Genomic DNA, 115,343 nt, shown 5'->3' on the forward strand with positions numbered 1-115,343 from the left:
ACATTGTCAAATTCAATTCCCAACCAAAAAGAACTTGCATTGGCAATTTTAAAATTAATCAATGATAAAAAGTCGTACACTACTACAATGATAAACGAAGGAGTTGCTTCATATTTCTCCTTAACAGATGAACAAAAAAACATAACTTATCCTGACAAGAAAGAATATATCTTTTCTCAAAGAATGAGACTTGCTAGATATTCATTGAAGAAACAAGAATATATCGAAGAAGTAAGTAAATATACATACAAAATCACAGAAGATGGTTTACTGTTGATAACTGATGATTCTGAAGGTGTAGAAGAGGAAATCAACGAACTTGAAAATGTTATAGACCCACTTGATATTATAAGAGAGAAAGTAGAAGAGATTGAAAGTGAACTTATTGATGATTTGATAGAACATTTAAAACAAGCTCATTGGAGGAGGTTAGAAACAATTGTTGTTGAGCTTCTCACTGCTATGGGATACGGTGATGGTCAAGTTACTGAAAAGACAAATGATGGTGGTTTAGATGGTGTTATAAAGGAAGATAGGCTAGGTCTTGATAATATATACGTTCAAGCAAAGAGGTGGGAGAATACAGTTGGAAGACCAGAAGTCATGAGTTTTTCTGGAGCATTGGACGCTAAAGGTGCTAGGAAAGGTATATTTATTACTACATCGAGTTTTACTAAAGGTGCAGAAGAATATGCTGAACGCCTTGAGAGTAAAAAGATAATTCTAATAGATGGTAAAAAATTAGCTAAATTAATGATTGAAAATGATATTGGTGTGAGTATAAAGAAAAAATTTGTTGTTAAAGAAGTGGATTTCTCCTATTTTGAGGGCGAGTAAGAAAGTAAATGAATCATAAGTGGTTAGTGAAACAAGAGTAGGCATTCGAAACAGTGTCTTTTCTTTTTAGTGGGGGTACTGTTTAATAATGGTGATAATGAATTATGCTTTAGCTCTTCCCCTCCTGCAATCAGAGTTATATCAACAGTATCATATGACATTAATTTCTATAGGAAGAAGGATTTATAATTGAAGAACAGTTTTTCTAAATATATTCCGCTGGTTATACTGGCTTTTCTCTGTGGATTTGCAAGTTACTTTTTTTATAGGATGGCAGTTGTTTCTTAAATTAAGTGATAAGATAATATGCTGGATAGCAGTTTACTTTTTTTTATACCTCTTATTAGCTATATTGTTCACAAAAATTAAGAATAAGTTTGTTACATACATAATGAATGTTCTTGGATTTCCAATTTTAATTATTATGCTAGTTCAATACTATCTTGCACCACTTATCCCGATAATAATGTTTATAGGATTTTATATTGTTCCAACTGCTTTAGTTCTAAATTTGTCAAATCTATATTCATTTTTAAATCCTTATTTGGGTGGAATAATCTATTTGGTGAACGTTATTACAGTCTTAATTTTCGCTTATTTTGGTAATAGAATTATGGGATTTATAATGAACACTTTTAAAACTAAGTTTGTAAAGAATATATTAGATAAGTATTCTACTGTTTTATACACGAGAATTTATAGTTATGTGTTAATGATATTAATTTACTTAATATATAATTTCCTATCATTTTCTAAAGAGAATTTATTAACCTTCTTACCAGCAGAGCCTGTTTCTGTAATTAAGGAAGTGTTTGTCACTTTTGTTGCAATAGATACTTTAATTCAAATCTTATTAAATAAAAAACAGGAGAGTAAACACACTTAATTTATTCAACTTTTAGGAAGTAACGAAAATCCGTTTTGCTTATGTATATGCTGTGTATGCACTCAAAAGAGTATCTTTTTGTTTATAGTGGGGCATGGTTATCACATTTACAAATTATAAAATGTTGGATTGTGTAGTAGCTGTACTACTCCCGTAATCAGAGTTAAAAATACAACCGAGTAAGCACTAGAAAACACAGTTATTATTTTTTGTGTTCAAACTGTCACAACTCTGAATGAAACGAAAATGTAAGTATTGTTCCGTAAAATAGCTAAAAAACTGCTTGAAAAAGTAACAAAACTTGGGTAAATTTAAATTGTACCTTTACAGATACAAAGCTTAGAAACCCTTTATTGAAAGCCATAATGGTAAGGTGTTTGTGGAAAGTGAACCAAATAAAGGAACAACCTTTAATAGATTCCTACTTGATTCTTAAACTGTTTGTCATAATAGTCATTAATATAAATGATGACTTATGTATTAAAGAGGATAAAATTTGTAACCTTAATAACGTTTGGTAAGTTATTTTAATAGCTATTCAATAATACTTATATTATCTTTTTAACTGTAAATAGAAGTATGAGTGGTTCAATATCAATAGATTCAGTAATTCTTAACTAATACAGTAAAGTGTGAAACCATTCTATAACCTGTTTTCAAATAAATCCTTTGGTTCTGTGCAGATACGGTGAACCGTATCATATGTAAGCGTAAAATAAATTTTAAAGGAGATTGAATAGGCACTCACTAATCATGGTGAGTGTCTTTTGTATTAAGGGGGTATGGTTTACAGTATTTTCATACACAACAAAACTGTTGGGGGGTGAAAATACACCAAAGCCGACAAACTCTATGGTATAATGTTAAACATTTTTATATAAATAAGTTTTTAATGTAATTTTTCAAATAGAATAATAAGATAAAATAGAAATACACTTGTATTCACACTTTCCTTAAAAAGGGAGTGTTAACAAATTACAAAAAAAGGTGGCAAGGGGGAGGAACATTTTGAGTGCTTTATTTCAACGTAAAAATTTTCATCAAATTGTTATAGAGATTTCACTAGAAAACTTAAATGACTATGTAATGAAAATGGAAGAGTTTTTAGAAAATGAGGTTGAAGAATTTAATGGGAAATTTGAAGAAACCACAAAAGGTTGGAGTGAAGAAGATAAAAATGAGTACGGGGAATATCTTTCTGATGAGTATTGGACTTTAGCTGAAACACATCCTAATTTCTTAAGAAATTCAATGTTTATTAGTATATATTCTTTTTTTGAAAAAGAACTAAAAGATTTAAACGCATCCTATAAAAAGCGTACGAACAATAATTCAATATCATTTCCCCAAAAAATAAGTAAGATTACTAAAGCACTACTCAGTTTGGAACATTGTTTTGAAATTAAATTCTCAGAAGTAATTGAAGAGTGGAATAAAATAGATAGTGTATATAGAGAAATTAGAAACATTATTGCTCATGATGGGGGCGAGATAGAAAAAGATAAAATTGATGAATCAACTACTTTATTTAAAGGAATGCCTATAGAAATTAAAGAGTCAACAGGTGAATTGTTACTACATAAGGAACTTTGTTTGTCCTTTTTAAAAGATATTACATCGTTTTTTAATAAATTTTTTGAGTTAATAAAAGAAATTTAAATTCCTAATCAATTAATGGAAATAAAGTAATAAATATCTTGTCACATAGCATTATTGAATTAAACGATTCTACTATTCTTTCTAATAAAATTACATAATAATATTAAGAAATACTTTAAAAAATTGATTCAGTCTTTATTGATTTATTTTTGTTGAAAAAGTAATATTGTATTGAAAGGTTCTGAACAAGACCGTGTGTATCATGTAGGTAAGACTGTGTGATACGTTCAAAAAACACTTGATATGATTGAATTTATAGGGGCTGAATGGGGTACTGGTGTCCTCCACAGTCTTCAAAACTGCTTGAGACCTGCGTGCCAGGTCTGGTGGGTTCGATTCCCACGCAGTCCCGCCAAATAAATTAAGTGTTATCAACGGTTTGAACTGTTTTTGTACTCTGATTTGACAGTGATTTGAACCATGATTTGTCTTTTATAAGTCATCAGTATTTTTTCTAAAAATTACATAGTACTAGTGAAACTGATTTAGTATGTACTAGTGTGTCAATTCCACCAATTTTTGTAGAAAGGGTGGATTTTTTAATGCAAACTGTTGTTAGAAAAACTCAACGTAAAGGCGTTAGAAGTACTCAAAATGTTAAAAGTTTAAAAAACACTGAACAAAAAATGAACCTATTTAAAATGTTTGAAAGGTTTATAAATTATAAACAAACAGAAGGTTTAGCAAAGCCGACTATTCAGGGTTATTATGAACATTTTCATTATCTAAATACTTTGTTAGATGGAGATATTCCTAATGTGGAGGTCACCTTGGGATTATTTAGGGATTATATTGGCTATATGCTTCATGAACAGGGGCTAAAACCTACTCCTGTCAATGTCCGTATTAGAACCAATCGTGCATTTTTTCGTCACTGTAATCAGGAAGGGTGGATTGAAATTCCTATTCATGAAACGTTTAAGCCAATTAAAACACCCGAAGATAAAATTCAGGCATTTACACCAGCGGAAGTAAAGGTACTATTAAATCAAATTGATGATTCACGTTTTGTTGGTTTTCGGGATAAAGTAATGATTTATGTATTATTAGATACAATGGTTAGATTTCTGAATTACTTAATATGAAACGGTGTAATGTTGATTTAAAAAGCGGCTATATAAAACTAGAACCACATGAAACAAAAACAAAACGGACTAGAAGTGTTCCAATCTCAACGAAAATAATAAAACTGCTTGAAGAATACATGAGGGAATCTGAGGATTTCGGAAGTGAATATTTTTTTGTAACGTATGATGGTAGAGATATTCTAAGTAAAACATGGAGAAGGAGATTAACTGAATTAGGAGAAATGGCTGGAATTTCAAGTAAAAGAGTATCCCCACATACATTCAGGCATATGCGTGCATTATTCTATATTATGAATGGTGGTGATCCCTTTTAATTACAAAAAATATTAGGTCATTCTGATATGAGTATGGTTCGGAATTACATTCAAATGACAGATTCAGACGTCAAAAGACAGCATAGCTCATTTTCACCATTGAAATGTGTTTTTGTAGGAGATAGGCAAGCCTAAATTGAAAATCTATCATAAAAGCTGTTAGGTTAGTAATTCCTAACAGTCTTTTTTTATTTAAAAAAGGCATAAGAAAAACCCCCACTAGTCACTAAAACCAGTAGGGGAAAAGAAAAATAATAGTATCGGTAACCGTCTTAAAGAAACCGACTATATAAAACCAGCTATTACACTGGATTAAACTCATTTAAAGATCATTTATTAAACTTAATAGCGTAAATTGCTTTCGCCACTTCATTAACTCGTACATCGTTCATAACTATTAACAGATTTACTATTATTTATTATCTATAGCTATTACTAGTATTAGTTATTTATTTAGTGCGTAGCACCCGTTAGGAAGGGTTTGTTCTTGTTAATAGTGTTTATTTATTTATATATCTTTAAGGTTATTCTATTACTAGTTTACAAAACCACCCCTAAATACAGCCTGATTTTAAAAATAATTTTGGTAATTTAAAACAAAACGCTGTAACCCTTGATGTGACTGGGTTTAAGGTGTTTACAATTTAGACACATTTATAAAAGAGATCTATTTTGACCCTGTGCCTTGACCTTCTTTGATCTTTGTTGGACATAAGTTAGATTTGTTAATCACTACGTCTTTTGACTTTACCTAATGATTATTAAAATTGACGAGCCTTTGATACATAAGGCTTTTTAGAGTTTGTTAATCACAAATTATAATTTATTATAGTTTAAAGGGAAACTAGGCAGTATGTCGAATAAAGTAGAAAAAGGAGGTTGTCAGAATATGAGTGATGAGTTAATTAAAAAAATTACAATTACTGAGAACAATGAATACCTTAGTTACTTAACTGAATTTAATAAGGAACTTGAAAACAGCAGTGACAGAGGTATTGCTTTAATTTGCGGTTCAATAATAGATCAATTATTAACAAATATTTTAAAATCATTTTTAGTGGAAACAGATAAAAGAGATAGTGAATTATTTAAAGGGAATGGGCCACTATCAGATTTTGATTCCAAAATTAAAATGACCTATTATTTAGGTTTAATTTCAAAAAATGAGGTATCTAATTTAACTTATCTTCAACGAGTTAGGAATAGATTTGCCCATCAAATTGTAAACATTTCATTTGAGAATAATGATATAGCGAATATTTGTAAAAATTTTAGTTTGCCTAAGAACGGATACTTGCCAACTAATATTCCTTTTTCCGATAAACAAACAGGTGAATTACCAACTGTCGAATTAAACCCGGTTAAAAGGGAGACTTCTGCAAAAGATAGATTTATTTATACCTTTCAATATCTATACGTTAATCTTGGAAATAGAATTATTGAAAACTTAGGTAAAAGAACTGAATATGACGTGATCCATACAGCGGATATGACAATAAGTACAACTATTAAAACATATGAGGAAGGTTTAGAAAAATATGAGTTACTTTTGAAGGAGAGAAACAATCTTGTAGACAAATTGAAGGGAAAAGTAGAAACTTTGAAGAAACAAGAAAATTCAAATGCCAATGAAATTGTACAATTGGAAGAAGAAATAGCAAAAATAAAAGAAGGAATCGATACTGGGAATAAAGACTATGAAATATTCAAGACCTTTTTTGATAAAATGATAAAGATTTATAAATATTCATATGATGTAGTAAAAAATTCAATGATTGATTAAAATAAGCATCCGTAAGGGTGCTATTTTGTTGGTCGAACTTTACTAGTTAAAATGTTTTTAAGTCTATTATAACGTTTAAAGTACTGCTATATTTTGAACTAAATAGCGTTTATTATTAACGTTTGAATTTGTAAATTTGTGCATTAAAAACGCCTCCTTGCCCATTATACACACTAGCACTAAAAATGTTTTACTGCACAACCCGATAGTATCAAGGGCTTTTGCTTGACGATCAATAAAAAAGGTAATGGTACTATTCTCCGGTATGCACAATAGTGGTTTTTACGAATGATCTTTTGGTTAAAAAATATTTAAACAATAAAAAAGACCACAAGCACTGTCTGTTAGCCTTCTTCTTCGCCCTTATTAAAGTGCTTTTACTTATTCCTGTCATGTTCTCCACTTCTTTATAGCTATGAGTTTCTAACAGCTTTAAAGCGTGTTCTAGCTGTTTCTTAGTGTACTAGTTTGGTCTACCTTCTCTAAAGTCCTCACGCTGTTTAGCAATAGCCTTTCCTTCCTGAGTACGTTCTACAATCATATCTCTTTCAAACTCAGCAAAAGAACTCATGATATTAAAGATTAGCCGTCCTGTCGGTGTATCCTCTACTATACCTATGTTTTAATACATGAACCTTTCCACCCTTTTCAAACAGCTTCTTAACTGTTTCAATAGCATCTGATGTACTTCTAGCAAATCTATCCAGCTTAGTTACAACAAATTCGTCAATCCAATATGTATCAATGGGTTGACGATTTTTTTACATTTTTCAGAACCCTATAAAAATCGAATGCTTTAGAGTAAATTTTGCATTTATTAGCATTGAAGAGTTCCGCCAATTGTTCCAACTCATCCTTTATGTGAGAATATGTCTGTAAGGTAATAGCCATATCCTTATGGCCAAGTCTTCGTAATATATATTTAACATTAACTGGGAAGTTAGTCTGAGCAAAACACACCTTAAGCAATTTGGAACGTTAGTATAATAAAAATCCCCTGTCTCTATGAGATGGGGACATAATTATGTATAAAACAAAAAAAAATGAAAATAATAAGTATCTAAAAAGGAGAGGAATTATGAAGCAGCCTGATTTTAACTTAGCCACGGGTTGGTGGTATCCAGCACTACTTAGTTGCATCCTTCTTTTAATAATATTATTCATGCCAAAGAAAAGAATAAGCTGGAAAGAAATTTATATCTTATTCGCAATTGTCGGTTATATAGTGTGGATGGTTGATATGGTAGCTGCAGTACCATTTGACTTTTTTGATTTAGGAGATCCACAAAAAGAAGGATTGCCCGAAATAACATTATTCGGAATAATTCCATCAAGTTTATCAGTGATATATTTAAATTTTTATAACAAAGATAAGAAATGGATATTTGTTTTATTTTTTGTGGTCTTAACTCTAATTTTAGAATGGTTAATTTCTAAAGTAGGATTGATGAAATCGGATCATTGGAAAACATGGTGGTCTGCTCCATTTTATTTTATTGGGTATCGATATTATTTACCATGGCAACTTAAATTCATTAGGAAATAAGGTACCTAATACTTTACTTTAAAAGCCCCTGCGATTAAATCAATTGGCTTTTAATGGATGTTATAAAAAAATTATGAATATTCCATTGACAATAGGATCATTTCACTTTATATTTAATTCATTAAGTTTAAAACCAAGTAATCAAGTTGGATAAGTGAGTTATAAGGAATACTTATTCAAATATATTTTTTAAGCTACAATACTACATTAATCATGCTTATCGGACAACCGACTGCTCCCACCTTTAAATATATGGTGTAGGAGAACTTATTGATTATTGTTTGTGGCTGAAATAAATGGTTTTTTTAATTAAAATCAAAAACATAATAATCGAACAATCAAACTATTGGAAATGCCAATTGGTCCACCAAAGGCTCCTGTTATAAACGGGGGTCTTTTTTGTATATTCTTTACCCTATGGGGTCGGTTGAAGAAGTGTTGTCTTAAACCTTAGTTTTCCGATAGGAAAAATTGTTATTTATGGTCGATGAAAAAGGAGCATTTAAAAATGAGTAAAATGACTATTTTTTCAGAAAGCCCAAATAACCAAACAAGAATGGTGTGTTGGATAAAGCTATAACATATTTGGAACTTTGGAGTGATGTCTAGAGGTGTTCAATAAACGCGATTATACGAATAAGAACTGAATGCTTTATAACGTTTGGAAGGAATGTAGAAATCCATTACTGAAAAAAGTGTAAAAACAAATATCTGAACAATAATGGATATCATTTTATTTTGAGGAGGAAATCTTATGGGATTAAGACTTAGTATTTTGGACCAAAGCTTGATAGGAGAACAGGAAACAGCAGTTGATGCCCTGAAGAAAACGATTCAATTAGCACAAAAGGCCGAAAGCTTAGGGTACCATCGTTTTTGGGTATCCGAGCACCACAATTCTGAAAAGCTTGCTGGATCTTCACCGGAAGTTTTAATATCACATCTTCTCGCAAAAACCAAAACAATTAGAATTGGCTCGGGTGGAGTGATGTTGCAGCATTACAGCCCTTATAAAGTAGCAGAAAACTTTAATGTTTTGGCTTCTTTAGCACCGGGAAGAGTCGATTTGGGAGTGGGGAAAGCTCCTGGAGGGCTTCCGCTATCAACGAAGGCTCTACAAGATGGGCGGTTTGATAACCACAAGGATTTATGGGAGAAGCTGGTTGACCTTAAAAAGTTTGTCACAGATTCCCTTGAACCTCACCATCCTTTTTACGGATTGAGAGCAGAGCCGGTTTCACCAGAACCTCCGGAGCTATTCTTATTGGGCGCAAGTGTAACGAGTGCAAAATTGGCAGGTGAATTAGGGTACTCTTTTGTCTTTGCCCAATTCATTAATAACAATGAAACAGTACTGGAAGAAGCATTTGAAGTATTTAGCCGTCTGCAAGAGAGAAAAAAGACAGAGCCCATCTCTTTTATTTTGGCTCTTTCCGTGATTGTTGCTGATACCGATGAGGAGGCAAAGCAACTTGTGACCAATTCAAAAATTTTCAAGGTTCATCTTGAACGTGGAAAGACTGTAACGCTTGGAAGCTTGGAACAAGCAGAGTTATTTGGTAAACAAGCAAACGAAAACTATCGTATTGAAATCCAAGAGGCAAGCATTCTGGCTGGATCGAAAAAAACGATAAGAGAAAAATTGCAAAAAATTCAAAATGTGTTTGATTTGGATGAGATGATTATTATTACACCAATTGAGAATTTCGAAGATCGCCTGAAGTCATATGTTTTATTAAGTGAGGCAATGTCGGAATTACCTATTTCAAGATGACCAATATAAATGATCATCAAAAATTTTCATAGATAGCAAGAAAACAAAAAAACAGACATATTTGGAGGAGAATTAAAAATGAAGAAAACATTTATTGCTAGTTTTGTACTTATTGGTTTATTGATTTTCAGCGGCTGCAGTTTATCTTCAACAGGTAATGCAAGTTCTGAGGCTAGTAAAACCAAAAGTTCCAAAAAGGTTCAGCAAATTGTGATAGGAACAAGTGGTACTTTCCCCCAAGTAACTTATTTGGATTCAAACGGAAAACTAAACGGATTTGATATTCAATTAGTCAAGGAAATTGATGCGCGTCTACCTGGTTATCAGTTCAACTTCCAAACAATGGACTTCGCAAACTTACTTCTTAGTTTAGAGACAAATAAAATAGATTTGGTTGCAAATGAAATGGAGAAAAACAAAGATCGCTCTGAAAAATACCTATTTAATAAAGTTCCATATGCTTTTTGGAAAACTTATATTATTGTTTCTAAAACAAATAAACAGCCCTTTCATTCTCTTGATGATTTAAAGGGTAAAAAAGTATTAACTTCTGCCACATCAGCTGAAGCAACTCTACTAGAAAACTATAACAAAACCCATAACAATGCCATTCAAATTGTTTATACAAACGGGGCTTCGAATGATACTGTCAGCCAAATCACTACGGGTCGTGTGGATGCGACACTTGGTGCAGATTTTTCACTTTCCTTAATTGATCCTCAGGGGAAGTTGAAAATTGTGGGGGAACCACTAGCAAGTAACGGTGTCTATTTCGTTTTTAGGAAGAATGACCCTAAGGAGCAACAACTCGCGGATCAGGTTGATCAGGCCTTAAAACAAATTACAGCTGATGGAACCTTATCTAAACTAAGCGAGAAATGGCTGGGAGAGGACTATACCAAAAATTTGGGCACAACAAAGTAAGTTAGCCGATATCTGAAAGGGAGAATAGAAATTGGGAAATAAATTTGATATAGCGTATGTGTTTATGCACATTCCCAAATTATTGGCGTGTTTAAATACAACCTTGACCATCGTAGTTTTGTCGATGCTTATTGGATTGGTTTTTGGAATGGCTACAGCTCTTCCAAGATTATATAAAGTCCCGATTCTAAAAAGATTTTCTGAGGTATACATTTCATTTTTTCGCGGAACGCCCATTTTAATACAGCTTTTTTTAATCTATTATGGACTTCCCCAAATTTTATTGTTGGTCGATATTGATGTCTCCAAAGCACCTGTTTTAGCGTTTGTCATATTAACTTATGCACTTAACAGTGGAGCATTTCTATCAGAAGCAATTCGTACCGCGGTTCTATCCGTCGATCGAGGGCAGGTTGAAGCAGCATACTCCGTTGGAATGACAGGGTACCAGGTCTTTAGAAGGGTTGTCATTCCTCAGGCATTAGCGATTGCGGTCCCTGTTTTCGCCAATCTTGTGATTGCTAATTTGAAGGACACTTCTTTGGCCTTCACTCTGGGAGTTGTAGAAGTAACTGGTAAAGCCCAAACTTTGGCTCAAGTCACGCAACACTTTATTGAAACCTATATTGCACTTGCTCTGATTTATCTCGTTATCAGCCTCGTTTTAGAGAAAATTTTTGCAGTGGCTGAAAGGCGATTACTGAAGTATGAAACGGGGAGTGAATGGGGTAAGAAACAGTTTGGAAGAAAGAGATTGTTAGTTAATTTAATTCAGCCTGAATTCAAGCTACAGAAGGGAGGATCACGGTTATGAAACTTGACCCTGGTTTTATTGTGACAGCGTTTTTCAGTTTGTTTTCGGCACTGCCTGTTACCTTAGTATTAACTGCCGTTTCTGTTTTCGTTGGTTTTATAATTGGAACGATCGTAGCTTTGGTTCGCTTCTTTGAGATCCCCGTATTAGGCCCGATTGCAAAAATCTATGTCGTGTTTATTCGAGGGACACCGATGCTTACACATCTATTACTAATCTATTTTGGCTTCACCACAATCATTGATGTGTTAGTTCCTTATTTTGGCTGGACATTTACTTCTTCAATCATACCGTTGATAGATTTTGCATTCTTATCCTTTTCGATCACTGCAGGGGCATACCTTTCTGAAGTTATTCGTTCAGGTCTGTTAGCGGTGGATAAAGGGCAACTGGAGGCAGCCTATTCCATTGGTATGACTACTCCAAAAGCCTTAATACGAATTGTTTTTCCACAAGCTTTAGCTGCGAGCGTACCAAATCTTTCGAACCTTTTGATTGGGATGCTTCATGGAACGACCTTGGTATTTGCCTTGTCTGTAGTGGATATTAATGCAAAAGCACAAATCGTTGCTTCAAGTAATTGGAAATTTTTCGAATCCTATATAGCAGCAGCAGTAATCTACTGGGGATTGACGTTTTTAATTGAGCGGATTAGTGGGCTATTTGAAGCTCGGATTAACCGATTTACAAGGGGAGGTGTCGTATGATTGAGCTTAGGAATATCTCGAAATCATTTGGTGAACTGGAGGTATTGGGGGATATCAGTTTAACCGTAAATAAAGGCGAAGTGGTCGTGATCCTTGGCCCTAGCGGATCTGGAAAAACCACATTACTGCGCTGCTTAAATTATTTAGAAAAGCCAAATTCCGGTAAGGTTAAAATCGGTGAGTTTGAAATGAACTATGCCGAAGCCGATAAGAAGAAAATCCATCAGCTGCGAAAGAAAACAGCCATGGTGTTTCAACATTATAATTTGTTCAAACATAAGACCGTTCTGGAAAATGTAATGGAAGGTCTTGTATTTGTTCACAAACAGCCTAAACAACAGGCACGAATCAAAAGTATTGAGGTTTTGAAAAAGGTTGGACTGGAGGAGAAGTTGGATTTCTATCCAAGTCAGTTATCTGGCGGCCAGCAGCAAAGGGTTGGAATTGCCAGGGCACTGGCCTTGAATCCTGAAGTCATCCTATTTGATGAACCGACATCCGCACTAGATCCTGAGCTTGTTGGTGAGGTGCTTGAGGTAATCCGAACCATCGCAAAGGAAGGGGTTACGATGATCGTAGTAACACATGAAATCGGATTTGCCCGGGATGTTTCAAATCATGTGATTTTTATGGAACAAGGTCTAATTGTAGAAGAAGGGGATCCCCGTTTGATTTTTGAAGCACCAAAAGAGGAGAGAACAAAGCAATTTTTAAGGCGTATGAGCAGGGATTTGGTTAATTGATGAGTTCCTTTAATAAGTTGCTAGAATAGTAGAATTTTAATATTAAATATTGGAGAAGGAGATTCATTTATGACTACTTTTACCGAAATAAAAGCAAGTGCAGAAGACGTGCGTCATCCTGATTCACAACAGTTGATTGAACAACTGAGTAAAGAACTCGCAGAACTCTATGAAGTTTCAGATGGAAGTGCGGGCTTTATGTTTGAAGATGTGGAGGTGCCAAGGGCTGCATTTGTGGTTGCCAGGATTGAAGGACAGCCAGTTGGGTGTGGTGCAATCCGTCCTCTTTCAGAACATTCGGTTGAGGTGAAAAGAATGTATACAGACCCGGGATTCCGCAATAAAGGAGTAGCCAAAGCCATTTTGGCAGAGCTAGAACGACTGGCTATTCAATTTGGATACACGGAAATTAAATTGCAAACTGGTCCAAGACAACCTGAAGCAATTGCTTTGTATGAACGGGTCGGTTATTATCGGATCCCAATATTCAGTGGAGATTGGGAGGACATAAGTGCATTTCAAAAGGATCTTCCGAAACATTTTGGATGATAAACTTAAAAAAATCAATTAAACAAGGAGGGGTATTGATGTCGACTCAAAAAAAACTGAAATTAGGAGCTATTATTCATGGGGTTGGTGGAAATATTGCCGGGTGGAGGCATCCTGATATTCAGGCAGATGCAAGTGTAAGTTTGGAATTCTATACCAATCAGGCTAAAAAGGCTGAAGAAGGGAAATTCGACTTAGTCTTTATTGCGGATGGTTTGCATATTAACGAGAAGTCCATTCCCCATTTTTTAAATCGATTTGAACCACTTACCATTTTGTCTGCCCTTGCTGCACTTACTTCAAAAATTGGACTTGTGGGAACTATTTCTACTTCCTATAGTGAGCCATTTAATGTATCACGCCAATTGGCGTCGCTTGATCACATCAGCCATGGCCGAGCTGGTTGGAATGTCGTTACTTCTCCATTGGAGAAAACCGCTCTGAACTTTAGCAAAACGATTGAGGAACATCCTAATCATGCTAAAAGGTATCAAATCGCTACTGAATACCTTGAGGTAGCAAAAGGGCTATGGGATTCTTGGGAGGATGATGCTTTTATACGAGATAAGGGAACGGGTGTTTTCTTTGATCCGGATAAAATGCATCCATTAAATCATAAGGGGGTGTTTTTCTCTGTAGAGGGACCGCTTAATATCGGCAGATCTAAACAAGGTCGTCCGGTTATTTTTCAAGCTGGTTCCTCGGAAGCAGGGAAAAACCTTGCGGCAAAAGAAGCTGAAGCCATTTTTACCGGCCATTCAACATTAGAAGACGCACAAGCCTTTTATAGCGATGTGAAACAAAGGGCAAAGGAATTTGGCCGAAACCCAGGTGAACTTGTCATTTTACCGGGGATTGCACCTATTATCGGCTCTACGGAAAAGGATGCAGAAAGGAAATACCAAGAAATCGCCAATCTGGTATCCATTGATAAAGCTCTTGATTACCTAGGGAGATATTTTGAACATCACGATTTCTCACAATATCCTCTAGATGATCCATTTCCGGAATTGGGAGATTTAGGTCAAAATAGTTTCCAAAGCCATACAGATCGGATCAAACGGGAAGCAAGGGAACAAAATTTAACATTGCGACAAGTGGCATTAACTGAGACAACACCGAGAACCCCATTCATCGGAACACCTGAAAAAGTAGCGGACTTAATACAAGAATGGTTTGAACTGAAAGGGGCAGATGGATTTATTGTTGGTTCTGCCGTCCCTAAAGGATTGAATGAATTTGTCGACTATGTTGTGCCGATTCTACAAAAACGGGGACTTTTTAGAACTGAATACGAAGCAGATACATTGCGTGGGAACCTGGGAATCCCATTTCCAGAAAACCGGTATGTTAAAAAGACAATAACCCATTGAGGAGGGATAGATGATGAGTAATTTGTTATCTGTTGTAGTTTGGTCAAAAGAGGGCTGCCACTATTGTGGTGAGGTTAAAAACTATTTACAAGAACAAGGAATCGAATATGCGACAATAGATGTAACCAAACATGATGAACGTAGGGATATTTTAGAAGTGAAGTATGGTATAAGGCATGTACCTGTGGTTGAAATCGGCCATGGTGAAATTTATGAAGCAGTAACAAAAGTAGGAATTGAGCATATTGAAGAAGTTCTTAAGAAAATCAAATAGTAGTAGACAAGGTAATAAACTTTCAAACTTACAAATCTCAAGCAGAATATCATTTTCGTTTCCTCATATCCCATAATACGCACCTATACAAGTACTGAGCTGAGTTATATTATTCCTATTTTAGGAGATATTACCCTTAATGGATTTTGTCGGGGGTGGATGGATGAAACATCTAAAATTCTTAAAAGTATATTACTAGCTCTGATGGTATTACCTTGGCTAACAATTCCTTTAATGGGAAAGGCTTCTTTTAAACGATTCTTACCAGCTGGTTTATTTATAGCATCATTAGTTTGGATTACTAATTTCATCGCAAAAAAAAGAAGATGGTGGTGGTGGTATGAGAAACTTAATCCTAGACTATCTGGTGTAATACCTTTTATGTTTGGTCCGATCTTTGTGGGTTCATTATGGATATTAAAATGGACTTATGGGAAGTTTTTCAGATATTTGGGTTTGAATTTAATATTTGATTCATTTTTTACTTATGTAGTAGTGTATTACCTAAAGAAATTTGGAATAGCATCTTTAGTAAGAATGACGAAACTACAATTAATGTACGTTTTTACAGTCTTAGTCTTCCTTTTATATAGTTTTCAATATATTAAAGAATGGATAGCCGGAAGGAAAAAGGATAATTTTTCAGGTGAAAAGGGCAGCTGTTGAGGCAGCTGTTTTTTTGTTTTACCAGCAGAAAGGAATTTTCTTAAACAGATCCCAAATAGACAGAGAAGTGTGGATAGTTCCAATATTTCCACCTCATTGATAATCGTTGTTATCTGTAAAGGCTTATAGATGACTAATAGCCGTAATATTCCCATAACTGAAATTTAGCGGTGACAATAATTCTTACCAGTATTCAAAAATAACCAATGTAAGTAAATAGGCTGATTTTTGAACATAAGAATATTAGCCCTACTGTTTAAAACAGTAAGGCTAAATTATATTTCGCTCACTCCAATAATTGATGATTGCTCACACGAGCTCTAAAAGACAATCCCTTGTTTGATGATTTCAACTTTTACATGGGTATGAAACGTTATGTCTTTAAAATAATTCTTCTCATCTAGTTTTTCCCAAGTGTTGGGGTGAAACGCGATTAATCTTCTTCCAATCCCAAATACATCACAATTAGCTTGCTGTAATTTGGTTATGATCCTTTTACCGTCTTGTGTAAGTTCCTTTGTTAATGCCTTATTTAAACGTTCTAAATCGTTTGGTACATCCCCTTTAGGATATTCTTCTACGTTTACTTTTAGATGTAAGAATAATTGAACTGAAACCTTGTCATTCTTTACATGAACTTTTAATTTTCTTTTCATATTTTGGACATTGAAGGATAGGTAATTCATTAAATCCCGTTGCTCTGCTGTATTCACTCGTTTGGAAAATCGTGCGTATTTCCCTTTTTTGTTATCCATTAAAAGAAGGAGGCCTGAATCTTTTGGTGATAAACTACCTGCCAATTTTTTTTCATCCATTAGTGCCAGGCCGACCACTACGGCACTCTTCCTTTTATTTATTTTAATATAAGGAAGGACGATATCCTCTCCCGGATCAAGCATTTCTGAGGCAAGAGTTTGAATCGTTTCAGTTGGAATGACCGAGTTTTCTTCTGCACTGGTAAGAGCGTTTTGTATATATTCGCTAACGTTTGGCTCATGTTTTGGGGTAATGTTAAGCAGATTTATCGCTTCACCCTCCACAACTCCAAGTGTCGCACCCAATGAATTTCGTGGATCTCTCCATACAACATCTAACGGTGGATAAATACCTTTAGTTGCCATCCGCTCGCCAAACATAATTAGTTTATTTTTAGATGAATCTAATATTCCGGATGTTTCTCGATCAATTTTAAGTCGACAATCCCTTGGTGTATGACCTATTGCTGATAATGTTTCACTTTTTATCCTCGCTTGCGGTCCATTAGAGGCTTCTTCAATGATTGGAATGGATATCCCTAATTGCATTTGGCCGTTTTTAGCTACATCATAACTTAACATCTGAACCAACACAGCATTTTTCATTAAGTGCTGATCCCAGCATCCAGTCAGTAACAAACATAGGAGTAAAAGGAAAGGCTTTTGATTTTTCACAGCTTATTCACCACTTCTTTTTTTGATAACATCCACGAGAGAATCAGTAGAAAAGTAGGGATGATACCGATAAAAATATAGTGAGTCGGGCCAAGAATGTGATTGAAATTTTCAAAATCTCTTCCTTGATCAGGTATAACTGCCAAAATTAAATAAGCAACTGCAACAAAAGGCAGAAAGCGTTTATGGTTTTTTATTTTAAAAAAGCTGGCAAAGCCCATTGAAGACAATTGTAGCCAGTTCGCTATTGAAGTGGCAACGATGACCAGCCAGAACGACAAGAAAAATAAATCTGTCCTTTCAAGAACCTGAAATGAATAGGCTTTAATCATATACAATAATGGCTCTGGAGTCAGTCCTATGTCGATATTGGGTTCAAAATAGACAAGGGCTGCAAACACTAAAAAGGTATAATAGAAAGTAACAAAAATGTTTGCTGTAGTGATGGCAATCAGCTTTTCCTTTCCAGTAGCTTGTACATGGGAGTGAATAAAAAGAAACAGCTCAAAGCCTAGCATAGAGAAAGCAGCCTCTTTTGAAGCTTTCAAGATTGTAAAGATGCTATGATTTCCAACTGGAAGGATATACAGGAAGTTCGCATCCTTCATCGCATACCCAATCAACACTACTAATACAAACAGAATGGGAGACACTAGCATATAAAATCTAGCTATACTAGTTAAACCTGCACTAACGATGTAAATGCAGGTAATGAGAATTAACACCATGGTTATCCAATTAGGGGTACGTGGTAAAATCCATTTATCCAAGATATCACTAAATCTGGCTAAAACTAAACTCCCTGTGATCATAAAATAGAGTGCATAACTGAGAATGAGCAGTTTGCCGACTATTTTCCCTAGTATATTTGGGAGAATCTCATACAAAGATAGAGTTGGAAATCTTGTACTTAATCCCCAAAAGGCAAATATGATTGCCTGTGAGATGCCCCCTGCTATTATGGTTGCCATCCAGCCATCTTGTTTGGCTACTAACGCCACATCATGGGGCAACGATAAGATTCCTACACCAATTTGGGCCTGGATAATCAAAAAGATGAGCTGTTTCTTTGTAATTTTATTTTTGCTTATTGTCATTTCGTTCCCAGCCTCTAGCCAAAGATTGCTTTTTTAGGATGTTTGGTTTTGAATCGAGTGGACGTGTATTAAATTTCCAAAGTGGCAAACGGATCAAGGTATCCTTTATGTCTTTTAATCGAAAGGGAGCCCATGGTGCAAAGTAAGCAGCACCAAATGATTCTAACCTGCATAAATGGGCTAAAGTAAACATAAACCCAAAGCTAATACCTACAAATCCAAAAGTTGAAGCCAAAATCATATGGGGAAAACGCAAAAATCGTACAGCATCACTCATTTCAGTCGCAGGAATGCTGTAGGCGGCAATTGCCGTAATCGCCACGACCACAATCATGGTATTGGAAATGAGACCTGCGCGGACAACCGCATCCCCAATAACTAAACCTCCTACAATGCCGATCGTTTGACCAATCCTCGAAGGAAGGCGGACTCCGGCTTCACGGATCATTTCAATTGTCAACTCCATGACAAGTGCTTCAATTAAAGGGGGAAAGGGTATATTTTTAATAGAACTTACGACTGGGAGAACTAATTCATCCGGCAATACTTCAAAGTGAAAACCAATAACAGCAATATAAATAGCGGGTAAATTTACCGCAATTGTAATACTTAAGAGGCGCAATGAGCGGATAAAGGTTCCGATCATCCAGCGTGAATTATAATCGTCTGGTGATTGAAAGAACGCAAAAAAAGTGACAGGAATGATCAAACAGGCAGGGTATCCTTCCATCAAAACGGCCACTCTTCCTTCATTCAAATGATTGACCACACGATCGACTCTTTCAGTATTTAGAATCTGAGGAAAAGGGGACCATGTTGAATCTTCGATCAATTCCTGAAGAATTCCCGTGCTGGGTATATAATCCATTGATATATGATTAACCCTATATTTAAATTCGTTGATTATATCTTTATTGGCTAAGTCTTTCATATATACCATGGCTAGTTTGGTTTGAATATGATCACCAACTATTATCTGTTCCATAGTAAGGTTGGCTGTTCTGCACGATTTCCTAATTAAATGAAGATTGATTGAAAGATTTTCAATAAAACCTTCATGAGATCCCTGAATGACTTGTTCATTACTAGGTTCAATAATACTCCTGTCTTTTGAGAGACCTACTTCCATCATGTAGAATTCTTTTACACCATCCAAGAACATAATACAGAACCCATTTAACAGTTTTTCTTGTCCTTCAATTAGATTAGTGGATTGAACAAAGTTAGAAGGAAGCAGGTTCTCGAACAGGAGACTCTCCTTGTCCCTCAAAGGTTTTACAATTTCACTTTGAATTTTATCCTGATCTGCCATCGTATCTAAATAAACTAAAGTTCCCTGAAAATTTCGTATTTCTACATCCTTAATCATTAAATCGGCTGATTCAGAAAATGTATCTTTAAAAAAGGAAATATTTTCATCGATGGATTGGAAGACAGCTTTAAATGATGTAGCGCCCTGATTTGGAGCAGTAGGTTGTACATCCTTTTTCATTAACTTCTTTAAAATAAGGGAAATGGATTTCATTTTTTTACTCCATTAACAAAATGTTTCCATTATCATCCCCATTTTACGGTATATCTATGTATTTGTTTTCTTTATAGAAACTTGAACGAAAGTATAGGACATACACTATTTGGGAGGATAATGGAAAAATTACAAGGATGTAAGAGTTATTTCCATGAGAATGAATGACATTACTTGATACTGAGGAATTTCCCATTTTTGCCGCTTTGTGTGATATAGGGGTTAATGTTAAGATGATAACCATCTTGAAGAAAACCACGTCAATGGAAAAAACTGAAAGGAATGTTTATTATCAAACATTTACCGTTAAGTTACACGAGCGAAATGGAAAAAGCGATGTGGAGAGTACATGGTGTAGGTTACGAAGAGTACAAAAGAAACCACTTAGTACGAATGAGGGTTGAAGAACGACGAGAAAAGGATTATATTCAGTGCCGCCGAATGGTTGCAGACTTAAACAGTCTTGTCCATAGTACTAATCTTTCTTAAACACATGAATAAAAAAGGAAACCAATTATCATTTGCATTGGTTTCCTTTTTATAATTTCAGAGGATCAGCCTAGTTTTTGTTTTGCCTGTTCCGGAGCATTCTCCCATGCTTCTACGTTTTTTAGACCTGGTATGTTTGAGGTGTAGAAAACTGGGTTTTGATTGTTTGCTTTTTGTTTATTGTAATCGGAAAGGGCATTAAAGGCAATTTTGCCTAATAGAATAATAGCGATCAGGTTAATAATTGCCATTAATCCCATGAATAAATCCGCCAAGCTCCAAACAAAGTTAAGCTCTGCAAGAGAACCAAAGGCAACCATGCCAACAACAGCCAAGCGATAAAGGTTTAGTACAAGTTTGTTGTTTTTAATAAATTCAATATTAGATTCACCATAATAGTAATTTCCTACCACAAAACTAAAAGCAAATAGGAAAACAATGAAGGCTAGGAAAATTCCCGCCCATGATCCTAGAGACCCTTCAAGAGCTTTTTGCGTTAAGACAATACCATTACCCTCTTTAGAGGTATAAAGACCAGATATTAATATAATAAACGCTGTTGAACTGCAGACTACTAAAGTATCAAAAAATACACCGAGAGCCTGAATTAATCCCTGTTTAACGGGATGGGTAACTTCCGCCGTTGCAGCGGCATTTGGAGCACTACCCATACCCGCTTCGTTTGAAAATAGACCGCGCTTGATTCCGTTCATCATGGCGGCACCGAGGGCACCGCCTGCTACATCTTTAAGACCAAAAGCGCTTTTAAAAATAAACGAAAAAACACCAGGTAATGCCGTGAAATTTGTTACCATAATATATAAAGCGATCAGAATATAAGCCCCAGCCATAACTGGAACCATCCACTCTGCGACCTTGGCAATCCGTTTCAGTCCGCCAAAAATGATAATAGCTGTAATAATGGATAAAACAATAGCAATAAGGCCTTTATTCAAACCAAAGGAATTATTAAGTGAGCTTGTAATCGTATTAGCCTGAACGGAGTTAAACGCAAGTCCAAAGGTTATCGAAATCAGAACGGCGAAAGTAACACCCATCCAACGGGCATTTAATGCTTTTTCCATGTAATAAGCAGGGCCGCCACGGAACGTGTCGCCGTTTTTCACCTTATAGATTTGGGCAAGTGTTGCTTCTACAAATGCAGATGCAGATCCAATCATTGCGATTAACCACATCCAAAATACAGCTCCGGGACCGCCTGTTGTGATAGCAATCGCTACGCCTGCAAGGTTGCCTGTACCGACGCGAGATGCCGTACTAATACAGAATGCTTGGAAGGATGAGACTCCCTTGTTGTCTCCAGTTGCCCCTTCACCCATTAGTCGAAACATTTCACCAATCATCCTGAATGGGACAAACTTCGTTCTAAATGTAAAGTATAGGCCGGATCCTATTAATAATACAATTAGAACATAGGACCAAAGTATCGTATTGGTTTGATTCACGAAATTTCCTAATATCCCCATACATATCCCCCTCAAAAAAAAATAAAAATTCCTCCGATATAATGCAGCAAATTATTTTAATTATGGCAATGTATGAAAACTTCCAAATTCAATGTAGTATTTTTCCGAATTCTATTAAATATGGTTATAAATTGAAGGGATAATAACCAACTTTCTTTATTTGATTAACTATTTTTTCGCTCAAGCGGTTTTCAATTTAAGCATAAGATTTGCTATCTTACTATTATAATTCTTTTATGAAAAAAGATATTTGAGGTAGTTCCAAGAACTGGTACAGATGATAGGGAAAAGTTTGCTTTTTGAAAAATATAGCAATTTTCTCTGCAGTTTATTTAATAAACATATAGGACGTGTTACCTTTTGATATAAGGTATGGGAAATGTAGGGGACGAGGAGAGAGCGTGATGAACGAAAACCAAAAGTATCAAATCATCTTGCAGGGAATTGCCAGTAATAACATTTCGGAGACCTGTAAAACATATGGCATTTCAAGGACCATCTATTACCGTTGGTACCGGGCATACAAGCAGAATGGGATGGATGGCCTGGCCAGCAAAGAGAGAAAACCGGTAATGCCGAATAAAGTAGATAGAAAAACAGAAAAGTACATATTGGAGTATATAGTAAAACATCCAGAAGACGGTCCAAAACGGATCCACTATGAGCTTGAGGAAGAGGGCATAGATGTAAGTGATTCAGGTATTTACAATGTGCTTAAGAGAAAAGAATTAAACAGGAGAGAGCAGCGAGAAGCATACGCCAAACAACAGAGAGAAAAGAAACGTCAGGTTAAAGGAAGTCTAGAAATCTCCAAAGATAAACATATCCAAAAACCTGTAGATTTTAAAATGAAGAACCCCGAACATGCACATCCGGGTTATTTATGTTTACAAGGAATCTTTTATATGGGTCATTTCCCTAATATCGGTAAGGTTTACCAATATGTGATTTATGATGTCTATTCAGGATTGGCGATAGTCAAATTATATCAGAGAAAAAAAGCAATTCATGTTATGGAATTTATGCAAGTAAAAATTATCCCTTTGATGAGAACATTCCACTTTTCAATTGAGAATTTAGTAACTAGCAAAAACCTTGAGTTTTGTACAAACTGGACACGTGGTAAACATGTATATACTGATTTTTTACAGAAAAACAATATTCAACATATAAGTCTATTATTAGAAGATCAAGAGATTTTTCATCCATTACATACGTTTTGTTCTTTATTAGCCAGTGACTTTTATGAACATGTATTACGGGACGGTTCGGTTGAATCTTTTGATCAGTTGGAAATACAAATAAATGAATATGTAAAATTTTATAATTATAGCAAAGGAATACCGGATGGTCCTAATCAGGGGAAAACACCGTCGGAAGTGGTATTAGAGTCAATAAATCAGGAGGAACCTTTGCCGCTCTGGTTGTATACGAGGAGAGATAACGTTGAAAAATGATAAGATAGCAATCATCGGTGCAGGAATTTCGGGTGTTGCTGCTGCATTTCAATTGAAAAAAAAGGGATATCGTCACATCACTCTATTTGAAAAGAATGACAGAGTGGGCGGGAAATGCTGTTCGATTGAATTCAAGGGAAAAACATATGAGATGGGGGCGATTATGGGGTTGCCATCCTATCAAAATACAAAAGTGGTCATGGAGGAATTGAATCTACTGGAAGGTGGCCCACTGCTGGAAAGAAAATTTTTTGATAGTAGCGGTAGAAGAGTACCGCAAATACCCATTGATCAAATAGAAAAATTCACAAAGGAGTTTAAACGTCTTCCGGATATTTTGGCCAGGTATTCACATTTGAAAGAGCCAGGATTTCTCCACTTACCACTTGATTTATGTCAACCATTTACCACATGGTGCGTAGAACATGAACTTTTTGTTGTAGAACAAATATTTAGACATTATTTTACAACATTTGGTTTTGGCAATATTAGCGAAGTCCCAGCTGCCTATGTATTGAAATTTTTAACCTACGAAAATTTAATTTCTTTCATTGAAATTACTTATTTGATCACATGGCCTAAGGGAGTAGAAAAACTAGTTCAACGAATGGCAGAACAAATAGATGATGTACGGCTTACATGTGCAGTGACCCAAATCGAAAAAAGAAAAGATGGTAAGTTACGGGTTCACACAGATCATGGTGGTTTTGAATTTGACAAGGTTATTTATACATCCCCATTACACTGCCTATCTCGAATGATGCAATTAGGAAAGGAAGAAGAAGAATTAATTGGAGAAATTCAATATGAACACTTTCGAGTGTATGCTTACCAAATGGATAATTTTCCGAAACTCTCAGGCTACATTCCCTCTAATATGTATCCTGATCGAAAGGGACATATGATGGCTTGGTTTTACCGCTGGGGAGATGAAGGGACTACTGATTTGGTTACTGTATATGTATTGGAAAATGAAGTAATGACAAATGAACAGATGCGGGAAACAATTGAGTGCGAATTACGTAATCTTGGTGGGGAAAATATCCGTCTTTATATGATGAAACGTTGGCAACATTTTCCACATGTTAATTCCACTGCCTTACGACAAGGCTTCTATGAGAAACTTGAACACCGGCAAGGAAGAAATGGATTGTATCTGGCTGGGGAAATCATGAACTTTTCAACGATTGAAAACTGTATTACATACGCGAAATACCTAGTAGATCGTTATTTTTAATGGTATTTCAAAAAGTTTTACTTTCGACTTAGGTTTACAGTCAATCTTTCATTAATCGTTTTTTAGCAACAAATACAGGGAGTATATAAAGATTATTGGGATGTAAACTTAACTTTAAATGAAACATCTAGAATGTTGTTATATCAACATCCTTGTGGATTTGAACGGCCAATTACGATGAATTATATTCAAAGTAAGCAAGGATTTATAACATTGTGAAGGAGGTTTCAATTATGTTTTTATTTGAACATATTCCCTGGTATTCTGTCGTGATGTGGTTCGTAGTATTAGGGGCTTTAATTCTGGTTAATGAAATGGCCCGGAGGAACAAATGGTTCTCATTATTTTTATTTCTATTGGTACCTATTGTGTTAACGATTGGAGTTTGGCCTCATACAGCAGATAAGGATTCAGGTGTAGGGACATGGTTTCATTGGGTAAAAGTTTATTCAGCATTGGCAGGCTGTTTAGGCTTCATGGCGCTCCGGTTTATTAAGGGGTTAAATACCAATAAGTACATGTTGATGTTTCCGGCATTTATTTTATCGCTAAATATTCTTGAAGCGGTCATCCGTGATTTTCAGGTTTCCGGTTTACACGGTATGATAGATGGAGTAATGATGGTTGGCGGTCCGTGGAATATCATGAATGGTATTGCTGGGATATTAAATATCGTGACAATTTCAGGTTGGATGGGCATCATTATCAGTAAAGATAAATATAGGGATATGGTTTGGCCGGATCAATTGTGGTTTTGGATTATTGCCTATGATCTTTGGAACTTTACCTATGTTTACAACTGTGTTTCAGACCATTCCTATTATGCGGGTGCAGCGTTGTTAATTTCTTGTACTATTCCTGCTTTCTTCATGAAAAAAGGAGCCTGGTTGCAACACCGCGCACAAACACTGGCAATTTGGATGATGTTTACAATGTCATTTCCGGCTTTCGTAGGGGATTCAATGTTTGCTGTTCAATCATCCCATAGTGAAGTAGCATTATGGTTCATGAGCAGTGTATCATTGGCTTCCAATATCGCTGTTTTTGTTTATCACATATATAAGATCATCAAGCATAAACGGAATCCATTAAAAGAAGAAGTGTACACAGATTTAAAACAATCTAAGGAGTTAGTGGAAAGTAATGGATATACTCCTAAAATAGCTTCGTAGATAAAGCTGGAATAAATCTGCTAATTGTAGAAATAAGAATAGGAAGAAGGCCCTCATAACTGTTATATGAGGGCTTATTTTATTTGAATTTTAACTTATCAAATAGTAAAGGACTAATGATTAGAATTTTACATAAAAAAACACCGATTAACGGTGCATGATAATGATTTATTGATTATGTTGTAGCTTTTGCTTCTTTCGCTATATTGTTCTTTATATACACAACAACTACTAAAAATATTGCCATAGCGATTGGAATGATGGAGTGTAGTGATTCAGGAATATTGATAGGAAGCAGTTCTAATCCTTTGTCTTCAACCATCATTTTACCAGCAGCATAGGTTAATAATCCTGCACCTACATAAACGATGATTGGAAATCTCTCCATCAGATTCGTTAGTAGTTTGCTTCCAAAAATAATGATAGGGATAGAAATGGCAATTCCAATAATAATCGGCAGAATTCCATCTGCAACACTAGATAACGCAATCACATTATCAATAGACATGGTGAAATCAGCAATCGCAATCGTTTTGATCGCCCCTATAACTTTATCAGATGCATTAATCTTCGTGTTTTCTTCCTCTTTGTGGGCAATTAAGTTATAGCTGATCCGCAATAAGATTAGCCCGCCTACTAATTGAAGAAATGGCAATCCTAAAAACTGAATTAAAACGGTTGCTGCTAGAATTCTTAATAAAATAGCCATTATTGTCCCACCGAAAATGGCTCGGTTCCTTAAATTCTGTGGGACTTTACTAGCGGCTAAAGCAATTACCACTGCATTATCACCCGATAACAAAATATCGATTCCGATTAAACTTAAGATTTCCAGTGCTGTCATTTCTCAGGATTACCCCCTGTGTATATGTATCTTTTTTTGAACTTCTATGAAAAAGGTATACCAAATTATTTTGGATTTAGAAATGAAAGAATTATGCCGGTTAATATGTATGATTTAAAAATAGGCATAAAAAATAAATTGATAGAACCTAATATATTTATAAAAAAGAAGCTGTATATATTATAATACTATAACGATAAGATGGATGCACCTTTGGAATAATTTAATTAATAATTAGAAAATGAGGAATTTGTGGATTATATTTCTTCAAAATGGAAGTTGAATGTGCAGGGAAATTAAGTCTTGGAGGTATTTAGTGGTATAAAGCTAACTAAGTCGGGTAAATAAGTGAATGGGTGTGGCGAAGATATTCTACCAAAGCAATTGAGGTGATTTACAAGAGTGTTTATTAAACAAAACTTGAAAATCAGCCTTAAAGGTAAAAAAAGGTGAGAGGAAGTACCGTTGTATTCTGCTTACGTACCCCAATAAGGGGTAAATAATGAGATGCCGTTAGTCAAACTCACCACCATTATTAATAACGAAATTTAAAAAAGAAGGAAGATCCCATATTCAAAAATTATATTATTCTCCTGTTAATTCTTCTTCAAAGAAAAAAGTATTTGGATATTCATTAACAATGTATGAATACCTTTTCATGTTTTTAACATACTGACATTTAGAGATTGTTACTGATTCGCCGGATTCTTTTATTTTAACCTCTTCACCAATTGAAAAAAGACTTTCCTTCATTCTCTCTCACCTTCTCTTCTATCTAAAATAGTCCAATCATAAATTGTTCGTAACGTTTTAGAGGACTTTACAATATAAGTTTGACAGAACTTCTTAATATTATCCAGTTCTTTCTCTTCAAACTGCTTTTTTATTATTTTTCACATCTTGCGAGTAAATTTACTTTTCTGTGTTATTGCAATTACTTATAAAAAGTGTTATTCTAATACAGAATTGTTTTTGTTCGGTGTTTAAGATAGGAAAAGTTGAACTTTTTGTCTAGATGATCACTGTGAACAAGGATGGTATATCATTGTGTGCTTAATGACACACTGGGAGGCAACAAAAATGGAAAAAGGTAAAGTAAAATGGTTTAACAGTGAAAAAGGCTTCGGATTCATCGAACGCGAAGGCGGAGACGATGTATTCGTACATTTCTCAGCAATCCAAAGCGAAGGTTTCAAAACTCTTGACGAAGGTCAAGAAGTAACTTTTGACGTAGAACAAGGCCAACGCGGACCTCAAGCTTCTAACGTTCATAAAGCTTAATTATTAGAAAAACAATAATAGGCAGACTCTTATTTGGGTCTGTTTTTTATTTATTATAGCCTTTTATTATTTACATTCTTGAGGGGGAAAATCATTTTTATGTCAGTTGAAGTAGGCAGCAAAGTACAAGGTAAAGTTACAGGCATTACAAATTTCGGAGCATTTGTGGAATTGCCGGATGGATCAACAGGTCTTGTGCACATAAGTGAAGTAGCAGATAGTTATGTAAAAGACGTAAATGACTTTATCAAAGTAGGCGACCAGGTTGAAGTAAAAGTAATTGGTATGAAGGATGGAAAAACTTCCCTGTCAATCAAAAAAGCAGTCGATAAACCTGAAGGACAAACCTCTTCATATTCACAGCGTCCACCACGTCCTGCTAGAGGAGATAACCGTTCTAAAGATTTTCGATCTAAGGGAAATTTTAAACCAAAGGAAAGTTTTGAAGATAAAATGGCTAAGTTTTTAAAGACCAGTGAAGAAAATTTGTCTACCCTCAAACGGAACACTGGGGCAAAACAAGGCGGTAGAGGTGGAAGACGGGGTTAATTACTTCGTTTATCACTATTGTTTCATTAGGACCGGATATGCTGTGCATATCGGTCTTTTTTTTAGGCTATGTTAAAGAACAGTGTTGATTTTTTACACTCTGTTGATTGGAGAGGAAGGTGCGAAGACTCCTCGAAAATGCTAACGCATTTCCTTCGTGCGTGGGCAAATTCTAGGAAGAAAATCAATGTCCTGTGGGAGTACGGTTCTGGAGAGACCCCGCAGGCGCAAGCGCCGAGGAGGCTCGCCGAAACGCCCACGGAAAGCGAAGCACCTGGAACGCAAATCAACAGCCAAGTTTAACAGAGTCTTTTTTAAAAAAATAATTCATACTTTACAGATAGGAATTATGGGTTTATAATTGAATTAATCTAATAAAACTATATAATCAGACCGAAAACTTGAAGGAGTGGTTTTGATGAGAAACGATGATGAAAAAAAACGCCAAAAACTGATTAATAAGCTTATTTTTTTAAATGTATATAATAAAGAAGATCAACAGCTTTATGAGATGACACTTGCTAAATTAAAATATGAATATCGAAAATATAAATTACACAATCATCCTCACGGTGAGTTTGGTTCGATTCAATGGGTATAAATTAAAAGGGACTTAGAGAATTTCTCTAAGTCCCTTTTAACATGTGTAGTTTTAGTCTTATCTAGATACTTGTTCTCCGGTTGCATCAAATTTTAATTTTGGAGGACGATTCTTGAACAATTTCGTAAGTAAAGCAAATATGTAAATCCTACTGCGGCCCAAATTCCTCCAAGAATCAATGCATGTCTATCTAAATTGGTCAAAATTAAAGCCAGCCCCAATTAGCATACGATTAAGAAGAAATAGATATCCCGAGATAGGCGCTTGTAACCTTTTTACTTTTCAAATGTTACCTCAATCTTGAAATTAACAAATTTACAAATAATTTAAAAAACGGAGAAAAACGGAGAAAAACCCTCTATTAAGAACAAAATATGTTCTTAATAACTGTTTTTTGCCTTTGTGTAATATGTAGTTTCCTGTTATTGTCGGGATGAATGCCTGTCTGCTCATAGGGGGTGGCACTAGCTTTCTAGTATATTTTAGAGGTGGTGAACAAGATTTTTCGAAAGTGGCAGAAATTTTATGCAGTATTTTTTTCCATGGTGCTACTGATCTCAGGTAATATCCCGATGGTGAGCGCCCATGGCCTTGGCCAATGGATCTGGTGGAATGAAAAAGGAGACATGACTACCCACCATTTCGGTGCCAATCAGGAAATTTGGATTCACACCGGGAAGATGCAGATCATTCCTGAATGCTCCGAAGGGAGCCCTGATGGACTAACGTCTTGGACCAATCTTTACGTGGTTCCAACCGGGAGTGTCAATGAATTGGATTATGGGAAGAAATTGGAAGACGTTTCGGGAGAACCCAATGCGGTCATGAGCTTGTCGAGCGGGATCTTTATCTCAGAATTGATAGGGACCACAGGACCCGACGGAAAAATAGGACCGGGCACGTACGACATCATCTTTGACGAGTGTCAAAATGAAAAGTTTGACCCAATCGATGGGATCATTGAAAAAGCTTTTACCGTAGAGTACACCGCGGGAGTCGTTCCTCCTCTTGATCTTACGAAAATGAAGGAGGATGCTGAAAAGGAAGCTGAACGCTGGGAAAAATACGAGAAGTGGGCAAGTAAGTTGTTTAAGTCTTCCAAAGTGATTGACGCCCATAACCCCAATGAGAAGATGGTGGATTTCCTGATGAGATCGGGTCTTCAAGATCCTCGGGATGCTGCACTTCTCCAGTTGGCTAATCAGGCAAAGCATTATAAGGGGATAGCAGCGGACCCGCCGGATCCCAATTTTCGGGAGATCGTTCCACTTGGAGCGAGACCGGCTCTCGATTTCCAAAGCAGTAATGCTGTGGACGTCGCTATGCAAAACCTAGCCAATGAGGTTACCAACGAGCAAGCAGTCACAAAGCAACTATGGGCACTCCTTGAAAAATATCAAGGGGCCCAAGCTAACGGAAGCGTTAACTGGGCAATGACTCATGTCAAGGCGCTCAACAGTAACATCGATTTGCTGCTGAACCAGATTCAGCGCACGAACCAGAGCATATCCCGTTTCAATCAGGCACTATCCACAGATCCTCGCCCGCTGACGCAAGCGATGGCAGATTTGGAGCAGTTGCGCACTCGAATCTACGATAGTGGGCTGACGGATGAGGAAGTCCGTCATCTGTTGGGATTAGGGTTCAGTGATGCTGAGATTGCAAAGTTTAAGGACGATTTTTCAAAGCAGGATTTCGCCTGGACAAAAAACGATATGCTCCAGGAAGGCTCCGCCATAATAGACGTTAATAACACGTTCGGTACTAATCTTGTAGCTTTCGGAAATCAAATCGTCAGCGTGATCAATCAACTGCTTCAGGACCCAACTCTTAATGATGAACAACCTGTTGCAAAGGCTGGCGGACCATATTCGGGGACTGAAGGGACGGAAATGACCTTTGATGGTTCCGCCTCGACGAGTCCGGTTGGAATTTCTAAGTATCAATGGGATTTGGATGGAGATGGCACCTTTGAAGATGCCGAGGGAATAACTGTAAAACACACATTTTCGAAGCCTTTCCACGGCTACATAGGGTTAAAGGTGACCGATGGAAAAGGTAATTCTAGTATCGATTATGCTGATCTTGTGATTTCAAACGTCAACCGTCCGCCAGTCATTTCCACAAGCGCTCCTGAGGGACGATTTGTAGAGCTTCATATTGGAGAAAGTAGTTCGTTTGCACTGACGGCCTCAGATGCAGACGGGGATCAGCTATCGGTGGAGTGGTTCGTGGATGGCGTTTCAAAAGGAGCACGAACTTCATTTAGCTACAACACAACTGCTACTGATGTGGGACTGCACAGGATTGAGGCTGTTGTTTCCGACACAAGTCCACTCGGGGGATCAACACGTATAGGCTGGACTGTTCAGGTGCTCAGACCATTGCCTTCGTCCATAGTGCTAAATCCAGCGAACAAGTCTTTGCGGGTAGGTGCTGAGCACACGCTGAAGGCGACCGTGCTAGACGATCAGAGCCAAGTGGTGAGGGGATTTGAAGTTAAGCTGAAAATAGAAGGTGTCAACCCGGGAACTTTGACCGCAACGACTGACAGCTCCGGGGTGGCTACATTTAGCTATGTCGGCGAACATGAGGGATCAGATACAGTGACGGCAACAGCAGCGCTACTCACATCAAATAAAGCTAATGTCTCGTGGATTTCGGCGGATAGCATTGCACCGGTGACTACAGCTTCGCTTTCTCCGGAAAAGCCGGATGGCCAAGATGGTAAATATGCCTCCCCGGTGACTGTCTCACTCAGTGCGAGTGATAATGACACGGGTGTTGCAGTAACTGAATACAGGGTAAACGGAGGAACTTGGAAGAATTATACAGGTCCTTTCTCCATTGGTACGGATGGAACATACTCGGTGGAATACCGAAGCAAAGACAACACAGGGAATGAGGAAACTGTAAAGTCTATTTCTTTTACAATCCTCTATCCAGTTGAGAACCCCGACACTGAAGCGCCAGCAACCACTGCGACCATTAATCCAACACAGCCGGACGGTAAAGAGGGTTGGTACATTTCGTCACCAGTAAAGGTTACACTAAGTGCATCTGATGACAAGTCGGGAGTCAAGGCGACACTTTTCTCATTAGATGGCGGTGATTGGAAGGATTACAGCTCCCCAGTGAGTATCTCTGCTGAAGGACAGCATAACTTTGAATACCGCAGCACTGACTATAAAGGGAACCAGGAAACGGTGAAATCCATAAGCTTCCGAATAGACACAAACAAACCTAATTTATCCTCGACACTAAATCCAGCGTCCCCGGATGGGGAGAACGGATGGTACGTAAGTCCGGTAATTCAGACGGTATCTGTATCGGACGGGGTTTCGGGTCTCTCCCATACAGATTACAGAATGGACAATGGAACTTGGCAGGCTTATTCGGACCCCATAAAGTTTAACACCGACGGAACCTATACGGTTGATGTACGGGCCGAGGATCATGCGGGAAATTCAACTTTACTTCAGACAGTTACCGTTAAAATGGACCGTGTAAAGCCGGTGACTACTGCTGTGGTGAATCCGTCAACGCCGGATGGAGCTGATGGGGACTACGCCTCAGATGTAAAAATTACGCTTTCGTCGGAGGATGGAGGCTCGAACGGTTCGGGCATTGCAAAATCAGAATACCGTTTAGACGATGAAATTTGGAAGACATATAGTGGGACACCGATAATAGTCTCTGCCACCGGAACCCACAAAGTGGAGTTCAGGAGTGTGGACAAAGCGGGGAACATTGAAGAGACAAAGAGTGTCTCTTTCGTCATCGACAAGACTAAGGCTCCCCAAGTCTTCTTCAATCCGCAGACGGGAGGACGGAACGTTGCCCTGCTTGAATCCGGGGCTACCGTTATCGCAACGTCTAGTTCGTACGACGGATTTCATACGCCACAAGCAATGCTAGATTACTCCATGGCATCATTGTATCCATGGGCTACTAGCAGTCTTACTAACCAGTATGTGAAATTTGCACTTGCAGGAAACAAGACTTTCCTGATAGACAAGGTACAAATCATGCCTCGAATCGATTATGCCAATCAGAGGGTCAAGGATTTCGAAATAGCTGTTTCCACGACGACCCCGGACAATTCGGCCTTTACAACTGTGCTGAAGGCGACAACGGCTGATAACGGGAAATTGCAGGATTTCGCACTTGAGAAGCCGGTTCTGGCAAAATACATCATGTATCGTCCGTTGAACACTCAAGGTAGCAGCACAGTCATCTCAACCCAGCAGCTAAAGGTCAACACCGGTCAGGAGGGCGGTAAAACCGTCCATTTTGACAACCTCACCTCCGTCGATACTGGAGCGACCATTGTGAGCTGGAACTGGGATTTTGGTGATAAACAGACGAGTACAGAGCAATCTCCAACCCATACTTATGAAGATCCGGGCACGTATAAGGTTACACTTACCGCAACAGATTCTAACGGCAAATCGGGCACTTACAGCTTGAATCAGACGGTATTCGAACCTGCGGTGGCGGATTTCTCTTATGAACCCGTGACGATAAACGAAGGGCAGTCTGTAACATTTACTGACACTTCCGCTCAGCCAAATGGAGGAAGTGAAGTTCAGAGAACCTGGAACTGGGGTGACAACACACCTGAAATCGTAAAGGACGGGGCAACTTCCTCAGCTTCAGTTGCCCATACGTTTAAGGACAATGGAGCTTACATGGTGAACCTGCTGATTTTGGATGACAAAGGGCAGGATGCCCGGCAGCAGAAAACCGTAACTGTCAACAATCTGCCCCCTACTGTCAACGTAACGGGCAAGCAGTATGTGAAGTCAGGCCAAAGCGTATCGTTTAACCCTACAATTAAGGATCCGGGAGGCGATACAGTCACCTGCAAATGGGATTTTGGTGACAATGCTAGTTCGAATCAATGTGCCGTAGCCCATATATATCCGACATTAGTGGACGGGGCAGAAGATAAGACCTACACGGCTAAGTTGACTGTGACAGATAAAGATGGTGCTTCTGTAACAATCACTACCGACGTAGTTGTTTACTCACCATATATCAACACCGGCTCAGCCATCACCGACAGTGATTTATACTTCAGCCGATACTGCGCGGTGGATAACGTGAGAAAACTACAGTTCACTTATGATGGGAATGTAGGTTTCTCCTTGACTACCCCACAACCGGTTTCAAAAGTTGGCTACGCTGATGGCTTAATTTTTGCACCGGATGGCGATCTTCTGTCAGGGGGAGGTAGCTATGTTTACAAGATCAACCGGGAGACAGGGGAATCGGTAAAACAGCCTGCAGGTGCAACCGCCTACCACCTTATGCTCGACAAGAGCGGCAAGAAACTTTGGGCTGCAGGTATACCTGGTTCTCTGATTGAGTTTCCGTTAGATCCAGTTTTTGGCCCAGGTACTGTCCATACGATTATCGGTGACGAGAACGCAGTAACCTCAGTGGCTTTCGATGCGGCAGGGAACGCCTTCTATACAAATAGCCGTGCTGACGGATACGGTACCTTTGGCAAGATTGACCTGACGACGTTCAAAACCACCCGTCTGCTTTCAAATGTGCAGGCGGCACACGGAATGTTCTTTGACAGCTATACAGGACACTTAATATTAGACGGTGGCAATCAATTGCTTCAGTTCGATCCAGTCACCGAAAAAGTGGTCTCAGTTTACACTTCCCCTGTTGGCGTAACGTTTGATCAGGGGGCAGCCGATGGAAAGGGACATATTTTAGTGGCTAGCAACTCCGGCCACTTGTTATTCCTTGATTATTCCAAAAGTAAGGAAGTGGGAAACCCGCATAACTTTACAGCGACTCCCTATGTGGAATCATGTATGGACGATGTGGCCCCGTTATCCGGATTTGGTTCCGTACCGCCAACTTCTATAGAGTTGACCCCATCTGTGGCAGATCATACAGTGGGAGACACCACTGAAATGAAGGCACTCGTCAAGGATGCCAAGGGTCACGTGGTTGCTGGTTATCCCGTCAACTTGAAAGTGACTGGAGCAAATGCCGGAACGTACACAGTCCTATCCAATGCGGATGGAATTGCAACTTTCTCTTACAAGGGAACTAATGGTGGAGAAGATACTGCAGTGGCCACTGCAGGGAAGGCGATTTCGGCCCCTGCTAAGGCAAAATGGAAATACCCGGCTACAGCCGTTAAATTGACTCCAGCCTCTGCGACACAAATTATTGGGGAGGAACATCAGTTGAAGGCCACGGTTTTCGACAGTCAGGACGCCCCAAAAACAGGAGTCACCATCAATCTGGAAATTACTGGAGTGAATACATCAATACTAACGGGTATAACGGATTCGAACGGAGAGGTAACCTTCTCTTACAAAGGAGGGAAGGCGGGAACAGACACGTTGACCGCTAAAGTTACAGAGGGGACGAAGGTAATTGCGTCTGACCCTGCTGAAGTTACATGGAAGCTCCGAGATTCGGAACCTCCTGTTACGACAGCAGTTGCCAATGCGGTAGATGGTCCTTCTGGAGGATGGTACCATTCCACAGTGACTTTATCTTTAACGGCATCAGACGATGTCTCTGGTGTCAAATCTATCGAGTACCGGATACCGGGTGGGGAATGGAATCTCTATACGGCTCCCCTTTCGCTCACTGAGAACGGTATCTACACGTATGAATACCGTAGCACCGACAACGATGGAAATGTGGAGACGGCGAAATCCATCATCGTGAATCTTGATAAGGCGGCACCTGTTACTCTGTACCATCTTGATCCTATTTTTTCAAAAAATAAATTGGGTCAGAGCTACATCAGTGGGTTCAATGTAAGTTTGCGAGCTTCTGATACTGGAGGATCAGGTGTTGATAAGACGTATTTTCGGATTAACGGTAGTTCCTGGCAGACTTATAATGGTTCCTTTATTGTGACCGCTGGCGTTACCCATACGGTGGAATACTATACCATCGATAAGGCCGGCAATGTCGAAGGGCCGACTAACAAAATGGATTTTGATCGAGGTGTTTTCACGGGAGCCGGCAAATACTAGTAATGGAGGATATTAGATATGGAACTGGAAAAAGTAAACTCTGAACAGCCGGCCAAAAAAGCCTGGGAAAAGCCAATTTTAGAGTCCTTAAGTATCGGCAAGACGGAATATTGGGAATTCAGGTGGAATGATGAAACCAACTTTTGGCAGAATGTGTGGGTAAGCATGAGCTAAAACTATCAATTTATCGTAGGAAAAGGAAGGAGCTCACCTAGGGGGGCACCTTCCTTTTTTGTTCAAGAAGCTCCGTTCACTGTCAGGATTGTATGATGTACACTACTGCATGTGCATTTTCTTTTTGATATTTTCTTGAAGTATTCAAGGTATGAGGTGTAAGATTTTAACTATAAATAACTTTATAAAATGAGGGATTAGCTTGAAACAATTTAATAACATTTATTGCGTTGGACGTAACTATGTCGAACATGCCAAAGAATTACAAAATGAAGTGCCGACTTCTCCGATGATTTTTTCCAAACCGACTCACGCCCTAATAGAAGCAACGGGTCAGGAAATTTCCTTGCCTGGGAATCGTGGGTCTATTCATTATGAAACAGAAATTGTGATTAGGATGGGCAGATCCTATGAAAAAGGATTAATAGTGGATGAAATGGTAGACAGTATGGCAATCGGTATTGACTTTACACTAAGGGATGTGCAAAGTGAACTTAAGAAAAAAGGGCATCCATGGTTATTGTCAAAAGGATTTCCGAATTCAGCTATTGTAAGCCAATTTATACCTTTCCCTGGAGTAGACGAAATGAAACAGATAGACTTTTCCCTTCTTAAGAACGGTGTTAAGGTGCAGCAAGGAAATATACAGAATATGATATTTGAATTACGGACTATAATAGATTTCATCGCACTTAACTTTGGTTTAGGAGAGGGAGATTTGATTTTTACCGGAACCCCAGAAGGTGTTGGCCCCATTAAAGATAGGGATCATTTAACACTATGTTGGGGAGACAACATTCTAGGAGACTGTCTGGTAAACCTAAATGAAACGAATCCGGGAGAAAACTGAAGACAATACCCCTTTAAAGGATTCCAGTTGGGTTGATCGTAACATGAATCAGCTTGTCCCTGTATCCTCACAAATGGCGTATAAGTATTTATGCTTCGGGGACGCTAAAAACGGTAGAATTGTATTATTTGCAGGGAGTGATACGTTATGATGCTTTGTGATTGGAAAGATTTTTCAACGGATGCAGATACCTATACGTTGGAAGATTTTGAAGCAACCATTGGCGACGAATTTGAAGCAATGATGTTTAAAACGAATGAAGAGATTCCGTCTTATATTTGGACCACAAATCATGTAGTAATTGTAAAAAAATATGAAAAACTTTTAACAGATATCTCCTTTGAAAAAATACCAAGAAACCCCATTTGTGAGTAATCATCTAATGTGTTTTGGATTCCATTAATTTTTTTATCCTTTTTGTATTATTGGAAAAAAGTTATATTCTTATTTTAAGGCCCATTACTTTTAGCAGTAAGGGCCTTTTATTATATACATTTACATAACAAAAATATAATATCCAATATTTAAAACTGCAAACAACTAATAAAAAGTTCTCACCTAAGTATGATAAAAAAGTACCCGGTTTATTGAAGAAGAAACTGTCTGATCAACATAAAGTTTGCACTTTCAATAACAACAAGGGTTTTTGAAACAGCAATCTTAGGAGGATTCTAAAGCATGGCAATTACCGAGAAAACAGCAGTTGGAGTACAAACTGTTTCTGAAACAATAAATGACCTAGTTTCAAAAGGGCAGAAGGCGTTAAAAGAATTTGAGGGCTTTAATCAAGAACAAATAAATAAAATTGTTCATGCAATGGTTTTAGCCGGTTTAAGTGAACATATGCGACTTGCCAAAATGGCAGTTGAAGAAACGGGTCGTGGAGTTTATGAAGATAAAATCATAAAGAATATATTTGCAACCGAATATATTTGGAATTCAATTAAAGATAATAAAACAGTTGGTGTCATTAGCGAAGATAAACAAACGGGCATAATTGAAATAGCCGAGCCGGTTGGAGTGGTTGCAGGTGTAACACCAACCACAAACCCTACATCAACCACCATGTTTAAATCGATTATTTCGATTAAAACCAGAAATCCCATTATTTTTGCCTTTCATCCTTCTGCACAAAAATGTAGCAGAGAAGCAGCTAAAATCCTTTTAGAAGCTGCAGTGAAGGCGGGGGCTCCAGAGAATTGTATACAATGGATTGAAGTTCCTTCTTTAGAGGCAACTAAAAGCCTCATGAATCACGACGGAGTGGCCCTCGTCTTAGCGACAGGTGGATCAGGGATGGTTAAATCCGCTTATAGCACAGGAAAACCGGCTTTAGGTGTGGGACCTGGTAATGTTCCTTGTTATATTGAAAAAACAGCTAAAATTAAGCGTGCTGTTAATGATGTAATCCTATCCAAGACATTTGACAATGGAATGATTTGTGCATCTGAACAGACCATTGTAGTGGATGAGGCCATATACGATGAAGTGAAAAAAGAATTTGCAGATAATAATTGTTATTTTGTTACACCAGAAGAAAAGAAAAAATTAGAAGGTCTTGTCATTAATGAAAATACTTGTGCTGTCAATGCTGATATTGTCGGTAAATCTGCCTATGAAATCGCATCATCTGCAGGTGTGAATGTACCACAGGATACCAAAATTCTCATTGTGGAATGTGAAAGTGTAGGTGAACCATTAACCAGGGAAAAATTGAGTCCTGTTCTAGCCGCCATTAAGGTAAAAGGAAAAGATGAAGGGTTCGATACTTGTCAGAAAATCCTTGAGTTTGGCGGGCTTGGACATTCTGCCGTTATTCATAGTAATGATGACGAGATTCAAAAAGAATTTGGTCTACGGGTAAGAGCTTACCGTGTCATACTAAATTCTCCTTCCACCCATGGAGGAATTGGTGATTTATACAATGCATTCATTCCTTCACTAACATTAGGATGCGGCTCATATGGTAAGAACTCAGTTTCCGCCAATGTCACTTCAGTTCATTTGTTAAATTTTAAAAAGTTAGGAAGAAGAAATAACAATATGCAATGGGTAAAACTTCCACCAAAAATCTATTTTGAACGGTATTCCACTCAGTATTTAGAAAAGATGGACCGTATTAATAAAGCCTTTATTGTTACTGATGAGGCTATGGTTAAACTGGGCTATGTAGATGTCATTAAATATCATTTAGAAAAACGAAGTGAAAGAGTCCAGATTGAAATCTTCTCGGATGTTGAACCCGATCCTTCAGATATTACAGTTTTAAAAGGTGCAGAACGCATGAGGGCATTTGATCCCGATACCATTATCGCTTTTGGTGGAGGATCTGCAATGGACGCTGCTAAAGGTATGTGGATGTTCTTTGAATATCCTGATACCTCATTGGAAGGCCCGAAACTTAAATTCCTTGATATTCGTAAACGGGCTTACAAATACCCTGAGTTGGGTCGTAAAGCACAATTTGTAGCGATACCAACAACTTCTGGAACAGGTTCAGAGGTTACTCCATTTACAGTTATTACGGATAAAAAGAACAATATTAAATATCCATTAGCTGATTATGAGTTGACACCGGATGTAGCTATTATCGACCCACAGTTCGTCACAACCGTACCAAAAAGTATTACAGCGGATACGGGTATGGATGTTTTAACTCATGCGATTGAAGCATATGTAAGTGTTTTAGCAAATGATTATACGGATGGTCTCGCCTTACAAGCAATTAAATTAGTGTTTAAATATTTACCAAGAGCTTATCGAGATGGCAATGATTTAGAGGCTCGTGAAAAAATGCATAATGCCTCAGCGATAGCAGGTATGGCATTTGCCAATGCATTCTTAGGTATTAATCACAGTTTGGCCCATAAAATCGGAGCGGAATTCCATATCCCTCACGGACGTGCGAATGCCATATTAATGCCGCATGTCATCCGATTTAACGCTAAGAAGCCAACAAAGTTTACTGCATTCCCTAGGTATGAATACTTTATCGCCGATCAACGTTATGCAGAAATAGCACGTATGTTGGGATTGAAAGCTTCTACCACCGAAGAAGGCGTTGAAAGTCTCATAACAGCAATAGTTAATTTAGGGAAAGAATTAAATATTGAAATGAGTATTGCAGCACAAGGTATAAGTGAACAAGAGTTTAAAGAAAAGCTTTCGTATTTAGCAGACAAAGCCTTCGAAGATCAATGTACAACGGCAAACCCTAAAATGCCACTTGTAAAAGAGCTTGAGGAAGTATATTTAAATGCTTTTAAAGGTGTTTAAATAGGTGGTATTAAAAATAAAAACGGAGCTGTTTTTTAGCTCCGTTTTTATTAAAACTCCATTAGAGGTGAGTAAGGATGGAACAATGGGAAGGATTTATAAAAGGTCAATGGACAAGAAGGGTAGACGTTCGGGACTTCATCATTAAGAATTACTCTCCATATGAAGGGAATGATTCCTTTTTAGCACCGGCTTCAGAAGCAACCCAAAAACTATGGAACAAGGTAATGGAATTGACGAAACAGGAACGGGAAAAAGGCGGAATCCTTGAAATGGATACTGAAATTGTTTCTACGATTACCTCTCATGGTCCTGGGTATTTGGATAAAGATATTGAAAGGATAGTCGGAGTTCAAACAGACAAACCTTTCAAACGATCCATGCAGCCTTTTGGAGGAATTCGTATGGCTAAGGCAGCATGTGAATCATTTGGGTTTACACTAAGCCCGGACGTGGAGAAAATTTTTACAGAGTACCGCAAAACCCACAATCAGGGTGTATTTGATGCCTATACAAAAGAAATGCTGCTTGCCCGTAAAGCAGGGATTATTACCGGATTGCCAGATGCCTATGGACGAGGACGGATTATTGGGGATTACCGCCGGGTCGCATTATATGGAATAGATTTTCTAATGAAAGAAAAACTAAAGGATTTCCAAAATACTAGTACTATCATGACAGAAGATAACATCCGTTTACGTGAAGAGCTTTCCGAGCAATATCGAGCACTTAATGAACTGAAACAGCTGGGAACTAGTTACGGTTTTGACTTATCACGACCTGCTCAAAATGCTCAGGAGGCTTTCCAATGGTTATATCTTGCCTATCTTGCTGCAATCAAAGAACAAAACGGAGCAGCAATGAGCCTTGGGCGTGTATCTACGTTCCTTGATATTTATGTAGAGCGGGATCTGCAAAATGGAACCCTAACTGAATCTCAGGTCCAAGAAATCGTCGACCATTTTATTATGAAGCTTCGAATTGTAAAATTCGCCCGTACACCTGATTACAATGAATTATTCAGTGGCGACCCAACGTGGGTAACCGAATCCATTGGAGGTATGGCACAGGATGGGCGCTCACTCGTTACAAAGAATTCTTTCCGTTTCCTTCATACACTTGATAATTTAGGCCCGGCTCCAGAACCTAATCTAACTGTTTTATGGTCAACGCGACTACCGGAAAACTTTAAGCAGTATTGTGCGAAAATGTCCATTCAAACCAGCTCGATTCAATATGAAAATGATGATATCATGCGCCCTGAATACGGGGATGATTATGGTATTGCCTGTTGTGTATCTGCCATGGAGATTGGAAAGCAGATGCAATTTTTTGGTGCACGTGCGAACCTAGCAAAAGCAATGCTATACGCCATAAATGGCGGTATGGATGAAAAACTGAAAATCCAAGTTGGACCTCAATTCCAGCCGATCACTTCAGAGGTATTACGTTTTGAAGAAGTGATGCAAAGATTTGATCAAATAATGGAGTGGCTTGCAGGACTATATATAAACACCTTAAATATCATCCACTATATGCATGATAAATATAGCTACGAAAGGATTGAAATGGCCCTTCATGATACGAAGATCCTTCGTACGATGGCAACCGGTATCGCAGGGTTGAGCGTCGTTGCTGACTCCTTGAGTGCTATTAAATATGGTGAGGTAAAAGTGATCCGCGATGAAAATGGATTAGCAGTAGACTTTGTAACCTCAGGAGATTATCCGAAATATGGTAACAATGATGAACGTGTGGACAGTATTGCTGTTGAAGTTGTGGAGCGATTCATGAAAAAGCTGCGCAAGCACCCAACCTATCGTGATTCAGTTCATACCTTGTCCATCCTAACCATTACATCTAATGTCGTTTATGGTAAGAAAACGGGTACAACGCCTGACCAGCGACGTGCTGGGGAACCGTTTGCGCCTGGTGCAAATCCAATGCATGGTCGAGATACAAAAGGGACATTGGCTTCTCTTGCATCGGTTGCTAAACTTCCGTATAGCGAAGCAATGGATGGGATCTCCAACACCTTTTCAATTGTCCCAAAAGCCTTAGGTAAGGAAGCAGAAGCTCAAATCCGTAATCTCGTATCCATTTTAGATGGATATGCCAATTTAACCGGACACCACTTGAATGTTAATGTTTTAAACAGAGAAACATTAATGGATGCAATGGAACATCCAGAGCAATATCCACAATTAACGATTCGGGTTTCTGGTTACGCAGTAAACTTTATTAAATTAACAAAAGAACAACAGCTCGATGTAATAAATCGTACGTTCCACGAATCTTTATAATGGAACTGGGAGCTACCTAAATTTTTATGTAGCTCCTAAACCTTTTGAAAGGGGACATCAGCTTGCTTGGAAACATCCATTCAATTGAAACTCTAGGGACAGTCGACGGTCCGGGAATCCGTTATGTTGTGTTTACACAAGGCTGCCTGTTACGATGCCAGTTTTGCCATAATGCCGATACATGGGAGATAGGCGCGGGCAAAAAGATGTCCGTATCTGAAATCATGAATGATGTCATCACCTACCTCCCTTTCATTGATTCTTCCGGCGGCGGCATTACGGTAAGCGGCGGCGAACCATTGTTGCAGATCCCATTTCTCATCGAGTTGTTTAAAGAGTGTAAAAAGAAGGGGATTCATACAACGATTGATTCTTCCGGCGGTTCCTTTCACCATTCGCAAGTATATCTTGATCAATTGGACGAACTTTTACGTTATACTGATCTTATTTTACTTGACTTAAAACATATTGACCGGGAAAAGCATTTGAAATTAACGGGAATGACCAATGACCATATTAAAGAATTTGCAAGGCTGTTATCAGACAGGAAAATACCAATTTGGGTGCGTCATGTCTTGGTACCTACCATAACAGATGATGAAGAGGATCTTGAAAGACTTGGCGAATACATTGGAACATTGGAGAATGTTGAAAAGGTAGAAATTCTGCCTTATCATAAACTAGGCGTATACAAGTGGGAAGCGCTTGGCCTTGAATATCCATTACAACATATTGTGCCTCCTTCCGATCAACAAGTTGATTATGCCTATCAAAAGTTAACCGCACACATCAAAAATAATTAGCAAGGATTTTTACCGAGTATGTTAAAGTACTTAATAAAAATCGATACAGAGAAAGTTTTTTCACAACAAGGGGAAGCAAATGACAACGAAAACATATATCAATGAGTGGATGCAAGCCTTACAACTGGAAATAAATTATTTGAAAAAGTTTGGTGGAAGCCGATTTATCATTACCAACGGACGCTTGTTATCAAATGAGGAATCATACAACTATTATTTTGACACCGCTATCTCATTACGGATTCCGGTAGGTTCGGCGATCAAACTCGAATGGGGTGCCATGAATAGCAAAGGAAAGGTCCTCTCCTCCGAGGGGAGAGGGATCATTCTTTCTTTAGAGAAAGGTTTTGGCGACCTAATCCCTGATGCTTTTTTATTGCATGATCCGTGGGAACTGCTGGAACACTTAATCGAACGCTTGGACGAAATCAAAAAAAACAAGCAAAAGCGAGTCAGAGTGAAAAGATTAATGAATCCTTCCAAGGATACCAAGCATCCTATTGAAAAAATTAAAAGTAATGTCCATGAATTAGTGTTACGTTCAAAATATAATCCAGTTACATTCGTCTGGGGACCGCCCGGAACTGGTAAAACTTATACCCTGGCTAGAACAGCAGCCAATAAATATTTTCAGCAGAAAAAAGTGCTAATTTTATCACATAGTAATCAAGCTGTGGATGTTTTGATGAGTGAGTTGACAGATTTTATTAAAAAAAAACACCGATTTCGAGAAGGAGATATACTTCGTTATGGGGGAAATAATGGAGATGCTCTTGTAAACCATCACGAAATTACCACTGGAGGGCTCATTGAAAAACAGGTTCCCTTTCTCTCACAGGATCGCATGAGGTTATTAGAAGAAAGAACCAACTTAAAACAAGATTTAGCCAATTCTTTTAGTAAACGGGATTCTGATCATGTAATGGAGCTTGAACTTCAAATTGGTAAGCTTTTTGAAAAAATCCGCAAGAAAGAAGTTCAATTAGTAAAGGATGCGTTCATTGTCGGAGCAACGCTGGCAAAGGCAGCCAGCGACAGTGCTATTTATGAACAAGAATATGATGTTGTGATCCTCGATGAAGCAAGTATGGCGTATATTCCACAGGCTGCTTTTGCTGCTGCAATCGGAAAGAGAGTCATTATTTGCGGGGATTTCAAGCAATTGCCCCCAATTGCTTCAAGCAGGGATCCTCTGGTGGCCAAATGGCTTAAAGAGGATGTGTTTCATCATGCAGGGGTGGTGGATTCGATTAATGATGGGGAACTCCATCCACAACTATTTTTGCTAAAAGAACAACGGCGAATGCACCCGGATATTTCTGCTTTTACGAATCGTTATATTTATCATTCACTTGTTGGTGATCATCAAAGTGTCTATAAAAATAGAAATCAGATCGTCAGCCAAGCACCCTTAAAAGATCACGCTACCGTTCTCGTGGATACTAGTTTCACAGGTTTACATTGTTTAAGTGATAAAACAACCAATTCCAGATTTAACCTATTGCAGTTATTAATGTCTTTTCAATTAATTCATGAAGCATACCTGGATGGAACCAAATCGATTGGCTATGTGACACCATACCGGGCCCAGGCAAATCTTATGGAGTCACTTCTTGAAGAAATCTATAGGGACGAGTGCCAAAAAGCTGATATTATAGCGGCAACTGTCCATCGATTCCAGGGAAGTGAGCGGGATGTAATGATCTTCGATACCGTAGATAGTGCTCCTCAACAAAGGCCTGGTATGTTATTAACCGGCAAAGACAGTGAGCGATTGATTAACGTGGCTATTACTAGAACAAAAGGGAAATTTCTACATGTCAGCAACAGAAATTTTATTGAAAAGCATATTTTTCAAGGCAAAACACTAAGACAGCTTGTTGATCACCAGGTACGGAATAAACAATCCATTACTACAAAAGAAATTGGTTCGTGGGTTCAAAATCAACATTCAAAGTTAAGGTGGATTCATGCGATTAAATTGGAAGCAGTTTTTCGGGATTTGAATTCGGCAAGGGGATCCATTACCATCTCTTTGCCGGTAGGAACGAATTTATCTGATGAATGGAAAGAGCAGTTATTAAACAAAGGAAAACATTTGAAAGTGACTGTTATTTCCGATCAAGAAAGGGATTTTTCTGACGAGTTGCTTAAAGTCCAGTTTCCATTTCCGTTTGTCATGATTGACGAAAAGGTTTTATGGCTGGGGCTTCCACTAGAAGGTGCAATAGATATCCGCCCCCCTTATATAGCGGCAAGACTTTGCTCTAGAAATGTGTGCGAATACTTGTTAAAACAATTTATTTAGCAGGAAAGAATATTCTCTATCAAACTGTGAAAAAACCTTTGAATTAAATTAATAAAAACAGGCTCAATGGGAAATACTTGAGCCTGTTTTTATAGATTTGCTTACATTCTATGTGTGTCTAGAAATACTCTTTGTGCTGCAAGTACCCCAACTCCTGGTTCGAATGAGTAGTTGAAGTCCTGCAAACCGGCTTCAATTAGGGAAACCGCTTGGAGAATATCACTAGGGAAGCAGTAGCCCATGTGACCAAAACGGAAAATCTTACCTTGAAGATGTCCGAGGCCACCGGCAAAGTCTAGATAGTATTTTTGCTTTAAGTGACTGAGGAACAAAGGAAGTTCCAATCCTTTCGGAGCCCAAATCGCAGTTATGGTAGGAGAGGCGTATTCATCACTAGTTAAGAGTCCAATTGAGAGTGCTTTCATGGCGCTCCTTACCATATTCTTCATTAGTTCGTGACGGGCGATTGTTTGTGAAAACCCGCCTTCTTCTTCAATTAAATCACAAACAGCTGATAGGCCGAAAATGAGTGAAATAGCAGATGTATTAGGAGTCATCCCGTTTTCAGCCCAATCTCGATAGCTTAACAAATCCAAGTAATAGGAGGATGTATGGTTCTTCTCAATGACTCTCCATGCCTTTTCACTTATGCTTAATAAGGAAAGACCAGGAGGAAGCATCATTGCTTTTTGAGAACCGGTTACTAGAATATCAATGCCCCATTTGTCCATTTCGGCAGGTGCTCCGCCAATACAACTAACGCCATCGACAATAAATAATGCATCTGAATATGTGCGAACGACTTCTGCTAATTTTTCGATTGGATTCAGGATTCCTGTTGATGTCTCATTGTAGGTGGCAAAAACAGCTTTAACATTTGACAGCGGTTTTAGAAATTGAATTAAGTCTTCCTCCGTGCATGCATCGCCCCAATTTTTCTCCAGCTTATGTACCTTGAAACCATATTTTTCGCAAATCGAGACAAAATAGTTCCCAAAAGCTCCAACAGTGATAACAACTACTTCTTCACCTGGGGACAGGATATTAACAACTGCAGCTTCCAATGCAGCCGTGCCACCTGAAGGAATCAACAAAATTTCTTGATTAGTACCAAATATCGGTTTCACACGTTTAGTTGTTTCACGGTATAATTGGACAAACTCCTCTGTTCGATGGCTGATCATGTCATGGTCCATGGCAAGCTGAACCTTTTTAGGAATTGGGGTTGGTCCTGGATGTCTTAAAATATTAGGATACATAGCTTTTCCCTCCAAACGTAAAACTAACTTCATCATCCATTATAACTCATTGGAAATCTTTTACTAAGAGAAATGAATTAAGGATCATTTATGAAAGAAAAAAGGATTGCCAAGGTTTAAAACCCTGACAATCCCTTTTAACTACACCAAAGTTTAAAAATTCTAGGTCATACCTGATCGTGATATTATTGCGGTCTAAATGAAGAGTTTTGAAAACCTTGATAATGAGTGGTTTGCACACCTGGATTAACAAAGTGCTGGGGTTGGATTCCGCCGAATCCAAATTGTCCCGACAATTCTTGTTCAAGTCGGTTACATTCAGCAATCACTTCATTACATCTTTGAATGGCTATCTCGTGGCCTTGCAGACTTTGTTGAATAGTCTGTACAGCCATTTGTTCCCGTTGTAACATTTGATTAATCATTTGGATGTTTTGTTGTTCATTTTGAAGCATTTGCTGGTATTGATGATTGCTCTGTTGAGTTTGTTGAATCAATTGTTGGGCAATTTGTCGGCTTTTTTGCAAGTGAGTAAGTGAATGTTGCATTGTATCCATCTATAGACCCCCATTTGTTTTTTGTTTATTAGGTTGAAAATCAACCCAAAAATAGATTTTGCAAAAGGGGAGCTGTTCAGTCAGTTTATAATTACCATTTTAATCAATACATAAAAATCATTATCATGATCGAATGATATACATTAATGAATATTTTTTATGAGTAACAATATTGCTCAGCCATAAAACTGGAACTTTTTTATAAGCCCTATTTAATCCAATCGCAAGAAAAGGTAACTACATACATATAACAAAATATTCGACATAATTCGAGAATATTTTTCAAAAATGATTGACCCAGGAAGAAAAACACCTAATAATTAAGTGTATATTTTGTGTGAACTAGAGCAGATCGAAAGGAAAGATTGTCATGGATACTCATAAACAAATAGAAAGTGGTTCAAATCAGCTGGACATTATGGAGTTTAAAGTTGGTGTAAACACCTATGGCATAAATGTATTGAAGGTAAGAGAACTAGTGGAAGCCCGTCCCTTTACTCCAATTCCTCTTTCTCATCCATATATTATGGGAGTCAGTGAATTAAGGGGAAGAGTTCTTCCTGTTATTAATTTATCGAAAGTTCTCGGTTTGCAAAACCACCAATTCGATGGTACTTGTAAATGGATTATTACTGAAATGAATCAGCAGGTAGTAGCATTCCAGGTAGACACTGTTAATGGGATTCGCCGATTAACATGGGAGAATATTGAAACCCCTTCAAATACATTTCATAATGATGCGAGCTTGGTAGTAGGGATTGTAAAACTTGAAGATAATATTACACTGCTGTTGGACTTTGAGAAAATTCTTACTGAAATTAACCCAGCAACTGGTATTAATGAAACCCGCATTGGTAATATAGAACCAAAAGTGGCTAGAGACAAAAAGCATATTTTGATTGCAGAAGATTCATCGTTCCTTATCGAACTAATTCAAACTAGTATTCAGAAATCAGGATACCAGCATGTTACCATTAAGTCGAATGGGAAAGAAATGTGGGATTACCTTGAAGCAATGGTTCAAACTAAGGGTGATCGAGTTTTAGAAGAGATTGATTGCTTAATTACCGATATTGAAATGCCTCAAATGGATGGTCTCCACTTAACGAAACGCGTGAAAGACCATGCCATTTTAAAAGAACTACCAGTGGTTATTTTCTCATCTTTAATTACAGAAGATTTGCGCCACAAAGGAGAAAGTGTAGGAGCGAATGCACAAATATCCAAACCAGAGATTGAAGCATTAGTAAATATTTTGGACTCATTATTATTAAAATAAATTAATTTTAATAAATACCCAACTTAAATCACCTATTTAGGAAAGAACAGCTGACTAGGAGGCAGTAAAGCCAGATGCTGCGAAAAAAAGCAGTAGCTGAATATATAGAAGCAGCTAAGAATGTCCTCCATCGTAATGTCCCAGTGAAAACAAAATAGTTAGAGAGCGTATACCAGATATCGTTTTTGAACGATATCTGGTATTTTTTTGGCTTTGGCAATGTTAAAGAATACTGTTGATTTTAAACCCTGTTGATAGGAGCGGAAGGCACGAAGATTCCTCGAAAATGCTAACGCATTTCCTTCGTGCGTGGGCGGAGTCAAGGAAGCAATTCAATGTCCTGTGGGAGTACGGTTCTGGAGAGACCCCGCAGGCGCAAGCGCCGAGGAGGCTCGCCGAAACGCCCACGAACCGCAAGTGCCTGGAGCGGAAATCAACATACATGTTCAACAGAGCCTTGGCTTTAAATAATTTTTTTACATAATATTTTTTAAGTTTTATTTAAGGTTGAGGTGATAGGATGCTATTAATATATTAAAGGTGAGAGAGGCATAAATGTGAAAGGTAAAGTTCTTGCGGTTTTATTTACTATAGGGATCCTGGTCAGTGTAAGCTATGTTCAGGCACAAAAACCAAATCTTACAACAAAAACAACGAATTCTAGCGATAAAAATACAGAAAATATCCTAGAAGTAAAAGAGGTTTCCACTACGGTTTCCAATTCAGATGCAACTCAGGAAAATGAAGTCCAAAATCAAACGAAAACACAAGTTCTAAATCAGAACGGAAAAATTGTCATTAGTGGGGTAGCACACATCCAACAGCTGCCTGAACTACCGCGGGGATGTGAAGTAACCAGTCTAGCAATGCTTCTCCAATATGAGGGAGCTTCAGTTGATAAAATGACTTTGGCAAAAGAAATAAATACAATTCCATTCCGTGATCAAAGTGGATTGCATGGGAATCCAAATGTGGGATTTGTAGGGGATATGTACTCGTTTGATCAACAGGGCTATGGAGTCTACCATACTCCGATTGCAAATTTGGCAGAGAAATTTCTACCAGGTAGAATCATAGATTTAACGGGTAAAGGTATAGATTCTGTATATAATATGATTAATCAAGGATCTCCTGTGTGGGTTATAACAAATTCTAGATTTACCTCGCTCCCTCAAAGCGAATTCAGCACTTGGAATACACAAACGGGGAGTGTTCAGATAACTTATAGAGAGCATAGTGTGTTAGTAGTTGGTTATGACAATCAATATATATATATAAATGACCCGTTATCAGATCAATCGTACAAGTCAGTTCCAAGGGTCAGTTTCGAAGCCTCATGGGTTCAAATGGGGCAGCAAGCGGTAAGTTATCAGTAGTGATGGTGTGAATGCCATCGCTTTTTTTCTCTTCAAAGGATATGATAACAATGAGGTGATTAGAATTTGACAATAATTTTTTGGATCATCATCATTGCTTGTTTTGTCTTTAGCTTTGTTGGTTTGATTTATCCAATTATCCCGTCAGTATTACTGATATGGGGAGGGGTTATTCTATATCATTTTGGTATTAACCCGGATGAAGTTTCCTGGATCACCTGGACCATGCTTGGGCTATTGACCATTGTTTTATTCTTGGCAGATTATTTAGCAAACCTCCATTTTGTTGATAAAGCGGGGGGGTCTATTTGGGGGAAGCGGGCCGCAACCATTGGGTTAATAGTTGGCGGCTTTGTGATTCCTCCATTTGGAATTATTATCGTCCCTTTTGCATTGGTGCTTTTGGCTGAAATCGTGCAAAAGAAATCCTTCCTCGAATCCGTTAAAGTGGCGTTTGCCGTCTTAATTGCCTTTTTAAGCGGAACCGTGGCGAAAGTGCTGATTCAATTGATAATGATTGCCGTGTTTGTGGTTGATGTGATTTTTTAATAACGGGTATAAATAAAAAAGAGTGGATCCACTCTTTTTTATTTTATATTCTTAATTCAATTAACGGCCGCGTATATTTTTGGATAAAATAGTTTCCTAACAATAAACATAGCCCTAATGAAAATACAATCAGCATCAGGTATTGATTGGCCAGATTATTTAACGTATCGTCAGAGATAATAACTTGGATTGTTTTTATGATAAATCCATGTAATAGATAGATATATAATGTTCTTTGGCCAATGTCTGTCATTTTAAATCCTTTTGTCGGTACCATTGCTAAAAATCCATACATAACAATGACTGTTAGTATATATTGCGATGCACGAATAATCCCATTTGTAAGTCCAATTCCTTTTACATCTAAATTAGCATAAGAAGTATCACCCAGTAGCCACGGAATGGCATCCTTCGGAAAAAGGAAAGCAAACAATACCATGGTAATAAGAAGGACTGTAAATCCAATAATAGTGGAATGCTTTACTTTTTTAACTACCTTCAAATGCTTGGAATCCAATAAAAATCCAAAGAGGAAATACGGAAAAAACACAAATGTTCTTGAGAGCGAAAGATAACTGCCTATCTGGTCAAAATAGCCAATCCCGATACCGATGAAAACTGCTATACCTAATCCAACCCATTTTAATTTTGAGAAAGCATATAGAAAAAGATTCCAATAGAACAAACTTAGTAAGAACCATAATGTCCAGTGGGGGTGTAAAAGGTCAATTTTAAGTGTGGATTCTTGCCCCAACACATAATAAAAAATAGAATAGACGAACTGGAAAATCAAATAGGGTATCAGGACTCTCTTAACTGTTTTTATAAAATTACCCTTTTTATGAAATCCTTTTGAGAAATACCCAGATATAAATATAAAGGCTGGCATATGAAAAAGAAAAATAACTGAATATAGTGTAAAAAGAATCTCATTGTTGTCTTTTAATGGACTAATAACATGTCCAAAGACCACCAAAAATATCAAAATAAATTTAGCGTTGTCAAAATAAAGACTCCTTTTTTTAGAGGAATCCATATTTATGAACACCTCCAGATTCGATTTTTATTGCCATTCAATGGTTTTACCCTCTTTACTTTACTAGATGAATATTACAAATCTATAATAGAAACTTTAAAAAAACCTTAAGAAAAACCCTTTTGACGTAGAAAACGCAATGCAAATAGCCCGAGCTCAGTGTATGGTATAAGTGGTCGTCAAAAAATCAGAAAAAATATTTAATTCACACTTTACTTATTGGTTTAATTGGAGTAATATTTAGGTAATACAATCAAATGAAAAATAGTCGATTGGAAACCCAAAGGCTTCGTTACGCTTTACGCGTATACGGAGCCTTTTTGTTTCTTATTAAGAAAACAAAACCAATGAAGGATCTGGAAGGAGGGTGACATAAATGTCAGCTCAAGAGGTGAATGTGGTGCCATTATCTACTACAAAAACACACTATTCCTTCGATTCCAGCCACTATCTCAATTTGCCGGATTTACAATTTTTTGCTTGGTGTAACCAAAAATATCAGATCAATAGAGGTGTTTATAATACGATTGAACAATGGTTTTATGACTATGGGGTTGTGCACATTCATAACCGGAGAATTCAAATGTTGGCATTTTTAGAATTTGTTACGGAAGAAAGACATGGGCAAATCCAAGAAAAAATACTCCGTTTTGGTCATGGCGGGCTTACCAAAAAATTAAATGAATTTATAAATAATTAAGGAAAGTGAAATGAATTTCTAGATGGAAAAGGAGTGTTTTTGGGTGGGAAATATACTTAGGAATGCTGTGGAAAAAAAGCGGAGAAAAATAATTGAAAAATTGATTGCATTTGATGTTTATGAAAAAGAAGATCATTTTCTTTATGAGTTTTCACTAACAGAGCTAGAACATGAATATAGAAGGTTTCGAGCGCTAAACCATCCTCATACTAATTTTAGTTCTATTCATTTGACTAATAAGGAGAATGTAATAGAAGAGTAAACGCAGAATCATTCAATATACCCGACTATTGTCGGGTATATTTTTTAAAATCAGGGCAAATTAAATATGTGATAATTTCAAAAAAAGTTCTATTGATATTTAAAAAATTCCCTACATTATCACACAATATTATTTAGGTACATGATGTTAATTTAATGAGGAGTATAGATGATGAAGAAATTATTGATAGTTGTTTTGGCAGTAGGTTTATTTATTACGCCAATTTTTACTAGTGCCCATGTGAAATGGTTCACAGATGTTGCTCCACATAAAGAAACGATTGAGCATATTTTGTCGCCTCTGTTTATTTTTCTGGCACTAATTGCAGCCGTGGTATTAGCAATATTACCTCTCCTTATACCAAAGATTGCTGAATCACAACTAATGCAAAATTGGGACCAAAAACTTTCAGGTCTGCGGAAATACTCCAGATATTTATTAAAGTATGGTACAGCGCTAGCATTAATAATCCAAATTAGTAATGGTACTATTTTTGCCCCTGAGTTGCATGTTACCCAATCCATCATTGTCATCCTAACATGGTTGGCAGTTGTTTGTTTGCTCATTCCACACCATTTGGCAACAAAAGCGGGAGCACTGGTATTGTTGGGCATTTTTATTTATATTACCATGCAACACGGAATCTTCTATATGCTCGATTATGGATTTTACGTAGCCATTATCGGAGTTTTACTAGTTGGAAATACCAAGTTTGAAAAAGTCGGTTTTCCATTTTTATATCTCGGGACAGGATTATCCTTATGCTGGGTGGCAGTAGAAAAATGGGTTTATCCGGATATGTCTCTTGATATCGTAATCCACCATCATGTACCAACATTCGGATTTGAACCTACTGTTTTCATTACTATGGCAGCATTTATTGAATTTGTAGTGGGATATTTACTTGTGGTGGGTATTTTAAATAGAGTGCTTGGATTAGTGGTAACCATTATTTTTGTCTTGACCACCATGTTATTTGGAGTAACTGAAGTGATTGGTCATTTTATGATTCATATTGTTTTAATTATCTTTATTATTGAGGGAGTTTCATTCTATACTCCTCCCATTAAAATCCATAAAACTAAGACAGATCAATTTATATTTGTGTTTCTAAATTTTATTTTTGTTTTGGCAACATATATTTTAATATATTACCGCTTTGGTGCATGATTGTATCATTCAAACGTCATTTCTAAAAAATAAAGAGGTGAACTTTTTATTTTAGTCCAATCGCTTTAAAAAGGACTAAGTGTCAAAAATGTAGTCCATATAAATAATCTAAATAATAATTCCATATCCACTCTCTCCTTTTTTGAAGTATTATATAATTTGTTTGATCCGTGATAAACGGATGCTGTGTACAACTTTATTTTCATCTTTTAACGAAAGAAGCTGTTCCTTTAAGTTTAAGGAATAAACACGGCCTTTCAGAGTATTCAAAGCACCATTATTAAAATAATCAATCGTAATCTGTCTGTTTTGGGTCAGCATTTTTAAGTACATTTTTTACATACTCCTTTTAATTGAATTTACATCCTCATTATAGGATTAAGAATTTAAGAACTAATGAAGTGGGTGTAAAAAATATGTAAAATTGGAGTTCAATGAATGGAGCCAACCGATTTTGTTCGATTGGCTCCACGTGTTTGTTATATTTTTTTTGAATCTAATAGATAACTGTGGTGTTGCCCACGCTTTTGCCATTGCCATGAGTGATGGGCAATACCTAACATCATTAACGCTGCCACAGCAATACCAGCATATAAAAAAAATCCAGTAGCGTATGTTCCGGTGAGTTGTTTTAATGATCCTAGTAAATTGGGGATTAAAAAGCCTCCAACTCCTCCAGCAGCCCCTACAATTCCTGTAATAAATCCTATTTCTTGTTTAAATCGCTGCGGAACGATTTGAAAGACTGCCCCGTTCCCCATCCCAAGGCTAAACATCCCCAAAAATAACATGAAGGTAACCGTCATTAAAGATGGAAGCAGACCCACCCCAAACATGGTAATAGCTACTCCTAAAAATAAAAAAGTGAGAAGGCGAACACCACCAATCCGGTCCGCAATAAATCCGCCAACAGGTCGAAAAAAACTTCCTGCAGCCACGCAAAGTGTGACAAAGTCACCCGCAGTTACTTTGGATAAACTATATTGATCCACAAAAAAGATGCTTAGAAAACTCGTTAAGCCGACAAAACCGCCAAAAGTTACACTATAAAAAAAGCAAAAAAACCAAGTATCTTTTCGTTTAAAAACGTTGAAATATTGACCAATCGTTTTTGGCTGTGTTTGAAGAGGCGGATCTTTTGCAAGAAAAACATAGATCATAAAAACGATGATCAAGGGGATGATTGCCATTCCAACCACATTGTGCCACCCGTACTGCTCAGCAAGACGTGGACCAAATAAGGTCGCGAGAAGTGTCCCACTGTTACCCGCTCCAGCAATCCCCATGGCTAATCCCTGTAAGTGGGGCGGATACCATCGGCTTGCCATAGGAATGGCAGCAGCAAAACTTGCACCTGAAACGCCAAGGAGGATGCCAATCAAATACAATTCCGTTAATGAATGCCCGAATAACAATGCCCAAACTAACGGAGCAGTAGTGACAACCATACCACCAATTGCCGTTTTTCGAGGCCCGATTCGATCTGTTAAGTAGCCAAGAATTAATCGAAAAATGGATCCGCTTAATATAGGGACAGCCACAATGAATCCTTTTTGCGAGGGTGAAAGGTTAAAATCCTTGGTAATGTATACCCCTAATGCTCCAAGCAAAACCCAAATCATGAAGCTGACATCAAAATATAAAAATGATGCTAATAATGATGGGGCATGCCCACTCTTTCGAAAGTCTGATAGTTTCATCCACTTTGCTCCTTTCACCTACACTTTTTCTTCCTTTGTCAAACAAAGAGTAATCACTTTTAATTTGTCTGTCAGCAATTGTGTTAAAGAACCTTACACTCTTTTTCGTAACCAGTTTTGTATCGAGAAGGATGCAAAGTGAATTTACTGCGTCAGCAAATATGACAAGTTTAATTTCTTTTTTGAAATCGTGTGGAATAATGGAGGAATCTTAGGGGGTGTATCAGTGGATCAACAAAATTCTGTATTGGTCGAACATGAAAATACTCACGAGGTAGTTACAGAACAAACCTTTCATACGCAATGTCCGTTTTGCAGTATGCAATGCAAACTCAAATTAGTAGAGCAATCTTCGGGCGATGAAACAAAATACAAGGTAACTGGCCAAAAAAACCCATGCAGTGAAGGCAGAATGTGTATCAAGGGCATGTATGCCCATCAACATGTCTTTAGCAAAGAACGTCTAAAATACCCATTGTTAAAGGTAAATGGAGAGTTTGTTCGAATTTCCTGGGAAGATGCATTGTGTCAGATTAAACAACATTTTACCGACATTCAGAAAGTGGATGGCAATCACAGCATTGCTGTGTATGGGAGTGCCTCCCTTACCAATGAAGAAGCCTATTTATTGGGGAAATTTGCAAGAGTAGCCCTGAAAACGAAGTACATTGATTATAATGGCCGGTATTGCATGTCTGCAGCTGCGACTGCAGCCAAATTAACTTTTGGAATCGATAGGGGATTTACAAACAGCCTTGATGAAATACCTTTCACTGAATGTATCATTTTGGCTGGGACCAATCTTGCTGAATGCCAACCAACCATAATGCCATATTTTAAAAATGCTCAAAAAAATGGAGCTTCTATTATAGTGATAGACCCAAGGGAAACACCGACTACCAAAATGGCTGACTTGCATATTAAGCTTAAACCGGGTAAGGATGCAGCGTTGGCAAATGGGTTATTAAAGGTCATTTTGGAAGAAGGTATTGTGGATGAAGGGTTTATAAAGAATCGTGTAAATGGCTTTGATGAGGTAAAAGAATATATTTCAGCTATAGAGATGAGAGAAATTGAAAAAGTGACCGGTGTTGCAGGTGAGGAAATTAGAAAAGCTGCTTTGATGTTTGGTAAAGCCAAAACTGGAATGATATTAACGGCAAGAGGCGTGGAACAACAGACAGATGGGACCATGGGGGTGCGCGGTTATCTGAATATTTTGCTTTCAACCGGTAAAATTGGCAAGCCTTTTTGCGGTTATGGAGCCATTACAGGACAAAGTAATGGACAAGGAGCAAGAGAACACGGTCAAAAAGCAGATCAACTGCCTGGTTATCGCTTAATTGAAAATGAGGATGATCGAAGCTATATTGCAGAAGTATGGGGAGTTGAGAAGGATGAGTTGCCAAGAAAAGGGGTATCTGCAGTTGAAATATTCGAGAAAATGGATGAGGGTGAAATCACTGGCTTATTTTTAATGTGCTCAAACCCAATCGTCTCTAGTCCCAATGCCCATTTTGTCAAAAAGGCGATAAAAAAATTAAAATTTTTCGTTGCTGTAGATTTATTTATTTCGGAAACAGCCAAGTTAGCCGATTTAATTTTGCCAGCATCCTCCTATTTAGAGGATGAGGGGACGTTAACGAATGTGGAAGGAAGAGTAACCTTACGGGAAGCTACCTATCCATGTCCCGGAGAAGTAAAGCATGATTGGCAAATCATATGTGAAATTGCAAGAGCTCTTGGAAAAGGTGAGTATTTTGCTTTTTCATCACCTGAAGAAATTTTTAATGAATTAAGGGTAGCAAGCCGAGGGGGACAATCAGATTACTATGGTATCACCTACGATCGAATAAGAACTACAGGCGGTATTCTTTGGCCGTGCCCGGACCTTGTCCACACGGGAACAAAGCGACTGTTTGAAACCCGTTTTGCTCACGAGGATGGGAGGGCAAAAATGATCATCGTACCGAACCATCAAAATGTTCCAAAAGAACAACCCAATTTTGAATATCCTATATTTTTAACAACCGGCAGGGTATTAGCACACTACCTCACAGGTGTTCAAACGAGAAAAAGCCCGTCATTGGTGGCCCGTAATGGAGAAGCCTTTATGGAAATTCATCCAGAAACGGCGATGAAATATAACCTTTCTGACAAGGCATTAGTAAAAATTAGCTCCAAAAATGGAAGTATTATAGTCAGAAGCCGATATACGGATGGAATTCGAAAAGATACTGTGTTTGTTCCATTTCATTGGGCTGACACTCAAAATGTTAATCTTTTGGTTTCAAGTGAATTAGACCCATTTTGCAAAATGCCGGGGTTTAAAATGACCGCTGTCAATGTTAGACCCCTAGTTAGAAATACACCAATATAATAAAAACCCTGGCCAATTGGTCCTGGTTTTTATTATTGTTTTTTGAAAATTAAAAAAATACGTAAGAATACCTGACATGTTTCGAAAATTTCATTTTTACCTGTGCTATAGTTTGTGAATAAACTTACTAAGGGGTGGGACTACAATGGAGAGGAAAAAGTTAATTCTGGTTGGCAATGGAATGGCGGGTGTCAGAACGATTGAGGAAATCTTAAAGCTCGCTAGGGATTCATTTGAGATCACGATCATTGGAAACGAGCCCCATCCGAATTATAACCGAATTCTCCTTTCAAAGGTTCTGCAGGGGGATATGGAAGTGACGGATATTACACTTAATGATTGGGGCTGGTACCAAGAGAACGGAATTGAATTGATTACAGGTGAAACCGTAACGAAAATCAATTCTTTGAAAAAAACGGTGATCACAAATAGTGGGAGAGTTGAACCGTATGATGAATTGATTCTGGCAACCGGGTCCTTGCCGTTTCTTCCTCCAATCCATGGTGTCGACAAGAAAGGGGTAACTACCTTTCGTGATATAGGAGATACAGAAGTGATGCTTGCCGCATCAAAAAAGTATAAGAAAGCTGCCGTTATTGGAGGTGGTCTTCTTGGTCTGGAAGCAGCGATGGGACTCATTAATCTGGGGATGGATGTTTCGGTCATCCATTTGGGGCCATATTTAATGGAACGACAGCTAGATCCGACAGCTGGAAGATTACTGCAAGATGAGTTGGAAAAGCAGGGTATGTCATTTTATTTAGAAAAACAAACCCAAGAAATCTACGGGGATCAACGGGTAAAAGGATTACTGTTTAGTGATGGAACTTCACTGGAAGCAGACCTGATAGTTATGGCGGTTGGAATAAAGCCAAATTCCGAAGTAGCAAGGGAAAGTGGAATAGGCGTTAATCGCGGAATTGTAGTCAATGATTTTATGGAAACAGATTTACCTCATGTTTATGCTGTTGGAGAATGTGCGGAACATAATGGCATGGTCTATGGACTGGTGGCCCCACTATATGAACAAGGCAAAGTATTGGCGAAACATATTTGTGGTGTTGAAACAAATCCGTATCAAGGGTCGGTATCATCAACACAGCTGAAGGTTTCCGGTGTTGAAGTATTTTCTGCAGGGGATTTCATGGAAGGTGAAGATAAAAAATCCCTAAAAGTATTTGATGAACAAGAGGGTATTTATAAGAAGATTGTGTTACGGGGAAACAAAATTGTTGGTGCAGTCATGTTTGGGGACAGCAGTGATGGAAATCGGTTATTTTCTTTGATTCAAAAGAAAGCAGATATATCTGACAGGGCAAAAGTATCCATTTTACAATCAAGCGAAATCGAATCTGGTAAAAGCCAGGTTGCCTTGATGAGTGACGAGGAAATCATCTGCGGGTGCAATGGCGTTACAAAAGGGACGATCGTTCAGGCCATCCGTCAGCAAGGCTGTTCATCACTTGAGGAGATCAAGGCATGTACGAGTGCATCCCGTTCTTGCGGAGGATGCAAGCAGCTAGTTGGAGAAGCGCTGGACCTAACACTTGGAAAGTCCTACATGGCGAATCCTCAAAAAGAAGCAATATGCGGCTGTACCAGGTTAACTCGTGATGAGGTAATTGAAGAAATAAAAGCTAAAAGATTGTCGACCGTTAAAGAAGTAATGTTTGTTCTTGGTTGGAACAATGAGGAAGGCTGTTCTAAATGTAGGCCGGCACTTAACTACTATTTGGGAATGGTCTATCCAGAAGAATATCAGGATGAACGAGAATCAAAGTTTGTGAATGAGCGAATGCATGCCAATATTCAAAAAGATGGAACGTACTCTGTCGTACCGAGAATGTATGGCGGGGTAACAAATTCAACTGATTTACGGCGGATTGCCGATGTTGTTGATAAATATGACATTCCATTAGTAAAAGTAACTGGAGGGCAGCGCATTGATTTATTAGGCGTCAAAAAAGAAGATTTGCCAAAGGTATGGGAGGACTTAGACATGCCCTCTGGCTTTGCTTATGGAAAATCCCTTAGAACGGTAAAAACTTGTGTAGGAGAGCAGTATTGCCGCTTTGGCACCCAAGATTCTATGAGTTTAGGAATTCTCCTTGAAAAGAAATTTGAGGGACTGCAAACTCCTCATAAAGTAAAAATGGCCGTTTCAGCATGTCCGAGAAGCTGTGCTGAGTCTGGTTTTAAGGATATTGGTTTTATCGGAATTGAAGGTGGTTGGGAAATTTATGTTGGCGGAAATGGTGGAACTCATGTACGTGGGGGAGATTTATTATATAAAGTTAAAACAGTCGAAGAAGTAATGGAAATCACGGCTGCGTACCTTCAGTATTATCGGGAAACGGCAAACTATTTAGAACGAACCTCGGCATGGATCGAGCGGGTTGGTCTTGATTATATCCGTGCCACACTTGATGATAGGGAAAAACGAAAGGCGCTATACGGTAGAATGGAAAAAGCCTTGTCGGTCCTAAAAGATCCTTGGAAGGAAATCATCGAAAATAATAGAGTGAAAGAACAAATGTTTAATAGTATGTTCTTTTCTTAGATTTGGAACACTGAAGGAGGAAAAGGAGAATGATAAACAAAAACGTTGTTAGGCTACCTGTTTGCTCCAACGATGAACTTAAAGAACGAATAGGAAAAATAGTTTACATTGGAGAAAAGGAAATAGCCCTGTTTAAATTATCAAATGGAAGAATAAGGGCTATAGAAAATCGTTGTCCCCACAAAGGTGGTGTTTTAAGCGAGGGGATCGTAAGCAGCGAATTTGTTTTCTGTCCGATGCATGATTGGAAAATCAACTTACATGACGGAAGGGTTCAATCACCAGATCATGGATGCGTGAAAACTTATCAAACCTCTGTAGAAAATGATCTGGTCTTTCTCTTATTAGAGGAATAGTTAGAAAATGCCCAAAGGGTCTATTTGTAGACCCTTTGGGCATTTTCTTGTGTGAATGTATTATAATGGAACAAGGAATGAATAATGATGAAACGAGGATTTAAGAAATGTCCAATGATTTGCAGGGGAAAAAGATCGTAATTGCGGGATCAAGGAAGACGGAGGAACTTTGTTCATTAATTGAAAATCAAGGTGGGATACCGGTTGTTCGGCCTCTCCAAGGTACATTAATATTGGATGAAGAAGTGGTTAAACCCCATTTGATGAGGTTTATCCATGAAGGTGCAGATTTGGTTATTTTAACAACTGGTGGTGGAACGGAAATGCTGATTGATATTGCAGAAAATTTAGGTGTTAAAGAACAGTTCCTTGCTAAAATACAGAATGTCAATGTAGCAGCAAGAGGATACAAAACACTGTCCACACTAAAGAGACTTGAGATTGTGCCGATTGCAACGGATGAGGATGGGACGGTAAATGGATTAATGAAAGCCCTTGAAGGATTTGATTTCTCAGGTAAACAAGTCATGGTCCAGCTTCATGGTGAACCTGCTCCTGCTTTGACCCTTTTTCTTGAAGAGAAAGGGGCAAAAGTATTAACGATCCTTCCATACCAACATGTAGCACCAGCGCTCGAAACAGTCTCATCACTATGCAAAGAGATAATTGAAAATCAAGTAGATGCTGTATGTTTTACTACCGGAGTTCAAGTGCGTTTCCTTTTTGAACATGCGAGGGATAGAGGCTGCCTTACTGAACTGATTAACGCTTTTCATAGTGGTACAGTTGCTGCCGCCGTTGGAAAGGTAACGGCCGATGCTTTAAGGGAAGCTGGAATCGAGCGGATGGTAGTCCCTGAAAATGAGAGGATGGGTGCTATGATCATAACGCTTTCTCGATATTTTCGAGAAGGATAAAAAGAATAAAAATTCTGGGATGAAAAGTCCACCTTGTATTCAGGGTGGCTGTTTTTATGTAAACAAGTATCAATGTTTTGGTAAATTTTTTAAAAAAATTAAAAACCTAGTTTACAGGTAGGTATAATATGTATTATAGTAAATAACAAAATAGGAAAAATTTAAATTAACACGATCAACTAAACCTTGTACCACAAAATATTAGGAGGTATGAAAAAGTTCTCACGATTAAATGTCGACTGAATTACTCAACAATGAAAGGAGGGCTTATTCTTGAAGGTATCAAGTAAGGGTGAATATGCTCTAAGGGCTCTTTTGTTACTTGGAGAGCACCATGGAAAGGTTTTATCAATCCAGGAAATTTCTGAACGGACTTTGGTTACGGTCAGTTATTTAGAACAAATCTTGCTACAGTTAAAAAAATTAGGATATTTAGAGAGTAAGAGAGGAGCTAGTGGAGGCTACCTTCTTCAGAAGAAAACAAGCGAGATCAATATTGGGGAGGTTATTCGCACACTGGAAGGGCCTCTATCACCAATGGGCTGTGCATCCATAACCAAGTATGAGCCCTGTCAATTAGAGACGATATGTCGACTAAAACCATTATGGTCTTTGGTACGGGACACGATAGCATATGTTCTTGACCAAACCACTCTAGAGGATCTTTTAGAAAATCGCTTAAGTTTAATAAAGGGGGATGATTTACTTGTCTTTAATTCGAGGAATTGATCATTTGGTATTGGAAAAGATTAAGACATTAGTGGAAAGCTTGGAATACGGTACAGTCCAAATAACTGTTCATGATTCCCAAGTCACGCAAATTGACAAATTGGAGCGACACCGGTTACCATTACAAAAAAAATCTTCCACACAACAAAAGAAAGCTAGGTAAGAAAAATGAATAACTGCCGATCGGTCCACCGAAGGCCCCTGTTAGTTCACTGTTCAAAAATAGAACTGTAACTAAGGGGCTTTTTATTTTGTCAAAAAAAATGATGGGGCTCATTTTTTAGCTCCCCATCAAATCATCATTCAAATATCAACTGCTTTCATACCATATTAATCATCTAGTTTATATCCAATTCCCCGAATGGTTTTGATATAAACGGGATTTCCAATTTCGCCTTCAATTTTGTTTCTTAAATGGGAGATATGGACATCAACAATTCTTGTGCCACAGGAAAAGTCATCATTCCATACCGCATTCAGCAATTGATCACGCGTTAGGACATTGCCTTTATTTTGAGCCATAAAAACAAGCAATTCAAATTCCTTTAAGGTTAAATCTAATCGTTTTCCTTGGTAATAGGCTTCATATTTCTTTGGATAAATGATTAAATTACTTATGTTTATTTTTGATTCATCATCACTTTGCTGATCGTTCCTTTCCAGAGATCTTCTTAGGATTGCTTTTACCCTGGCAATTACCTCCCTTGGACTGAATGGTTTAACCATGTAATCATCTGCGCCTAATTCAAGGCCTAGTACTTTATCCAACTCATGATCTCTGGCTGTCAGCATGATGATCGGGGTCATGATTTTTTCTTGCCGCAGCTGTTTGCAAACTTCCAGTCCATCAAGCTCTGGAAGCATCCAATCTAAAATGATTAAATCCGGTGATTCCGATACAGCAAGTTTCCTACCTTCATTACCATCAAATGCTGTTGCGACTTCAAAACCAGCTTGCACCAAATTGTATTCAAGCAATGTAACAATGGATCTCTCATCGTCGACAACGAGTATTTTATTTCTCATGATAACCCCCTTAAGCCATATATTGTGAATACATAGTGTTGAGACTTGATCATTATTTAAAATAAATGCTTATTTGACGTATATAATTTCATTCTATTAAACAATCGTAAAAAGACTATTAAGCTAATGTTAAGAATTATTAATTTATACATTCTTCCTATTAAAGATGGCTAATAAGTACCGTTTGTGAAAAAATGATTTTTACAAAACCTTTACATGCAGTTAATTGTCCATTAATACTAATACCTTATATTGGTTACTGTAAGGTCAAAACAAAATTTAATGAGTAGATTAATGGGGAGGAAACTTAACAAATGAAAAAATTTAAAAAACTGAGCATGGTTACCTTATTTGCTGCTTTAATGGTGATCATGGCTGCATGTGGAGGAAACACAACTTCTGAAAAGAAACAAGAGGGCTCCAGCAAAACATCCACAAAGACGGAAGAGAAAAAAGAACTTTCAGGTACGTTACTAGTCTCCGGTTCATCTGCCATGCAGCCATTAGTAGCAGCTGCAGCCGAAGAGTTCATGTCAGAAAATCCAAATGTGGATATCCAGGTCAATGCGGGAGGTTCCGGTACAGGATTATCTCAAGTGGCCGAAGGTTCCGTACAGATTGGTAACTCTGATGTCTTTGCTGAAGAAAAAGAAGGAATTCCTGCCGATCAATTAGTTGACCATAAAGTTGCCGTGGTAGGTATCACTGCAGCGGTTAACCCTAAAGTCGGTATTAAAGATATTAAAAAGGAAGATTTAATCAAAGTGTTCACTGGAAAAATCACAAACTGGAAAGAGCTTGGTGGTAAAGACCAAAAAATCGTTCTTGTAAATCGTCCGGATTCTTCAGGAACGCGTGCCGTTTTCAATAAATTTGCTTTGGATGGTGCAACACCAGCCGAAGGAATCACAGAAGATTCTTCCAACACGGTTAAAAAGATTATTAGTGAAACCGATGGAGCCATTGGCTATCTAGCATTCTCTTATTTCACCGATCAATCTGTAACTCCGCTATCTATTGATGGGGTCGCAGCCACTGCAAAAAACGTACAGTCTGGCAAATTTCCTGTTTGGGCATATGAGCACTCTTATACAAAAGGTGAACCTGAAGAACTTGCAAAGGCTTTTCTTGACTATATGATGTCTGATGATATCCAAAATAAACTTTTACAGGAACAAGGATATCTTCCTGTTACGGAAATGAAAGTTGAACGTGATGCAGAAGGAAATCAAAAAGACAAATAAATAGAGTATTGATTAAAAGAGGTAGGTGCCTAGATGCATTTACCTCTTTTAATTATTTGATTGAATTTTTCGAAAAAAACAAATGAGGTATGGGGTGGATATGGTATATAATGTAAATGTCAAGGGGAGTAAATTGATATTTTTTAATAGAAGGGGAGAGAATGATGTCAATGATTCCATCAATTTTAAAAGACTTGCGTTTACCTGTAATCGGTTCACCACTTTTTATCATTAGTAATCCAAAACTAGTTATTGCCCAATGTAAGGCAGGTATCGTAGGTTCGATGCCAGCTTTAAATGCTAGACCCGCCTCGTTGCTGGATGAATGGCTTGCGGAAATTACTGAAGAACTGGCTGCTTATAACACTCGTCATCCAGAACGACCAGCTGCTCCATTTGCCATTAATCAAATCGTTCATAAGTCCAATGATCGATTGGAGCATGACGTAGAGATGTGTAAAAAATATAAAGTTCCCATTATTATTACCTCACTGGGGGCACGTGAAGAGGTCAATTCCGAGATTCATAGTTATGGAGGAATTGTGATGCATGATGTAATCAACAATATGTTTGCCCATAAAGCAATAGATAAAGGAGCTGATGGGTTAATAGCGGTTGCAGCCGGTGCCGGCGGACATGCCGGAGTGAAGAGCCCATTTGCCCTAGTTCAGGAAATTCGTGAGTGGTTTCAAGGTCCGCTTGCTTTAGCCGGGTCAATTTCTACTGGTAGCAGTGTATTGGCCGCTCAGGCGATGGGAGCTGATTTCGCCTATATTGGTTCACCGTTTATTGCAACCCATGAAGCGAATGCTGTGCATGAGTATAAGCAAGCCATTGTCAACCACACATCGGATGACGTTATTTATAGTAATCTGTTCACAGGTGTCCATGGAAATTATCTTGCTCCGTCTATAAAAAAAGCTGGATTAGATCCTAATAACCTACCAGAAAGCGATCCATCAAAGATGAACTTTTCAGGTGACACTAAGGTGAAGGCTTGGAAGGATATATGGGGCTGTGGTCAGGGAATTGGAGCCATTCATGAGATTACTGGTGCTGGAGAGTTTGTTAATAAATTATATAAAGAATACATTGCAGCTAGAGAAAGATTAAAGCAAATTTAATTTAATTATTTGTTCATAATATGGTAACAAATGGTGGGAAACCTATCATCTGTAATACACAAAATTCTTTTTAGGAGGATATTACAGATGATAAAAATGCAGATCAAATTGTTTTGTGCAATAGCTTTATTGCTTGGACTGCAAGCACCGTTTCAGACTTTTGCAGCGTCTGGGGAAACTTGTATGGAAGCCCATGGCCATTTTAAGCTCAATCCTGAGTTTCTAAAAAAGCAGGCAGAAGAACTTGGGATTAAAACAGATGGAAAAGATTCGGAAACCATTGCAAAAGAAGTCAGGGAAACAATCATTAAAAAGCGAGCCAAGGAACTTGGAATCGAAACGAAAGGAAAAGAACTGAATGCGTTAGCAAAAGAAGTTGCTGAAACCGAAATTAAGAAAGCAGCGAAGGAACTAGGAATCGCGACAGAAGGAAAAGACTTGCGTGATGTAGCACGTGATGTTCGTGTCATGCAAGTAAAAAAGGAAGCAAAAGAGCTAGGGATCTCAACAGAAAATAAAGATTTTCACCAAATTGTCCATGAGGTTCAAGAAAAACGGATATTCCAAGCAGCAGAGAAATTGGGGATCGACACAAAAAATAAATCTGCTCATGAACTTTTTAATGAAATCATGGATAATCATGCTGACAAGGTAAAAGAACTAAAACTTTTTCCGGGAAAATCGGGAAAATTCTTTTTTATGGATAAACCAAAAGGAGAATAAATGTATGAAAGGGGAATTCATGAGATGATTCCCCTCTTCTCACTCATAAGTATCAAAAAGGGTGAGTATACATCAAATTAGTGTGGATATTTTTTAACGGGAGGAAAAAGTATGCCGGATGTTTTTGAAAGTACTGCAAGATTTGAACATCGTTTTTGGCTTCAAATCCTGGGGGATCATTCCCGGTTTATTTATGAGGCACTAGCACCTGTTCAAGGTAAGGAAATTAACATGGCAGCCAATTTTATCAATACTTTTGATTCCCTGATGGAACGGTTATCTTCTTCTGAGTTACTGGCACTAACTGTGGAAGCTGAGGCAGAAGTGTTGAAATTGAGAGAATTCAAACTCGAATTACTCAGAAGACATCTAAATGGAAAAATAAAAATCCATCTTCCCCCAACCTTTATTAATCATATGGTGAATGAATTAGAGGAATACGTTCGAATTTTAGAACATCTCAAATCAGGTCGAGTCCCCCCTATTTATCATGAACTCCATCATCATCTCTTATGGCTATTGGATGCTGCGGGCCACGCTGAAGCTATTTCTTCCAATCTTGACGGTGTTGAAACAAGGTTACGTGAGAAAAGCAATGTTTTTAAGAAAAATTTTGATGATTTCTACTTGAAGGCAGTGGAATTTGCGGGTTACTTAAGAACCAATTTGTCCGAGTTTCCAGCGCTTGCAAAAATGAATAAAGATACTCAATTAGAAATTAAATTATTCCAGCAATTTTTAACAGAACTAGAGGAACTTGGATTAAATCACCAAGCTTTAGGAACCTTTGCACCGTTAATGGCAGATCATATGTTTCGTGAGGAATGTTATTATCTGATGAAATTAGCCCAATCGGCAAACTTAGACCTACCAAATTGTGATCCAACAAAGCCACGACTTAAGGAATGATATGTTAGATAGTGAAGAGGGGCAAGAGATGAAAAGTTAGGATGCCAGGAGTTTTACAACCCCAGGTTTACCCTTTAGGTTACTTTGCCCACCCCTAAATGTAAATTTGAAATATTGTAGCCTACTAACCAAAATTCCAAGTTGAAATACTTTATACACTTTTACACAATATTAAGGATTTGATAATAAAGAGCAAGATCGTGTCGGAAGAGGAACCAACTTCGGATAAGGAAGAACCAATAAAGCAAGATCGTGTCGGAAGAGAAACCAACTTCAGACATGAAAGACCCAATAAAGCAAGATAGCGTCCGAAGTCTAACCAACTTCAGACATGAAAGACCCAATAAAGCAAGATAGCGTCCGAAGTCTAACCAACTTCGGTCATGGAAGACCCAATTAAGTAAAATCGTGTCCGAAGTCAAGCCAGCTTCGGACAAGGAAGACCCAATTAAGTAAAATCGTGTCGGAAGAGGAACCAACTTCAGACAAGGAAGAATTAATAAAGCAAGATAGCGTCCGAAGTCTAACCAACTTCAGACATGAAAGACCCAATAAAGCAAGATAGCGTCCGAAGTCTAACCAACTTCATACATGAAAGAACCAATAAAGCAAGATAGCATCCGAAGTCTAACCAACTTCAGACATGAAAGAACCAATAAAGTAAAAGTGTGTCCGAAGTCAAGCCAACTTCGGACAAGGAAGAACGAATAAAGCAAGAACGTGTCGGAAGAGGAACCAACTTCAGACAAGAAAGAATTAAAAAAGTAAGATAGCGTCCGAAGTCTAACCAACTTCAGACATGAAAGAACCAATAGAGTAAAAGTGTGTCCGAAGTTAAGACAGCTTCGGACAAGGAAGAACCAATAAAGCAAGATTGTGTCGGAATAGGAACCAACTTCGGACAAGGAAGAATTAATAAAGCAAGATTTCGGCCGAAGTCTAACCAACTTCGGCCAAGGAAGAACTAATAAAACAAGATCGTGTCCAAACTCATGCCAATACTGCTATTTCAAATTTGATTCAATTTTATCTTTGTCCGAATCCCTGCCCAAATGGCGATCACGAGCCCGCCAACAGTATCCGCGATTAGATCAGTCATTGTATCCGTATTTCCGCCGCCTTGTAAAGTCATCCCAAAAAACTGATCACAGCTGAACTCATAAATTTCCCAGAGAACCCCGCCCAAGGCAGCAAAGGCCAAGGTAAATAAAAACACAAACCATGGGGATATGTGCGCACCGGCATTTCGATGAATAAGCCGTTCGTATAGAGCTATTCCAGCAAAGGCGAGAATGGCCCCACTGACAAAATGCATAAACGTATCCCACCAGCCAAGTCCATACCAACCGCGAATTGAGCCAAAATATTGCGAACCAATCAAAAAGATTAAATAAGAAATAACAATGGGTAAATTAAATTGCAGCTTGGTGAAAAGGGCCAGCAGTAATGGAATTGCCCCACATGCGATGCCGCCGATTGCGACGGTTGATTTAAAATCCTGTCCGTGCTGCCGGTAATAGAATACTAAAATAGCCATAAATACGACATACAGGGAACTCAATAAAATAACGAGTTTTCTGTTCATAAATACCACCCTCAACCCTTCTTCTTTTTTAGTAAGGCATAAAAAGCCGGGAGAAGCCCACCAGCCATGCCGGACAGCAAATCCAACATTGTATCTTTATTTCCGCCTCTTTGCATAGTATGTGTGAATGTCAAGTCACCGACAAATTCATATATCTCCCATAGGACGCTGGCCAGCACCGCTAGGGAGAGTACAAAAAGGGCTACCATCCAAACAGAAACATCATCTCTGACACTCGTTGGTATCATCGTCTTAAATAAGGGAATCCCCACAAATCCAATATACATTCCTTTGTAAAAATGCAGGGTGGAATCCCACCATTTATAATGAAGATAAAAGCTTGAAATAGAGCCCAAAAATAATGAGCAAAATAAAAAAATAAAATAGCTGAAGATGATCGGGATATTAAATGGAATGTCTTTCATTCGTAAAAGCAGTAATGGTAAACCGCTTGCTAAAATCCCTCCTAGAGAAATTTGCCATCTAGATGAATCACCCTTTATCAGGTAATAAATCAATAATCCGGTCATAAAGCACATAAATAGTATACTAAAAATTAGAATAATTTTCTGTTTCATTTGTCACCTCAGGAAATAAGTGTCTTTACAATTATGTCCAGTTTCATGAAAACCTAAAGATTTCATAACACCCTCTCGAAAATAGAATAGTAAAAGTGTATAGTGAAGAAAGAAAAGATATTCAAATAAATATGGTAATAGTGATTGGGTGGAGGTCGTAATGCAAAGAACACAAATGCCGACTTACGAGCGGATTGCCATAGATTTGGCGAATCGAATTTATAATGGAGAGTTTAAAGTTGGAGAAAAAATTCATGGCCGCTCCACATTGGCCAGCGATTATAAAGTATCTCCGGAAACGGTAAGAAGAGCGATTAAGATTTTAGAAGATGTGGAAATTGTTCATTCAACGAAGGGAAGCGGCATTATCATATCATCACGCGAAAATGCCTTCAAATATATATCACGTTTTTCAAATTTAGAAAGTATTAAAGATCTTGAAAAGAAAATGAATTCCTTAATGGAAGAGAGAAATGTATTGGATGAAAGGCTTTTTGACACATTAAGAAAAATCCTTGATTACTCAGGCAAACTACGTCATACAAATCCATTGACACCAATCGAAGTTGAGGTGTTTCCGGGCTGTACACATATCGGAAAAACGATTTCGGACGTAAAGTTTTGGCAGAATACCGGCGGCACAGTGATTGGGATTAAACGAAATGGAGAATTAATCATTTCCCCAGGCCCTTATGTATTAATTCTGGAAGGAGATATCTTACTTGTGATTGGCGATGAAAAAACATTAGATAGGGTCATTCACTTTTTAAATGAATAGCCAGATTCCATTTTAGAATCTGGCTACTGTAATGGATTACTTCATCAATCCTTCTTTTTCTAAAAATTCCTTTGCGACCTTGGCAGGGGATTGTTTTAAACTATCAACCTTGTAGTTGAGCTCCCGCATTTTATCATCCGTTAACTTTCCTGCTAATCCGTTTAAAATCTGTTTTAATTCAGGATGCTCTTTAAGAGTTTCATCCTTAATGATCGGAACAGCGTAGTATGGTGGGAAAAATCCTTTGTCATCCTTTAAGACTTTTAAATGGAACTCCTGTATTAAGCCATCGGTCGAAAAAGCATCAATAACATCACTTTTGTGATTCTCTAATGCGGTATAACGCAGTCCTCCATCCACAGCTTTAACATCTTTAAACTGCATATTATAGGCTTTTGTGAGTCCAATTAAACCATCTTCCCTATTGGGGAATTCAATCGTTGGACCCATGGTCAAGCTTCCACTGATTTTAGCCAAATCAGAGATCGTTTCTAACCCATATTCAGTGGCTGTATCTTGACGAATCGCCAGTGCATAGGTGTTATTAAATCCCAAAGGTTTTAACAATGATATTCCATATTTTTGATTAAATTCTTTTTGAACGTAATCATACACTTTTTGAGGATCATTTGCTGGTGGTTGGTTCAGAATATTTACTAATCCTGTTCCGGTGTATTCCACATAGGCATCGATATCACCATTTTTTAAAGCACTAAAGGTTACTTGGGACCCTCCTAGATTTAATTTTCGTTCAACCTTAATATCAGTCTTGTTTTCTATTAAATCGGCCAGCATATTTCCTAAGATTAATTGTTCAGAAAAATTTTTCGAACCTATGACGATTTTTTCATCTGCATGGGCTTTGTTGTAAATGGCAAAGACACCACCAATGATAATTATGAGTGATACAAACGAAAGAATCAGTTTTTTGCTTGTTTTCTTGCCTGATTTTTTGGTTCTTTCATAAGAAAGAGAAGTTTCTAGTTTGCCAACAACAAAGTCGATTAATAAGGCTAGGATACAGGCTGGAATCGCCCCAGCCAGAATCATCGCATTATCAACGGTTTGTACCCCCGAAAACACAAGGTAACCAAGTCCACCAGCACCGACAAATGCAGCAATCGTCATTAAGCCTACCGCCGTAACGGCAGAAATTCTGATACCCGCCATAATCATCGGAAAGGCTAGTGGCAGCTGAATTTTCCTCATGGTTTGACTTTTGGTTAGACCGATACCTTTGGCGGCTTCCAGAATATCACGATCAATATTTGTTAAACCAGTATATGTGTTCTTTACGATAGGCAGAAGGGAATATAGGACGACCATGACAATGGCTGGTGTACTGCCAATTCCTACGAAAGGAATTAAAAAACCGAGTAGGGCAAGACTTGGAATGGCTTGCACAACATTGGTCACGCCTAGTATTGGTTTTGAAAGCCTTGGTTCTCTTGATATTAAGATGCCAAGCGGAATACCAATAATAACAGCCACTAATACTGAAAAAATACTTAAATAAATATGCTGTCCTAAAAGCTCAAGAATTTGTTGGTAATTTGTACTAAGATAACTCCACATTTCGCGCATTAAAATGCCACCTCCATATCGATTAATTGGCTGCTTAATGCAGATAAAATGCTGCTTCGTGTAATAAGTCCTGTTAACTGATTCATTTGGTTAACAACAGGTAAATAACCTATTTTGTGTTCATTCATCGCTTCTAAAATGGAAATTAAATTAGCGTCTTCCGATACTGACAGAACCTTTTGTTCCATGATTGATTCAATGGATGAATTACGGTCAAGCAGCTGAATTCCTTTTAATGTTACCAGTCCAATTAAGATATTATTTTTACCAGTAACCATTAAACTGTCCACCTTATGTTCCTTCATAATTTCAATCGCTTGAAGAACGTTTCGTTTTGGATTAATTTTTACTGGGTCCGGAATCATGATATCTTCAGCCATTAATAACTCAGGGTTGTTCCAAACTCTTCGCTTTCCGATAAAGTCTGATACAAATTCATTTGTCGGACTTTTAAGGATTGCTTCCGGAGTATCATATTGAAGAATATCTCCATCTTTTAATATACAAATCTTATCCGCTATTTTAATAGCTTCGTCCATGTCATGGGTTACAAATATAATGGTCTTGTTTAATTCCTTTTGCATTTGGTACAGCTCATCTTGCAATGATGCCCGTGTAACAGGGTCTAATGCACTGAAAGGCTCATCCATTAAAATGATATCTGAATTGGTTGAAAAGGCTCGTGCCACTCCAACTCTTTGTTGTTGACCGCCACTTAATTCCTTAGGGTACCTTTGTAAAAATTCCGTTGGGTCAAGTCCAACGATTTCAAGTAATTCTTTCGTTCTTTGCTCTATCTGTATTGGATCTTCGCCCTTAATCTTAGGAATTAATTCAAGATTTTCTTGAATGGTCATATGTGGAAATAATCCAGTATTTTGGATGACATAACCTATATTTCTGCGAAGTTCAATGGGGTTCATTGTAGAAATTTCTTTGCCATTCACATAAATCTGACCTGTTGTAGGTAGAATCAATTTATTAATCATTTTCAGAAGGGTGGTTTTACCACAACCGCTTGGGCCGATGAACACAACTAATTGACCTGGTTCAATATCTAATGAAAAATCATTAATGATGGTTTTCAAACGATATTTTTTATTAACATGTTTAAATTGTATCAAATGAAGTTCCTCCTTCTCTACTAAAAGTAACAACCTAATGTTAACATAAAAGTTGTTACTATGTCTAATAGCTAAATGAATAGAATCTTTTCTTTTTTATTTTGTATTTAGTAAAATGAAGAAGGTTACTCTGTAAGAAAAGCGGGTGAAAAGATGAAATCAGTCTTAGTTGTAGACGATGATGAATGGATTCGCAATTTGGTTAAAAGTATTTTATCTAAGGAAGGCTTTAAGGTTTTTGCAGCTGAAAATGGGACGGCTGCTTTAACATTAATGAAAAAAGCGATAATTGATTTGGCGATTGTAGATATCATGATGCCAGTGATGGATGGATACCAGCTTACTAAGGAAATTAGAAGATCCTATGACATCCCGGTAGTTTTGTTGACAGCCAAAAGCCAAATTGACGATAAGGAAAAAGGGTTTGAAGCTGGAACAGATGATTATTTAGTCAAACCTTTCGAACCAAAGGAGTTAATCTTCCGAGTCAATGCGTTGCTGCGCCGTTATGGGAAGGCAAGTGAAGCTAATATTCATTTAGGTTCCTTGGCTATAAATAGGAAAAGCTATGAAGTTAAAATCAATACCAAAACTTTCATGCTGCCACTAAAAGAATTTGAACTTTTATCATTTTTGGCAAGCCATCCCAACCAAGTCTTCAGTCGAAGTCATCTTATCGAAAAAGTATGGGGATTGGATTTTGAAGGTGATGAAAGAACGGTGGACGTACATATTAAAAGATTGCGCGAGAGGTTTGAAGATATTGCAGACGATTTTACGATCAAAACAATCCGAGGGGTCGGCTATTCACTGGAGGTTTTATAATGATCATGAAATCGATGTATAGTAAATTTGCCTTCATTACAATTATGATCATGATTGTAAGTGGGGTGATTTCTTTTTTATTATCTAATGTCTATTATCAATCCAATTTGAAGCAACAAAATGATGAGAAAATAACCAAGTTTGCCTATGAAATGGCCGATTTTGCCAGTAAACATCCAACTGTTAGTCTAAATGATTATTTTGAACATAATGGAGCAATTGGATACCAAATCTTATTGGTCAACCAAAACAGGCATAGGCAATATTTTGGATCACCATTTCGAGTAGAGAATTTGCCTGAATCTATCAGCCAAAAAGTATTGGATGGAAAAGTGTATCACGGAATACGCAATTTCCCTCATAAGACCTTTGTGACCGGTTTTTTTGCCAATGAATTGAAGAATTCAGTAGGTGTTCCTTTTACTCATCAAAATCAAAGGTATGCCTTGTTCATAAGACCAGATATTAAGTTGTTGTTTAATGAAATGCATATATTATTTGGCTGGTTATTAATCCTTTCTATTTTATTAAGCATTTTAATGGTGTCGATCAGTACAAAATACTTAGTTCAACCCATTCGTAAGCTAGACAAAGCCACTAAGGAGATTTCCGAGGGAAATTATTCGATCAAACTTGATATTTCTCGTAGAGACGAACTGGGCCATTTGGCCATTAATTTTACTAGGATGTCGGAAAAATTGGCCCGTGTCGATCAGTTGCGTAAAGAGTTGGTCTCAAATATTTCTCATGACATTCAATCACCACTGACCAATATTAAGGGGTATTTAAACCTGTTAGAAAATGATGATAAGAGCGAATCACATAAAAAGGAATACATCCGTGTGGTTCATTCAGAGGTAGACCGGCTTTCAAAAATGACTAAACAGCTTTTACTCCTATCTTCTATTGAAAGTAAAAGGGATTTGTTGGAAGTCAGCCGAGTGAATATTGGGGCTCAGTTAAAAGTGGTTATCCATCAGTATCAATACAGTATGATGGAAAAAGGCATCATGGCCAGCTACACTATACCAGATGTTTGGCTTAATGGGGATTCCGCTTTGTTATATTCAGTGTGGGAAAATTTATTGACGAATGCGATTAAATATAATCATGAAAATGGTACCATAGACATTGACTTATCGGAGATGGAGTCACAGGTAGTGGTCACATTTAAAGATTCAGGGATCGGCATGGATGAAAATGAAATAAAACGGATATTTGATAGATTTTACCGAGCGGATACCTCAAGGAAGCGATCTGTTGAAGGTACAGGGCTAGGTTTGTCCATTGTTGAATCCATTATCGATTTGCACCATGGGAGAATAGAAATAGATAGTCAAAAAGGGAAAGGAACAACTTTGAAGGTAATTCTTCCGAAATGGTAATCAGTTGTTCCGCCATTCACAAAACTTAGTACTTCGAACGAACTGGTGCTTGTAATGGGACAGCAAATTCCATAGGGGCTCCTAGATGAATTAATGAAGTTCCAACAGTAGTATAGGCAGATTGTTGGGTTCGTTGTTTTTTTAAAGATCCACTCCCGATTTGCAGAACTCCACCATTGACCATATTACCGATTTTGATAAAACGGAAATCAAACGTTTGTTGCAATTGTTTATCCATTTCAATCACCTCTAAATAATATATGAACATGAGTTTGGCTGAATTCAACAAATCATATTTTAATAGTGGGAGTAACAATCAGCATGCTAAACTTTTATCAATGGACGAGATCATATGTAGTGCCACTGGACTTAGTATTCGAGAAAAAAAGGTTTACAAGGCAGTGCCAATTCGATTCATATTACAGAAATAATCAACAGTTCTGATAAATTACAAATTGCCAAATGTCTCCTAGCGGAAAAAATAATTGACTTCCTCAAATTTGTGTATTTTAAAAAACAGCGAGTTTGTTGTCAATCCGTTTATCATCTTAATGAAAATAATGGCTTTAATCCGTTATGAAATACCCTTTTCTTGTACAAAATAATCTTCATGCAGGAAGGGAGGTATTTTGATGACAAACCGAAATGACAACCGTGAACGTAAAAATAAATACCCAAATAACTTGAAGCAGGAGACAGAATTGTCAAAGGAAGTTAATATTCGCAGTGAAGAAACACAAAAAGATTTGCGAAAAAAATAACGGAATTCTTGTTTAGTAACGGTTTCACTAATAGGAAGCAATAGGTAAAACGAAAAAACGCATCGGAATTCTAATTGAATTCTAATGCGTTTTTTAAATTTGGAAAAATCCTTTCATCAGTACTATGAAAGAAGAACTTGGTGAAGTTGTAAGAAAGATGTCATTCAAAGGTGGTATGAAAGCCAAAAGAAGAGGGGGCCGCCAGACAAGCGTCGTTCATAGGTGATATGAAAGCCAAAAGAAGAGGGGCCCGCCAGACAAGCGTCGTTCATAGGCAGTATGAAAGCCAAAAGAAGTGGAAGCCACCAGACAAACGTCGTTCAAAGGCGGAATGAAAGCCAAAAGAAGTGGAAGCTACCGGACAAACGTCTTTCATAGGCGGTATGAAAGCCAAAAGAAGAGGGAGCCACCAGACAAACGTCGTTCAAAGGCGGAATGAAAGCCAAAAGAAGAGGGGCCCGCCAGACAAACGTCTTTCATAGGCAGTATGAAAGCCAAAAGCAGTGGAAGCCACAAGAAAAACGACCTTCACGAAGCCATTAATTTGTTCATGCAACAACCTTTATTAACTCAATTTATAATAACCCCTTTTCAACCCGTAATAGCAAAAACAAACCGCTTGAAGGAAAAATAACACTCCCCATGCTAGTGTTGGGACTATTTTTGTGAGATTGGCAAGATTTGCGGCATCACCCGCAGCCTGTGGGTAAAAAATACTTAAATACATGACTTCATAAGCACTTTGTAGAGAATCTACAAGCAAAATGCAAGCGATCAGCAGTAATAAATGATCCCTAAAGGCTGGTGTTCCTTTAATGAGTAAAAATAGAAACCCCGCTGCAAAGGAACAAAGCCAAAAAATACCATATGGATTTCTTACCCAAAAGATTAAATTACAAAAAATAAAGCCCAATAAAATATCAATCAATAAAATTTGCTTTCTCCTGCCAATTAGTAAAAACGCGAGGAAGGCCATGAATGAAGCAAATGTGTACCCTGCTAAGCTGGTAAAGAAGCTACCAATCCAAGTGGTTTGATTGCTCAAAGTAGCGCCTTCCGAATTAGAAAATAACGAGATGGTCTGGACATTTCCTCCAAGCAACGCCATAAAGGCATGCCCCGATTCATGAATCAACGTATCAATCACTCTAATATAATTGCCGATAATAGGAACATGGATTAACAAAAAAGCAAGGATCAGGAAGAGAAAAAACTTCGAACTGATTTTCTCACGGACAAAGCTCAACGTCATCTCCTCATTTCATATATTGTCATTTTCTTAATTTTAACACTATTTAAGGAGCAATTTTAAATGTAACGCTCAACTTGTAAACACTGTATTTGGGAGTTTTTTGTAACAATATGTTAATATGGTGTCAAGATCTTCCAGTTGTTTAAAGCAGTCCTTAAGCTTGGAAAGATCAATTTTTTTTTTAGGAGGAATCGATCATGAAAAAATTAATGAAATTTGGCAGGAAATTCGATCCTAGTAGGGGGGCTATTTTCTATGAACCATAGTGTACGTTCGAAAAGAGAATATTTTCTTCAGCAATTAGGGTTTATTGATGAAAACATCAAAGAATTAACCAATTTGTACCTATCATCAACGCCGGTTCAAGAACGAATGAAACACTTCTTTAATCTGTATGCTTTAGAGGTAGAAGAATTACTGAAGCGAAATCATAAAAAGAGCATTATTACTGTTTTTCCAAAGGTTTTTATAGGTACGAAGGTTACCATTAAATATGATGATGACGATGAAACGGAGGATTATGTAATTTGTTTTCCGGATGCCTCAGATCCAGATCAAGGGCTGATTTCGTTCCTGTCACCTGTAGGAAGGCAGTTACTTTTAAAAGAAAAGGGCGAAAAAATAGCTCTTAAAATTCCAAGCGGGGAAATTGCTGTTTCTATTTACGAGATTTCCTTTGTTGGGGATCTATTTGAAATGGAGAAAAAAACGAGGGAAGCATAAAAGAACATCTATAAGTATGACCGAACCTCAGAAGTTCGGTCATACTTTATTTATTAGAAACCAAACAAAGTACTAACAAAGTTCTTCTTCTTTCTTTTCACTTTTCCGTGATCTAATACATATGGTTTCTCAGGCTGGTCGGGCTTTTTTAACATATTTATTTCGGTCTGAAGCTGTTCGATTTGTTTGGACATATGACTTACCAGCTCTTGTAATTCTTCAAGTTCCCGACGGTGCTGCAATAATTGATAGGAAGCAACCGAATCGGCCTTTGTATGAAGTCCCTGTTCCAACACTTTTACTCTTTCATTCAACATGTCCATGGCTTGATCATTTTCGGCCGTTTTGACAGTACCTTTTCGGGTTTGCTTCTTATCTTTAACAGGTGTGATATCTTGTAACAGAACACCATTTTGCAGTTGGTCATGAATTTCTTTTAACATATGAATATCTTCTTCTTTAAATAGATAATGGCCCCGTTCGTTACGTTCCATTGGTAATTCAAGTTGTTTTACCCATCTTTGAATGGTACTTACAGACACTCCCAACAACTTGGCTACTTCACTTGAATTCATGCTTCATCCCCCCATGAAAAAAATCAAAATACCCGAGTGACAGTAAGGTTTCCTTGTAAACTATTAATTCCAAAATTTCCACCACTTCTTTTCTTTAGCTCCCGCGACCTCTCTGAAATTAGTGAGCATTTGTTGGAAAGCAATCTCACGTTGCTGGACTTCATGTAGGTATTGTTCACGCTCTTCCATGAAAAATTCGCGATCATGAATAATCGCCTCGGATAAATGAGAAAGTTCAAAATTGGTGTTTTCAATGTAGTTTGTTAAATCCTCAGTTGTTTCGGCGATTTGCTTTGAAAGGGTGGATATTTCATCATATGTTTCAATTGACACATTCTTAATACTGTCAGATAAATATTTTAAACGGTCTGCATTCAGCTTAGATGCCGATTCGAACGTTTCCGTTAGCTCTTCAATGTCAGCTTTGGTATTGGCGGTTGACTTGTAGATGGAATCAGATAAGGATTTTACGGTCGTTAATGTACCATTTTTAATTTCCTTTTTTACGTCTTCTAATAATTCTTTACGTACAACCGTTCGAATTTCTTCTTTTACTTCATCTAAAAAATTTTTTGTATAAGTATCAAGGGCTTCGAAAAATTGATTAACATTCGGTGTCTTTTCTTCTATTTCAATTACCTCTGGAACAGTTTCAGTTACAAGGTTTACCGAAAGGTCGTTAGAGTTCATTTTATCTTCTGAGAAACTTTCCGGAACATTAAAGGGTACATAAATTTCTTCCCGATCTTCTGATATCAAATCAGAGGGAGGTTCTGATTTCTGCTGCAGTGTTTGCCTTATGATTTCTTTTCCCAGCTTTTGCGAGTGGAGAGTCTTTATTTCCAGTAAATAATCAACCTCCAGATCGGTGTAAATTCTCGCACCTTGTTTAGAGCGAGGGAAATTCAATAATTCAGCAAATTCTTTCTCCCATTGACGGATTAATCCGGAATTAACATTTATTTTTTTTGACACTTCTTTTAATGTATAAGCAGCCAAATTTGATCATTCCTTTCTATTTCTATAGGAAGATACCCCTTTTAAAATAAGTATTCACCAACGGGTATCCCATTTTCCTGCTGCTTGACAAAAGCTATCAAAACAAGACGGAAACCATGAAATAACAACATATTCCTGCAAAAAAATGATAATTTTGAAAAAATGATTGAGATTAGTAGAAAGTAGGTTTATGATTTTTTAGGGACACAAAAAACGAAAGAAGGATCATCATGTGGATTGTCGCAGCCTTTATCACCATGGTTTGTTTTGGAATGAACAATACCATCTTTAAGTGGAGCACAGCACATCAGTTATCGAAGATACATATTCAACTATTCTTTTATTTCACCGCATTTTTACTTTCGCTTGGATATGGTATTTTTCATGAGATGCATATTTCCCTCATGACGATCATATTGGGTGGAATTATCGGGGTTTTAAATGCAAATGGGAATATCCAAATGTCTAAAGCTTTTGAGAATGGCCCGGCAAGCTTGACATCGCCATTAATAGGGACCAATACGATTTTCCCTATCCTAACTGCAGGAATTATTTTTCATGAACATATTTCAGCCATTCAATGGCTAGGAATTGTTTTTATGATGGGTTCAGCCATTTTGATCCAATATTCACCTGGTTCTACCAAGATCATGAACTATCGACCTTGGATTCTCCGAGTCATCCTATCCATCTTCTCATTTGGCTTATTAGGGATCTTAATGAAAACAACCTCTTTATTACATATTAGTTCATTAGATATTCTCATATCCATGTATGGAGGGGGTAGTTTATATTTAGGAATCTGTAGTGTGAACAAGCCGGAAGAGTGGAAAGTAACTGAGGTTAAGGTTGGAATATTGGTTGGCTTGATTAGTTTATTGGGTTATAGCAGCTATTTTTATGCACTGCAAACTGGAACAGCGAGTATTGTTTTCCCAATTGTCAGTTTGAATTGTCTGGTGGTTGTGTTTGCAGGAATTATTTTATTTAAAGAGAAATTAAGAAATTATCAAGTAATTGGTGTTTTAACTGCCTTGTTGGGTATCATTTTTACTAAAATATAAGAAAAGTGCAGAGCGGACTCTGCACTTCGTTTTTTATTCCACTAATCCGAGTGATTTCAAGCCATTAAATATACCTGAATCTGTTACGGCAGTAGTTCTATGCTTGGCATATTGGAAAAGATCGGGGTGGCCGTTCCCCATGGCAAAGCCTTCTCCTACACTATGCAGCATTTCCTTATCATTCATCCCATCTCCAAAAGCAATCGCAACTTCCTTACTTAGTCCTAGATGTTTTAACACCATTTGAATGCCATATCCTTTATTGATTTTATCCATAATGACATCATAACAATGCAACATGTTGGCGATGTTGACTTGTGACAGGTGGAATCCGGGTGTAGGTTGATAAAGTTCCGGGTCGGTTTCCTTTAGATTCATAAGGGTCATTCCGAGAATATTCCGTTCTTTTTGGCGGGAATATACTTCATTTTTGGTTAGATGAAACACTTCTATGAATTCCTTTACGGTTGGTGAATCCATTTCTGTGAAGAAATTAGCTGAATCGGTAAATAAAACAGCTTTATGGTTATGCTCTTTTGCAATCTTAAGGAATTGCTCGATAATTTCCGGGTCCATTGATTCTTGATAGAGATCCTTACCTTTATATTTAGCATAAGCACCATTATAGCCAACAAATGATTGTATGTTTAATTCTTTTGCCAGTTCATCGATTTCGTGCAGTGGTCTGCCTGTAGACAGAAAAACCTCCACTCCCTTATTTTGAACCTGGGCAATCGCATCCCTCGTTGAGGATTGAATGGTATTGTCCGGTGTAAGAATGGTTCCATCCACATCTAAAAATAAACATTTATAATCAGTCATTACAGAGCTCCTTCTTTTTATTTTCTTTGAATAGTTTACCACTATTATGAAAAACAAGTCGAGTATTGATATAATATCTTGTTTGAAGGGGGAAGCTATAAGGAAAAGGGGGGATATCATGAAAAGGCATTTATTTTTGCTTTGTTTGTTTACTTTTCTTTTTCCTGTAATGGTTTCTGCAGAAAAATCGATACCTATGTTAATCTATCATTCCGTTGATCAATATTCTGGCCATGGAATGAAGGAACTTTATGTATCTCCAGAACAATTTGAAACACAAATGTTATACTTGCGAGAGCATGGATTTACTCCGCTAACCTTTGAGAATTGGGAGCAACAATACACAGTCAATAAGCCGATTTTTCTAACGTTTGATGATGGTTATAAAAATAATCTCAACGTTTATACTATTTTAAAAAAAATACAAAATAACAAATTTAAACCCTCAGGGACATTTTTTGTGATTTCTGATTTTATTGATCGACCCAATCGATTATCGAAGGCTGACTTGAAGAAGCTGGCAGATTCGGGTATGATATCGATCCAATCCCATACTGCCACCCACCCTGACCTAACCAAGATAACTGATTTTATCCATGAATTAAAGGATTCAAAAGGAAACATTGAGAAAATAACTGGTAAACCTGTGATTGCCGTTTCCTATCCGTATGGAAATTTTAATGATAGAACTATAAAGGAAACAAAAAAATATTATTTATTCGGTATGACGACTACACCTGGACCCTATGTAAAATCAGGCAGCAGTGATGAACACTATCTACTACCCAGAACGTATATAAAAAATTCAACAAGGTTAGAAGATTTTATAAAGATCGTTGAAGGTCCTAACGGTTACCACTGACAAGGTAATCGTTTTTTTATTTAATATGACAATATTTTCGTTTAAATACGAATATGTTCTTAATAAAGGGAGGGGGATGGGATGAACGGAAGTATAAGTGTGTGGGAGGAGCATTTGTTTTGGTTGGAAATTTTACAGGATCATGCGATATTTGTGCGGGACCATTTGGCGGTAGAAGAGGAGAAAGCAATGGCTGAAGCTCAAAACTTTGTTCAGACTTTTGCCGTTTTGCTGCAAAATCTTCAGCAGTTACCTCCAACAATGGATGTCAGCGATAATGAACAAATGACCTTTGCTAGCCAAGCTTATGCAACGGCTTATGCATATTTTCGATTTGAAGGCCGTATGCAAAATTTACGGATCAAGAACGAAATCAATTTAAATTTATCTCCGACGTATTTAAATGGCACATTGAGTGAGAATCAAGAATATTTGCGTCAGCTTACCTATTATGCCAATGGACAGACCCCTGTGCCGCTTCGTTTAGATCAGTTGTTTGATTTATGGTTGGAGGACCAGCTAGGTCACATTATCTTACTAAAAAATGTGATTGATCCAATTGAATTATCGGTTGAAAAGATGGGGGATTTTTATACACAGAAGTTTCAAATGTACATCCTTCAGAATCATCATATGAAAGGGTATTTAAGATTTACCGAACAAGGGTTTCCACGGCAAAGAGAGTTGGCGTTAGAAGTAGGACGAACCGTGATCCAAATGAATTTGTACATTAAATCAGTAATGGAAAAATACAAAAATGACTGGATCCTCAATAAAACAACATTGCGCTTTATAGAACATCATTTTCCAGAAACTTGCTATTTCATTAAAAAACTGGCAGAATTCTCACCAGAGCTTCATGCCGAAGGTTCTCATTGCTCGTTGAGAAAACCATCGTTCTTATAGTTATGTAAAAGAAAGAACCTGTGCCATTATTGAAGGGGCACAGGTTCTTTTCTTAGTTGATCAAGGCTTGAAGAGGTGCTGGAATTCTCCCGCCTCGGGAAATCATTTTTTGGGAGCTAAAAGTGTTGACACCCAAAACCGGGGCACGTCCAAGGAGACCTCCGAATTCCACCATTTCCCCTTCTTTTTTTCCGGGAACTGGTATGACCCTTACAGCAGTGGTTTTCTTATTAATCATACCAATTGCAGCTTCATCAGCAATTATAGCGGATAGAGTGGCAGGGGAAGCATCTCCTGTTAATGCGATCATGTCTAGACCGACTGAACACACACAAGTCATTGCTTCAAGTTTCGACAGTGTCAAGGCTCCTTCGGTAATTCCTCGAATCATCCCATTATCTTCACTGACAGGAATAAATGCCCCGCTTAAACCGCCGACATAAGAACTGGCCATGGCTCCACCTTTTTTTACAGCATCATTCATTAGTGCTAAGGCGGCAATGGTTCCATGGGTACCGACCCGTTCCAATCCAATTTCTTCGAGAATCTCAGCAACACTATCGTTGACCGCATTTGTAGGGGCCAATGACAAATCCATAATACCAAATGGGATGCCAAGGCGCTCAGCAACTACACGGCCAATTAACTCACCAGCACGGGTTATCTTAAAGACCGTTTTTTTAATAATATCGGATACTTCACCTAAATCTGCATCGGGATAACGTTTTAGAGCATTCAATACTACACCAGGACCACTGACACCAACATTGATCACCGCTTCACCCTCACCAGCTCCATGAAACGCTCCTGCCATAAATGGATTATCTTCAACCGGATTACTGAAGACTACAAGCTTGGCGCAGGCAATTCCATTTTGATCCGCTGTTAGTTCAGCTGCTTCTTTGATGATGAACCCCAATTCTCTGACAGCATCCATATTAATCCCGGTTCTTGTAGTGGCAACTGAAACGGAAGAGCATACTCTCTCTGTAACACTAAGAGCCCTCGGCAATGCTTGAAGCAAAGTATGATCGCCTTTTGATTGTCCTTTATGAACAAGGGCCGAGAACCCGCCAATAAAATCTACACCCAATTGTTTAGCAGCTTTATCCAATGTTTTAGCAAGCTCTACGGTTTGATCTACAGTTGCGTTACCAAGAATTTCGGCAATCGGGGTGATGGAAATTCGTTTATTGATAATGGGAATCCCAAATTCTTTTTCCACTTCTACCGCAACACTTTTAAGATTCTTAGCGTATGTGGTGATTTTCTCATACACTTGCAAATTCATTTTTTCAAAATCGGAATCTGCACAATCTCGTAAACTAATCCCCATTGTAACAGTCCGAATATCTAGGTTTTCCATTTGCACCATTCGAATGGTTTGCAAAATCTCATCCATTGCAATTGACATCCTACGATCGCTCCTCATTAAATTCTGTGCATTGCTTGGAATATTTCCTCTAATTGAAGGTGGATTTTTAAGCCCATGTCTTCACCAATTAAAGCTAATTCGTCCCGCACTTTATTTAAATTGTCATTCCCTGAAACATCAATGATCATCATCATTGTAAAAAAATCCTGTAAAATGGTTTGACTGATGTCAAGAATGTTCATATTGTTTTCTGCTAATACGGTTGTGACACGCGAGATGATCCCAACCTTGTCCATTCCAATTACACTTACTACTGCTCTTCGTAGTTCCATTTTTTCACCTCATAAAATATAAATAAAAGAGATTGGATCAACTCCAATCTCAAGTAAGAAGAGTGCGCAAGTGGTTATGCACAACATTCTCTCCTGTCCTTTTGCCTGAGATTGTGAATCCTTCGGCGCCGTAAACTCTTTTACGATCTCTCCAGAAGCCTCTCCAGCTATAGTGTCACCCATAGCCTTCATCGACTGCTTTATTGAATTAAACAAATGTTAACAAATTAATAGGAATTCAGTCAATAAAAATATTTTAATATTTTCATAATTGTCACAATCTATCCTGCAAAACTGACCCATGGAAAAAGTCGATGCATATATTAATTGGAAAGATTTCCAGGTGAGGTGGAAATGGAAATGATAACAGCTAGTATCGGTGGTAAGACTTATCGTATTCCAGACGATTTGGAGACCTATTTCAAAACCTTCCGATCACATGTGATTGGAATGAATCAGGAGTATATTACTCCCTATGGCAAGAAAAAGATCATTTATGCAGATTGGACAGCCAGCGGAAGGCTGTATCGCCCTATCGAGCAGAAAATTTCCGAGGTTTTTGGACCATTTATGGCTAATACCCATACTGAATCGAATGTAACCAGCTTAATGATGACGGGTATGTATCAACAGGCAAAAAACATCATTAAAGATCATGTCAATGCCCATCCGACTGATGTCGTTTTATTTGATGGATTCGGAATGACTTCTGTTATGAATAAATTTCAGAGGATATTAGGATTTAAACTACATGAAAAATATAAAGATAAATGCACTGTACCTGTGACGGAAAGACCTATTGTCTTTATAACCCATATGGAACACCATTCTAATCAGACTTCATGGTGTGAGTCAATGGTGGATGTAGAAATGATTCAGGCAGATCAAAATGGGTTGGTTGATTTAAACCACTTGAAAAACTTATTAGAGCAATACCAAGACCGTACAATAAAAATTGGGTCTTTTACTGCCTGCTCGAATGTTACAGGTATTCAAACTCCCTATCATCAATTAGCCAAAATCATGCACCAACACGGTGGGGTATGCTTTATAGATTTTGCGGCATCAGCCCCCTATATCAACATAAATATGCACCCAAAAGACCCGCTGGAAAAATTGGATGCGATTGTTTTTTCACCACATAAATTTTTAGGAGGACCCGGGACGAGCGGTGTTTTGGTGTTTGACTCTAAATTATACGGAAATAAAGTTCCCGATCACCCTGGAGGTGGGACTGTTACATGGACAAATCCATGGGGCGAACATCATTATTATCCAAATATCGAAATTCGTGAGGATGGGGGAACTCCAGGGATTTTACAAGCAATACGAACTGCACTTTGCATTCAATTAAAAGAACAAATGGGCATCGAGAATATCGTAAAAAGGGAGAAACAACAAATATCCATACTGCTGCCTATGTTGAAAACAATCCCAGGACTTCACCTATTAGAAGAAAATCAGACGAAGCGCTTAGGAATCGTATCTTTTTATGTAGACAATATTCATTACAATTTAATCGTTCGTCTGTTAAATGACCGTTTCGGCTTCCAAGTCAGGGGAGGCTGTTCCTGTGCTGGGACATATGGTCATTACCTCTTCCATATCGATAAGAACAAGTCCAAACAAATTACCGATCAAATTGACCAGGGTGATTTTTCAACGAAACCGGGGTGGGTACGATTTTCACTGCATCCGATCATGACAAATGAGGAAATTCTACTGTTTGTTCAGGCTATTAAGGAAATAGTAGAAAATATCGAGGAATGGAAAAAAGATTATCGATATGATGCTAAAAGCAACGATTATTTTTATATCCATTTTAAAAGAGAAGACATGTCGCCACTTTTTCGAATGGAATAATGGAAATTATTACTGTCTTAATAGTAATTTTGATAATTATAGCGAAAATGATGAGAAAATGTAAAAAATTGACAGTTAATTAGTTGCGAGTTAAAATTAAATTGTAATAAATCATAGTAAAGTAAAGGAGGAATCATCAATGAACAGCTTATTTCCATTCAAAAAGGCCAAGGACGTAAGCACAGATATGTGGGATTCATTTACTGATTTCTTCAGCGATAATTTCTTTGCTCCAGTCCGAAGCGATACTCATTTATTCCGTACTGATATTAAAGACGCCGGAGACCATTATGTAATTGAGGCAGAACTGCCTGGATTTGACAAAGAGGATATTAAAGTAGAGTACGATCAACATTACCTGACTATTTCAGCACAGCGAGAATCACATGTAAAAGAGGATAAAGAAAATTTTATTCGTCAGGAAAGACATTACGGAGAATTTGTACGTCGGTTCTATGTGAAAGATATTAATGAGGAAACTGTTGAAGCTGTTTTTGAAAATGGAATACTCACACTAAATTGTCCAAAAGTAACTCCTAAAATGGAACAAAAACATATAGAAATTCACTAAAAATTTGGCCGCAATCAACTATTGATTGCGGTCAAATTTTTTGCATAAAGGACCGGACAGCTTTTGCAGGCATAAGCTAATGAAAAAAGGCGGGATCAACTTGATTCATACTGTAAAACCAGGTGAAACACTTGCCACAATCTCGGCGGATTATCGTGTTAGCCTGCGCCGGCTATATGCGGCAAATCCCGGACTAGGCCATGGCCATTTATTTGCAGGCCAAAAAATTCAAATTCCCGGAATCCCCGAACCGAATACCATTCCCTTTTCTATTCAAGTATCAGTTGGAAAAAGAAGACTGACTCTTTATAATAGCGGAAAGTTGGTTAAAATTTTTCCAATTGCCGTAGGAAAAATGCTCACTGGGACTCCGGTTGGCGAATTTGTCATCGTTAATCGTCAATACCACCCAGGGGGGCCATTTGGCGTATTATGGATGTCACTTTCGAAGCAGGGGTACGGTATCCATGGGACCAATGACCCGAGTTCAATAGGGAAAGCAGTATCCCATGGGTGCATCAGGATGTTTAATCGGGATGTCCTTCAGCTGGCAAATATGGTGTCTAATGGTACTAGGGTTATGATACAGCCTTGAAGATGATAGCCGAATTTAAACCCACCTGCAAAAAAACGTTACGAATTAGAGTTGAAAGGTCAAAACCCGAATTATTAGATGAGATTGCCACATAATTAGCAAAAGAATTAATTATAAGGTAACCAAAGTGTAAAAACAGGTCACTTGTAGGTAATAAGATACCTTTAAGTGACTTGTTTATTTTTTCATAGGCTGTGTTAAAGAACTGTGTTGATTTTTTACACTCTGTTGATTGTAGCGGAAGGTGCGAAGACTCCTCGAAAATGCTAACGCATTTCCTTCGTGCGAGTGCGAATTCTAGGAAGAAAATCAACGTCCTGTGGGAGTACGGTTCTGGAGAGACCCCGCAGGCGCAAGTGCCGAGGAGGCTCGCCGGAACACCCACGGAAAGCGAAGCACCTGGAGCGCAAATCAACAGCCCAGTTTAACAGAGCCTTTTCATAAACAAATTCTCCCTAAAGCCACGTTTTTAACTTGAACTTCCACATCCTCGAAATCTTAACATTCTTCTGTTAAAAATTACCGACCATGCTGACACGGCAGTTCCCTAAGATAGCGATCATAATGAATTCACTCAAATTTAAAGAATGAACATTATTAAATCTTTTATAAATTTAATCCAAATCTTTTTAATTCAATGAAAATACTTTCCAATCGTTTTCCTTTTTCCGTTAAAGTATATTCCACACGAGGGGGAACCTCTGGAAATACCTTTCTTATCAATATCCCATGATCTTCTAGTTCCTTGAGTCGGAGTGAAAGTGTTTTCGGGCTGATTCCATTCAGTGATTTCAATAGGTCGCTGAATCGCATCGTTCCTTCGATAAGGAGATCCCGAATAATTAAAAAGGTCCATTTAGTTCCGATTACATCAAGCGTTTTAGCAATGGGGCATTGCTCACCTGGTGTTCCTTTGGTTAGCAAGACCGGCTCAACCACACTCATCTGAAGCATCCTCCTTTATATTTTTTTAACTGATTTTCCTTATGATACCACAAAGGTATACTTTGAGAAACTTTATGAAATAAATATCACTACTTCCATAAATGAATTTACTGTATATATAATATCGATAAGCCAATTATTGATGGTAATAATGAGGAGGTGGTCAGAGTGGTACGAGAAATCAACATTTAAAGATTACAAAATAAAGGAGCTGGAAAAGGGATGAAAAAAATACTTATTATTAACGGTCATCAGAAATATGAATCATCAGAAGGATATTTGAATCACACATTGATGGATAAGATGGTCAATGTGTTAAGTAAAAGGAACAAAATAAAAACAACAATTATTCAAGAGGGATATAAAATCGAAGAAGAACAACAAAAATTTTTATGGGCTGATATTGTCATTTACCAGACCCCTATTTATTGGTTTAGTGTACCTGGAATATTGAAGACGTATATGGATGAAGTTTTTGCCTATGGCTTATTTTTTAAGGGCGCTGATCAGTATGGAAAGGGCGGGTTATTAACTGAAAAGAAATATATGTTTTCAACTACCTGGAATGCTCCTGAAAAAGCATTTAACGATCCAACCCAATTTTTTGAAGGGAACAGCCTTGAAGATGCATTGAGTCATTTACATCGAGTCCATAAATTCCTCGGTATGAATCCCTTAAAGAGTTTTACTTGTTATGATGTAATCAAAAATCCGAAAATTGAAAAGTTTGTAACCGAACTTGATATACATTTAAATGAGGTATTGAATATTTAATCTATTAAGTAACCCATAGGGAGGTAAAAATATGTTACGAGGCCAAAAAGTTGTCATTATCGGTGGAAGTTCTGGGATTGGACTGGAATCAGCTAAGCAGATAATTGCCCAAGGGGCAGAAGTAATCATTGCTAGCCGATCCGAAGATAAATTACGGAATGCTAAAGAGCAACTGGGAGTTAGCGCTACCACTTTTACTCTGGATATAACACAAGAACAGCAGGTTCAGTCTTTCTTTGATAAGGTAGGCCAGTTTGATCATCTTGTGGTGAGCGCAGCAGAAACATTCGGAGGACCATTCCTCCAAACAGATACAACCCAAGCCCGACAACTGTTTGAAAATAAATTTTGGGGACAGTATTATGCGGCGAAATATGGTGCTCCTAAAATTACACCAAATGGATCAATCACCTTATTCTCTGGGGTTGTAGCCTACAAGTCTATGAATGGTTCATCGATACTAGGTGCAGTCAATGCTGCCGTTTCGAATCTAGGCAAGACTTTGGCTTTAGAGCTTGCTCCGCTTCGAGTTAACATCGTTTCACCAGGAATAATTGATACACCTTCCAGAAGCAATATGCTAGAAGAAACTCGTAATCATTTCTATGCTTCGGTAGCAAACAAACTTCCTGTGAAACGGATAGGAAGAACTGAAGATGTAGCAAAAAGTGTACTATACTTGATACAAAATAGTTTCGTAACTGGAACGGTTCTACATGTAGAAGGCGGTCATATCTTGGCCTAAGTAAACGATAAATTGTAAGTTAAGCTGAGAGTGTAAAGATTTTTTTTGAAAGGTTTAAAGAAGAAATAGATAAAACTGCCGGTATCTATTGAGAAATACCGCAAGATACGGACAACTTTTCACAAATAAACAACAACACAGTAGAAAAAATCCATATACCATATAAAAATATTATTGTTTTATTGTTCACTTTTACAAAAAAAAGACACCCAATTGTTATCAAAGGTCCTAATTCGCCTGTTAACCACAGAAATATGGGCGAAAATCCCACTGTATATAAGGACAGTCTTTGATAAATTGGGTGTCTATTAATATACCATGTACCAGAAGAAGGATTACTAATAGTAACAATAAAGCAATTTTAGGTTTTATTGGATACTTTTCTTCTGAAGCATAGGCATTGTATGGTAGAAAATCACTAAGCTATACATTTAATAATTCTTTGTTTAATTGGTAAGGAGTATAACTAAATTACTTATAAATCACAATCGAACCAACAGATTTGTCTTTCGACTGACCATTTACACGAACCTTGAGTCCAAAGTTCTCAAGATTACGTCCGGCATCCGGCATAAAGGTATTGAGGTAGGATTTTGAATCATCAAATAGTGAAACAGCTGGCAGACTTGAAGAAGTTAAAGTTTGAAGGCCAGGATAATTGATATTTAATCCTGAAGTTGGATTCAAACCAAACGCAGCATCGGCGACATGGAAACGAGTGCTTGCTTCAGCAGTCGTGCCGGTCGCAAGATTCCATAGAAGATCACCGCCCAAGTGAGCATCAACAACGCCAAGGAAACCATCCCCAGGGTGTATACCTGTCCAGTTATCCGTAAAGCTGTCATCAACATACCAAACTACTAATCCACCATCATAGCTCATTAGGGATTCACCACGTTTAATATGGGCTAGTCCTTGGTCAACCCCTTTTTGATTACGCCATTCAAGCAGGTAATAGTGATCAGTTAACTTATTACCATCCATCTTAGTAAAGCCATTTAACGTAAAGGCAGAAGTCGTATTTTCAGCGCCATCATCCACTAATGTTTGACCGTCGGCAACGACCTTGATGTTATCAGCAAAGAAGCCGATGTAAGAGCTGCCCCAGTCAGTGGCATAGCGTAGACGCAGCTTGATTTTTTGGCCTTTGTACTCAGAAAGATCGAAAGACTGTGGCTGCCATCCTTTAGAGTTACCTGTGAATCCTGGCATGGAGTTAATAATAGTAGGATAGCCCTCATCAACAACATCCGAGCGTGTATGGGAATTTCCTAGAGATTTCCATGTGGCGCCATTATCAGTTGAAACCTGAACAAAAGCAAAATCCCATTGCTCTTCTATATCATACCAAGCGTCAAATGTTAATGTTGCTGCAGTTTTACCAGTTAAATCGACATCAGTTACCATATTGGTATCCATTTCATCCTGTTGTCCGCCCCAATATTCAAAACTACCAGTTGGTGTGTTTACTGGTGTTTTCTTTTGTGGCAGGTTGACGCGGATCGCCTGATTGTTTTGGCCAAGTGGTGAATTCGCTTGGTCAACGAGGAACTGAGTGCCTTTAGTTGATACATCATCCCATTCAACAACAGTAGGAGCTGTCCATTTTCCACCAAGAGTAGATTGGAAGTATTGTTTGGCAAATGGAGAAAATCCAGTTGGTTCGGCCCCAGGAATTTTACCTGCCCAAGAACCGCTAGCCATAATAGACCAGTAACCAATTGCTTCTCCTGTTCCAGAATACTGTGTATCGTATTCATCAGGAAGTCCTAGGTCATGGCCATATTCATGCGCGAATACACCAGTAGCACCATCTTCAGGCATTACCGTATAATCATAGAATCCTGGTAATCCTTCTCCCAGACCATCTGGATCATAGAATACAGCTGAACGATGTGACCAAATGGCATTATCACCGAGGGAACCGCCACCGGCTTCTTGGCCCATTCCAGAGTGGATGATTTGAAGGTGGTCAACAAGGCCATCCGGCTCCCAGAAGTTGCCGTCACCATCTAAATCATGTGGATCTTCTAAGTCGTAATCTTGAAGTGGAACTCCAGCCTCTTTAGCTGCAATAAGAGTATCTTTTATCAATTGTTTCGCTCCGCCAGGCGTCACATTATCATGACCACCAGTGGATTTGTCTGCACCATAGAAGGATGCAGTTCCTGGAACCTTTAACCAGCCATAGGCTTTACCTTCAATCGTATACGTACCGCCTGATTGTTCTTCATAAAATTGCTTTTGGGATACTTGGTCTTCGCCATTCGGTCCTTTAAATTCACCTTTGTTCCCGAAAATCATTTTTTCATAGTGCTCAGGTGTATAATCCTTATAATAGTTATCCGTTTCACCTGGCTTAATGTTATTATGAGGGAAATCGGAGTACTCGACCATTAAGGTTAATAGTTTCCCTTTTTTCTGAACGCCAGGGGATGGCCCTTCCTTTACAGAATCTGGATTCCCTTTTAATTGTCCATACTTATTACCTTTACCTTTTAGAAGGCCATTATTGAAATCCTTAAATTTATTCTGTTTTTCAGTTTCGGCCTTTTTCACTTTTACGGCAATAGGATCGGTTTCTGTAGATTTGGATTGTTTCCCCTTTAGGACAAGGTAATTATGTAAAGCTTTTTGTTTTTCTGCCTCGGTAGCATTTTTGGCAATCACACCGCGATTCACTAAGGATTGAAGCAACTTGTCCTCATTTACAATTGCTAGGTCTAGTGAACTATGAGACTGTGAAACGAAGCTTGGACTTTTCGACAGAACTTCACCCTTAGCTGTGTTCATATAGCTGCCAGGGAAGCCGCCGAATAAGGTTCCGGCAATTACAGCTGTGGTAAGACCAGTTTTTAATAGTTTTTTCAATAAAATTCCCCCTTAAAAGAATTCTGTTGCAAGTTATATAATATTTCGAAAATTGAAATATATCAACTTAAAATATTCCTATTTTTCTGACAAAAACACATACTTTCCTATACGGAAAGTCCTATTTTATCAATTTTTTTGCGCTTTATTAGGGGGAATTATCAATTATTGTTGAATAAAATAATGTCATAAAAAGTAACTATGTTATATGAAGATGTAGATAACGATTGGAAGAGGGACAATAAAAAGGCCAGGCAGCTTTTACTAAATGCCTGGCTTTTCAATCATGATTAAGCTTTTGCTGCTTGAATTTGCATGTTGATTTTTACTTTGTCGCCGACTAAAACTCCACCTGTTTCTAAGGCGGCATTCCAAACTAAACCGTAATCAGAGCGGTTAATAGAACCCATTGCACTGAAACCTACTTTTTCATTTCCCCAAGGGTCTTTTCCTTGACCTTCAAAAGTAACAGCAAAAGTTTCTTGCTTTGTTATGCCGCGAAGGGTAAGGTCACCCGTTACGTTATATTCACCATCATCCGTTTTTTCAATTTTAGATGCTTTAAACGTCAAATTTGGATGATTCTCTGAATCAAAGAAATCACCAGAAACTAGGTGAGCATCACGGTCCTTATTGCGTGTATCTACGCTTGCAGTTTCTACTGTGAAATCAATGTTAGCAGTAGTTAAATCAGTAGGATCCGCCTCAATGGTTGCATTAAAGCTATTGAAAGTTCCTTTTACGTTAGCGATCATCATATGGCGAACGGAAAAATCTACACTGCTGTGTACTGTATCAAGTGCCCATTTTGTATTTGTCATTTAAAATCTCTCCCTTTTGTTTTGAAATCATTTATCTCAAATTCAAAATAACTTACTTCGAGATAAATTATAGTAGATTGACCGAACTTTTGTCAATGGTTACTTATAAATTTTTTTCGAGATAATTAATATACTATAAGGGTATTAAAGTTTGAGGGGAAAATAAAAAAACGCCAATTAGGCGTTTGATGATGTAAGTAAAAGAAACTTGTAAGAAAAGAAGGAACATGTTAAAATGAATATTGGTATATAGGTGAATTCATAAATTTATTTAGTATATCCCTACTTTAATTTTAGCACAAGAGTATGCCGGTTGTCAACATCAACAACCAAATTTTTTTCTGGGGAGTGTTTTTATGAGTGACGTACAGAATAAGGATTGGCAATTGGAACAGGAACGGGTTGACTTGGTTGTAAAAGCGATTGATAACAAATCAAAAAAGCTAGATAAAAATGCTGGTACAGTCGGCTTGGATGTCCTTGAATTGCGTAAAACATTTTGGCAGGATGTTACCGTTAATATGGATGAACCTGATGATGTGATCGAAACGGCAGCAAGCATTAAGCAGCAGGCAGAATTACTTTCAGAACGTGAGAGAACGCATCATCAATTGGACCGGCAACTGAGGACGTTAGCAAGATTAAAATACTCCCCTTATTTTGGTCGGATTGATTTTTTGGAAGAAGGGGAAGCTGCGCCAGAACAAGTTTATTTGGGAATTTCCTCATTAATGGATGAACAAGAAGAAAACTTCTTGATATATGACTGGCGGGCGCCCATTTCTAGTCTGTATTATGATTATCCCCCAGGTCCCGCAAAATACCAAATTCCTGATGGTACGATTAATGGAGAAATGACACTAAAACGGCAATTTATTATTAGGTCCTCTGAAATAAAAGGCATGTTTGATACAGGTGTCACCATTGGGGATGAAATGCTTCAGGAGGTCCTGGGAAATAATGCCAGTAACCAGATGAAGAGTATTGTAGCAACCATTCAACGTGAACAAAATATGATCATTAGGAATGAACGCAGTAATTTACTGATTGTTCAAGGTGTCGCGGGCAGTGGCAAGACTTCTGCTGCGATGCAACGGGTTGCCTATCTATTATATCGTTACAGAGGAACATTAAAGTCGGAAAATATCCTGTTATTTTCTCCAAACCCTTTGTTTAACAGTTATGTGGCTACGGTTCTTCCTGAGTTGGGTGAGGAAAATATGCAGCAAACGACTTTTCAGGAATATTTACATCAACGTTTAGGGAGAGAATTTAACGTGGAGGATCCCTTTGCGCAAATGGAATATTTGTTAAAGGAACAAAATGAAGAGGCCAAGATGGTCAGGATTACAGGAATTCGATTCAAAGCCGGAGTTGCTTACATGGAAATGATTGATCAATATGCAGAAGAACTGGCAACTAAAGGAATGCGGTTTAAGAATCTGAACTTTAGAGGGGAAACATTAATTTCTGAAAGAGAAATTAGGAATTATTTTTACAATTTAGATCACCATCTTACTATTCCAAATAGGATTCAGCTTGTTCAGGAATGGCTGAGACGGGAATTGAAAAAATGGGTGAAACGGCAAATGTCCAGAGACTGGGTAGAAGAGGAGATACAGTTTTTAGAGAAAGAAGATTATTTAGAAGCATTTAAGAAACTTCAAGCAAACAAACGATACTCGGAACATTCATTCGATGATTTTGAACAGGAACAAAAGTTTTTGGCGGAAAAGGTGGTAAAAGATCGATTTAAACCGTTGTTTGTTGCTGTAAAAGGATTAAAATTTATCGATATGTCGGAAATGTATATTCATTTTTTTGAACAGAATCATAAAGATTATAGGTTGCCAACTAATTGGGAAGAAATTCGTACGCAAACAGTGGAACAGCTTAAGTCACTAACAATTCCTTATGAGGATGCTACACCCTATGTTTATCTTCAACATCTCATTGAGGGACGGAAAACCAATACGGGAGTTCGTCATATTTTCATTGATGAGGCACAGGACTATACGCCAATTCAATTTGCCTTTATTCAAAAGTTATTCCCTTACAGTAAAATAACGCTATTGGGAGATTTTAATCAAGCAATCTATTCTGGTGCTACGGGATCCCAAACAGTACTTACGGATCTTGCTATCGAAGAAAAAGAAGCAGAGACCGTTATTTTGACAAAAACCTACCGTTCTACGAAGGAGATTGTAGAATTCTCCAAAGGGATCATTGAAGGCGGAGAGCAGATTGAGCCATTTAATCGGTTAGGGAGAAAACCATTAGTCACTTTTAGTAATCCTGACTTGATAAACAACCACACACTTCATAAAATTCATGATTTGCATCAAGAGGGATATAAGACCATTGCCATTATTTGCAGGACTGCTGAAGAAAGTAAGCAGGCGTATGAAACCCTAAAAGGGAAGGTCTCCATTCATTTGATTGAAAAGGGAACTCTTTCCTACGAGCAAGGGGTATTAGTCATCCCATCCTATTTAGCGAAAGGTATTGAATTCGATGCAGTCATTGTATACGATATTTCGCAATATCGAAGTGAAGGGGAACGGAAGCTATTTTATACAGTTTGTACGAGGGCTATGCATGAATTGCATTTGTTTGCGACAAACGGAATGAGTCCTTTAATGGAGCGGGTTTCAAGGAATACCTATGAAATAGATAACTAAACTTAATAAAAGGCTGTTAGATTCACCTTGTGATCAAACAGCCTTTTTTCCTATATTTACTTCTTCCATTGCTTTTCTACCTGCTCATAAGCCAATCTCATTATTTCTTCATTTGAAGTCTCGCGATCAGTAATGACATTGGTTAAATACTTTCTACCTTCAAAATGAATGGTTACTTCTACTTGTACCATAATAAATCACCTATCTTTCAATTGTAATGGTTAAAACAGTGTTATCTGAAATTCTTGGGAGAGGGATACTCAAGTTAGTGCTTCTAAAAGGATACCTTTGGGTGCAAGAATTGTTTGGGAGTTATTAGGGTTTTTACATTATATCACAGTGATAATTTCATAAGGAAGAGGGATTTTTTGTAAGAAAATGTTGAAAAACTGGCCTCCAATTTTGGAAGCCAATTAGTTTTCGACTAACATAAATTGTTCTGCAAATTGCTGAACAAGGGACTTGTCCAATTTATTTTTTTTAAACAATGATTCTGCAAGGGTCACATTGGCTTGTAAAAGTCTATTTCTTTTTAAATCACGAATGGTTATATCGCCATTTAATAATTGAATGGCCTTTTCTTTGGTGTCGGCATTCACAGATGATTCATATAGAAGGTAGGCAATACAGGTTATTTTGTCCAACAAAATCACTCTCCTGGCTTTATGAATCGAACTTTTGTTTTATACACTATAACATTCGACCAATATTTGTTATATTCCTTCTGTTTTTTTAATAATTTACGAAAAATTCTAACTTTTTACAATGTTATTTTGGAAAAACTGTTGAATATTGCTTATTTATGATGGTTTTTATATAATATGATAGGGATATGAGACAGCGTTAAACAATAGGGGAGCCTTTCGTCCCATAGGGATGGGAGGCTTTTTATGTCATGAGCAGCATCAGCTTAGGAAGGAAACTCCCTTAGCGATGTGAAACCTTTACATAAGATTTAGGAGGAACAGAAATGAAACAAACCGTAATCAAAGATTTGTACAGAAATACGGAAAGTTATATTGATCAAAAAGTACAAATTTCTGGATGGATCCGTACCATTCGTGATTCCAAAACATTCGGATTCATTGAATTAAATGACGGAAGCTTTTTTAAGAGTGTCCAAATTGTATTTGATGATCAGTTAGACAATTATAAGGAAATTGCCAAACTTTCCATTAGTTCTTCAATTAAAGTGGAGGGGGACTTCATCCACACTCCTCAAGCTAAGCAGCCATTTGAAATTAAGGCGACTAGTATCTCCATTGAAGGGACTTCATCAGCGGAATATCCGTTGCAGAAAAAACGACATACCTTTGAATACTTACGCACAATTGCTCACTTAAGACCAAGAACCAATACCTTTGCTGCTGTATTCAGGGTTCGTTCTCTTGCTTCCTATGCCATTCATAAATTCTTCCAAGATAAAGGCTTTGTATATGTTCACTCGCCAATTATCACTGGAAGCGACACGGAAGGTGCAGGGGAAATGTTCCGAGTCACCACTCTTGATTTGGACAACCCACCGAAAAATGAGGAAGGAAAAACGGATGCAACGAAAGATTTCTTTGGCAATGAAACAAACCTAACTGTGAGCGGCCAACTTTCTGCAGAGGCATTCGCTTTGGCGTTCCGAAATGTTTATACCTTTGGACCAACTTTTAGAGCGGAAAATTCCAATACTGCTAGACATGCAGCGGAGTTCTGGATGATTGAACCGGAAGTGGCATTTGCAGAACTGCCAGACATCATGGACTTAGCAGAAGAAATGGTTAAGTACGTAATTGGCTATGTGTTAGAACAGGCTCCAGAAGAAATGGACTTCTTTAATAGCTTTGTTGAAAAGGGTTTATTAGACCGGTTAAATAATGCCCATACCTCCGACTTTGGACGAGTTACGTATTCAGAAGCCATTGAATTATTGAAAAAGTCAGGTGAGAATTTTGGTTACCCGGTAGAATGGGGATTAGATTTACAGACAGAACATGAACGCTACTTATGTGAAAAAGTGTTCCAAAAACCGGTCTTTGTAACAGATTATCCTAAAGAAATTAAAGCATTCTATATGCGATTAAATGAAGATAATAGAACAGTTGCTGCCACAGACTTACTGGTCCCTGGAATTGGCGAATTAATCGGCGGAAGCCAACGTGAGGAAAGGGAAGAGATTCTTGCCGGCAAAATTAAAGAACTCGGCATGACTGAAGAGGATTACTGGTGGTACCTTGAATTAAGAAAATACGGCGGGACAAAGCATTCAGGATACGGCTTAGGCTTCGAACGCCTGATTATGTATCTAACAGGAATGACCAATATTCGTGACGTCATTCCATTCCCAAGAACTCCAGGTAATGCAGAATTTTAATAAACCAGAGGTAAGACCAACCCGCTCTAGGTTGGTCTTTTTTGGCATTAAAAAATGGCTCCGGATCTCGGAGCCACTTGTCATTATTGTTGTTTTACATATCCACATCTGGTTCAACAGCTAAATCACACTGCTCTAACGGGATTAACTTGGATTTCTTGGTAAATTTATAGCCTAACCAAACAACCAAAAATAGAGGTAATCCAATATATGATACCATTACACCATTCCAATCGATATGATCACCCGTAAAAGCAGAATAGTTCTGACCAAGGACAACGAAGGCACATACTGCGAATGCGAAGAGCGGACCAAATGGGAATAACTTTGCTCTAAATGGTAACTCATTTAAATCTCTTCCTTGGGCCACATATGCTCTTCTAAAACGATAATGGCAAATCGCGATTCCAAGCCAAGCGATAAACCCTGACATCCCGGAAGCATTTAATAACCAGACATAAACTGTACCATCACCGAAAAATGAGGCAAGAAACGCTAATGTTCCTACTAAAGTTGTGGCAATTAATGCATTGATAGGAACACCATTTTTATTTAATTTTGCTAAAAATTTTGGAGCTTTTCCTTCGCGAGCCAAATCCCATAGCATTCTTGTAGATGCGTACATCCCTGAATTACCCGCGGATAATACGGCAGTTAAGATAACGGCATTCATAACAGATGCTGCAAATGCGATTCCTGCCTTTTGAAATACAAGGGTAAACGGGCTTACCGATACATCACCATTGGCCAAATTTTCGTTAGTATATGGAATAAGAAGACCGATGACCAAAATAGCTAATACATAGAATAATAAAATGCGCCAAAATACTGATTTAACGGCACGAGGAATGGCCTTTTTGGGATCATCCGTTTCACCAGCAGCAACCCCAAGAAGTTCAGTGCCTTGGAAGGAGAAACCTGCCGCCATAAATATACCAAGCATGGTCATAAAACCGCCGTGGAAGGGTGCATCACCAATCGTTAGATTCTTGAACCCTACTGCGTGGTCACCCAGGATTCCAAAAATCATTAAAGTACCGGCAATGATAAAAATGATGACTGTAACGACCTTAATTAATGAGAACCAATATTCTGCTTCGCCAAAGCCTTTAACAGAAAGATAATTTAACAAGAACATAATCACCAAAAAGATACTGCTCCACAATAAAGAAGGTGTATGTGGAAACCAGAATTTCATTATCATGGTTACAGCTGAAAGCTCAGCGGCAATTGTGATAGCCCAGTTATACCAGTAGTTCCACCCAAGTGCAAAACCTAATGATGGATCAACAAATTTTGTTGCATACGTGCTAAAGCTCCCAGCAACCGGCATATAAGCGCCCATTTCTGCCAAGCTCTGCATTAAAAAGTAAACCATGACACCTATTACGAGATATGAAAGAATTGCGCCACCAGGACCAGCACTATGAATGGCACCGCCACTGGCAAGAAATAGACCAGTACCAATGGTCCCACCTAATGAAATCATGGTAAGGTGACGTGATTTTAAGCTTCTTCTTAATTGCTCTGATTCATTGTTAGAAACCTGGACTTCTGAATAATCCCTGTTTTGTGCAGCAGATTGCATAAAAATAACTCCTTTAAAAATAGGCTATTCAGAAATAAATTCTGAATGCAATAGAGAACTGCGTCTCATGTTCCACCCAATTGGGTTTGCCATTTGGCGAGTTTCTTTAGAAGGAGTTTGGAATAGAAAAATGCCAACGAAGCAGATTCGATGGCATTATCATTACCCCGCATCATACCTTCCGAAAGATAGCTCAACACACTTAGCTGGTAAAACTAAAGTGTGACAGTTCTGTTCCTGTTTGGAGACAGCCCCAGCATGCTATAACAGAGATTAAAGCACACTTCGGCAGCTTTTCCTTTCAAACGGAGTCTCTAACGTCTCTTGCATTTCTTCCGTTTTACTAATAAAAACCGCGACCTCTACCCCATCGGTTTGATGAGGATTTATCTATAAAGTTAATATACTACTAAAGTATAAATATTATAGTGAAAATGTCAATAGAAAAAATTTCTTGGAATTGAATATTATTGGAAAAAATAAATAAATTTACAGACGATATAAAAATCGTTATTATTTGTAGAAAGAAATGATTAGCGGTGGGGGAAATTATATCATGAAATGGTTAGGATTAATTGTCGGCTCTCTTATTGTTGGGGTAGGGTTCAATCTCTTTTTAATTCCGCACCATATCTTGAGCGGTGGGTTAAGCGGGATCTCCATGATTTTTGGGATGATAACACCTGTAAACACAGGTCTGATTAATTTTCTATTAAATCTTCCCTTATTAATCCTGGGATATAAGATGCTCGGAAAAAAATTTATGGTTAATTCAGTACTATCAGTTATTATTATTTCACTAGCACTTTATCTGATCCCGGTAGTTCCTATTGCAAAAGATACCATATTATCTTCCATTTTTGGAGGAGCAGTAACCGGGCTAGGTGTAGGTTTAGTGTTCCGGTGTTCGGGTTCAACTGGTGGTTTCGATATTATCGGAATGATCGTTGCAAGAAAAATGGATTTTCCAATTGGTGTTTTACTTTCAGGAATGAATGCAGTGGTCATCATGATAAGTGGATTTTTATTTAATTGGGATTCAGCCCTGAATACACTCGTGTCCATTTATGTAACCGGAAAAGTAGTTGATGCCATCTACACGGATCATGCCAAGTTAACGATTATGATTATTACTGAAAAAGGGCAAGAACTGCGAGAGCATTTGTTGACCAATCTATATCGTGGTTTGACCATCATGGATGGCACAGGCGGGTATACCAATTCGAAACGGAACATATTGATAACGGTCATTTCCAGATACGAACTGAACGAAGTAAAACAATTAATCACGGAAATTGATACAACAGCTTTTGTTAATATCACTGAAACCATTGAGGTGATGGGACTATTTCATCGCCCCAACCTAAAATAATGAGGAGCTTGCACAATTTGTGCAGGCTTTTTTGTTACATTTTTTTGCGGATTTTCACCCATTTCATAAGTGCCTCGATCACTTCTTCCAATTGTTTACCTGCCTCTGTTAATTCGTACTCCACTTTTTTGGGAGATTGATTAATCATTTTCTTCACGATTAATCCTTCCTTTTCCAAATCACGTAACCGTTCGGTTAACAGCCTGTCGGAAATTCCGTGTATCTCGGAAATAATTTCATTATATCTTTTCGGTCCTCTTAGCAAAGTATAAATAATAATACCTGTCCATCGCTTGCCGATAAACTCAATAGAATTATGGAAATTTGTGCAGAAATGCGGAATTTCTTTCTTATTATCGTTATTTTGACAATTGTTTATTTCATTCATTTTAAAATACCTCATTTAGACTTTTCTATTAGTATCATAACACAAACTTTTCACTTGACGATACATACTTACTTTTAGTAAGCTAAATTCATACTTACTTTTAGTAAGCTAAAAGAATGGAGGAACAGTTATGAAAACAACTTTAACAAAAAGTTTATCAGAGGTAATGAAAGAACGTCATTCAATAAGAAAATATGATCCTAATTTTAAAATTCCACAAGAGGAAATAAAGGATATTTTAAAAGAAGCGACTACAGCACCATCATCCAGCAATCTTCAACCATGGCGATTTATTGTAATTGAGGATCAAGAAACAAAAAAAGAGTTAAGAGCCATTTCAAATAACCAGGAACAAGTAGAAACGGCATCAGCCGTTATAGCTGTACTCGGAGATAAAGAGATGTTCAAGAGTATTGAGCAAGTTTATCGCAGTGCACATGAAGCAGGGTTTATGGATGAAGCCAATATGAATCGTTTAATTCAAAGCGCCAATAGTACGTATCCATATGCACCAGAAGAGATTCGTAAACATATTGCAACATTCGATGCTGGCCTTATTTCCATGCAAATTATGTTGATTGCAAAGGATAGAGGCTATGATACAGTGCCAATGGGTGGATTTGACAAAGGTAAATTTGCAGAAAAATTTAATGTGTCTGATCGATATTTTCCAATTGTGTTAATTCCAATCGGCAAGGCAGCTGCATCTCCATTTAATACCACCAGATTACCATTGGATGATGTTTTAATCGAGTATATTTAAACATAAAAATAACCCCGGTTCATCCGGGGTTATCTAAAACTTTAATTATTGATATATTTTTCAAACACAAAACCGAAATCTTTTACACAATATTGTTTTTTACTGTTTTCGAGCCATTGAAACGCTGCTTGGTTTACTAATTGAAATTGCTCTACAAGGTTATTGTTTTGGCTGGAAACCCGGCCCAAGGTTGTAGAAGCAATATCGAGACTTTGTTTGGCAAATTGAAGTGAAATATCATTTTCATGGGTAATCTCGGAAATTTTGATCAGAGCTTTATATAAATCCTTCACTTCTTCGATATGTTTTTTATGAACATCAATGGAGAAAGATTGTGAGCCAATTTTAAATTTGATTTCAACGTCTAGGTCAACCGTACCCGCTGTTTCAAGATGGACATCCGCTATTTTGTTTTTCGCATAGCTATAACGGTAGAGCATTCTTTTTTTACTGGTAGCACTTGTTCCATCAAGATGAATCAATGCATTATTAGTAAAACAATATTCATCTGATTTGGATTTAATCAAAAAATAAATTTTTTCGTGATCCTCATGCATGACATAATCGTCTGCATCCACCTTATCATAGTCAGTAGGTTTAATCACTGTCCCAACATCGCTTAATCCTAATAAATCTGCTGCTACTTTACCAAACATTATTTTAGAACCTCACTTTGTATTAAACTTTCCATCAATATGTGTACGATCGAACGAGGTTTTGGTTTCAAAAATCTCCTATTTCGAACGACAAGTTACTTTATGCTTTGAAAAAAAGGGTTATGACTGTTAAGCGCTAATTTTGTTACCAGTCGGCTGTTCCTTTTTATGGGAAACATAACTATGGAGGATCATTCCAGCCATAACGATCAAAATTCCAAACCAAGAGACATGTGACGGAGGAGTAGAGTGCAGCAAGAGTAGTTCCCCAATTAAGGCAAATAACACCTCCATAGATTGAGTAGCTTCTACGGCAGCCAATTGCTGCATGTTTCCTCTAACCAGGTCAGTTGCCTGGAAAAAGAGCACAGTTGCAATGACACCAGAGGATACAGCGACAATCCCTGATTGAAGAGTCTGTCCAAGCTCCGGAAGTCCGACTGTAAAATAACCGTAAACTGAAAGAATAACCCAAAAGGGCATGCTGGCAAGGGTCATTCCCAATACACGCTGAAATACATCTAATCTTCCTTTACAAAGGTCCATCATTTTACGATTCCCTAATGGATAGGAGAATGATGCAATGACAACAGGTAAAACCCCCAATAATAATGTTCCTAAAGATAACTGATCTGCCTGTTGCAGCTGCATGAGAATAATACCAAGCAGTATAATAAGCGACATCGCCATACCCTTGAGAGGAATTTTCCCTTTTCTAAGAATGGTTTCATTTTCGGTGTTGATAACTTCATAAAAAAGAGGTGCTAATAAGGAACCAGAAATGATTGTCATTTGCCATGTAGCTGCAATCAACCAACCCGGTGCATAGGAAGCGGAGAAACATAGTGGAGCATAAAATAAACCGAAGCCAACCGTACTCCACATAACCCACAATAAGGGATGCTTTTTCATCTCAATAAATAATGGTTTAAGATTTTTCCTTCCCGAAACAATCAGGAATAGAAAGGGGACCATAAAAAAATATCTTAAAGTTGCACTCCAAATCCAACTGCCGCCGGCAAGGTCCATCGCTCTGTTAAGGACAAAGGTGAAAGCAAAAAAGAACGCGGCTAAAATCCCTAATAAGATGGGCCTCATGGTCATTCTCCTTTCATTTCGATACCCTAAATTATAGCAGAATTCTGAATTATGTGAATAAAAAAATCCTAATCGAACGAATCGATAAGGATTTAGTCTGCTATCCATTAAGAAAAGGTTTTAATTTATCAATTGATTCCTGTAATAAGGCTGCATTTTTCTTATACATGGCTTTCGATTTTTCACAATTGGTGGAAAGGCAGTAAAGCTCTAAATCAGCTTGAACTTTTTTTAATGAAGCCATCAACAATGGTCTTTGCTGCGGTTGAGGGACTTTTATTTTATCATCGTAAAGATCAACGGTTAATTCGCCATAGGAATTAAGTTCCCCAATGAAAACATTGTCTAAAGTAACCCCCATTTTTTCTAGTTCTGCATATAACCATCCTCTGCTTTTCCCGGTCCATCTTAATGCCTCATCCACAATACTTCCGTCCATAATAATCGTTTGTGGAGATTCTTCATTGGGAAGCTTCAATCCAATATCTTTGGGTGTTAATGGCTGATAATCCTTTTTAAGCATTGCACTTAAATTTCCCCTTGGTTCTAAGACAGCATATTCAACATCGGCAATTCGAAAAATACTTTTTTGCCTCAAGAGGGCTGAAATTTCATCAATCGTATACTTTTCTTTTTTGAGGTTATCTTCAAGAATTTTTCCATCCTTAATGACAACCGTACCTCTGCCTTCCGCAAAATCTCGGAATTTTTTAGAATGGATGGATATGTAATTTACTAAAAATGTGACTAGCCCAAACATGAAAATGGCTATTGCTCCGTGATAGGCGTTGCTTTCTAGACCAGTAACCACTTCTCCGGCAATACTTCCAATTGTGATCCCTGCTACATATTCAAAAAAAGATAACTCGGAGATTTGCTTTTTACCGAGAATTTTTGTTGTTACAAACAAGAGAAGTAAGAAAATAAGGGATCGAGATATGATAAAAACCCATCCTGGCATCTATGTTCACCTCAACATTTACGATCCTTGGTATTGCGGTTCTTGACGTTCCAATTCATATACCCGGTATTGCAGGTCTTTTTTAATGTTCCCAACCGTTAACATCGTTTCATGAAAAACAGTTTTCGCCTCATCTTCTAAAGAATTTAAGGCAAGCATCGATAATTGCGCTTCAATACTTTTTATAGTGGCAAGCGTTTGTTTTACATTAGAAGCTACAGTCATGGGCTCCTCCCTATAAGGTCAATGTACAGCAAAAAGGGGTTGGCGAAAAATGCCAACCTATCCTTACTTATTGGTTATATTGTGGTTCTTCACTCGTGATTTCTTGAAGTCGAGGTTCAATTCCATCAATAATCGTTTGGGTTTGTTGGGCTGCATTTTGATATAACTGTTTTGCATTTTTATTTTCTGTTTGTAAGGCAAAAGTTTCAAAAGCAGCTTGTGCACTTTTAAGTCCTGCTAAAGTTTGTTTAACCTGAGTTCCTACAGTCATTTAAAAACCTTCTTTCGTATAATTAGTGGTACAAAAATAGTATGCGAAGCAATTTTTTTGTTATGTATCATAACTATTTATTAATAATGGAATGTTTCGCCATTTGACATGCATATAAATGAAGAAGAGATTAATCATGTGAGGTGGATTGTTTTGAGTAAAATCGGAAAAGACGATTTCGTTTCAGGATTTGTTCCACACCATAACCATGGTTCAGTTGATTATACCGGATTGAGTGGTGGACATGTTCACCAGTGTTTAGATGTTACTTCACCCCCAATACCTACTCAAGACGGGGGACATATTCATTACACAGAGGGATATGTTTTGTTTGAAGATGGTCATACGCATCATTACCGTGCCTATTCTGGGCCGGCAATCCCGGTGGGAAATGGGATGCATGTACATTACTATGATTTTCAAACCTCTGAGAATGATGGACACAGCCATCATGTTAAAGGCGTGGACCAACCAGCTCCTGGATCAAAATAATTAATTATAAAAGGGTCTTTTCCACTTGTGGAAGAGGCCTTTTTCTGTTTTATAAGGATTGCAGAGATTTTTGTTGACATAATAAAAATAGTACAATTATAATTCAGTTTGTATAAAAACATTTCGTATACGAAATGTTTGTCTAGTAAATATTTGGACACTAAAAAAAGGAGGAGAAAATGATTCAACTAAATAATGAACTTTTGGACTCATTTGCGGAGATCAATCGGGCGATTTATAGGCTTATCAAAAAAGATGCCGACCGTGCAGGAATCACAGTAGTTCAGTTAAAAGCGTTATATTTTATTTCCTTACATCAGGAAGTGGGGCTAGGGGAGTTAGCTGATAAACTGAAGCTGACAAACAGTACGGTGAGCGGGGTCATTGATCGCTTAGTTCAGCAGGAGTTGGTTGAAAGGTTGGTTCCTCCGGAAAATCGCCGTTCGGTATCCATTAAGTTAACAGATAAGGGAGAAGCTATATTAAAAGAACTTTTTTCAAATCATTCTATTTTAGTCAACAGAATAAAACAGGTTATGGACCTGCCCAAGGAAGAAATCAATCACTTATTGCGTTTGCACAAATTAATTTTATCCGTGTTAATCACTGAGGAGGAAAAGTGAAATGAAGATAGGGAAATTAATCATTATTAATATCATCATTTTAGTGATTTTAGTAGGGGGCGGTTTTGCTGCGTATTCCTATTACAACACCAAAACAAATTATATTTCCACTGACAATGCTCAAATTGCCGGGCAACAAGTAACCATTGCAGCCCCTGCCAGCGGAAAATTAATGAAATGGGAAGGAAAAGTGGGAGATTCGTTTGGAAAAGATCAACAAATTGGAAGTATCTTTTCAACAAGCACAGGAGTAAATGGAGTGGAAGTACCGATTAATCTTCCAACTGACGGAACTATTGTACAAAGTAATGCTGTCAAAGATTCTTTTGTAGCAGCAGGAACCCCATTGGCTCAAGTATATGATTTGAAAAGTCTATGGGTAACAGCAAATATTGAAGAAACAAATATCGATGATATTGCAGTGGATCAGGATGTAGATATTTATGTTGATGCCTTTCCAAACACTACTTTAAAAGGGAAAGTAGAAACGATAGGTTTAGCCACATCCGGAACTTTTTCATTACTGCCTTCTTCTAACAGCACAGGAAACTATACAAAAGTTACTCAAGTAATTCCTGTAAAAATCTCAATTGATGATGACAAAGGACTTCAAATTGTTCCAGGTATGAATGTAACCGTGAGAATTCATAAGTAGGTGATAAAATGTCAACGTATATCACGGTTTATGTCGTATTAAGCGTATTGCTGATATTGCTGATCAACCTTCAATTAATGAAAAGAGGGAAGAAAAGATCCAAAAAGCAAAAAAGCTCTTTTGAAGCCACCCAAGCTGAGCATTTAAGGGTGAAACTGGATGAAGCACAAAATGAATTTCCTAAAAGACCTGAGGTAAAAAGAAATGTGGAGGAAGATGTTACCCCGAAACGGACGGAAAAGCCGATAGAAACGTCGAGAGTAGAAGATGCTAAAGAGAGTACTGGAAAAGGGAAAGTGTTGGCTGCATTAATGCTTGGGGCGTTTGTTGCGATATTAAATCAAACCTTGCTGAATGTAGCAATCCCACATATCATGACAGATCTTAACGTATCAGCATCAACCGTTCAATGGCTTTCCACTGGGTACATGCTGGTAAATGGAATTTTCATCCCAGTTACGGCCTTTTTAATTGATAAATTTGGCACGAGGAAGTTGTTTCTTACATCCATTTTCTTGTTTACATTTGGTTCTGTCATCTGTTCATTATCAACCAATTTCAGTTTTTTAATGACGGGTCGTCTTATCCAGGCATCTGGTGCGGGAATTATCATGCCTTTATTAATGACTGTTTTCTTTACGATTTTTCCACCTGAAAAACGCGGAACGGCAATGGGGATTATGGGAGTTGTCATGCTCTTTGCACCGGCGATTGGCCCAACATTGTCCGGATGGCTGATTGAGCATTATTCATGGAGATTATTATTCGATATTGTCATTCCGATTGGAATTATTGATTTAATTCTCAGTTATCTGTGGGTGAAGGATGTAACGGAAAAAACAAATCCCAAATTTGATTTTCCGGGTTTACTTTTCTCTACAGTAGGTTTTGGCTTTCTTTTATACGGATTTAGTGAAGCTGGCAGTGATGGATGGTCAAGTACAACAGTAGTTGTTTCATTGTTAATTGGGATTATTTCTTTAGTCGCCTTTACGATTCGTGAGTTAACAACAGATAAGCCAATGCTGGATTTACGTGTTTTCAAATATGATATATTTTCTTTAACAACCGTTATTAGTATGATTATTAATATGGCAATGTTTGGAGCAATGATTTTATTACCAATCTATCTGCAAAATATTCGTGGGTTTACAGCACTTGATTCTGGTCTCCTGTTGCTTCCGGGTGCAATCGTTATGGGGATCATGACCCCGATTGCCGGGGCGTTATTCGATAAGATTGGAGCAAGATGGCTAGCCGTTATTGGACTGCTTATCACAATTGTAACAACTTGGGAATTCACAAAATTAAGCATGACCACATCCTATGATCACATCATGTTTTTATATATCATGCGGATGTTTGGGATGTCATTTTTAAGTATGACAGTCATGACCGAGGGGCTGAACCAATTGCCGCCACATTTAGGTTCTCATGGTACGGCTGCCTCCAATACGGCAAGGCAGGTTGCAGGTAGTATCGGGACAGCGTTTCTGGTAACAGTCATGACCACTAGACAAAGTGCTCATATGGGTGAATACTCCAGTTTAATCACCAGCGCTAACCCATTTATTGCCACTAAGACAGCTCAAATTGGCCAAGGGCTTGCGACTGTAGCGCACGTTCCTGCTACCGTTGGGAACCAATTAAGCTCTTACTTGATTTATGGTCAAACTATGAAACAAGCCACCATCGATGGAATCAATGATTCTTTCATGGTAGCAACAGGAATTGCAGTAGTGGCCTTTTGCTTGGCATTTTTCATTAAGCGTTCACGTCCTAAAGCACAATAAAAATGGGGGTTCAGAGCTTATGGATCTGGACCCTGATTTTTTCCAAAAGTTCACTGTTTTGTCATAAATGACCCGTGTATTCATCTTCTTCCGTGTTATACTATAAGTGTAAAAGATAAACAAAGAAAACATAACATCTTAGGAGACTCAACCATACGTGTTCGTTCCGTTTGTGAACGAATATAGGTTTCCCTTTATTTATTTGGAAGGTGAAACAAGTCGAAATCAATTGAAAAAGAGTAAATCCTTAACTAGTCCTTTACATTGAATCTATAAACACTATAGAATCAGATGTTAAAGGAAGCTTATTAGCAAGATGTTTTCAAACTAATAAGTAAAAAAAGTTAAGCGTTTATAAGAAAATATATCGTTTATGAACGATATATCTACTGAATCTTAATTAAACGATTTCATTGTTTGAAACCATAATTTCCAAATAATAAAGTAATGTAAGAGTCTCTAAACGGTTTAAATCCCGTATCAAAAAGTTTTTTCTCTTGAGGAATTTGAATTCCATTTAACATGTGAATTAATTCCTTCAACGGAACAAACACACATCGGCTGATCCTTCAAAGTTTTCTTTTAGCTCGTAAAAAAAGACTAAAAGGAAATGAAAATTGAACTATTTGGCTGATGTCATGGTTGGGTCTCCTAAGATGTTAATAATAGTAAGGAGTTACTTCAAAAAATGGAGTAGCTCCTTTTTATTTGGATAGCAGTTTAAGGGCAAAGCATATCCAATTAGAAAAAGTGAATACTGTGGCGGCAAAGATGCAAAAGAATGGTAACCGACCAAGTCTAAAAATATTACCATCTGAATTCTGGTATAATCTCGATCCTTTTTGGGAAAATATCCATGGAAGGAGATGAGAATATGTCAAAAAGAAAAGAGTTAAAGAAAGGTCCTTCAATTGCCCCTGGCATGGATGATCAAGAAGAACTAGAAAAAAGTGCTACAGAAGAGGAAATGGAAAGTGGGGAATACACAAGTGTAACAACACTTTCATACGATGAAGTGGACCCAAGCTAGTCTAATGGCTGCCTATTATTAGGCAGTTTCTTTGTTTTAAAAGGCAAAATATTATAAATGGAAGCTTCCAAACGCTATAATAAAAATAGAAGGCTTAAATGAAAGGGGAAATTGAATGTCTGGAAACAGCGAACTAAATTTGATTGAACAGCAGGAAGTGCTAATGGAAAAAATTCAACATCGAAAATTGACAAAAAGGAAGATTTTCCTTCGAGCATTGTTAATTACATTAGGTGCATTGTTAATGGCTGTAGGACTTGAAATATTTCTTGTTCCTAATAAGGTTATTGATGGCGGAATAACCGGTATCTCCATCATGCTATCGTATATAACCGGTTGGAAATTAGGTATTTTTCTCTTTCTACTAAACCTTCCTTTTTTCTTTTTAGGCTATAAACAAATTGGCAAAACCTTTGCCATTTCCACTCTCTATGGAATCTTTGTTCTCTCCATCGCGACTACATTGCTTCATCCCGTTCCGGCCTTCACCCAGGATATTCTCCTTGCCACTATTTTTGGAGGAGTTGTTCTAGGGATAGGAGTTGGTTTAGTGATTCGGTATGGAGGTTCATTAGATGGAACCGAAGTACTTGCGATTCTCTTTAATAACAAACTGCCGTTTTCTGTTGGGGAAATCATCATGTTTTTCAACCTGTTTATCTTGGGAAGCGCAGGATTTGTTTTTAGTTGGGATCGTGCCATGTATTCCTTAATTGCCTATTTTGTTGCCTTCAAGACGATTGATATTACCGTTGCCGGATTAGATGAATCGAAATCGGTATGGATCATAAGTGACAATGCAAAAGAGCTTGGCGATGCCATTTTGAACCGTCTTGGTCGTGGAGTTACCTATTTGAATGGGGAAGGGGCCTATTCTGGGGATGACAAGAAAGTTATTTTTTGTGTAATCAACCGTCTTGAGGAAGCAAAATTAAAAGAAATCGTCACAGAGTATGATCAAAGTGCCTTTTTTGCTGTGGCAGATATTGCAGAGGTACGAGGCGGAAGATTTAAGAAACGGGATATTCACTAGAAATTTGCAGGAAATCAGGAAATATTGTGTTTGTCGTTTATTTGTAAAATCGTTAGAAATAAGTAAAAGAAGTTGTAATTTCTAGGTAGTTCTTGTCGGTTTGTGATGAAATAACATCGATTAATCAATCGTGTTTTGTCGTACCTTGCGCTTGCCTAGGAAATAAATTTGCGAAAATTGAAATATTTCCATACAATGATAAAAATGAAAAAAGATGGCCATGTTCCGCCATCTTTTGTTTTATAACAATAGCTCAAAAACCTCATTTAACTCATGTGCCCTTTTACGATCTTGTTCCTCATTTGCATATTTAATCTCATCGGGCAAAATTTTGTTAAGAAAGTCAATTTCCTTACTGGTTAGGTCGCGAACAAACGAACCTTCAGATGGATAATGACCTTTCACAAGTTTATGATAAATCTGCTTACCCTCTGTATGGTTGTCCGTATAATTTGATAAAATCTCCCTTAAATATCCTAAGGTTTTATCCATTCCCTCACCAATCCTTTCAAGACTATTCTTTATCCAGAATCTAATAATATTCATTCAGGCAGAACAGTAAGATTTGGCTGGGGAAGAGACTCAACATTTCTTACCAAAAGAAGAATGGGAAGGCTACGCCAACAAATGGAACAAATACAGGAGGTCTAAAGAACGGTCCCCAGAAACCAAATCCATAACCGTCACTTTCTGCAGAAGACGATAATTCTTCGATTTCAAGTCCATCCTTTCTTACCTTAGCTACACGCCCCATGGTCCAATTTCCTTCTTTATTTTTAAATTTGATCATTTCACCTTCTAAACGACGGGCTGACTCATAATTTAGTTGCAATGCCATTTCCTCCATTCAAGTGTACTTGCTATAAATTATGAATGCTGAGCGATTTTTGCAAGGGTATACGTCATACATGTCCCTTTAAAAATCATAAAAGGCCTTTCATTTTTTAATGAAGGCCATTTTAAAGTGATTATTTTGTACAGGTTATAATCCTATGACTTAATATATCATGGTACTTTACAAGCATATTACCATGCTGATTGAGAATGCCGAATAACTCTGGTTCGAAATTCTGAGAAAAATTAAATTCCTGTCCAGGGTTCCCATTCAGGAGATCAAGTGGATGTGATTGTATTTCGATATTTTTAAATCCTACATCCTTTAACAGGCGGGTCCAATCTTTTTCTAATAATAAAGAGTCAATCGCATAAAATTCTTTAATTTCATTTTCTTCTTCTTTCTTTAGCTTTTTATTAATCGTCATTTCATTGGCTATTAGGCGCCCACCTTCTTTTAGCACGCGATGGAACTCTTTTAGTGCCTTTGGTTTATTCACAAAAGCTAATACGGACTCAGATAGCACATAATCAAAACTTTGATCAGCTAGCGGGATTTCTTCGATAGACCCTTGAATCAACTTAATAGGGTATTGTAAGTTCTCAAAACGTTTTTTGGCTTTTTCCACCATGATGGAATTCAGTTCTAATCCATATACATGGGCTTGATATTGCTGGTATAAATAGGCTGTTGTTTGTCCTGTGCCACAGCCAGCATCTAAAATTTTAGAATCCCTTGTAATCTTTTCCCGTGAAAGCATATTTTTTGTCAAGAGAATACCGCCTGGATGGGCTCCTCCGACTCCAAATTTGGCTAAAAAATCAATATAGGTTAAGCCTCCCATAGACACCACCCTAATTACTTTTTTGCATCTTATGTAATCAAATGAAAAAGGGTGCCTAAATGATTTATTAAATAATTATATTATGTAAACTATAAAAATGAACTTAATCACGAATCATGTTTCCTTTATTTCCCTTGCAAAATCATATGAAAAATTTGGAAATGTCTCTACCAATTTGAAATGTTCATCTATAAGCAAAGCAGAAAACTCTACAATTTACGGCTTAACATCTCCCAGTAATTAGAAATCAAAGCACTTATTCCATAGCATTTTCTAAAGGGAAATTGAACAGATTAAGCAAATGGAAGGGGTATAATCTCTCTCTTTCATACTTTGGAAAAGGGGTGCAAATATTGAAAAACTTACGGAATTTGCCGTTTCTAAAAATGTTTATGCCAAAGCGAAGGAATAAAGGTACGCTATGGGCATCATTATTCGGTTTAGGTATTAGTGCAGTCGTTTATGGTATGAAAAAAGGCAGGGGTCGAGAATTTGCAGATCCAATCGCTAACACCGTTAAAAAATTAACACCAAACGTTAATATGGAACGGATTGGAAATATAACAAAGAATATTACCCCTAATTTAAACGTTGATCATATGAACAATGCAGCTCTTGCAGAGTTTTCTGAAGAGCTTATGGAAAGTGCACTGAATAATAACAAATAAAAATGAAAAGTCCGCACAGTTTTTAACTGCATCCCAATTGTTAGAGATAACAAACAATTGGGGATGCAGTTTTGCGGACCTTTTTTAATAGATGGGGTTTGGAACCTTCTTTGGGTTGTAATGAAGACTTTCTGATGAATATAGCTTTGTGATTAAAAGTCCTCCTAAGGTTCTAGCACGGATTAAGACAGGTTGGTTATAGTTATTTTTAAATTCAAAATCAGGTCCATACCAACTTACAGTTGCATCTCTTCCTGGGGGAATATACGGTACATGTCTGCTATGAGAAAAACGTTGCGTGATCTCTAGGCCAGCATTATCAACCGCATTAAATAATGTGGAAGAAACTTGGCAAATACCACCACCGATATCCTCTGAATATTCTCCTCTTACAATAACTTTGGCTCGTTGATATCCCTTTTCTTTAGTCCGTTTCCCAACAACTTTGTTGAAGGAGAAGGTTTCACCTGGAAACACTACATAGTTGTTGATGGCATTGGCAGCTAATTTGATATTATTTGTTCGGTTTTTATTAGATGGATTAAATGAAGTGACATATCGCCCAATTCTAAGATTACGGATATCATTCAGT

General features: G+C 37.7%; 109 protein-coding genes, 1 tRNA gene, 2 pseudogenes and 2 riboswitches (2 of these 114 cut by a window edge). Of the genes and pseudogenes, 71 read left to right on the forward strand and 41 right to left on the reverse strand.

From position 1 onward, the window contains the following. The 6 genes from ACI3K6_RS16920 to ACI3K6_RS16945 all read left to right on the forward strand — a co-directional run. Positions 1 to 837, forward strand: partial view of a restriction endonuclease gene (locus ACI3K6_RS16920; RefSeq protein WP_435555757.1) — the 3' portion only. Its footprint begins 297 nt before the window's first position; the window shows 837 of its 1,134 coding nt (coding positions 298–1,134); its start codon lies off the left edge, out of view; its stop codon occupies positions 835 to 837. A 1,894-nt stretch (positions 838 to 2,731) separates the two neighbouring features. After that, on the forward strand, positions 2,732 to 3,382 hold the full coding sequence (locus tag ACI3K6_RS16925) for a hypothetical protein (RefSeq protein ID WP_435555758.1): 651 nt from the start codon (positions 2,732 to 2,734) through the stop codon (positions 3,380 to 3,382). A 258-nt stretch (positions 3,383 to 3,640) separates the two neighbouring features. Next, positions 3,641 to 3,737: transfer RNA gene (locus ACI3K6_RS16930), tRNA-Sec, on the forward strand. Between the two features lie 187 nt (positions 3,738 to 3,924). After that, positions 3,925 to 4,467, forward strand: a complete 543-nt coding sequence (locus ACI3K6_RS16935) for a tyrosine-type recombinase/integrase (protein ID WP_435555759.1) — start codon at positions 3,925 to 3,927, stop codon at positions 4,465 to 4,467. After that, complete coding sequence (locus ACI3K6_RS16940) at positions 4,464 to 4,784, forward strand: tyrosine-type recombinase/integrase (protein ID WP_435555760.1); 321 nt, start codon at positions 4,464 to 4,466, stop codon at positions 4,782 to 4,784. Before ACI3K6_RS16935 ends, ACI3K6_RS16940 begins: the two co-directional genes overlap by 4 nt. 889 nt (positions 4,785 to 5,673) lie before the next feature. After that, on the forward strand, positions 5,674 to 6,567 hold the full coding sequence (locus ACI3K6_RS16945; protein WP_435555761.1) for an MltR family transcriptional regulator: 894 nt from the start codon (positions 5,674 to 5,676) through the stop codon (positions 6,565 to 6,567). A gap of 253 nt (positions 6,568 to 6,820) precedes the next feature. Here the strand turns inward: ACI3K6_RS16945 and ACI3K6_RS16950 are convergent. Together ACI3K6_RS16950 and ACI3K6_RS16955 are read right to left on the reverse strand one after the other, a co-directional pair. Beyond that, positions 6,821 to 7,295, reverse strand: a pseudogene (locus ACI3K6_RS16950) (recombinase family protein); the annotation flags it as partial. Between the two features lie 13 nt (positions 7,296 to 7,308). Then, positions 7,309 to 7,500: pseudogene (locus ACI3K6_RS16955) on the reverse strand (hypothetical protein); the annotation flags it as partial. 91 nt (positions 7,501 to 7,591) lie between these two features. Here ACI3K6_RS16955 and ACI3K6_RS16960 point away from each other — a divergent pair. From ACI3K6_RS16960 to ACI3K6_RS17005, 10 genes are all read left to right on the forward strand, one after another. Continuing rightward, entirely contained in the window at positions 7,592 to 8,113 is a 522-nt protein-coding gene (locus tag ACI3K6_RS16960; RefSeq protein ID WP_435555762.1) for a hypothetical protein, read from the forward strand. 754 nt (positions 8,114 to 8,867) lie between these two features. After that, entirely contained in the window at positions 8,868 to 9,887 is a 1,020-nt protein-coding gene (locus ACI3K6_RS16965) for an LLM class flavin-dependent oxidoreductase (protein ID WP_435555763.1), read from the forward strand. Between the two features lie 78 nt (positions 9,888 to 9,965). Further along, the gene (locus ACI3K6_RS16970) at positions 9,966 to 10,811 is read left to right on the forward strand and encodes a transporter substrate-binding domain-containing protein (RefSeq protein ID WP_335479629.1); all 846 of its coding nucleotides are present in this window, start codon (positions 9,966 to 9,968) and stop codon (positions 10,809 to 10,811) included. 31 nt (positions 10,812 to 10,842) lie between these two features. After that, complete coding sequence (locus tag ACI3K6_RS16975) at positions 10,843 to 11,625, forward strand: amino acid ABC transporter permease (RefSeq protein WP_435555764.1); 783 nt, start codon at positions 10,843 to 10,845, stop codon at positions 11,623 to 11,625. Then, positions 11,622 to 12,332, forward strand: coding sequence for an amino acid ABC transporter permease (locus tag ACI3K6_RS16980; RefSeq protein ID WP_435555765.1), 711 nt, complete (start codon positions 11,622 to 11,624; stop codon positions 12,330 to 12,332). The genes ACI3K6_RS16975 and ACI3K6_RS16980 overlap by 4 nt, the downstream gene beginning before the upstream one ends. Next, a complete protein-coding gene (locus tag ACI3K6_RS16985) occupies positions 12,329 to 13,075 on the forward strand; it encodes an amino acid ABC transporter ATP-binding protein (RefSeq protein WP_435555766.1) in 747 nt (248 codons plus the stop codon). Before ACI3K6_RS16980 ends, ACI3K6_RS16985 begins: the two co-directional genes overlap by 4 nt. Positions 13,076 to 13,144: 69 nt before the next feature. Further along, positions 13,145 to 13,624, forward strand: coding sequence for a GNAT family N-acetyltransferase (locus tag ACI3K6_RS16990; RefSeq protein ID WP_435555767.1), 480 nt, complete (start codon positions 13,145 to 13,147; stop codon positions 13,622 to 13,624). Positions 13,625 to 13,662: 38 nt separating this feature from the next. Beyond that, positions 13,663 to 14,997: an LLM class flavin-dependent oxidoreductase gene (locus ACI3K6_RS16995; RefSeq protein ID WP_435555768.1), complete on the forward strand. Its 1,335-nt coding sequence runs from the start codon at positions 13,663 to 13,665 to the stop codon at positions 14,995 to 14,997. Between the two features lie 13 nt (positions 14,998 to 15,010). Continuing rightward, on the forward strand, positions 15,011 to 15,271 hold the full coding sequence (locus tag ACI3K6_RS17000; RefSeq protein ID WP_435555769.1) for a glutaredoxin family protein: 261 nt from the start codon (positions 15,011 to 15,013) through the stop codon (positions 15,269 to 15,271). A gap of 159 nt (positions 15,272 to 15,430) precedes the next feature. Beyond that, a complete protein-coding gene (locus tag ACI3K6_RS17005) occupies positions 15,431 to 15,937 on the forward strand; it encodes a hypothetical protein (RefSeq protein WP_435555770.1) in 507 nt (168 codons plus the stop codon). Positions 15,938 to 16,257: 320 nt separating this feature from the next. On the opposite strand, the gene ACI3K6_RS17010 is transcribed toward ACI3K6_RS17005, so the two are convergent. The 3 genes from ACI3K6_RS17010 to ACI3K6_RS17020 are packed head-to-tail and all read right to left on the reverse strand — an operon-like array spanning position 16,258 to position 19,989. Further along, complete coding sequence (locus ACI3K6_RS17010; RefSeq protein ID WP_435555771.1) at positions 16,258 to 17,367, reverse strand: Ger(x)C family spore germination protein; 1,110 nt, start codon at positions 17,365 to 17,367, stop codon at positions 16,258 to 16,260. Next, positions 17,364 to 18,464, reverse strand: a complete 1,101-nt coding sequence (locus tag ACI3K6_RS17015; RefSeq protein WP_435555772.1) for a GerAB/ArcD/ProY family transporter — start codon at positions 18,462 to 18,464, stop codon at positions 17,364 to 17,366. Before ACI3K6_RS17015 ends, ACI3K6_RS17010 begins: the two co-directional genes overlap by 4 nt. Next, a complete protein-coding gene (locus ACI3K6_RS17020; RefSeq protein ID WP_435555773.1) occupies positions 18,445 to 19,989 on the reverse strand; it encodes a spore germination protein in 1,545 nt (514 codons plus the stop codon). The genes ACI3K6_RS17015 and ACI3K6_RS17020 overlap by 20 nt, the downstream gene beginning before the upstream one ends. 282 nt (positions 19,990 to 20,271) lie before the next feature. Between ACI3K6_RS17020 and ACI3K6_RS17025 the strand changes: the two genes are divergently transcribed. Next, on the forward strand, positions 20,272 to 20,478 hold the full coding sequence (locus ACI3K6_RS17025; protein ID WP_435555774.1) for a YuzK family famiily protein: 207 nt from the start codon (positions 20,272 to 20,274) through the stop codon (positions 20,476 to 20,478). A gap of 65 nt (positions 20,479 to 20,543) precedes the next feature. Here ACI3K6_RS17025 and ACI3K6_RS17030 read toward each other — a convergent pair whose 3' ends face one another. Then, positions 20,544 to 21,965 carry an alanine/glycine:cation symporter family protein gene (locus ACI3K6_RS17030; protein ID WP_435555775.1) on the reverse strand — a complete coding sequence of 474 codons (1,422 nt, stop codon included), beginning with the start codon at positions 21,963 to 21,965 and terminating at the stop codon, positions 20,544 to 20,546. Positions 21,966 to 22,369: 404 nt separating this feature from the next. On the opposite strand from ACI3K6_RS17030, the gene ACI3K6_RS17035 reads away from it, so the two are divergent. The 3 genes from ACI3K6_RS17035 to ACI3K6_RS17045 all read left to right on the forward strand — a co-directional run bounded on the left by ACI3K6_RS17035 (position 22,370) and on the right by ACI3K6_RS17045 (position 25,831). After that, positions 22,370 to 23,422: a helix-turn-helix domain-containing protein gene (locus tag ACI3K6_RS17035; protein ID WP_435555776.1), complete on the forward strand. Its 1,053-nt coding sequence runs from the start codon at positions 22,370 to 22,372 to the stop codon at positions 23,420 to 23,422. After that, positions 23,412 to 24,659 (forward strand): NAD(P)/FAD-dependent oxidoreductase, encoded by a 1,248-nt coding sequence (locus ACI3K6_RS17040; RefSeq protein ID WP_435555777.1) that lies wholly within the window; start codon positions 23,412 to 23,414, stop codon positions 24,657 to 24,659. The genes ACI3K6_RS17035 and ACI3K6_RS17040 overlap by 11 nt, the downstream gene beginning before the upstream one ends. A 233-nt stretch (positions 24,660 to 24,892) precedes the next feature. Beyond that, positions 24,893 to 25,831, forward strand: coding sequence for a DUF5692 family protein (locus ACI3K6_RS17045; protein WP_435555778.1), 939 nt, complete (start codon positions 24,893 to 24,895; stop codon positions 25,829 to 25,831). A gap of 175 nt (positions 25,832 to 26,006) precedes the next feature. Here the strand turns inward: ACI3K6_RS17045 and ACI3K6_RS17050 are convergent, their stop codons facing one another. Both ACI3K6_RS17050 and ACI3K6_RS17055 read right to left on the reverse strand, forming a co-directional pair. Beyond that, positions 26,007 to 26,675 carry a YjbE family putative metal transport protein gene (locus ACI3K6_RS17050; RefSeq protein ID WP_435555779.1) on the reverse strand — a complete coding sequence of 223 codons (669 nt, stop codon included), beginning with the start codon at positions 26,673 to 26,675 and terminating at the stop codon, positions 26,007 to 26,009. Positions 26,676 to 27,260: 585 nt separating this feature from the next. Next, positions 27,261 to 27,428 (reverse strand): hypothetical protein, encoded by a 168-nt coding sequence (locus ACI3K6_RS17055; RefSeq protein WP_335477257.1) that lies wholly within the window; start codon positions 27,426 to 27,428, stop codon positions 27,261 to 27,263. 327 nt (positions 27,429 to 27,755) lie between these two features. On the opposite strand from ACI3K6_RS17055, the gene ACI3K6_RS17060 reads away from it, so the two are divergent. From ACI3K6_RS17060 to ACI3K6_RS17110, 11 genes are all read left to right on the forward strand, one after another. Continuing rightward, entirely contained in the window at positions 27,756 to 27,956 is a 201-nt protein-coding gene (locus tag ACI3K6_RS17060; RefSeq protein ID WP_335477258.1) for a cold-shock protein, read from the forward strand. Between the two features lie 99 nt (positions 27,957 to 28,055). Further along, positions 28,056 to 28,505 (forward strand): S1 domain-containing RNA-binding protein, encoded by a 450-nt coding sequence (locus tag ACI3K6_RS17065; protein WP_335477259.1) that lies wholly within the window; start codon positions 28,056 to 28,058, stop codon positions 28,503 to 28,505. A gap of 418 nt (positions 28,506 to 28,923) precedes the next feature. Beyond that, positions 28,924 to 29,106: a Fur-regulated basic protein FbpA gene (locus tag ACI3K6_RS17070; protein WP_435555780.1), complete on the forward strand. Its 183-nt coding sequence runs from the start codon at positions 28,924 to 28,926 to the stop codon at positions 29,104 to 29,106. Between the two features lie 491 nt (positions 29,107 to 29,597). Beyond that, entirely contained in the window at positions 29,598 to 36,128 is a 6,531-nt protein-coding gene (locus tag ACI3K6_RS17075) for an OmpL47-type beta-barrel domain-containing protein (RefSeq protein WP_435555781.1), read from the forward strand. Positions 36,129 to 36,146: 18 nt separating this feature from the next. After that, positions 36,147 to 36,302: a hypothetical protein gene (locus ACI3K6_RS17080; RefSeq protein WP_435555782.1), complete on the forward strand. Its 156-nt coding sequence runs from the start codon at positions 36,147 to 36,149 to the stop codon at positions 36,300 to 36,302. A gap of 202 nt (positions 36,303 to 36,504) precedes the next feature. Continuing rightward, positions 36,505 to 37,152 (forward strand): fumarylacetoacetate hydrolase family protein, encoded by a 648-nt coding sequence (locus ACI3K6_RS17085; protein ID WP_435555783.1) that lies wholly within the window; start codon positions 36,505 to 36,507, stop codon positions 37,150 to 37,152. Positions 37,153 to 37,299: 147 nt separating this feature from the next. Beyond that, positions 37,300 to 37,527 (forward strand): hypothetical protein, encoded by a 228-nt coding sequence (locus ACI3K6_RS17090; protein WP_435555784.1) that lies wholly within the window; start codon positions 37,300 to 37,302, stop codon positions 37,525 to 37,527. A gap of 303 nt (positions 37,528 to 37,830) precedes the next feature. Next, a complete protein-coding gene (gene adhE / locus ACI3K6_RS17095) occupies positions 37,831 to 40,428 on the forward strand; it encodes a bifunctional acetaldehyde-CoA/alcohol dehydrogenase (protein WP_435555785.1) in 2,598 nt (865 codons plus the stop codon). A gap of 77 nt (positions 40,429 to 40,505) precedes the next feature. Next, positions 40,506 to 42,731, forward strand: a complete 2,226-nt coding sequence (gene pflB / locus ACI3K6_RS17100) for a formate C-acetyltransferase (RefSeq protein ID WP_435555786.1) — start codon at positions 40,506 to 40,508, stop codon at positions 42,729 to 42,731. A 62-nt stretch (positions 42,732 to 42,793) separates the two neighbouring features. Continuing rightward, the gene (gene pflA, locus ACI3K6_RS17105) at positions 42,794 to 43,534 is read left to right on the forward strand and encodes a pyruvate formate-lyase-activating protein (protein ID WP_435555787.1); all 741 of its coding nucleotides are present in this window, start codon (positions 42,794 to 42,796) and stop codon (positions 43,532 to 43,534) included. 79 nt (positions 43,535 to 43,613) lie between these two features. Then, a complete protein-coding gene (locus ACI3K6_RS17110) occupies positions 43,614 to 45,842 on the forward strand; it encodes an AAA domain-containing protein (protein WP_435555788.1) in 2,229 nt (742 codons plus the stop codon). Between the two features lie 101 nt (positions 45,843 to 45,943). Here the strand turns inward: ACI3K6_RS17110 and ACI3K6_RS17115 are convergent, their stop codons facing one another. Then, positions 45,944 to 47,101 (reverse strand): pyridoxal-phosphate-dependent aminotransferase family protein, encoded by a 1,158-nt coding sequence (locus tag ACI3K6_RS17115; RefSeq protein ID WP_435555789.1) that lies wholly within the window; start codon positions 47,099 to 47,101, stop codon positions 45,944 to 45,946. A 185-nt stretch (positions 47,102 to 47,286) separates the two neighbouring features. Then, the gene (locus tag ACI3K6_RS17120; protein WP_435555790.1) at positions 47,287 to 47,658 is read right to left on the reverse strand and encodes a hypothetical protein; all 372 of its coding nucleotides are present in this window, start codon (positions 47,656 to 47,658) and stop codon (positions 47,287 to 47,289) included. 370 nt (positions 47,659 to 48,028) lie between these two features. Between ACI3K6_RS17120 and ACI3K6_RS17125 the strand changes: the two genes are divergently transcribed. The 3 genes from ACI3K6_RS17125 (at position 48,029) to ACI3K6_RS17135 (ending at position 50,862) form a co-directional block, all read left to right on the forward strand. Beyond that, positions 48,029 to 48,937 (forward strand): chemotaxis protein, encoded by a 909-nt coding sequence (locus tag ACI3K6_RS17125; RefSeq protein WP_335477272.1) that lies wholly within the window; start codon positions 48,029 to 48,031, stop codon positions 48,935 to 48,937. Between the two features lie 557 nt (positions 48,938 to 49,494). Beyond that, positions 49,495 to 50,313 (forward strand): C39 family peptidase, encoded by an 819-nt coding sequence (locus ACI3K6_RS17130; RefSeq protein WP_435555791.1) that lies wholly within the window; start codon positions 49,495 to 49,497, stop codon positions 50,311 to 50,313. A 66-nt stretch (positions 50,314 to 50,379) separates the two neighbouring features. Next, on the forward strand, positions 50,380 to 50,862 hold the full coding sequence (locus ACI3K6_RS17135) for a DUF456 domain-containing protein (protein ID WP_335480421.1): 483 nt from the start codon (positions 50,380 to 50,382) through the stop codon (positions 50,860 to 50,862). Positions 50,863 to 50,905: 43 nt separating this feature from the next. On the opposite strand, the gene ACI3K6_RS17140 is transcribed toward ACI3K6_RS17135, so the two are convergent. Beyond that, complete coding sequence (locus tag ACI3K6_RS17140) at positions 50,906 to 51,898, reverse strand: acyltransferase family protein (protein WP_435555792.1); 993 nt, start codon at positions 51,896 to 51,898, stop codon at positions 50,906 to 50,908. Positions 51,899 to 52,274: 376 nt separating this feature from the next. Here ACI3K6_RS17140 and ACI3K6_RS17145 point away from each other — a divergent pair, with 376 nt between their 5' ends. From ACI3K6_RS17145 to ACI3K6_RS17155, 3 genes are all read left to right on the forward strand, one after another. After that, positions 52,275 to 52,598 (forward strand): hypothetical protein, encoded by a 324-nt coding sequence (locus ACI3K6_RS17145; protein WP_435555793.1) that lies wholly within the window; start codon positions 52,275 to 52,277, stop codon positions 52,596 to 52,598. A 43-nt stretch (positions 52,599 to 52,641) separates the two neighbouring features. Then, positions 52,642 to 52,860 (forward strand): Fur-regulated basic protein FbpA, encoded by a 219-nt coding sequence (locus ACI3K6_RS17150; protein ID WP_435555794.1) that lies wholly within the window; start codon positions 52,642 to 52,644, stop codon positions 52,858 to 52,860. Positions 52,861 to 53,031: 171 nt separating this feature from the next. After that, a complete protein-coding gene (locus ACI3K6_RS17155; protein WP_435555795.1) occupies positions 53,032 to 54,030 on the forward strand; it encodes a hypothetical protein in 999 nt (332 codons plus the stop codon). 150 nt (positions 54,031 to 54,180) lie between these two features. Here ACI3K6_RS17155 and ACI3K6_RS17160 read toward each other — a convergent pair whose 3' ends face one another. Beyond that, complete coding sequence (locus ACI3K6_RS17160; RefSeq protein WP_335475092.1) at positions 54,181 to 54,363, reverse strand: YolD-like family protein; 183 nt, start codon at positions 54,361 to 54,363, stop codon at positions 54,181 to 54,183. A gap of 146 nt (positions 54,364 to 54,509) precedes the next feature. Next, positions 54,510 to 55,730, reverse strand: coding sequence for a nitrate/nitrite transporter (locus tag ACI3K6_RS17165; protein ID WP_435555796.1), 1,221 nt, complete (start codon positions 55,728 to 55,730; stop codon positions 54,510 to 54,512). Positions 55,731 to 55,956: 226 nt separating this feature from the next. On the opposite strand from ACI3K6_RS17165, the gene nasC reads away from it, so the two are divergent. The 6 genes from nasC to ACI3K6_RS17195 all read left to right on the forward strand — a co-directional run bounded on the left by nasC (position 55,957) and on the right by ACI3K6_RS17195 (position 62,835). Next, positions 55,957 to 58,110 (forward strand): assimilatory nitrate reductase catalytic subunit NasC, encoded by a 2,154-nt coding sequence (gene nasC, locus ACI3K6_RS17170; RefSeq protein ID WP_435555797.1) that lies wholly within the window; start codon positions 55,957 to 55,959, stop codon positions 58,108 to 58,110. Between the two features lie 145 nt (positions 58,111 to 58,255). Continuing rightward, a complete protein-coding gene (gene nirB, locus ACI3K6_RS17175) occupies positions 58,256 to 60,670 on the forward strand; it encodes a nitrite reductase large subunit NirB (protein WP_435555798.1) in 2,415 nt (804 codons plus the stop codon). 29 nt (positions 60,671 to 60,699) lie between these two features. Further along, complete coding sequence (gene nirD, locus ACI3K6_RS17180) at positions 60,700 to 61,026, forward strand: nitrite reductase small subunit NirD (protein ID WP_435555799.1); 327 nt, start codon at positions 60,700 to 60,702, stop codon at positions 61,024 to 61,026. A gap of 107 nt (positions 61,027 to 61,133) precedes the next feature. Further along, positions 61,134 to 61,943: a uroporphyrinogen-III synthase gene (locus ACI3K6_RS17185; protein WP_435555800.1), complete on the forward strand. Its 810-nt coding sequence runs from the start codon at positions 61,134 to 61,136 to the stop codon at positions 61,941 to 61,943. A gap of 273 nt (positions 61,944 to 62,216) precedes the next feature. Then, positions 62,217 to 62,672 carry an RrF2 family transcriptional regulator gene (locus tag ACI3K6_RS17190; RefSeq protein ID WP_435555801.1) on the forward strand — a complete coding sequence of 152 codons (456 nt, stop codon included), beginning with the start codon at positions 62,217 to 62,219 and terminating at the stop codon, positions 62,670 to 62,672. After that, positions 62,641 to 62,835 (forward strand): YezD family protein, encoded by a 195-nt coding sequence (locus ACI3K6_RS17195; protein ID WP_435555802.1) that lies wholly within the window; start codon positions 62,641 to 62,643, stop codon positions 62,833 to 62,835. Before ACI3K6_RS17190 ends, ACI3K6_RS17195 begins: the two co-directional genes overlap by 32 nt. A gap of 167 nt (positions 62,836 to 63,002) precedes the next feature. Here the strand turns inward: ACI3K6_RS17195 and ACI3K6_RS17200 are convergent, their stop codons facing one another. Next, the gene (locus tag ACI3K6_RS17200; RefSeq protein WP_435555803.1) at positions 63,003 to 63,698 is read right to left on the reverse strand and encodes a response regulator transcription factor; all 696 of its coding nucleotides are present in this window, start codon (positions 63,696 to 63,698) and stop codon (positions 63,003 to 63,005) included. Positions 63,699 to 64,012: 314 nt separating this feature from the next. On the opposite strand from ACI3K6_RS17200, the gene ACI3K6_RS17205 reads away from it, so the two are divergent. From ACI3K6_RS17205 to ACI3K6_RS17220, 4 genes are all read left to right on the forward strand, one after another. Beyond that, a complete protein-coding gene (locus ACI3K6_RS17205) occupies positions 64,013 to 64,942 on the forward strand; it encodes a phosphate ABC transporter substrate-binding protein (protein WP_435555804.1) in 930 nt (309 codons plus the stop codon). A gap of 164 nt (positions 64,943 to 65,106) precedes the next feature. After that, positions 65,107 to 66,066: an NAD(P)H-dependent flavin oxidoreductase gene (locus ACI3K6_RS17210; protein WP_435555805.1), complete on the forward strand. Its 960-nt coding sequence runs from the start codon at positions 65,107 to 65,109 to the stop codon at positions 66,064 to 66,066. Positions 66,067 to 66,153: 87 nt separating this feature from the next. Beyond that, positions 66,154 to 66,789: a hypothetical protein gene (locus tag ACI3K6_RS17215; protein WP_435555806.1), complete on the forward strand. Its 636-nt coding sequence runs from the start codon at positions 66,154 to 66,156 to the stop codon at positions 66,787 to 66,789. A gap of 111 nt (positions 66,790 to 66,900) precedes the next feature. After that, positions 66,901 to 67,698, forward strand: coding sequence for a DUF2935 domain-containing protein (locus tag ACI3K6_RS17220; RefSeq protein WP_435555807.1), 798 nt, complete (start codon positions 66,901 to 66,903; stop codon positions 67,696 to 67,698). Positions 67,699 to 68,707: 1,009 nt separating this feature from the next. Here the strand turns inward: ACI3K6_RS17220 and ACI3K6_RS17225 are convergent. Continuing rightward, entirely contained in the window at positions 68,708 to 69,283 is a 576-nt protein-coding gene (locus tag ACI3K6_RS17225; RefSeq protein ID WP_435555808.1) for a DUF2238 domain-containing protein, read from the reverse strand. A gap of 11 nt (positions 69,284 to 69,294) precedes the next feature. Next, complete coding sequence (locus tag ACI3K6_RS17230) at positions 69,295 to 69,861, reverse strand: DUF2238 domain-containing protein (protein WP_435555809.1); 567 nt, start codon at positions 69,859 to 69,861, stop codon at positions 69,295 to 69,297. Between the two features lie 160 nt (positions 69,862 to 70,021). Here ACI3K6_RS17230 and ACI3K6_RS17235 point away from each other — a divergent pair, with 160 nt between their 5' ends. Beyond that, positions 70,022 to 70,639 (forward strand): GntR family transcriptional regulator, encoded by a 618-nt coding sequence (locus ACI3K6_RS17235; RefSeq protein WP_335475120.1) that lies wholly within the window; start codon positions 70,022 to 70,024, stop codon positions 70,637 to 70,639. Between the two features lie 36 nt (positions 70,640 to 70,675). Here ACI3K6_RS17235 and ACI3K6_RS17240 read toward each other — a convergent pair whose 3' ends face one another. Continuing rightward, complete coding sequence (locus tag ACI3K6_RS17240) at positions 70,676 to 72,223, reverse strand: ABC transporter permease/substrate-binding protein (RefSeq protein ID WP_435555810.1); 1,548 nt, start codon at positions 72,221 to 72,223, stop codon at positions 70,676 to 70,678. Continuing rightward, complete coding sequence (locus ACI3K6_RS17245) at positions 72,223 to 73,347, reverse strand: ABC transporter ATP-binding protein (protein ID WP_435555811.1); 1,125 nt, start codon at positions 73,345 to 73,347, stop codon at positions 72,223 to 72,225. The genes ACI3K6_RS17240 and ACI3K6_RS17245 overlap by 1 nt, the downstream gene beginning before the upstream one ends. Positions 73,348 to 73,500: 153 nt before the next feature. Between ACI3K6_RS17245 and ACI3K6_RS17250 the strand changes: the two genes are divergently transcribed. Together ACI3K6_RS17250 and ACI3K6_RS17255 are read left to right on the forward strand one after the other, a co-directional pair. Further along, positions 73,501 to 74,172, forward strand: a complete 672-nt coding sequence (locus ACI3K6_RS17250; protein WP_335475126.1) for a response regulator transcription factor — start codon at positions 73,501 to 73,503, stop codon at positions 74,170 to 74,172. After that, positions 74,172 to 75,557, forward strand: coding sequence for a sensor histidine kinase (locus ACI3K6_RS17255; RefSeq protein WP_435555812.1), 1,386 nt, complete (start codon positions 74,172 to 74,174; stop codon positions 75,555 to 75,557). Before ACI3K6_RS17250 ends, ACI3K6_RS17255 begins: the two co-directional genes overlap by 1 nt. Before the next feature lie 25 nt (positions 75,558 to 75,582). On the opposite strand, the gene ACI3K6_RS17260 is transcribed toward ACI3K6_RS17255, so the two are convergent. Continuing rightward, a complete protein-coding gene (locus ACI3K6_RS17260) occupies positions 75,583 to 75,795 on the reverse strand; it encodes a hypothetical protein (RefSeq protein WP_335475130.1) in 213 nt (70 codons plus the stop codon). A 394-nt stretch (positions 75,796 to 76,189) separates the two neighbouring features. Between ACI3K6_RS17260 and ACI3K6_RS17265 the strand changes: the two genes are divergently transcribed. After that, complete coding sequence (locus tag ACI3K6_RS17265; protein WP_435555813.1) at positions 76,190 to 76,318, forward strand: hypothetical protein; 129 nt, start codon at positions 76,190 to 76,192, stop codon at positions 76,316 to 76,318. A gap of 565 nt (positions 76,319 to 76,883) precedes the next feature. On the opposite strand, the gene ACI3K6_RS17270 is transcribed toward ACI3K6_RS17265, so the two are convergent. Continuing rightward, a complete protein-coding gene (locus ACI3K6_RS17270) occupies positions 76,884 to 77,570 on the reverse strand; it encodes a M50 family metallopeptidase (RefSeq protein ID WP_435555814.1) in 687 nt (228 codons plus the stop codon). 255 nt (positions 77,571 to 77,825) lie between these two features. Here ACI3K6_RS17270 and ACI3K6_RS17275 point away from each other — a divergent pair, with 255 nt between their 5' ends. Continuing rightward, positions 77,826 to 78,293, forward strand: a complete 468-nt coding sequence (locus ACI3K6_RS17275; RefSeq protein ID WP_435555815.1) for a GreA/GreB family elongation factor — start codon at positions 77,826 to 77,828, stop codon at positions 78,291 to 78,293. A 53-nt stretch (positions 78,294 to 78,346) separates the two neighbouring features. Here the strand turns inward: ACI3K6_RS17275 and ACI3K6_RS17280 are convergent, their stop codons facing one another. Together ACI3K6_RS17280 and ACI3K6_RS17285 are read right to left on the reverse strand one after the other, a co-directional pair. After that, positions 78,347 to 78,868, reverse strand: coding sequence for a MerR family transcriptional regulator (locus tag ACI3K6_RS17280; protein ID WP_335475139.1), 522 nt, complete (start codon positions 78,866 to 78,868; stop codon positions 78,347 to 78,349). 63 nt (positions 78,869 to 78,931) lie between these two features. After that, positions 78,932 to 79,867, reverse strand: a complete 936-nt coding sequence (locus tag ACI3K6_RS17285) for a MerR family transcriptional regulator (RefSeq protein WP_435555816.1) — start codon at positions 79,865 to 79,867, stop codon at positions 78,932 to 78,934. 230 nt (positions 79,868 to 80,097) lie between these two features. Between ACI3K6_RS17285 and ACI3K6_RS17290 the strand changes: the two genes are divergently transcribed. Then, complete coding sequence (locus ACI3K6_RS17290; protein ID WP_335475143.1) at positions 80,098 to 80,931, forward strand: EamA family transporter; 834 nt, start codon at positions 80,098 to 80,100, stop codon at positions 80,929 to 80,931. A 33-nt stretch (positions 80,932 to 80,964) separates the two neighbouring features. Here the strand turns inward: ACI3K6_RS17290 and ACI3K6_RS17295 are convergent, their stop codons facing one another. Beyond that, positions 80,965 to 81,753: an HAD family hydrolase gene (locus ACI3K6_RS17295; RefSeq protein ID WP_435555817.1), complete on the reverse strand. Its 789-nt coding sequence runs from the start codon at positions 81,751 to 81,753 to the stop codon at positions 80,965 to 80,967. Positions 81,754 to 81,871: 118 nt separating this feature from the next. On the opposite strand from ACI3K6_RS17295, the gene ACI3K6_RS17300 reads away from it, so the two are divergent. Both ACI3K6_RS17300 and ACI3K6_RS17305 read left to right on the forward strand, forming a co-directional pair. Beyond that, entirely contained in the window at positions 81,872 to 82,615 is a 744-nt protein-coding gene (locus ACI3K6_RS17300; protein ID WP_435555818.1) for a polysaccharide deacetylase family protein, read from the forward strand. An 81-nt stretch (positions 82,616 to 82,696) separates the two neighbouring features. After that, the gene (locus ACI3K6_RS17305) at positions 82,697 to 83,521 is read left to right on the forward strand and encodes a DUF2935 domain-containing protein (protein WP_435555819.1); all 825 of its coding nucleotides are present in this window, start codon (positions 82,697 to 82,699) and stop codon (positions 83,519 to 83,521) included. Between the two features lie 52 nt (positions 83,522 to 83,573). Here ACI3K6_RS17305 and ACI3K6_RS17310 read toward each other — a convergent pair whose 3' ends face one another. Both ACI3K6_RS17310 and ACI3K6_RS17315 read right to left on the reverse strand, forming a co-directional pair. After that, the gene (locus tag ACI3K6_RS17310) at positions 83,574 to 84,935 is read right to left on the reverse strand and encodes a PFL family protein (protein ID WP_435555820.1); all 1,362 of its coding nucleotides are present in this window, start codon (positions 84,933 to 84,935) and stop codon (positions 83,574 to 83,576) included. Positions 84,936 to 84,952: 17 nt separating this feature from the next. Beyond that, positions 84,953 to 85,228, reverse strand: a complete 276-nt coding sequence (locus ACI3K6_RS17315; protein ID WP_435555821.1) for an ACT domain-containing protein — start codon at positions 85,226 to 85,228, stop codon at positions 84,953 to 84,955. Positions 85,229 to 85,311: 83 nt separating this feature from the next. After that, a riboswitch (glycine riboswitch) is annotated at positions 85,312 to 85,393 on the reverse strand. Positions 85,394 to 85,588: 195 nt separating this feature from the next. Here ACI3K6_RS17315 and ACI3K6_RS17320 point away from each other — a divergent pair. The 3 genes from ACI3K6_RS17320 (at position 85,589) to ACI3K6_RS17330 (ending at position 88,257) form a co-directional block, all read left to right on the forward strand. Beyond that, the gene (locus ACI3K6_RS17320) at positions 85,589 to 87,091 is read left to right on the forward strand and encodes an aminotransferase class V-fold PLP-dependent enzyme (protein WP_435555822.1); all 1,503 of its coding nucleotides are present in this window, start codon (positions 85,589 to 85,591) and stop codon (positions 87,089 to 87,091) included. A gap of 139 nt (positions 87,092 to 87,230) precedes the next feature. Next, complete coding sequence (locus ACI3K6_RS17325; RefSeq protein ID WP_435555823.1) at positions 87,231 to 87,662, forward strand: Hsp20/alpha crystallin family protein; 432 nt, start codon at positions 87,231 to 87,233, stop codon at positions 87,660 to 87,662. A 79-nt stretch (positions 87,663 to 87,741) separates the two neighbouring features. Beyond that, entirely contained in the window at positions 87,742 to 88,257 is a 516-nt protein-coding gene (locus ACI3K6_RS17330; RefSeq protein ID WP_435555824.1) for a L,D-transpeptidase family protein, read from the forward strand. A gap of 606 nt (positions 88,258 to 88,863) precedes the next feature. Here the strand turns inward: ACI3K6_RS17330 and ACI3K6_RS17335 are convergent. Next, positions 88,864 to 89,202: a winged helix-turn-helix transcriptional regulator gene (locus ACI3K6_RS17335; RefSeq protein ID WP_435555825.1), complete on the reverse strand. Its 339-nt coding sequence runs from the start codon at positions 89,200 to 89,202 to the stop codon at positions 88,864 to 88,866. A gap of 222 nt (positions 89,203 to 89,424) precedes the next feature. Between ACI3K6_RS17335 and ACI3K6_RS17340 the strand changes: the two genes are divergently transcribed. Beyond that, positions 89,425 to 89,976 (forward strand): NAD(P)H-dependent oxidoreductase, encoded by a 552-nt coding sequence (locus ACI3K6_RS17340; protein WP_435555826.1) that lies wholly within the window; start codon positions 89,425 to 89,427, stop codon positions 89,974 to 89,976. 31 nt (positions 89,977 to 90,007) lie between these two features. Beyond that, positions 90,008 to 90,721, forward strand: coding sequence for an SDR family oxidoreductase (locus ACI3K6_RS17345; RefSeq protein WP_435555827.1), 714 nt, complete (start codon positions 90,008 to 90,010; stop codon positions 90,719 to 90,721). Positions 90,722 to 91,192: 471 nt separating this feature from the next. Here ACI3K6_RS17345 and ACI3K6_RS17350 read toward each other — a convergent pair whose 3' ends face one another. Together ACI3K6_RS17350 and ACI3K6_RS17355 are read right to left on the reverse strand one after the other, a co-directional pair. Continuing rightward, a complete protein-coding gene (locus ACI3K6_RS17350) occupies positions 91,193 to 93,592 on the reverse strand; it encodes an immune inhibitor A domain-containing protein (protein WP_435555828.1) in 2,400 nt (799 codons plus the stop codon). A 290-nt stretch (positions 93,593 to 93,882) separates the two neighbouring features. Beyond that, on the reverse strand, positions 93,883 to 94,413 hold the full coding sequence (locus ACI3K6_RS17355) for a YceI family protein (RefSeq protein ID WP_435555829.1): 531 nt from the start codon (positions 94,411 to 94,413) through the stop codon (positions 93,883 to 93,885). A 356-nt stretch (positions 94,414 to 94,769) separates the two neighbouring features. On the opposite strand from ACI3K6_RS17355, the gene helD reads away from it, so the two are divergent. Further along, positions 94,770 to 97,094 carry an RNA polymerase recycling motor HelD gene (gene helD, locus ACI3K6_RS17360; RefSeq protein ID WP_435555830.1) on the forward strand — a complete coding sequence of 775 codons (2,325 nt, stop codon included), beginning with the start codon at positions 94,770 to 94,772 and terminating at the stop codon, positions 97,092 to 97,094. A 56-nt stretch (positions 97,095 to 97,150) separates the two neighbouring features. Here helD and ACI3K6_RS17365 read toward each other — a convergent pair whose 3' ends face one another. Both ACI3K6_RS17365 and ACI3K6_RS17370 read right to left on the reverse strand, forming a co-directional pair. Then, a complete protein-coding gene (locus tag ACI3K6_RS17365) occupies positions 97,151 to 97,285 on the reverse strand; it encodes a BA3454 family stress response protein (protein ID WP_335475175.1) in 135 nt (44 codons plus the stop codon). Between the two features lie 222 nt (positions 97,286 to 97,507). Next, a complete protein-coding gene (locus ACI3K6_RS17370) occupies positions 97,508 to 97,738 on the reverse strand; it encodes a hypothetical protein (RefSeq protein ID WP_335475177.1) in 231 nt (76 codons plus the stop codon). Positions 97,739 to 98,064: 326 nt separating this feature from the next. Between ACI3K6_RS17370 and asnS the strand changes: the two genes are divergently transcribed. Continuing rightward, the gene (gene asnS, locus ACI3K6_RS17375; protein WP_435555831.1) at positions 98,065 to 99,456 is read left to right on the forward strand and encodes an asparagine--tRNA ligase; all 1,392 of its coding nucleotides are present in this window, start codon (positions 98,065 to 98,067) and stop codon (positions 99,454 to 99,456) included. Positions 99,457 to 99,550: 94 nt separating this feature from the next. Here the strand turns inward: asnS and ACI3K6_RS17380 are convergent, their stop codons facing one another. Further along, a complete protein-coding gene (locus tag ACI3K6_RS17380; RefSeq protein WP_435555832.1) occupies positions 99,551 to 101,044 on the reverse strand; it encodes an amino acid permease in 1,494 nt (497 codons plus the stop codon). A 181-nt stretch (positions 101,045 to 101,225) separates the two neighbouring features. Continuing rightward, a riboswitch (Lysine riboswitch) is annotated at positions 101,226 to 101,417 on the reverse strand. Positions 101,418 to 101,600: 183 nt separating this feature from the next. Here ACI3K6_RS17380 and ACI3K6_RS17385 point away from each other — a divergent pair. Next, positions 101,601 to 102,416 (forward strand): YitT family protein, encoded by an 816-nt coding sequence (locus tag ACI3K6_RS17385; protein ID WP_435555833.1) that lies wholly within the window; start codon positions 101,601 to 101,603, stop codon positions 102,414 to 102,416. A 34-nt stretch (positions 102,417 to 102,450) separates the two neighbouring features. Here ACI3K6_RS17385 and ACI3K6_RS17390 read toward each other — a convergent pair whose 3' ends face one another. Further along, complete coding sequence (locus ACI3K6_RS17390) at positions 102,451 to 102,804, reverse strand: winged helix-turn-helix transcriptional regulator (RefSeq protein ID WP_435555834.1); 354 nt, start codon at positions 102,802 to 102,804, stop codon at positions 102,451 to 102,453. Positions 102,805 to 102,934: 130 nt separating this feature from the next. Between ACI3K6_RS17390 and ACI3K6_RS17395 the strand changes: the two genes are divergently transcribed. Beyond that, on the forward strand, positions 102,935 to 103,567 hold the full coding sequence (locus tag ACI3K6_RS17395) for a nitroreductase family protein (RefSeq protein WP_335475187.1): 633 nt from the start codon (positions 102,935 to 102,937) through the stop codon (positions 103,565 to 103,567). A gap of 41 nt (positions 103,568 to 103,608) precedes the next feature. Here the strand turns inward: ACI3K6_RS17395 and ACI3K6_RS17400 are convergent, their stop codons facing one another. The 5 genes from ACI3K6_RS17400 to ACI3K6_RS17420 all read right to left on the reverse strand — a co-directional run bounded on the left by ACI3K6_RS17400 (position 103,609) and on the right by ACI3K6_RS17420 (position 106,778). After that, on the reverse strand, positions 103,609 to 104,223 hold the full coding sequence (locus ACI3K6_RS17400) for a PH domain-containing protein (RefSeq protein ID WP_335475189.1): 615 nt from the start codon (positions 104,221 to 104,223) through the stop codon (positions 103,609 to 103,611). 129 nt (positions 104,224 to 104,352) lie between these two features. Continuing rightward, positions 104,353 to 105,321, reverse strand: a complete 969-nt coding sequence (locus ACI3K6_RS17405; RefSeq protein ID WP_435555835.1) for a DMT family transporter — start codon at positions 105,319 to 105,321, stop codon at positions 104,353 to 104,355. A gap of 100 nt (positions 105,322 to 105,421) precedes the next feature. After that, on the reverse strand, positions 105,422 to 106,282 hold the full coding sequence (locus ACI3K6_RS17410) for a DUF421 domain-containing protein (RefSeq protein ID WP_435555836.1): 861 nt from the start codon (positions 106,280 to 106,282) through the stop codon (positions 105,422 to 105,424). An 18-nt stretch (positions 106,283 to 106,300) separates the two neighbouring features. Then, positions 106,301 to 106,507, reverse strand: a complete 207-nt coding sequence (locus ACI3K6_RS17415; RefSeq protein ID WP_335475195.1) for a DUF1657 domain-containing protein — start codon at positions 106,505 to 106,507, stop codon at positions 106,301 to 106,303. Between the two features lie 67 nt (positions 106,508 to 106,574). Then, complete coding sequence (locus tag ACI3K6_RS17420) at positions 106,575 to 106,778, reverse strand: DUF1657 domain-containing protein (protein WP_335475197.1); 204 nt, start codon at positions 106,776 to 106,778, stop codon at positions 106,575 to 106,577. 153 nt (positions 106,779 to 106,931) lie between these two features. Here ACI3K6_RS17420 and ACI3K6_RS17425 point away from each other — a divergent pair, with 153 nt between their 5' ends. From ACI3K6_RS17425 to ACI3K6_RS17450, 6 genes are all read left to right on the forward strand, one after another. Further along, the gene (locus ACI3K6_RS17425) at positions 106,932 to 107,270 is read left to right on the forward strand and encodes a YmaF family protein (RefSeq protein ID WP_335475199.1); all 339 of its coding nucleotides are present in this window, start codon (positions 106,932 to 106,934) and stop codon (positions 107,268 to 107,270) included. A gap of 179 nt (positions 107,271 to 107,449) precedes the next feature. Continuing rightward, the gene (locus ACI3K6_RS17430; protein WP_435555837.1) at positions 107,450 to 107,893 is read left to right on the forward strand and encodes a MarR family winged helix-turn-helix transcriptional regulator; all 444 of its coding nucleotides are present in this window, start codon (positions 107,450 to 107,452) and stop codon (positions 107,891 to 107,893) included. A gap of 1 nt (position 107,894) precedes the next feature. Continuing rightward, positions 107,895 to 108,548 carry an HlyD family secretion protein gene (locus ACI3K6_RS17435; protein ID WP_435555838.1) on the forward strand — a complete coding sequence of 218 codons (654 nt, stop codon included), beginning with the start codon at positions 107,895 to 107,897 and terminating at the stop codon, positions 108,546 to 108,548. Positions 108,549 to 108,556: 8 nt separating this feature from the next. After that, complete coding sequence (locus ACI3K6_RS17440; RefSeq protein WP_435555839.1) at positions 108,557 to 110,341, forward strand: DHA2 family efflux MFS transporter permease subunit; 1,785 nt, start codon at positions 108,557 to 108,559, stop codon at positions 110,339 to 110,341. 874 nt (positions 110,342 to 111,215) lie between these two features. Then, positions 111,216 to 111,371 carry a hypothetical protein gene (locus ACI3K6_RS17445; RefSeq protein WP_435555840.1) on the forward strand — a complete coding sequence of 52 codons (156 nt, stop codon included), beginning with the start codon at positions 111,216 to 111,218 and terminating at the stop codon, positions 111,369 to 111,371. A 115-nt stretch (positions 111,372 to 111,486) separates the two neighbouring features. Further along, complete coding sequence (locus ACI3K6_RS17450) at positions 111,487 to 112,404, forward strand: YitT family protein (protein WP_335475211.1); 918 nt, start codon at positions 111,487 to 111,489, stop codon at positions 112,402 to 112,404. A 240-nt stretch (positions 112,405 to 112,644) separates the two neighbouring features. On the opposite strand, the gene ACI3K6_RS17455 is transcribed toward ACI3K6_RS17450, so the two are convergent. The 3 genes from ACI3K6_RS17455 to ACI3K6_RS17465 all read right to left on the reverse strand — a co-directional run bounded on the left by ACI3K6_RS17455 (position 112,645) and on the right by ACI3K6_RS17465 (position 114,083). After that, positions 112,645 to 112,896: a sigma-G-dependent sporulation-specific acid-soluble spore protein CsgA gene (locus ACI3K6_RS17455; protein ID WP_435555841.1), complete on the reverse strand. Its 252-nt coding sequence runs from the start codon at positions 112,894 to 112,896 to the stop codon at positions 112,645 to 112,647. Between the two features lie 100 nt (positions 112,897 to 112,996). Beyond that, on the reverse strand, positions 112,997 to 113,236 hold the full coding sequence (locus ACI3K6_RS17460) for a hypothetical protein (protein ID WP_435555842.1): 240 nt from the start codon (positions 113,234 to 113,236) through the stop codon (positions 112,997 to 112,999). 136 nt (positions 113,237 to 113,372) lie between these two features. Further along, on the reverse strand, positions 113,373 to 114,083 hold the full coding sequence (locus ACI3K6_RS17465; RefSeq protein ID WP_335475216.1) for a class I SAM-dependent methyltransferase: 711 nt from the start codon (positions 114,081 to 114,083) through the stop codon (positions 113,373 to 113,375). Positions 114,084 to 114,436: 353 nt separating this feature from the next. Between ACI3K6_RS17465 and ACI3K6_RS17470 the strand changes: the two genes are divergently transcribed. Then, positions 114,437 to 114,751: a hypothetical protein gene (locus ACI3K6_RS17470; RefSeq protein ID WP_435555843.1), complete on the forward strand. Its 315-nt coding sequence runs from the start codon at positions 114,437 to 114,439 to the stop codon at positions 114,749 to 114,751. A gap of 84 nt (positions 114,752 to 114,835) precedes the next feature. Here the strand turns inward: ACI3K6_RS17470 and ACI3K6_RS17475 are convergent, their stop codons facing one another. Continuing rightward, a protein-coding gene (locus ACI3K6_RS17475) for a VanW family protein (protein ID WP_435555844.1) crosses the window boundary here: on the reverse strand, positions 114,836 to 115,343 show its 3' portion. The gene runs 374 nt beyond the window's last position; only the last 508 of its 882 coding nucleotides appear in the window; its start codon lies beyond the right edge, outside the window; its stop codon occupies positions 114,836 to 114,838.

Origin of the sequence: Neobacillus solisequens (genome assembly GCF_051233465.1) — a bacterium.
GTDB lineage: Bacteria > Bacillota > Bacilli > Bacillales > Cytobacillaceae > Neobacillus.

Coding starts and splice junctions, on each gene's coding strand:
- ACI3K6_RS17015 (WP_435555772.1), bottom strand. CDS start 18,464: ATGACAATAAGCAAAAATAAAATTACAAAGAAACAGCTCATCTTTTTG.
- ACI3K6_RS17220 (WP_435555807.1), top strand. CDS start 66,901: ATGCCGGATGTTTTTGAAAGTACTGCAAGATTTGAACATCGTTTTTGG.
- ACI3K6_RS16960 (WP_435555762.1), top strand. CDS start 7,592: ATGTATAAAACAAAAAAAAATGAAAATAATAAGTATCTAAAAAGGAGA.
- ACI3K6_RS17080 (WP_435555782.1), top strand. CDS start 36,147: ATGGAACTGGAAAAAGTAAACTCTGAACAGCCGGCCAAAAAAGCCTGG.
- ACI3K6_RS16985 (WP_435555766.1), top strand. CDS start 12,329: ATGATTGAGCTTAGGAATATCTCGAAATCATTTGGTGAACTGGAGGTA.
- ACI3K6_RS17270 (WP_435555814.1), bottom strand. CDS start 77,570: ATGACGTTGAGCTTTGTCCGTGAGAAAATCAGTTCGAAGTTTTTTCTC.
- ACI3K6_RS17335 (WP_435555825.1), bottom strand. CDS start 89,202: ATGAGTGTGGTTGAGCCGGTCTTGCTAACCAAAGGAACACCAGGTGAG.
- ACI3K6_RS17235 (WP_335475120.1), top strand. CDS start 70,022: ATGCAAAGAACACAAATGCCGACTTACGAGCGGATTGCCATAGATTTG.
- ACI3K6_RS17405 (WP_435555835.1), bottom strand. CDS start 105,321: ATGAGGCCCATCTTATTAGGGATTTTAGCCGCGTTCTTTTTTGCTTTC.
- ACI3K6_RS17240 (WP_435555810.1), bottom strand. CDS start 72,223: ATGCGCGAAATGTGGAGTTATCTTAGTACAAATTACCAACAAATTCTT.
- ACI3K6_RS17305 (WP_435555819.1), top strand. CDS start 82,697: ATGAACGGAAGTATAAGTGTGTGGGAGGAGCATTTGTTTTGGTTGGAA.
- ACI3K6_RS17185 (WP_435555800.1), top strand. CDS start 61,134: ATGTCCAATGATTTGCAGGGGAAAAAGATCGTAATTGCGGGATCAAGG.
- ACI3K6_RS17030 (WP_435555775.1), bottom strand. CDS start 21,965: ATGGGGATATTAGGAAATTTCGTGAATCAAACCAATACGATACTTTGG.
- ACI3K6_RS17120 (WP_435555790.1), bottom strand. CDS start 47,658: ATGGATACAATGCAACATTCACTTACTCACTTGCAAAAAAGCCGACAA.
- ACI3K6_RS17445 (WP_435555840.1), top strand. CDS start 111,216: ATGTCAAAAAGAAAAGAGTTAAAGAAAGGTCCTTCAATTGCCCCTGGC.
- ACI3K6_RS17225 (WP_435555808.1), bottom strand. CDS start 69,283: ATGAACAGAAAACTCGTTATTTTATTGAGTTCCCTGTATGTCGTATTT.
- ACI3K6_RS17450 (WP_335475211.1), top strand. CDS start 111,487: ATGTCTGGAAACAGCGAACTAAATTTGATTGAACAGCAGGAAGTGCTA.
- ACI3K6_RS17110 (WP_435555788.1), top strand. CDS start 43,614: ATGACAACGAAAACATATATCAATGAGTGGATGCAAGCCTTACAACTG.
- ACI3K6_RS17025 (WP_435555774.1), top strand. CDS start 20,272: ATGTTTATTATCAAACATTTACCGTTAAGTTACACGAGCGAAATGGAA.
- ACI3K6_RS17435 (WP_435555838.1), top strand. CDS start 107,895: ATGAAGATAGGGAAATTAATCATTATTAATATCATCATTTTAGTGATT.
- ACI3K6_RS16935 (WP_435555759.1), top strand. CDS start 3,925: ATGCAAACTGTTGTTAGAAAAACTCAACGTAAAGGCGTTAGAAGTACT.
- ACI3K6_RS17325 (WP_435555823.1), top strand. CDS start 87,231: ATGAACAGCTTATTTCCATTCAAAAAGGCCAAGGACGTAAGCACAGAT.
- ACI3K6_RS16940 (WP_435555760.1), top strand. CDS start 4,464: ATGAAACGGTGTAATGTTGATTTAAAAAGCGGCTATATAAAACTAGAA.
- ACI3K6_RS17090 (WP_435555784.1), top strand. CDS start 37,300: ATGATGCTTTGTGATTGGAAAGATTTTTCAACGGATGCAGATACCTAT.
- ACI3K6_RS17200 (WP_435555803.1), bottom strand. CDS start 63,698: ATGAGAAATAAAATACTCGTTGTCGACGATGAGAGATCCATTGTTACA.
- ACI3K6_RS17065 (WP_335477259.1), top strand. CDS start 28,056: ATGTCAGTTGAAGTAGGCAGCAAAGTACAAGGTAAAGTTACAGGCATT.
- ACI3K6_RS17440 (WP_435555839.1), top strand. CDS start 108,557: ATGTCAACGTATATCACGGTTTATGTCGTATTAAGCGTATTGCTGATA.
- ACI3K6_RS16990 (WP_435555767.1), top strand. CDS start 13,145: ATGACTACTTTTACCGAAATAAAAGCAAGTGCAGAAGACGTGCGTCAT.
- ACI3K6_RS17050 (WP_435555779.1), bottom strand. CDS start 26,675: ATGACAGCACTGGAAATCTTAAGTTTAATCGGAATCGATATTTTGTTA.
- ACI3K6_RS17390 (WP_435555834.1), bottom strand. CDS start 102,804: ATGAATGAAATAAACAATTGTCAAAATAACGATAATAAGAAAGAAATT.
- ACI3K6_RS17205 (WP_435555804.1), top strand. CDS start 64,013: ATGAAAAAATTTAAAAAACTGAGCATGGTTACCTTATTTGCTGCTTTA.
- ACI3K6_RS17430 (WP_435555837.1), top strand. CDS start 107,450: ATGATTCAACTAAATAATGAACTTTTGGACTCATTTGCGGAGATCAAT.
- ACI3K6_RS17000 (WP_435555769.1), top strand. CDS start 15,011: ATGAGTAATTTGTTATCTGTTGTAGTTTGGTCAAAAGAGGGCTGCCAC.
- ACI3K6_RS17260 (WP_335475130.1), bottom strand. CDS start 75,795: ATGGATAAACAATTGCAACAAACGTTTGATTTCCGTTTTATCAAAATC.
- ACI3K6_RS17045 (WP_435555778.1), top strand. CDS start 24,893: ATGTTTTTATTTGAACATATTCCCTGGTATTCTGTCGTGATGTGGTTC.
- ACI3K6_RS17275 (WP_435555815.1), top strand. CDS start 77,826: ATGAACCATAGTGTACGTTCGAAAAGAGAATATTTTCTTCAGCAATTA.
- ACI3K6_RS17125 (WP_335477272.1), top strand. CDS start 48,029: ATGGATACTCATAAACAAATAGAAAGTGGTTCAAATCAGCTGGACATT.
- ACI3K6_RS16970 (WP_335479629.1), top strand. CDS start 9,966: ATGAAGAAAACATTTATTGCTAGTTTTGTACTTATTGGTTTATTGATT.
- ACI3K6_RS17070 (WP_435555780.1), top strand. CDS start 28,924: ATGAGAAACGATGATGAAAAAAAACGCCAAAAACTGATTAATAAGCTT.
- ACI3K6_RS17365 (WP_335475175.1), bottom strand. CDS start 97,285: ATGGTACAAGTAGAAGTAACCATTCATTTTGAAGGTAGAAAGTATTTA.
- ACI3K6_RS17410 (WP_435555836.1), bottom strand. CDS start 106,282: ATGCCAGGATGGGTTTTTATCATATCTCGATCCCTTATTTTCTTACTT.
- pflB (WP_435555786.1), top strand. CDS start 40,506: ATGGAACAATGGGAAGGATTTATAAAAGGTCAATGGACAAGAAGGGTA.
- ACI3K6_RS17140 (WP_435555792.1), bottom strand. CDS start 51,898: ATGGATTCCTCTAAAAAAAGGAGTCTTTATTTTGACAACGCTAAATTT.
- ACI3K6_RS17165 (WP_435555796.1), bottom strand. CDS start 55,730: ATGAAACTATCAGACTTTCGAAAGAGTGGGCATGCCCCATCATTATTA.
- ACI3K6_RS16995 (WP_435555768.1), top strand. CDS start 13,663: ATGTCGACTCAAAAAAAACTGAAATTAGGAGCTATTATTCATGGGGTT.
- ACI3K6_RS17455 (WP_435555841.1), bottom strand. CDS start 112,896: ATGGATAAAACCTTAGGATATTTAAGGGAGATTTTATCAAATTATACG.
- nirB (WP_435555798.1), top strand. CDS start 58,256: ATGGAGAGGAAAAAGTTAATTCTGGTTGGCAATGGAATGGCGGGTGTC.
- ACI3K6_RS17230 (WP_435555809.1), bottom strand. CDS start 69,861: ATGAAACAGAAAATTATTCTAATTTTTAGTATACTATTTATGTGCTTT.
- ACI3K6_RS17290 (WP_335475143.1), top strand. CDS start 80,098: ATGTGGATTGTCGCAGCCTTTATCACCATGGTTTGTTTTGGAATGAAC.
- ACI3K6_RS17265 (WP_435555813.1), top strand. CDS start 76,190: ATGACAAACCGAAATGACAACCGTGAACGTAAAAATAAATACCCAAAT.
- ACI3K6_RS17315 (WP_435555821.1), bottom strand. CDS start 85,228: ATGGAACTACGAAGAGCAGTAGTAAGTGTAATTGGAATGGACAAGGTT.
- ACI3K6_RS17310 (WP_435555820.1), bottom strand. CDS start 84,935: ATGTCAATTGCAATGGATGAGATTTTGCAAACCATTCGAATGGTGCAA.
- ACI3K6_RS17420 (WP_335475197.1), bottom strand. CDS start 106,778: ATGACTGTAGGAACTCAGGTTAAACAAACTTTAGCAGGACTTAAAAGT.
- ACI3K6_RS17340 (WP_435555826.1), top strand. CDS start 89,425: ATGAAAAAAATACTTATTATTAACGGTCATCAGAAATATGAATCATCA.
- ACI3K6_RS17300 (WP_435555818.1), top strand. CDS start 81,872: ATGAAAAGGCATTTATTTTTGCTTTGTTTGTTTACTTTTCTTTTTCCT.
- ACI3K6_RS17280 (WP_335475139.1), bottom strand. CDS start 78,868: ATGAATTCAAGTGAAGTAGCCAAGTTGTTGGGAGTGTCTGTAAGTACC.
- ACI3K6_RS17395 (WP_335475187.1), top strand. CDS start 102,935: ATGAAAACAACTTTAACAAAAAGTTTATCAGAGGTAATGAAAGAACGT.
- ACI3K6_RS17155 (WP_435555795.1), top strand. CDS start 53,032: ATGAAGAAATTATTGATAGTTGTTTTGGCAGTAGGTTTATTTATTACG.
- asnS (WP_435555831.1), top strand. CDS start 98,065: ATGAAACAAACCGTAATCAAAGATTTGTACAGAAATACGGAAAGTTAT.
- ACI3K6_RS17385 (WP_435555833.1), top strand. CDS start 101,601: ATGAAATGGTTAGGATTAATTGTCGGCTCTCTTATTGTTGGGGTAGGG.
- ACI3K6_RS17115 (WP_435555789.1), bottom strand. CDS start 47,101: ATGTATCCTAATATTTTAAGACATCCAGGACCAACCCCAATTCCTAAA.
- ACI3K6_RS17415 (WP_335475195.1), bottom strand. CDS start 106,507: ATGACTGTAGCTTCTAATGTAAAACAAACGCTTGCCACTATAAAAAGT.
- ACI3K6_RS17295 (WP_435555817.1), bottom strand. CDS start 81,753: ATGACTGATTATAAATGTTTATTTTTAGATGTGGATGGAACCATTCTT.
- ACI3K6_RS17020 (WP_435555773.1), bottom strand. CDS start 19,989: ATGAAATCCATTTCCCTTATTTTAAAGAAGTTAATGAAAAAGGATGTA.
- adhE (WP_435555785.1), top strand. CDS start 37,831: ATGGCAATTACCGAGAAAACAGCAGTTGGAGTACAAACTGTTTCTGAA.
- ACI3K6_RS17320 (WP_435555822.1), top strand. CDS start 85,589: ATGATAACAGCTAGTATCGGTGGTAAGACTTATCGTATTCCAGACGAT.
- ACI3K6_RS17210 (WP_435555805.1), top strand. CDS start 65,107: ATGTCAATGATTCCATCAATTTTAAAAGACTTGCGTTTACCTGTAATC.
- ACI3K6_RS17195 (WP_435555802.1), top strand. CDS start 62,641: ATGATTTACTTGTCTTTAATTCGAGGAATTGATCATTTGGTATTGGAA.
- ACI3K6_RS17255 (WP_435555812.1), top strand. CDS start 74,172: ATGATCATGAAATCGATGTATAGTAAATTTGCCTTCATTACAATTATG.
- ACI3K6_RS17400 (WP_335475189.1), bottom strand. CDS start 104,223: ATGTTTGGTAAAGTAGCAGCAGATTTATTAGGATTAAGCGATGTTGGG.
- ACI3K6_RS17160 (WP_335475092.1), bottom strand. CDS start 54,363: ATGTACTTAAAAATGCTGACCCAAAACAGACAGATTACGATTGATTAT.
- ACI3K6_RS16945 (WP_435555761.1), top strand. CDS start 5,674: ATGAGTGATGAGTTAATTAAAAAAATTACAATTACTGAGAACAATGAA.
- ACI3K6_RS17250 (WP_335475126.1), top strand. CDS start 73,501: ATGAAATCAGTCTTAGTTGTAGACGATGATGAATGGATTCGCAATTTG.
- ACI3K6_RS17345 (WP_435555827.1), top strand. CDS start 90,008: ATGTTACGAGGCCAAAAAGTTGTCATTATCGGTGGAAGTTCTGGGATT.
- ACI3K6_RS17060 (WP_335477258.1), top strand. CDS start 27,756: ATGGAAAAAGGTAAAGTAAAATGGTTTAACAGTGAAAAAGGCTTCGGA.
- helD (WP_435555830.1), top strand. CDS start 94,770: ATGAGTGACGTACAGAATAAGGATTGGCAATTGGAACAGGAACGGGTT.
- ACI3K6_RS17055 (WP_335477257.1), bottom strand. CDS start 27,428: ATGAAGGAAAGTCTTTTTTCAATTGGTGAAGAGGTTAAAATAAAAGAA.
- ACI3K6_RS17145 (WP_435555793.1), top strand. CDS start 52,275: ATGTCAGCTCAAGAGGTGAATGTGGTGCCATTATCTACTACAAAAACA.
- ACI3K6_RS17380 (WP_435555832.1), bottom strand. CDS start 101,044: ATGCAATCTGCTGCACAAAACAGGGATTATTCAGAAGTCCAGGTTTCT.
- ACI3K6_RS16980 (WP_435555765.1), top strand. CDS start 11,622: ATGAAACTTGACCCTGGTTTTATTGTGACAGCGTTTTTCAGTTTGTTT.
- nirD (WP_435555799.1), top strand. CDS start 60,700: ATGATAAACAAAAACGTTGTTAGGCTACCTGTTTGCTCCAACGATGAA.
- ACI3K6_RS17355 (WP_435555829.1), bottom strand. CDS start 94,413: ATGACAAATACAAAATGGGCACTTGATACAGTACACAGCAGTGTAGAT.
- ACI3K6_RS17035 (WP_435555776.1), top strand. CDS start 22,370: ATGAACGAAAACCAAAAGTATCAAATCATCTTGCAGGGAATTGCCAGT.
- ACI3K6_RS17465 (WP_335475216.1), bottom strand. CDS start 114,083: ATGGGAGGCTTAACCTATATTGATTTTTTAGCCAAATTTGGAGTCGGA.
- ACI3K6_RS16965 (WP_435555763.1), top strand. CDS start 8,868: ATGGGATTAAGACTTAGTATTTTGGACCAAAGCTTGATAGGAGAACAG.
- ACI3K6_RS17330 (WP_435555824.1), top strand. CDS start 87,742: ATGAAAAAAGGCGGGATCAACTTGATTCATACTGTAAAACCAGGTGAA.
- ACI3K6_RS17215 (WP_435555806.1), top strand. CDS start 66,154: ATGATAAAAATGCAGATCAAATTGTTTTGTGCAATAGCTTTATTGCTT.
- ACI3K6_RS17005 (WP_435555770.1), top strand. CDS start 15,431: ATGGATGAAACATCTAAAATTCTTAAAAGTATATTACTAGCTCTGATG.